The sequence below is a fragment of the Actinokineospora auranticolor genome (assembly GCF_002934265.1).
Classification (GTDB): Bacteria; Actinomycetota; Actinomycetes; order Mycobacteriales; family Pseudonocardiaceae; genus Actinokineospora; species Actinokineospora auranticolor.
In genome coordinates this window covers 1-110,485 of sequence record NZ_PTIX01000022.1, presented here as the reverse complement: position 1 = coordinate 110,485, position 110,485 = coordinate 1, and the positions used below count along the sequence as shown (strand labels likewise).

At 73.1% G+C, this 110,485-nt stretch carries 98 protein-coding genes and 1 pseudogene; 51 read left to right on the top strand and 48 right to left on the bottom strand.

From position 1 onward, the window contains the following. Window positions 1-126: 126 nt before the first annotated feature. The 5 genes from CLV40_RS29500 (at window position 127) to CLV40_RS29480 (ending at window position 5,533) form a co-directional block, all read left to right on the top strand. Window positions 127-2,073 carry a hypothetical protein gene (locus tag CLV40_RS29500; RefSeq protein ID WP_104482279.1) on the top strand — a complete coding sequence of 649 codons (1,947 nt, stop codon included), beginning with the start codon at window positions 127-129 and terminating at the stop codon, window positions 2,071-2,073. Next, window positions 2,070-3,326, top strand: a complete 1,257-nt coding sequence (locus tag CLV40_RS29495; protein WP_104482278.1) for a hypothetical protein — start codon at window positions 2,070-2,072, stop codon at window positions 3,324-3,326. Before CLV40_RS29500 ends, CLV40_RS29495 begins: the two co-directional genes overlap by 4 nt. Before the next feature lie 357 nt (window positions 3,327-3,683). Further along, window positions 3,684-4,025 (top strand): hypothetical protein, encoded by a 342-nt coding sequence (locus CLV40_RS29490; protein ID WP_104482277.1) that lies wholly within the window; start codon window positions 3,684-3,686, stop codon window positions 4,023-4,025. 47 nt (window positions 4,026-4,072) lie between these two features. Then, entirely contained in the window at window positions 4,073-4,549 is a 477-nt protein-coding gene (locus CLV40_RS29485; protein WP_104482276.1) for a GNAT family N-acetyltransferase, read from the top strand. A gap of 99 nt (window positions 4,550-4,648) precedes the next feature. Further along, a complete protein-coding gene (locus CLV40_RS29480) occupies window positions 4,649-5,533 on the top strand; it encodes a LysR family transcriptional regulator (protein ID WP_104482275.1) in 885 nt (294 codons plus the stop codon). 2 nt (window positions 5,534-5,535) lie between these two features. On the opposite strand, the gene CLV40_RS29475 is transcribed toward CLV40_RS29480, so the two are convergent. The 6 genes from CLV40_RS29475 to CLV40_RS29450 form a co-directional block, all read right to left on the bottom strand. Next, on the bottom strand, window positions 5,536-6,393 hold the full coding sequence (locus CLV40_RS29475; RefSeq protein ID WP_104482286.1) for a carbohydrate ABC transporter permease: 858 nt from the start codon (window positions 6,391-6,393) through the stop codon (window positions 5,536-5,538). A 10-nt stretch (window positions 6,394-6,403) separates the two neighbouring features. Beyond that, window positions 6,404-7,363 (bottom strand): carbohydrate ABC transporter permease, encoded by a 960-nt coding sequence (locus CLV40_RS29470; RefSeq protein WP_245931640.1) that lies wholly within the window; start codon window positions 7,361-7,363, stop codon window positions 6,404-6,406. Beyond that, window positions 7,363-8,229: a metallophosphoesterase family protein gene (locus CLV40_RS29465; protein WP_219824142.1), complete on the bottom strand. Its 867-nt coding sequence runs from the start codon at window positions 8,227-8,229 to the stop codon at window positions 7,363-7,365. Before CLV40_RS29465 ends, CLV40_RS29470 begins: the two co-directional genes overlap by 1 nt. Next, window positions 8,226-9,599 (bottom strand): ABC transporter substrate-binding protein, encoded by a 1,374-nt coding sequence (locus CLV40_RS29460; protein ID WP_245931639.1) that lies wholly within the window; start codon window positions 9,597-9,599, stop codon window positions 8,226-8,228. Before CLV40_RS29460 ends, CLV40_RS29465 begins: the two co-directional genes overlap by 4 nt. 88 nt (window positions 9,600-9,687) lie before the next feature. Continuing rightward, on the bottom strand, window positions 9,688-10,824 hold the full coding sequence (locus CLV40_RS29455) for an ABC transporter ATP-binding protein (protein WP_104482274.1): 1,137 nt from the start codon (window positions 10,822-10,824) through the stop codon (window positions 9,688-9,690). 199 nt (window positions 10,825-11,023) lie between these two features. Beyond that, window positions 11,024-11,710: a 2OG-Fe(II) oxygenase gene (locus tag CLV40_RS29450; protein WP_104482273.1), complete on the bottom strand. Its 687-nt coding sequence runs from the start codon at window positions 11,708-11,710 to the stop codon at window positions 11,024-11,026. 330 nt (window positions 11,711-12,040) lie between these two features. Between CLV40_RS29450 and CLV40_RS29445 the strand changes: the two genes are divergently transcribed. Further along, the gene (locus CLV40_RS29445) at window positions 12,041-12,388 is read left to right on the top strand and encodes a hypothetical protein (RefSeq protein ID WP_104482272.1); all 348 of its coding nucleotides are present in this window, start codon (window positions 12,041-12,043) and stop codon (window positions 12,386-12,388) included. A gap of 136 nt (window positions 12,389-12,524) precedes the next feature. Here CLV40_RS29445 and CLV40_RS29440 read toward each other — a convergent pair whose 3' ends face one another. Next, the gene (locus tag CLV40_RS29440; protein ID WP_104482271.1) at window positions 12,525-12,929 is read right to left on the bottom strand and encodes a histone-like nucleoid-structuring protein Lsr2; all 405 of its coding nucleotides are present in this window, start codon (window positions 12,927-12,929) and stop codon (window positions 12,525-12,527) included. Between the two features lie 925 nt (window positions 12,930-13,854). Between CLV40_RS29440 and CLV40_RS29435 the strand changes: the two genes are divergently transcribed. Next, the gene (locus CLV40_RS29435; RefSeq protein ID WP_104482270.1) at window positions 13,855-14,766 is read left to right on the top strand and encodes a GNAT family N-acetyltransferase; all 912 of its coding nucleotides are present in this window, start codon (window positions 13,855-13,857) and stop codon (window positions 14,764-14,766) included. A gap of 335 nt (window positions 14,767-15,101) precedes the next feature. Here the strand turns inward: CLV40_RS29435 and CLV40_RS29430 are convergent, their stop codons facing one another. Then, complete coding sequence (locus CLV40_RS29430; protein WP_245931641.1) at window positions 15,102-18,080, bottom strand: glycine--tRNA ligase; 2,979 nt, start codon at window positions 18,078-18,080, stop codon at window positions 15,102-15,104. A gap of 438 nt (window positions 18,081-18,518) precedes the next feature. Here CLV40_RS29430 and CLV40_RS29425 point away from each other — a divergent pair, with 438 nt between their 5' ends. Then, a complete protein-coding gene (locus tag CLV40_RS29425; RefSeq protein ID WP_104482268.1) occupies window positions 18,519-19,073 on the top strand; it encodes an acyl-CoA thioesterase in 555 nt (184 codons plus the stop codon). After that, complete coding sequence (locus CLV40_RS29420) at window positions 19,070-19,525, top strand: ester cyclase (RefSeq protein ID WP_104482267.1); 456 nt, start codon at window positions 19,070-19,072, stop codon at window positions 19,523-19,525. The genes CLV40_RS29425 and CLV40_RS29420 overlap by 4 nt, the downstream gene beginning before the upstream one ends. Before the next feature lie 233 nt (window positions 19,526-19,758). Here the strand turns inward: CLV40_RS29420 and CLV40_RS29415 are convergent, their stop codons facing one another. After that, window positions 19,759-20,025 carry a hypothetical protein gene (locus CLV40_RS29415; protein WP_104482266.1) on the bottom strand — a complete coding sequence of 89 codons (267 nt, stop codon included), beginning with the start codon at window positions 20,023-20,025 and terminating at the stop codon, window positions 19,759-19,761. Window positions 20,026-20,508: 483 nt separating this feature from the next. Here CLV40_RS29415 and CLV40_RS29410 point away from each other — a divergent pair, with 483 nt between their 5' ends. Together CLV40_RS29410 and CLV40_RS29405 are read left to right on the top strand one after the other, a co-directional pair. Continuing rightward, window positions 20,509-21,426 carry a hypothetical protein gene (locus CLV40_RS29410; protein ID WP_104482265.1) on the top strand — a complete coding sequence of 306 codons (918 nt, stop codon included), beginning with the start codon at window positions 20,509-20,511 and terminating at the stop codon, window positions 21,424-21,426. A 21-nt stretch (window positions 21,427-21,447) separates the two neighbouring features. After that, complete coding sequence (locus CLV40_RS29405) at window positions 21,448-24,201, top strand: P-loop NTPase fold protein (RefSeq protein ID WP_104482264.1); 2,754 nt, start codon at window positions 21,448-21,450, stop codon at window positions 24,199-24,201. Here the strand turns inward: CLV40_RS29405 and CLV40_RS29400 are convergent, their stop codons facing one another. The 3 genes from CLV40_RS29400 to CLV40_RS29390 form a co-directional block, all read right to left on the bottom strand. After that, window positions 24,202-25,899, bottom strand: coding sequence for a PstS family phosphate ABC transporter substrate-binding protein (locus CLV40_RS29400; RefSeq protein WP_104482263.1), 1,698 nt, complete (start codon window positions 25,897-25,899; stop codon window positions 24,202-24,204). A 144-nt stretch (window positions 25,900-26,043) separates the two neighbouring features. Then, the gene (locus CLV40_RS29395; protein ID WP_104482262.1) at window positions 26,044-26,640 is read right to left on the bottom strand and encodes a copper resistance CopC family protein; all 597 of its coding nucleotides are present in this window, start codon (window positions 26,638-26,640) and stop codon (window positions 26,044-26,046) included. Window positions 26,641-26,869: 229 nt separating this feature from the next. Beyond that, entirely contained in the window at window positions 26,870-28,150 is a 1,281-nt protein-coding gene (locus tag CLV40_RS29390; RefSeq protein WP_104482261.1) for a cytochrome P450, read from the bottom strand. 316 nt (window positions 28,151-28,466) lie between these two features. Here CLV40_RS29390 and CLV40_RS29385 point away from each other — a divergent pair, with 316 nt between their 5' ends. The 4 genes from CLV40_RS29385 to CLV40_RS29370 all read left to right on the top strand — a co-directional run bounded on the left by CLV40_RS29385 (window position 28,467) and on the right by CLV40_RS29370 (window position 31,579). Then, window positions 28,467-29,813: a fibronectin type III domain-containing protein gene (locus tag CLV40_RS29385; protein WP_146108286.1), complete on the top strand. Its 1,347-nt coding sequence runs from the start codon at window positions 28,467-28,469 to the stop codon at window positions 29,811-29,813. Window positions 29,814-29,933: 120 nt separating this feature from the next. Beyond that, window positions 29,934-30,683, top strand: coding sequence for a thioesterase II family protein (locus CLV40_RS29380; protein WP_104482259.1), 750 nt, complete (start codon window positions 29,934-29,936; stop codon window positions 30,681-30,683). 94 nt (window positions 30,684-30,777) lie between these two features. Then, window positions 30,778-31,158, top strand: a complete 381-nt coding sequence (locus tag CLV40_RS29375) for a hypothetical protein (RefSeq protein ID WP_104482258.1) — start codon at window positions 30,778-30,780, stop codon at window positions 31,156-31,158. Further along, window positions 31,151-31,579, top strand: coding sequence for a DcrB/PsbP domain-containing protein (locus CLV40_RS29370; RefSeq protein ID WP_104482257.1), 429 nt, complete (start codon window positions 31,151-31,153; stop codon window positions 31,577-31,579). Before CLV40_RS29375 ends, CLV40_RS29370 begins: the two co-directional genes overlap by 8 nt. On the opposite strand, the gene dprE2 is transcribed toward CLV40_RS29370, so the two are convergent. Continuing rightward, window positions 31,568-32,305 (bottom strand): decaprenylphospho-beta-D-erythro-pentofuranosid-2-ulose 2-reductase, encoded by a 738-nt coding sequence (gene dprE2 / locus CLV40_RS29365; protein WP_104482256.1) that lies wholly within the window; start codon window positions 32,303-32,305, stop codon window positions 31,568-31,570. The genes CLV40_RS29370 and dprE2 overlap by 12 nt on opposite strands. Window positions 32,306-32,689: 384 nt before the next feature. Here dprE2 and CLV40_RS29360 point away from each other — a divergent pair, with 384 nt between their 5' ends. From CLV40_RS29360 to ispH, 4 genes are all read left to right on the top strand, one after another. Next, window positions 32,690-34,117, top strand: coding sequence for a family 2B encapsulin nanocompartment shell protein (locus CLV40_RS29360; RefSeq protein ID WP_104482255.1), 1,428 nt, complete (start codon window positions 32,690-32,692; stop codon window positions 34,115-34,117). Window positions 34,118-34,154: 37 nt separating this feature from the next. Continuing rightward, a complete protein-coding gene (locus tag CLV40_RS29355) occupies window positions 34,155-35,549 on the top strand; it encodes a family 2B encapsulin nanocompartment shell protein (RefSeq protein ID WP_104482254.1) in 1,395 nt (464 codons plus the stop codon). Between the two features lie 176 nt (window positions 35,550-35,725). Further along, window positions 35,726-36,763, top strand: coding sequence for a family 2 encapsulin nanocompartment cargo protein polyprenyl transferase (locus tag CLV40_RS29350; protein ID WP_245931638.1), 1,038 nt, complete (start codon window positions 35,726-35,728; stop codon window positions 36,761-36,763). A 31-nt stretch (window positions 36,764-36,794) separates the two neighbouring features. Next, window positions 36,795-38,006: a 4-hydroxy-3-methylbut-2-enyl diphosphate reductase gene (gene ispH, locus CLV40_RS29345; RefSeq protein ID WP_104482253.1), complete on the top strand. Its 1,212-nt coding sequence runs from the start codon at window positions 36,795-36,797 to the stop codon at window positions 38,004-38,006. A 1,386-nt stretch (window positions 38,007-39,392) separates the two neighbouring features. Here ispH and CLV40_RS29340 read toward each other — a convergent pair. The 7 genes from CLV40_RS29340 to CLV40_RS29310 are packed head-to-tail and all read right to left on the bottom strand — an operon-like array spanning window position 39,393 to window position 46,783. Beyond that, window positions 39,393-39,851: a carboxymuconolactone decarboxylase family protein gene (locus CLV40_RS29340; protein ID WP_104482252.1), complete on the bottom strand. Its 459-nt coding sequence runs from the start codon at window positions 39,849-39,851 to the stop codon at window positions 39,393-39,395. An 11-nt stretch (window positions 39,852-39,862) separates the two neighbouring features. After that, the gene (locus CLV40_RS29335) at window positions 39,863-41,458 is read right to left on the bottom strand and encodes a class I adenylate-forming enzyme family protein (protein WP_104482251.1); all 1,596 of its coding nucleotides are present in this window, start codon (window positions 41,456-41,458) and stop codon (window positions 39,863-39,865) included. Then, window positions 41,458-42,228: a class I SAM-dependent methyltransferase gene (locus tag CLV40_RS29330; protein ID WP_104482250.1), complete on the bottom strand. Its 771-nt coding sequence runs from the start codon at window positions 42,226-42,228 to the stop codon at window positions 41,458-41,460. The genes CLV40_RS29335 and CLV40_RS29330 overlap by 1 nt, the downstream gene beginning before the upstream one ends. Next, window positions 42,221-43,525 carry a protoporphyrinogen/coproporphyrinogen oxidase gene (locus CLV40_RS29325; RefSeq protein ID WP_104482249.1) on the bottom strand — a complete coding sequence of 435 codons (1,305 nt, stop codon included), beginning with the start codon at window positions 43,523-43,525 and terminating at the stop codon, window positions 42,221-42,223. The genes CLV40_RS29330 and CLV40_RS29325 overlap by 8 nt, the downstream gene beginning before the upstream one ends. Then, a complete protein-coding gene (locus CLV40_RS29320) occupies window positions 43,522-44,460 on the bottom strand; it encodes a UbiA family prenyltransferase (RefSeq protein WP_104482248.1) in 939 nt (312 codons plus the stop codon). The genes CLV40_RS29325 and CLV40_RS29320 overlap by 4 nt, the downstream gene beginning before the upstream one ends. Beyond that, a complete protein-coding gene (locus CLV40_RS29315) occupies window positions 44,457-45,587 on the bottom strand; it encodes a DegT/DnrJ/EryC1/StrS family aminotransferase (RefSeq protein ID WP_104482247.1) in 1,131 nt (376 codons plus the stop codon). The genes CLV40_RS29320 and CLV40_RS29315 overlap by 4 nt, the downstream gene beginning before the upstream one ends. Next, window positions 45,584-46,783 (bottom strand): DegT/DnrJ/EryC1/StrS family aminotransferase, encoded by a 1,200-nt coding sequence (locus CLV40_RS29310; protein ID WP_104482246.1) that lies wholly within the window; start codon window positions 46,781-46,783, stop codon window positions 45,584-45,586. The genes CLV40_RS29315 and CLV40_RS29310 overlap by 4 nt, the downstream gene beginning before the upstream one ends. A gap of 278 nt (window positions 46,784-47,061) precedes the next feature. Between CLV40_RS29310 and CLV40_RS39925 the strand changes: the two genes are divergently transcribed. From CLV40_RS39925 to CLV40_RS29275, 7 genes are read left to right on the top strand one after another with little or no spacing between them, the layout of a single operon-like run. After that, a complete protein-coding gene (locus tag CLV40_RS39925) occupies window positions 47,062-48,063 on the top strand; it encodes a Gfo/Idh/MocA family oxidoreductase (protein WP_104482245.1) in 1,002 nt (333 codons plus the stop codon). Then, window positions 48,060-48,887 carry a sugar phosphate isomerase/epimerase family protein gene (locus CLV40_RS29300; protein ID WP_104482244.1) on the top strand — a complete coding sequence of 276 codons (828 nt, stop codon included), beginning with the start codon at window positions 48,060-48,062 and terminating at the stop codon, window positions 48,885-48,887. The genes CLV40_RS39925 and CLV40_RS29300 overlap by 4 nt, the downstream gene beginning before the upstream one ends. 1 nt (window position 48,888) lies before the next feature. Continuing rightward, window positions 48,889-50,133 carry a M20/M25/M40 family metallo-hydrolase gene (locus CLV40_RS29295; RefSeq protein ID WP_104482243.1) on the top strand — a complete coding sequence of 415 codons (1,245 nt, stop codon included), beginning with the start codon at window positions 48,889-48,891 and terminating at the stop codon, window positions 50,131-50,133. Window positions 50,134-50,161: 28 nt separating this feature from the next. Further along, window positions 50,162-51,274 carry an Ldh family oxidoreductase gene (locus tag CLV40_RS29290; RefSeq protein ID WP_104482242.1) on the top strand — a complete coding sequence of 371 codons (1,113 nt, stop codon included), beginning with the start codon at window positions 50,162-50,164 and terminating at the stop codon, window positions 51,272-51,274. Further along, the gene (locus CLV40_RS29285; RefSeq protein WP_104482281.1) at window positions 51,274-52,197 is read left to right on the top strand and encodes a Gfo/Idh/MocA family protein; all 924 of its coding nucleotides are present in this window, start codon (window positions 51,274-51,276) and stop codon (window positions 52,195-52,197) included. The genes CLV40_RS29290 and CLV40_RS29285 overlap by 1 nt, the downstream gene beginning before the upstream one ends. Next, window positions 52,197-52,598, top strand: coding sequence for a DUF6917 domain-containing protein (locus tag CLV40_RS29280; RefSeq protein WP_104482241.1), 402 nt, complete (start codon window positions 52,197-52,199; stop codon window positions 52,596-52,598). The genes CLV40_RS29285 and CLV40_RS29280 overlap by 1 nt, the downstream gene beginning before the upstream one ends. Next, complete coding sequence (locus tag CLV40_RS29275) at window positions 52,595-53,905, top strand: FAD-dependent oxidoreductase (RefSeq protein ID WP_104482240.1); 1,311 nt, start codon at window positions 52,595-52,597, stop codon at window positions 53,903-53,905. Before CLV40_RS29280 ends, CLV40_RS29275 begins: the two co-directional genes overlap by 4 nt. Before the next feature lie 123 nt (window positions 53,906-54,028). On the opposite strand, the gene CLV40_RS29270 is transcribed toward CLV40_RS29275, so the two are convergent. Together CLV40_RS29270 and CLV40_RS29265 are read right to left on the bottom strand one after the other, a co-directional pair. Then, entirely contained in the window at window positions 54,029-54,565 is a 537-nt protein-coding gene (locus CLV40_RS29270; RefSeq protein WP_104482239.1) for an EF-hand domain-containing protein, read from the bottom strand. 244 nt (window positions 54,566-54,809) lie between these two features. Next, the gene (locus tag CLV40_RS29265) at window positions 54,810-55,631 is read right to left on the bottom strand and encodes a DUF3050 domain-containing protein (RefSeq protein ID WP_104482238.1); all 822 of its coding nucleotides are present in this window, start codon (window positions 55,629-55,631) and stop codon (window positions 54,810-54,812) included. 184 nt (window positions 55,632-55,815) lie between these two features. On the opposite strand from CLV40_RS29265, the gene CLV40_RS29260 reads away from it, so the two are divergent. Both CLV40_RS29260 and CLV40_RS29255 read left to right on the top strand, forming a co-directional pair. Beyond that, window positions 55,816-56,139: a hypothetical protein gene (locus tag CLV40_RS29260; protein ID WP_104482237.1), complete on the top strand. Its 324-nt coding sequence runs from the start codon at window positions 55,816-55,818 to the stop codon at window positions 56,137-56,139. A gap of 34 nt (window positions 56,140-56,173) precedes the next feature. Further along, on the top strand, window positions 56,174-57,418 hold the full coding sequence (locus CLV40_RS29255) for a nucleotide sugar dehydrogenase (protein WP_104482236.1): 1,245 nt from the start codon (window positions 56,174-56,176) through the stop codon (window positions 57,416-57,418). A 75-nt stretch (window positions 57,419-57,493) separates the two neighbouring features. Here the strand turns inward: CLV40_RS29255 and CLV40_RS29250 are convergent, their stop codons facing one another. Next, the gene (locus CLV40_RS29250) at window positions 57,494-58,930 is read right to left on the bottom strand and encodes an AlkA N-terminal domain-containing protein (RefSeq protein WP_104482235.1); all 1,437 of its coding nucleotides are present in this window, start codon (window positions 58,928-58,930) and stop codon (window positions 57,494-57,496) included. A gap of 120 nt (window positions 58,931-59,050) precedes the next feature. Here CLV40_RS29250 and CLV40_RS29245 point away from each other — a divergent pair, with 120 nt between their 5' ends. Then, entirely contained in the window at window positions 59,051-59,908 is an 858-nt protein-coding gene (locus tag CLV40_RS29245) for an isocitrate lyase/PEP mutase family protein (protein ID WP_104482234.1), read from the top strand. Window positions 59,909-59,912: 4 nt separating this feature from the next. Here the strand turns inward: CLV40_RS29245 and CLV40_RS29240 are convergent, their stop codons facing one another. Next, on the bottom strand, window positions 59,913-60,632 hold the full coding sequence (locus CLV40_RS29240; RefSeq protein WP_146108284.1) for a TetR/AcrR family transcriptional regulator: 720 nt from the start codon (window positions 60,630-60,632) through the stop codon (window positions 59,913-59,915). Between the two features lie 125 nt (window positions 60,633-60,757). Here CLV40_RS29240 and CLV40_RS29235 point away from each other — a divergent pair, with 125 nt between their 5' ends. Then, on the top strand, window positions 60,758-60,964 hold the full coding sequence (locus CLV40_RS29235) for an antitoxin (protein WP_104482233.1): 207 nt from the start codon (window positions 60,758-60,760) through the stop codon (window positions 60,962-60,964). A gap of 285 nt (window positions 60,965-61,249) precedes the next feature. On the opposite strand, the gene CLV40_RS29230 is transcribed toward CLV40_RS29235, so the two are convergent. Genes CLV40_RS29230 through CLV40_RS29220 form a run of 3 tightly spaced genes read right to left on the bottom strand, consistent with a single transcriptional unit; the run spans window position 61,250 to window position 64,038 of the window. Beyond that, the gene (locus CLV40_RS29230) at window positions 61,250-62,887 is read right to left on the bottom strand and encodes an ABC-F family ATP-binding cassette domain-containing protein (RefSeq protein WP_104482232.1); all 1,638 of its coding nucleotides are present in this window, start codon (window positions 62,885-62,887) and stop codon (window positions 61,250-61,252) included. Further along, window positions 62,884-63,780 (bottom strand): alpha/beta hydrolase, encoded by an 897-nt coding sequence (locus CLV40_RS29225; protein WP_104482231.1) that lies wholly within the window; start codon window positions 63,778-63,780, stop codon window positions 62,884-62,886. The genes CLV40_RS29230 and CLV40_RS29225 overlap by 4 nt, the downstream gene beginning before the upstream one ends. A gap of 18 nt (window positions 63,781-63,798) precedes the next feature. After that, a complete protein-coding gene (locus tag CLV40_RS29220) occupies window positions 63,799-64,038 on the bottom strand; it encodes a hypothetical protein (RefSeq protein ID WP_104482230.1) in 240 nt (79 codons plus the stop codon). Window positions 64,039-64,358: 320 nt separating this feature from the next. Here CLV40_RS29220 and CLV40_RS29215 point away from each other — a divergent pair, with 320 nt between their 5' ends. Further along, complete coding sequence (locus tag CLV40_RS29215; RefSeq protein ID WP_104482229.1) at window positions 64,359-65,474, top strand: S1 family peptidase; 1,116 nt, start codon at window positions 64,359-64,361, stop codon at window positions 65,472-65,474. Window positions 65,475-65,775: 301 nt separating this feature from the next. Here the strand turns inward: CLV40_RS29215 and CLV40_RS29210 are convergent, their stop codons facing one another. Next, window positions 65,776-67,020 carry a cysteine desulfurase-like protein gene (locus CLV40_RS29210; RefSeq protein WP_104482228.1) on the bottom strand — a complete coding sequence of 415 codons (1,245 nt, stop codon included), beginning with the start codon at window positions 67,018-67,020 and terminating at the stop codon, window positions 65,776-65,778. A gap of 127 nt (window positions 67,021-67,147) precedes the next feature. Here CLV40_RS29210 and CLV40_RS29205 point away from each other — a divergent pair, with 127 nt between their 5' ends. Next, a complete protein-coding gene (locus CLV40_RS29205; protein ID WP_104482227.1) occupies window positions 67,148-67,702 on the top strand; it encodes a YceI family protein in 555 nt (184 codons plus the stop codon). A gap of 21 nt (window positions 67,703-67,723) precedes the next feature. Beyond that, on the top strand, window positions 67,724-68,158 hold the full coding sequence (locus CLV40_RS29200) for a DUF1707 SHOCT-like domain-containing protein (protein ID WP_104482226.1): 435 nt from the start codon (window positions 67,724-67,726) through the stop codon (window positions 68,156-68,158). Between the two features lie 25 nt (window positions 68,159-68,183). Here the strand turns inward: CLV40_RS29200 and CLV40_RS29195 are convergent, their stop codons facing one another. Further along, a complete protein-coding gene (locus CLV40_RS29195) occupies window positions 68,184-70,622 on the bottom strand; it encodes a helix-turn-helix domain-containing protein (protein ID WP_104482225.1) in 2,439 nt (812 codons plus the stop codon). Further along, on the bottom strand, window positions 70,619-71,920 hold the full coding sequence (locus tag CLV40_RS29190; RefSeq protein WP_104482224.1) for an Hsp70 family protein: 1,302 nt from the start codon (window positions 71,918-71,920) through the stop codon (window positions 70,619-70,621). The genes CLV40_RS29195 and CLV40_RS29190 overlap by 4 nt, the downstream gene beginning before the upstream one ends. A 269-nt stretch (window positions 71,921-72,189) precedes the next feature. Here CLV40_RS29190 and CLV40_RS29185 point away from each other — a divergent pair, with 269 nt between their 5' ends. From CLV40_RS29185 to CLV40_RS29170, 4 genes are all read left to right on the top strand, one after another. Continuing rightward, window positions 72,190-73,614: an IniB N-terminal domain-containing protein gene (locus CLV40_RS29185; RefSeq protein WP_104482223.1), complete on the top strand. Its 1,425-nt coding sequence runs from the start codon at window positions 72,190-72,192 to the stop codon at window positions 73,612-73,614. Window positions 73,615-73,697: 83 nt separating this feature from the next. Continuing rightward, entirely contained in the window at window positions 73,698-75,458 is a 1,761-nt protein-coding gene (locus CLV40_RS29180) for a dynamin family protein (protein ID WP_104482222.1), read from the top strand. Further along, window positions 75,455-76,567: a hypothetical protein gene (locus tag CLV40_RS29175; protein ID WP_104482221.1), complete on the top strand. Its 1,113-nt coding sequence runs from the start codon at window positions 75,455-75,457 to the stop codon at window positions 76,565-76,567. Before CLV40_RS29180 ends, CLV40_RS29175 begins: the two co-directional genes overlap by 4 nt. 66 nt (window positions 76,568-76,633) lie before the next feature. Continuing rightward, window positions 76,634-78,004 carry a DUF2867 domain-containing protein gene (locus CLV40_RS29170; RefSeq protein WP_104482220.1) on the top strand — a complete coding sequence of 457 codons (1,371 nt, stop codon included), beginning with the start codon at window positions 76,634-76,636 and terminating at the stop codon, window positions 78,002-78,004. A gap of 364 nt (window positions 78,005-78,368) precedes the next feature. Here the strand turns inward: CLV40_RS29170 and CLV40_RS29165 are convergent, their stop codons facing one another. The 3 genes from CLV40_RS29165 to CLV40_RS29155 all read right to left on the bottom strand — a co-directional run bounded on the left by CLV40_RS29165 (window position 78,369) and on the right by CLV40_RS29155 (window position 80,762). Beyond that, window positions 78,369-79,151 (bottom strand): ferredoxin family protein, encoded by a 783-nt coding sequence (locus CLV40_RS29165; protein WP_425428245.1) that lies wholly within the window; start codon window positions 79,149-79,151, stop codon window positions 78,369-78,371. A gap of 62 nt (window positions 79,152-79,213) precedes the next feature. After that, a complete protein-coding gene (locus tag CLV40_RS29160) occupies window positions 79,214-80,476 on the bottom strand; it encodes a cupin domain-containing protein (RefSeq protein ID WP_104482218.1) in 1,263 nt (420 codons plus the stop codon). Window position 80,477: 1 nt separating this feature from the next. After that, window positions 80,478-80,762, bottom strand: coding sequence for a BatC protein (locus CLV40_RS29155; RefSeq protein ID WP_104482217.1), 285 nt, complete (start codon window positions 80,760-80,762; stop codon window positions 80,478-80,480). A gap of 138 nt (window positions 80,763-80,900) precedes the next feature. Here CLV40_RS29155 and CLV40_RS29150 point away from each other — a divergent pair, with 138 nt between their 5' ends. From CLV40_RS29150 to treZ, 4 genes are all read left to right on the top strand, one after another. Next, the gene (locus CLV40_RS29150) at window positions 80,901-82,166 is read left to right on the top strand and encodes a serine/threonine-protein kinase (protein ID WP_146108283.1); all 1,266 of its coding nucleotides are present in this window, start codon (window positions 80,901-80,903) and stop codon (window positions 82,164-82,166) included. A gap of 177 nt (window positions 82,167-82,343) precedes the next feature. Further along, window positions 82,344-84,467, top strand: a complete 2,124-nt coding sequence (gene glgX / locus CLV40_RS29145) for a glycogen debranching protein GlgX (RefSeq protein ID WP_104482280.1) — start codon at window positions 82,344-82,346, stop codon at window positions 84,465-84,467. A 45-nt stretch (window positions 84,468-84,512) separates the two neighbouring features. Further along, window positions 84,513-86,756 carry a malto-oligosyltrehalose synthase gene (gene treY / locus CLV40_RS29140; RefSeq protein ID WP_104482215.1) on the top strand — a complete coding sequence of 748 codons (2,244 nt, stop codon included), beginning with the start codon at window positions 84,513-84,515 and terminating at the stop codon, window positions 86,754-86,756. Continuing rightward, window positions 86,756-88,483: a malto-oligosyltrehalose trehalohydrolase gene (treZ, locus tag CLV40_RS29135; protein WP_104482214.1), complete on the top strand. Its 1,728-nt coding sequence runs from the start codon at window positions 86,756-86,758 to the stop codon at window positions 88,481-88,483. The genes treY and treZ overlap by 1 nt, the downstream gene beginning before the upstream one ends. 74 nt (window positions 88,484-88,557) lie before the next feature. Here treZ and CLV40_RS29130 read toward each other — a convergent pair whose 3' ends face one another. From CLV40_RS29130 to CLV40_RS29120, 3 genes are read right to left on the bottom strand one after another with little or no spacing between them, the layout of a single operon-like run. After that, the gene (locus tag CLV40_RS29130) at window positions 88,558-89,025 is read right to left on the bottom strand and encodes a hypothetical protein (RefSeq protein WP_245931637.1); all 468 of its coding nucleotides are present in this window, start codon (window positions 89,023-89,025) and stop codon (window positions 88,558-88,560) included. Between the two features lie 40 nt (window positions 89,026-89,065). Next, the gene (locus CLV40_RS29125; protein ID WP_104482212.1) at window positions 89,066-89,503 is read right to left on the bottom strand and encodes an SRPBCC family protein; all 438 of its coding nucleotides are present in this window, start codon (window positions 89,501-89,503) and stop codon (window positions 89,066-89,068) included. 25 nt (window positions 89,504-89,528) lie between these two features. Continuing rightward, a complete protein-coding gene (locus CLV40_RS29120; protein ID WP_104482211.1) occupies window positions 89,529-90,212 on the bottom strand; it encodes a histidine phosphatase family protein in 684 nt (227 codons plus the stop codon). Window positions 90,213-90,617: 405 nt separating this feature from the next. On the opposite strand from CLV40_RS29120, the gene CLV40_RS37505 reads away from it, so the two are divergent. Both CLV40_RS37505 and CLV40_RS29110 read left to right on the top strand, forming a co-directional pair. Next, a complete protein-coding gene (locus CLV40_RS37505; RefSeq protein ID WP_146108282.1) occupies window positions 90,618-91,058 on the top strand; it encodes a hypothetical protein in 441 nt (146 codons plus the stop codon). Window positions 91,059-91,251: 193 nt separating this feature from the next. Further along, window positions 91,252-91,506, top strand: a complete 255-nt coding sequence (locus CLV40_RS29110) for a hypothetical protein (protein WP_104482209.1) — start codon at window positions 91,252-91,254, stop codon at window positions 91,504-91,506. 38 nt (window positions 91,507-91,544) lie between these two features. On the opposite strand, the gene CLV40_RS29105 is transcribed toward CLV40_RS29110, so the two are convergent. Together CLV40_RS29105 and CLV40_RS29100 are read right to left on the bottom strand one after the other, a co-directional pair. Further along, window positions 91,545-93,011: a hypothetical protein gene (locus CLV40_RS29105; RefSeq protein WP_104482208.1), complete on the bottom strand. Its 1,467-nt coding sequence runs from the start codon at window positions 93,009-93,011 to the stop codon at window positions 91,545-91,547. Window positions 93,012-93,068: 57 nt separating this feature from the next. Beyond that, window positions 93,069-93,593, bottom strand: coding sequence for a GNAT family N-acetyltransferase (locus CLV40_RS29100; protein WP_104482207.1), 525 nt, complete (start codon window positions 93,591-93,593; stop codon window positions 93,069-93,071). 105 nt (window positions 93,594-93,698) lie between these two features. Between CLV40_RS29100 and CLV40_RS29095 the strand changes: the two genes are divergently transcribed. Continuing rightward, window positions 93,699-94,709: a hypothetical protein gene (locus CLV40_RS29095; protein WP_146108281.1), complete on the top strand. Its 1,011-nt coding sequence runs from the start codon at window positions 93,699-93,701 to the stop codon at window positions 94,707-94,709. A 36-nt stretch (window positions 94,710-94,745) separates the two neighbouring features. After that, a pseudogene (locus CLV40_RS29090) lies at window positions 94,746-95,183 on the top strand (IS110 family transposase); the annotation flags it as partial. 200 nt (window positions 95,184-95,383) lie between these two features. Here the strand turns inward: CLV40_RS29090 and CLV40_RS29085 are convergent. Both CLV40_RS29085 and CLV40_RS29080 read right to left on the bottom strand, forming a co-directional pair. Continuing rightward, a complete protein-coding gene (locus tag CLV40_RS29085) occupies window positions 95,384-96,460 on the bottom strand; it encodes an MBL fold metallo-hydrolase (protein ID WP_104482205.1) in 1,077 nt (358 codons plus the stop codon). A gap of 127 nt (window positions 96,461-96,587) precedes the next feature. Further along, window positions 96,588-97,046: a hypothetical protein gene (locus CLV40_RS29080; RefSeq protein WP_146108280.1), complete on the bottom strand. Its 459-nt coding sequence runs from the start codon at window positions 97,044-97,046 to the stop codon at window positions 96,588-96,590. Between the two features lie 312 nt (window positions 97,047-97,358). Between CLV40_RS29080 and CLV40_RS37500 the strand changes: the two genes are divergently transcribed. Then, entirely contained in the window at window positions 97,359-97,898 is a 540-nt protein-coding gene (locus CLV40_RS37500) for an LPXTG cell wall anchor domain-containing protein (protein WP_146108279.1), read from the top strand. An 80-nt stretch (window positions 97,899-97,978) separates the two neighbouring features. Here CLV40_RS37500 and CLV40_RS29065 read toward each other — a convergent pair whose 3' ends face one another. The 3 genes from CLV40_RS29065 to CLV40_RS29055 form a co-directional block, all read right to left on the bottom strand. Continuing rightward, window positions 97,979-98,452 (bottom strand): Lrp/AsnC family transcriptional regulator, encoded by a 474-nt coding sequence (locus tag CLV40_RS29065; RefSeq protein ID WP_104482201.1) that lies wholly within the window; start codon window positions 98,450-98,452, stop codon window positions 97,979-97,981. Window positions 98,453-98,496: 44 nt separating this feature from the next. After that, entirely contained in the window at window positions 98,497-99,645 is a 1,149-nt protein-coding gene (locus tag CLV40_RS29060; protein WP_104482200.1) for a trans-sulfuration enzyme family protein, read from the bottom strand. Between the two features lie 168 nt (window positions 99,646-99,813). Continuing rightward, window positions 99,814-100,428 carry a TetR/AcrR family transcriptional regulator gene (locus CLV40_RS29055; RefSeq protein ID WP_181043802.1) on the bottom strand — a complete coding sequence of 205 codons (615 nt, stop codon included), beginning with the start codon at window positions 100,426-100,428 and terminating at the stop codon, window positions 99,814-99,816. Between the two features lie 68 nt (window positions 100,429-100,496). Between CLV40_RS29055 and CLV40_RS29050 the strand changes: the two genes are divergently transcribed. The 4 genes from CLV40_RS29050 (at window position 100,497) to CLV40_RS29035 (ending at window position 105,827) form a co-directional block, all read left to right on the top strand. After that, entirely contained in the window at window positions 100,497-100,901 is a 405-nt protein-coding gene (locus CLV40_RS29050; protein WP_104482198.1) for an HIT family protein, read from the top strand. Window positions 100,902-101,028: 127 nt separating this feature from the next. Beyond that, window positions 101,029-103,725, top strand: coding sequence for an AAA domain-containing protein (locus CLV40_RS29045; protein WP_104482197.1), 2,697 nt, complete (start codon window positions 101,029-101,031; stop codon window positions 103,723-103,725). Window positions 103,726-103,966: 241 nt separating this feature from the next. After that, window positions 103,967-104,758 carry an SMP-30/gluconolactonase/LRE family protein gene (locus tag CLV40_RS29040; RefSeq protein ID WP_104482196.1) on the top strand — a complete coding sequence of 264 codons (792 nt, stop codon included), beginning with the start codon at window positions 103,967-103,969 and terminating at the stop codon, window positions 104,756-104,758. A gap of 103 nt (window positions 104,759-104,861) precedes the next feature. Continuing rightward, the gene (locus CLV40_RS29035; protein ID WP_104482195.1) at window positions 104,862-105,827 is read left to right on the top strand and encodes a hypothetical protein; all 966 of its coding nucleotides are present in this window, start codon (window positions 104,862-104,864) and stop codon (window positions 105,825-105,827) included. Window positions 105,828-107,311: 1,484 nt separating this feature from the next. On the opposite strand, the gene CLV40_RS29030 is transcribed toward CLV40_RS29035, so the two are convergent. From CLV40_RS29030 to CLV40_RS29015, 4 genes are all read right to left on the bottom strand, one after another. Continuing rightward, window positions 107,312-108,277, bottom strand: a complete 966-nt coding sequence (locus CLV40_RS29030; protein ID WP_181043801.1) for a LysR family transcriptional regulator — start codon at window positions 108,275-108,277, stop codon at window positions 107,312-107,314. Between the two features lie 244 nt (window positions 108,278-108,521). Then, entirely contained in the window at window positions 108,522-108,842 is a 321-nt protein-coding gene (locus CLV40_RS29025) for a hypothetical protein (RefSeq protein WP_104482193.1), read from the bottom strand. A 119-nt stretch (window positions 108,843-108,961) separates the two neighbouring features. After that, window positions 108,962-109,159 (bottom strand): DUF5302 domain-containing protein, encoded by a 198-nt coding sequence (locus CLV40_RS29020; RefSeq protein ID WP_104482192.1) that lies wholly within the window; start codon window positions 109,157-109,159, stop codon window positions 108,962-108,964. A gap of 61 nt (window positions 109,160-109,220) precedes the next feature. Continuing rightward, window positions 109,221-109,664 (bottom strand): SRPBCC family protein, encoded by a 444-nt coding sequence (locus CLV40_RS29015; RefSeq protein WP_104482191.1) that lies wholly within the window; start codon window positions 109,662-109,664, stop codon window positions 109,221-109,223. A 68-nt stretch (window positions 109,665-109,732) separates the two neighbouring features. Here CLV40_RS29015 and CLV40_RS29010 point away from each other — a divergent pair, with 68 nt between their 5' ends. Further along, window positions 109,733-110,230, top strand: a complete 498-nt coding sequence (locus CLV40_RS29010; RefSeq protein WP_104482190.1) for a hypothetical protein — start codon at window positions 109,733-109,735, stop codon at window positions 110,228-110,230. Here the strand turns inward: CLV40_RS29010 and CLV40_RS29005 are convergent. Then, the coding region (locus CLV40_RS29005; protein WP_146108277.1) for an integrase core domain-containing protein at window positions 110,227-110,485 on the bottom strand (259 nt) is incomplete at its 5' end. The two genes, CLV40_RS29010 and CLV40_RS29005, sit on opposite strands and share 4 nt — an antisense overlap.

The window sequence follows — 110,485 nt, the reverse complement described above, 5'->3', positions numbered from 1 at the left end:
CCGCCAACACACCCAACGAGATCCGATCGGTCAACCGAACAGCCGACGAATCAACGACACCACCACGAACCTGCACCACGCGAGCCACCCGAAAATAATAGCAGCTCCTTGCTTAAGTTAGTGGCATTGGGCCGGAGGGGCGAGTGGGACCTATCGCGGACGAGATCACCGCCGTCGTGCGGGCCCGGCGGGAACACCTGTGCGGCGTGCGCGCCGAGATCGAGTCCTGGCACCGCGCGGACGCGGCCCTCGACGCCGGCCTCGGCCATCACGCACCTGGCCGAGGCCCCACACCCGCCGGGCGGGTCGTCCGACGCGGCGGACCGGCTCACCGCGCTCCCCGTCGCCAACGCCCGCGCCGGTGTCACCGACGTCCTCGGCCAGCCAGGCCGGGTCGCCACGGGGGTCGGCCGCACGACGGTCACCATCGGGGTCAGCGGCAGCGCCCGCGTCGGGAAGAGCTCGCTGCTCCAGTCGACCTCCGGCCTGGCCGACGCCCAACTCCCCACCGGCTCGGGCATCCCCGTCACGGCCGTGCGCAGCCGGATCCACCACGTGGTCGGCAGGCGCCGGGCGGTCCTCGAACCGCACACCTGCACCGGCTTCCGCGCCGCCCACCCGCGACCCCGGCACGCCGCGCTCGGCCTGCCCGACGCGCCGACCGGCGTCGCGGAGTTCCGCGCCTGGCGCTACCCCGCCCCGGGCGAGCGCGCGCACGCCGCAGCGGCGCACCCGACGCTGCTCAACGACCTGCGCGAGATCCAGGCCACCCTACCGTCCTATGTGGACTTCCTGGACCGGGGCGGCGGGCCGTTCGAGCTCGACGGCGACGAGTTCGACCGGCTGCGCGAGTACGTCACCTACCCGGTCGTCGCGGCCAAGCGGGCCGGTGACCCACCGTGCAAGCACCTCGCGGTGCGCGACAACCGGATCGAGTGCGCGTTCCCGCACCCGGACCTGGCCGCGATCGGCGGGTGCGACCTGCCCGGCATCGGCGAGATCACCCTCGACGCCGACCGCCACCACGTCACGGGGTTGCGGCACGAGGTGGACGTGGTGCTGCTGGTCAAGCGCGCCGTCGAGGGCATGGCCTACCGGGGCGACGCCGACGCCCGCGCGGTCACCCTGCTCAACACCGGCGACGGCACCCCGACCCTGGTCGCGAACCCGCGCGACGACGTCACCCGCAAGCTCAACGAGGGCAGCGCGGACCTGCACTTGCAGGTCCTGGAGGCGGACGCCGCGAACCGGCAGGCCGACGGCGAGGACCCCGCGTACGCCGGGGCGGTCGACGCCGTCCACGAAGACGTTCTCGCCTGGGTGCGCAACGGGCTCGGCGTCGGCCGCGAGCAGTGGTGCCGCGACGCGCTGCGCAGCGCGATCCGCGACGACGGCGGCGCCGCGTTCACCGGCCGGGAGCTGAACCGGGTCCGGGTGGAGCTGAGCACCCGGTTCGCCGCGCTCGACCGGTTCTTCCACGACCGGGTCGAGCTGGTCTGGCAGCAGGCCGTCACCGGTCTGGCCACCGAGGGCGAGCTGCGCGACCTGCTCGACGACCGCACCGGCGCGGCGGCGCTGCGCCACCTGGCCGACCTCGCGGGCGACGCCGCCGAGCCGTGCGCCGTCACCCGCGCCGCGCTCGACGACCTGCTCGGCCCGCGGCTGGACTACCGCACCCAGCTCCACCCCCGGGTCCGCCCCGAGTTGGACGGCCTGCACCTTCAGGTCGCCGACGACCGGGGCGGGGCCACCGTCCAGATCGCCGTGCCGAGCACCCCTGACGGCGTGGCCGAGCTGTTCCGCATCGTGTCGGAACTGGCCGAGCAGGCCACCTTCCGCATCCGCGGCGCGCTGCTGCGCGAGGCCGCGCTGCCCGGGCAGGTGCTCTTCGCCGCCGTCGAGCAGTTCGACGACACCCTGATCCGCTCCGGTGACGCGCACCGGGAGATCCGCCAGCTCGCCCGGTCCTACCGCGACCGCCTGTGGCCCGCGGAGTTCGACGAGCTGGACGGCGCGAATGCCCGGGTGGCCGGGGCGGCGGCAGCCGCCGACCTACGGGGGTACGACCGATGACCGCCGCCATCCGCGACCTCTCGCTGCGCGTCGGGCTGGTCGGCCCCAGCCGCATCGGCAAGAGCACCATCGTCAACTGCCTGCTGCGCAGCGGCGAGAGCCTGCTGGCCCGCACGTCGGTGCGGATGCGGTGGGCCGACGCGCCGACCGAGAACAAGATCCAGGACCTGCGCGACGAACTGGAGGGCAGGCGGGTCAGCGGCCAGTTCGAGCCGGGCGCGATGTGCGGCACCGAGGAGCCGTTCCGGTTCCGGCTCAAGTTCGACCCCGGCCTGCCGGACGCCGAACTGCACCTCGACCTGCTCGACCACCCCGGCGGCTGGCTGGACCCGCGGCGGCGGGTCGACGAAGAGCGCCGGCTGCGGTGCCGGGAGTTCATCGCCACCGCGACGGTGCTGCTGATCCCGGTGGACGCGGTGGTGCTGATGGAGACGGTGAACAACCCGAACCAGCGGCACGTGCCGCGCACCCTGACGCTCTCCGCGGTCGAGGACGTGGTCACCGACTGGGCCCGGCACCGCCACCGGCAGCCGGGCGAACCGGCGCCGGCAATCTTCTGCCCGGTCCGCACGGAGTCCTGCTTCGCGGACAACGGCGGTCGGCGGGACCGGTCGGCGCAGTTGCTCGCGCGGGTGCGCGAGGTGTACGGGCCGGTGCTCTCGGCGATCCGGACCGAGGCGCCCAGGACCCGGGTCCAGCACTGTCCTATTGACACGATGGGCTGCGTCGAGTTCCGCTCCGGGGCCTGGCGGGTGCCGGAGGGCACGCGGGGCGCGCCGCAGTTCCTGGCCAGGTACCGGATCCGCCGCGGACCGGACGGCAGGCCGCCGGAGCTCAGCGCGGTCGGCGCGGACGACGTGCTGGCGCTGGTCGTGCGGCACCTGTTCGACCTGGGCGAGCGGGCGCTGCGCGACGACGCGCTGGACCGTCACCAGGTGGCGCCGCAGCTGGCCGAGCAGGCCGACCTGGACGCGGGTCTGCTGCTCAACCTCTGCTACCGGACGTCGGGCAGGCGCGCGCAGTGGCGCGCCGCGGCCCGCACCGGGTTGGCGGCGGCGCGGTCGGCGGACGAACTGGTCCTCAACCTCAGCAGGCAGCTCAAGCACCTGGCCGAGGCCGATCTCGGCTCGCGCGTGCGCGACCTGTGCGGAGAAGCGTGCGAACCCACGTCAGGACCCGAGGACTGGCCACGGACTACGCGTTCCTCGGCACCGCGCCGCGGGCCTGGTGGGAGCGCCCGTTCGGCCGGTTGACGTCGCTGGAGCACCCGTCGCTGCTGGTCGGCGCCGACGAGGACGGCTGGCGGCTCTGCGCGAGCGCGATCCCGACCGGCCGCCGGGACGCGACGGCGACCGAGATCCGGATGACGCTGGTGCTGTCGGGCGACGAGACCGACGACGTCGGCGCGGTGCTCGCCCTGGTGCGGGACTGGCTGTCGCGACCGCGGCCCGGCCCCGGCGACGCTCTGCGCGACCTGGTCGTGGCGGAGTTCCCGGAAGCGGAAGTCGAGCGCCTGCTGGAGTCCCCCGACGACGACGAAGGCGGGCGAACTGCTGCGGGGCGAGACCACGGGGTGGGCCGCCCAGCTGACACTGACCGGGCCGGACGAGGTGTCCGGCCTGTTCGGACCCGACGAGCAGGCGGTGGCCCTGGTCCGCGCGGAGATCCCGGAGGGACTGCGCGCGCTGGCGCCCCGGCGCCCGGAGGCGGGGACCGGGGGAAAAGCCCGACGGGTCGACGGTGGTGGCACTGGTTCCGGCCGCCCCGCTGGTGGCGCTGACCCGGCGCCGACCCGGGCGTCGTTCGAGGTGAGCGGCGAGGCGCGGGGACTGTCCGGCCGCGTGTCGGTCGACCTGCGGGGGACGACCCTGCGCGTGGCGGTGGACCTCACCGTCGACTCGCGCCGGTTGCACGAGGTGATCGAGGTGCCGCTCTTCGGCAAGCCGGACTGACCCGCGCGCGCCTCTACACTGGTCGGCGCCGAGCAGAGGGAGGCCCCGTGGAGATCCGCCCGGTGCGCAGCGCCGACGCACCCGCCGTGACCGCGCTGCTCGTCGAACTCGGCTATCCGGACAACACCGAGGCCGGGGTGCGCCGCAGGCTCGCGCGGTGGTCGGGTACCGAGCACGGCGCCGCGTTCGTCGCCGAGTCCGGGGGTCGTGTGGTCGGTGTCGTCGCGGTGGCCGCGATCCCGTTACTGGAGCGGGAAGGCGCTCTGGGGCGGATCGTGGCGTTGGTGGTGGACGAGACCCGGCGCGGGAGCGGGGTCGGACGTGGACTGGTCGCCGCGGCCGAGGCGGCCGCGCGGGAGCTGGGGTGCGTCGTCATGGAGGTCACCAGTTCCCGGCACCGGACCGGCGCGCACGCCTTCTACCGCGCACTGGGCTACGAGGACTGGTGCGACCAGAAAGCCCGGTTCGTCCGCGAACTCGGCGACCGACCCGCGGCGTCGCCGGTACCGGACCCGACCCCCTGACCTGCCGGGCCAACTGGGCGTTCGCAAGTGGACGCCCGGCGTTCACCGGCTGATCCCCGCCCGCGGTTAACCTGACGGCGGCTGCGGGAGGGGCGGGGTATGGAGTTGCGGCATCTGGTCTCGTTCCTGGCCATCGCCGAGGAGTTGCACTTCGGGCGCGCCGCCGCGCGGCTGCACCTGGCCCAGCCCTCGCTGAGCCAGCACCTGCAGCGGCTCGAGCGCTCCGTGGGGGTGGAGCTGGTCAGCCGCAACTCCCACGAGGTCCGGCTGACCCCGGCGGGCGAGGCGTTCCGCGAGCTGGCCAGGGACGTGGTCGCCCGGGTCGACAAGGCGGCGCACGCGGCGCGGGCAGCGGCAGCCGGGCGGGCCGGGACGATCCGGGTCGGGTACAACTTCCCGGCCGGGCAGCGGGTGCTGCCCGGGGCCTTGGCCACCCTCGCCGCCCGCTACCCGCTCATCGACGTCGACATGCAGGAGATGCGGACGGGGCCGCAGCTCGCGGCGCTCGACGACGGCCGGATCGACGTCGCGATGGTCTACGGGAAACCCACGTCGGCCCGGCTGCGGCACCGGCACCTGCTGAAGGTACCGCTGGTGGCCGTGGTCGGGGTCCGGCACCGGTGGGCGGGCCGGGAGAAGGTGCCGTTCGGCGAACTGGCCGGGGAGTCGTGCATCCTGTTCGCCCGGGCCCAGTCCGCGGCCATGTACGACGCGATCTTCTCCGCCGCCGAGCGGTGCGGCATCCGGCTGACCGTGGCCGAGGAGGTCGACGACCCGGGCGCGACCGGCATCCTGGCCTCCGTCAAACCCGTGGTCGGGTTCGCCTCGGCCGCGCGCGCCGCGAACGTCGGCACGTCCGCGCAGACGGTGGTGGTCAAGCTCTACGACCCCGTGCCCACCCTCGACCTGTACGCGGTCTGGGTGGCCAACGACCACGCGCCCCTGGTGGCCGCGTTCGTGGACTGCCTGCCACCCGCCGACTGAGGTCACTTCAACCCCGACCGCACGAACGCGTTGACGATGTGCCGCTGCAACACCAGGTACAGCAGGAAGACCGGCAGGCAGGTCAACCCGGCGGTGGCCATCAGCGGACCCCAGTCGTTGCCCTCGGTGCCCATGAAGCTGCGCAGCCCCAACTGGACCACGTCGTTGCCGCGCCGCAGGACCAGCGCGGGCCAGAAGTACTCGTTCCACGCCGTGATCGCCAGCAGGATGCCCAGCGCCGCAAGCACCGGCCGCAGCGTCGGCACCACGACCGTCCACAGGATCCCCCACGACGACCGGCCGTCCATCCGGGCCGCGTCCAGCAGTTCCTTGGGGAAGCCCATCAGGTGCTGGCGCAGCAGCAGCACGCCCATCGCCGAGCACAGCGTCGGGATGATGACGCCCGCCAACGTGTCCAGCAGGTCCAAACGGGACAGCAGCACGTAGTTCGGCAGCATGGTGACCTGGAACGGCACCAGCCAGGTGCCGACGAACATCAGGTACAGCAGCTTCTGGAACCGGAACCGCCACGCCGCGAACGCGTAGGCCGCCAGCAGCGCCACCAGCAGCTGGCCCAGTGCCGTGAGCACCGCCATGACCGTGGTGTTGACGAGCATGCCGACCATGTCCGTCTTGGCGAACGCGTCGGCGTAGTTCTCCAGCGACAGCGGCCACGGCAGCACCGAGAGCGAGTACACGTCCTCCGGTGCCCGCAGGGACGTCGCGTAGAGCCAGTAGATGGGGAACACGCAGGCCACGCTCAGCAGCGTGAGCACCACGTGCCCGGCGATCGACCGCGCCCGACCGCTCTCCCCCACCGCCTCGTCGTCCACAGGGGACACAACAGCCGCCGCAGTCATCGCCATACCTCTAGTCGTCGTGGTGGCTGAGTCGGTCGGACAGCAGGACCAGCCCGGAGGCGAGCACCACGAAGCCGACGAAGAACAGGACACCGGCCGCGGCGCCCAGGCCCGCGTCGTAGCTGTGGAAGCCGTAGTCCCACAACAGGTAGTAGATGTTGGTCGTCGAGCCGGACGGGCCGCCCTGGGTCAGGGTGTCGATCAGCGGGAAGGTCCACTGCGCCGACAGCAGCACCGTCATCAGCACCAGGAACGCCATCGTCGGCGACAGCAGCGGCAGCGTGATCCACCGCGTGACCTGCGCCCGCGACGCCCCGTCCACCCCGGCCGCGGCGGCGTAGTCCGGGTTGATCCCGGTCAGGCCCGCCGAGACCACCAGCACCGCGAACCCGACGATGTGCCAGCCGGTGATCACGATGATCGCGATCTGCGCCGGACCGGCCTCGTGCAGCCAGTTGATCGGCGACCCGACGACCTTGTCCACCACACCGGCGGTCGGGTCGAGCAGCCACTGCCACACCGCCGCGCCCGCGACCGGCGCCACCAGCATCGGCGCGAACACCATGGCCCGGTACACCGCGCCTGCCCGGCCGCGCACCCGGCGCGAGAGCAGGCCGACCAGCACCGGGATGACCAGGGTGAACGGCAGCATGCCGAGGATGACCACCAGCGTCCGCCACAGCGCGGCGCCCAGGTCCGGGGTGTCGAGCAGCCGGGTGTAGTTGTCGAACCCCACCTCGGTGATCGGCGAGGTGGGCAGCAGGTTCCAGGAGTGGAACGACAGCTGGAAGGTCTGCGCCAGCGGCCGGTAGGTCCAGACGACCAGCAGCACCAGTGCGGGGGTCAGGTACAGGTACGGCGGCAGCGCCCGGAGCAGGCGCCGCCACCACACCGGTCGGGCGGCGGGCCCGGCCGCGACAACCCGCGGCCGGACCAGCTCGACCTCGACGAAAGCACCGGCGGTCGTCATCACCAGATCCCGATGACGCGCTGGAACATGGCCAGCCGCTCGGTCTCGTCCACGTCGTAGACGGCGGCGGCGGGCGTGACCGGGACCGCGGTCGCCACGATCTGGTCACCGAAGACATCGATCCGGGTGAACGCGGCGTGCGCGTTGCCGCGCAGCCGCCCGGCGGGCGGCACCGGGACCACGCCGTAGGCGAGCGCGGGCCCGATCCACACCGGCACCCCGGCCACCGAGCCCGCCCCCGCGAGGTGGGCGTGCCCGGTGACCACGAGCCGGGTGTCGGTGCCCGCGATCACCTCGGCGAACCGGTCGGCGTCGCGCAGGCGCAGCAGGTGCACGGTCGGCACCGGCGACGGCAGCGGCGGGTGGTGGGCCACCACGACCGTGCCCCGCGGGGCGGGCTCGGTGAGCACCTTGCCCAGCCAGTCGAGCTGGGCGGCGGACAGGTGCCCGTCGTGCTTGCCCGGTTCCGAGCTGTCCAGCACCACCACGCGCAGACCGTCCACGTCGAACACCGCGTCGTACTCCGCCGATGACTCGGGGACGCCGAGGAGTTCCGTGCGGAACGCGGTCCGCTCGTCGTGGTTGCCCACCGCGCAGATGACCCGCGCGCCCAGCCGCTCGGCGGCCGGGTCGATGAGGTCACCGAGGCGCCGGTAGGACTCCGGTGAGCCGTTGTCGGTGAGGTCTCCGGTGAGCAGGAAGGCGTCCACGCGCATCCCCGACGCCTCGATCATCGCCAGCGCCGCGGCCAGGTTGGCCGAGGTGTCGACGGTGTCGTGCATCAGCGCCCCGGCGGGCATGATGTGCGTGTCGGTGAGCTGGACCAGGGTGAGCTCGGGACGGATCCCCGCGGCTGGGTCGGTCACCGGCCGCCGCCCGGCACCAGCTTGGCCAGCTCGTCCTGCTTGCCCTTGAGCGTGCTCGGGTCGGCGCCCTGGAACACGACGCTCTCCACCGCGGACATCATGCCGTCGCGGACCTGCACGTAGTCGTCACCGGGGAAGGACACCCACGGCTCCATCTTCGCCAGCTGCTCCAGGTTCGGCTTGATCAGCGGGTTCTTGTCGGCCCACGGCTTGAGCGCGGCCGGGTCGTTGACCAGCTCGGTGCGCAGCGGCAGGTAGCCGATCTTGGTGGAGATCGTGGTGTACGCCTCCTCGCTGGTCAGGAACTTGATCAGCTCCCAGCCCGCGCGCTGCTTGGCCGGGTCCTTGGCGAAGACGAACAGCGAGGCGCCGGAGTTGGTCGGCACGACCGGCTTGCCGGTGAACGCCGGGAGCACGGCCGAGCGCAGGCCGGTCTTGAGGCCCTTGCCGAAGGTGCCCTGCAGCGCGCTGGACTCGACGATCATGCCGATGTCGCCGCGGGCGAAGCCCTCGGTGCCCTGCTGCTGGGTGCGGTTGGGCATGGCGCCGGACTTCACCATGGCCTGCATCGCGGTGACCGCCTCGACCGACGGGGCCTCGGCGAAGCTGAGGGTCTTGCGGTCCTCGGAGACCACGCGGCCGCCGTTGGAGCGCACGATCGACTGGAAGCACCAGTCCTTCGAGGACTTGGTGAGGCAGTCGACGTAGACGCCCTCCTTGCCGGTCTTGCTCTTGAGCGCCAGCGCGGCCTGCTCGACCTCGGCCCACGTCGTCGGCGGCTTGGCCGGGTCGAGACCGGCCTGGGTGAACAGGTCGGCGTTGTAGTAGAGCACCGGGGTGGAGAACACGAACGGCACGCCGTAGGTCTTGCCGTTCCAGTCGCCGAGGGCGCGGGCGGTCTTGGCGTACGGGTACTTGGCGCCGTCGAAGTTCTTCTGCACGGCGTCGCGGCCGACCAGGTCGTCCAGCGGCGCGGCCTTGAGCTGGTTGACCGAGAAGTCCAGCTCGCTGAAGCCGAGCTGCGCGACGTCCGGCGGGTTGCCGGTGGCCAGCTGGCTCTGCAGGCTGGAGACGGTGTCGGTGGCCGGGTTCGCGCTGTTGCCCTGCGGCTTCTGCGGGGTGACCTTGATGTTGGGGTGCGCGGCGGTGAACTTGCCGATCAGCTCGGTGAACGTGTCGGTCCACGCCCCGGCCTGGCCGAAGTTGTAGCTCTCGAACACGATCGAGACCTGCTGGCCCGCGGCCAGCTCGGGGATCACGGTGGCGGGGGCGGAGGACGGCGCGGCGGTCTCGCCGCCGAGCCCGCAGGCCGACAGCGCGGTCGCGCACAGCAGCGCGACACCGGCGCGCGCCAAGGACAGCTTTCTCACGGGGTGCTCCTGGAGGCGGATCAGGTGGGGTGGTGCGGCGAACTCGACAGGTCGAGCGGCGGTGCGAGCTGCAGGGTGACCCGGCGGGCTAGATCGGGGACGGTGCCGGGTGGGGAAGGGGGGGCGGGTGGTGGGAGAAGGACGGCACCGGCTGCCATGCCAGCCTTCGACCACTTCCGGGGTCGAACAGGTGCAGGTTCTCGGGGGCGGCGGTGAGGTGGACGGGGTCGCCCGCGTGCAGGCCGAGCGGGCGGGCACCGCGCAGGCAGAGCCGTTCGTCGCCGACGACGCAGTGCGCGACCTCTTCGCTGCCGAGGTTCTCCACGGTGCGGACCACACCGCGGATGCCCGCGGCGTCGGGGGTGGTGAGCCGCAGGTGTTCGGGCCGCACGCCGAGCGCGACCGGCCGCGGCGGCGTGTCGGCGGTGATGCCCAGCGGCAGGTCGAGATCCGCGGCGCGGACCCGGAGGGCGTCGCCGTCGGGCACGACCTCGGCGGTGAGCAGGTTCATCGGCGGCGAGCCGAGGAACCCGGCGACGAAGGTGGACTCGGGGCGGTCGTAGACCTCTTCCGGGGTGCCGACCTGTTCGAGCCTGCCCTTGTCCAGCAGCACGATCCGGGTGGCCATCGTCATGGCCTCGACCTGGTCGTGGGTCACGTAGACCACGGTGGCGCCCAGCCGCCGGTGCAGCCCGGAGATCTCCGCCCGGGTGCTGGACCGCAGCTTCGCGTCCAAGTTGGACAGTGGCTCGTCCATCAGGAAGGCGCCGGGGTCGCGCACCAGGGCGCGGGCCAGGGCGACGCGCTGGCGCTGGCCGCCGGAGAGCTCCTTGGGCTTGCGCGCCACCAGTTCCGAGAGGTCGAGCACGGCGGCGACCTCGGCCACCTTCGCCTGGATCTCGTCGCGGGACCAGCGGCGGGCGCGCAGCGGGAAGCCGATGTTGCGGGCCACGCTCAGGTGCGGGTAGAGCGCGTAGCTCTGGAACACGATGGCCAGGTCCCGCTCGCGGGCGGGCAGGTGGGTGATGTCCGCCTCGTCGAGCAGGACGCGGCCGTCGGTGGGGGCGAGCAGCCCGGCGATCATCCGCAGCAGCGTGGACTTGCCGCAGCCGCTGGGGCCGAGCAGCACCAGGAACTCCCCGTCGGCGACGTCGAGCCAGATGTCGTCGACCGCGGTCACCCCACCGAACCGCCGGGTCAGTCCCTGAAGGTGAATACGGCTCACGACTGTGCACTCCCGGAGCGAAGATGGGCCATCGAGCCCCCGACGGCCGGAAGTGCAGCAGCCATCCGTGTACGGACGATGAACGCGGGCGTCACCCAAGTGTCCCTTTGGACTTGTCCACCGCCGTTGATCAGCGGAAACACCCTCCGGGCCGCGGCCTGACGATCGTAAAACGCAATCGGGCGAGAGCGGGCGGTAGTTAGCGGGCGTTGTGGAAGATGACGCCCAGCACAGCGCGGCGTCCGGTGTGGACGGCGCTGACGCCGTGCCGCACGGCGACCCGGCGGTACCCGCGGGCGCCGGGGACGGGGCGGTGCCGGACGGGGAAGACGACGCCCTGGCCGGTGCCCGGGCGGGCGACCATGGCCCGGGACTGCTGCCGGGGCCGGTTCTCCACGAATACGCTCTCACCGCCGGTGAAGTCCTCGTCCGGGGTGCTGAGCATGATCGCGACCTGGAGCGGGAAGGTGAGGTCGCCGTAGACGTCCTGGTGCAGGCAGTTGTAGCCGCCGGGGCCGTAGCGCAGCAGCAGCGGCGTCGGCCGGTGCTGGCCGTGGTCGGCGCACTCGGCGAGCAGGGTTTCCAGGTCCTCGGGGTAGGCGCGCTCGTCCAGCCTGCGCGCCCAGAGGTTCGCCAGCCGGGCCAGGGGCGGGTAGAGGTCGCGCCGCAGTTTCGCCACGAGCGGGACGAGCGGGTCGGCGAAGTAGCGGTAGGTGCCGTCACCGAAAGCGTGCCTGGCCATGACCACGGTCGACCGGAAGACACCCTCCCGGTCGAACAACTCGATGATCTCCCGGCACTCCGCCGGTGATAGCAGCGGCGGCGTCACCGCGAACCCGGCTTCATCCACCTCGGCCGTGATCGCCGCCCAGTCCAGCTCACCCATGCCCACTCCGTTCCGTTTCCGGTTCTCCGAGGGCGAACACCGGCGTGGGCGAGCCGGTTGCACCGGGCCGACGAATGCCCGGAAATACGCCTTCCAGCTCGTGACCTGGCCGAAGAACCGGGCGTGTGCGCCGAGGCGAGTCGCGCGGGGAAGTCGAGGCGACCTCAGGCCGATTTCCACCGCGCACGCCGGTATCGCCCGAATGGCGGGCGCGGTCGAGCGGTCGGTGAATGTGGTGCCCACCAGGCCGGAATACGCCGTACCGTGGGCGGAGATCCACGTGGAGTCACAAAGGGCGTCGCAGGACGCCCGAGGAAAGGGGAGCGGCCCATGCCGGAGCCCGTACTGGTCTCGATCGCCGCGGCACTGGCGGCCAAATCGGTGACCTCGCTCTACGACCTGGTCAAGGCCAGGTTCGCCAAGCGCGGGGAGGCGGCGGCCGCGCTGACCGCGGCGGAGGGGGCGGCCCCGGACTCACCGCAGGTGGTGGCCCTGGCCGGGGAGCTGGAACGAGCCGCGCAGGAGGACCCGCACTTCGCCCAGGAGCTGCGCTCGCTGTGGGGCGTCGAGTCCTCGGGGCAGCAGGCCGCGCACGGCGGCGTGGTCAACCAGATCACCGGCAACGTCAGCGGGAAGGTGCTGCAGGCCCGCGACATCGAGGGCGGCGTGAGCTTCTGACGCCGCCTGCGGTTCGCCGGACCCGCCCGGTCCGGCGAACCACTGGTCGTCGACGACCGGGTGCCGTCTCCCGAGCACCCGGCGTCCACCCCGGACGGGGGACCGCGGCGGGCGCGCCCGCCGCGGTCTGTCCCGCTCAGCCGGAGAAAGCGGCCTTCTTGGCCTTGCCGCCACCGTTGGACTTCGCCTTCACGGTGTGCGCCTCTTCGAACGCCTCCACGACGGCCGACGGGATGCGACCCCGCTCGGAGATGTCGTGGCCGTTCTGCCGCGCCCAGTCGCGAATGGCCTTGGTCTGCTCCTTGGAGCGGGCGTCGCCCGCGGGCTTGGCCGCCGGGGCGGTGTGCCGCTTCACCCGCCCGCCGGTGCGACGGGCCGAGGCGACGAACTCGGCGAGCAGGTCGCGCAGCCGCGTCGCGTTCGCCTCATTCAGGTCGATCTCGTAGTTGGCCCCGTCCAGGCTGAATTCAACCGGGCGGATGTCATCGCCCGCCGACCCGTCGAGGTCGTCGTAAAGCTGGACGATGGTCTTCTGAGCCATAGGGCACCTCACTGCACACGGGGTGTCACGGGAATTGAAAACTTCTTCCCCACTTGCCGTGAACAGTACCCGCAACCGATGCCCGAGACAAATAGGCGGGCCCCAGGGGAATGTCTCGCGTGTCGCAGGCCACTGGCGCGAGCGGATTCGCAGGCGCGGCCGAACGGCCGAAAGCGCGGGCCACGCCCGCCATATCCGCCGGTCGCCACCGAGATTTCCAATGCGGACCCCACGCCGACCCCATTGCCCGAGCCCCGGCGCCCGGCGGGCGACCCGGAGTGCGGGGACGACAACCGGACACCATACGGTGAACTTCGGCAATGTCGGACCCCTCGTAGGCAATACGCCCACGACCGCGCTCCCGGCGGTCTCGGCCATAGCCGCGGCGAATGCCCGCGGACACCGGAAACACCGGCACCGCGACCCCCGCGACCGGCGGTGGGCACCGGCCGCGAGCCCCGGAGCAGCGCGGACCCGCCGAACCGGGCGCGGCGCGGTGGTCGCCGCGCAATTCGGCCACGCCCACGCACGCCACGGGTGAAGTTAACGTTTCACCTCGACGACCGTGGTGAAAGACGAACATCACAACACAACCATCACCGTACCGGGGATATCGCGGCGCGCCAGGCGCGAAAGCGGTCCCCGGTCGCGCTCCGCGCGCGGCGGGCGGGCGGGCACACCGCCCCCGGGTACCGGGGGGTCGATATGCGAACTGGATTGCCCCGGGCGGACAAACCCGGCTACGCTACAAGCGTGATCCGCGGGCGGCGATGATCCGCGTCGATCCACGTGCGAACGAGGGGAGGTGGAAGCCGTGATTACTCCGGTCCCGCGCTCCCACCGACCCCGCGCGCTCGCCTGATCCTGTCGGATCCGGGCGGCGAGATGGGGCGGGAGCACCCCACTTCTCGCAAAGGATCCCACCGTGACCGATCCGGTCATCCGCCCGCTGTCCGCGGGCGAGGAATATCTGTTCGAGTCCCTCTCCGTTCCGCCTCTGGTCGGCCGCCCGATGATGTGCACCGACTACCGCGCGCTGCTGGCGCGCGGTGAGTACCGTCCGGAATGGACCTACGTGGCGCTGCGCGGTGACACCGTCGTCGCCAAGGCCGCCTGGTGGGCCACCGCGGGCGACGCGGACCCCATCGCCCTCGACTGGCTCGACTTCACCGACCACGACGCGGCCGTCGCGCTGCTGCGCGCCGCCCCCTTCCGCGCCGAGTACGCCCTGCTCCTGCCCGTCGGCTGGGACACCGACCCGGAGGTCCGAGCCGCGGGCGAGGCCCGCCTGTCGGCCACCGAGGCGGCGGGCATGACGCGGCTGGTGGAGCGCTACCGGTACCGCTGGACCCCGGACCGCGGCCTGCCACCCCGCACCGGCAGGCTGACCTACCACCCGGAACCGGACGACGAGGTCTTCTTCGCCCTTTTCCGCGAGATCCACCAGGGCAGCCTCGACGCCCACTCCCGCCGCACCGTCGCGGAAGCGGGCCTGGACGCGGCGGCCAGGGAGGACCTGGACATCCTGCGGTGGATGCGCGGCCCCCGCGCCGGCTGGCGCGTGGCGCGGGACGAGAGCGGGGAAACGGTCGGGCTGACCATCCCGACGGCCAACCCGAACGACCCGGTGATCGGGTACATCGGGGTGCTGCCCGCGCACCGGGGGCGGGGGTACGCGTACGCCCTGCTGGTCGAGGCCACGCACCTGCTGGTGGCGGCGGGCGCGGACCGGGTCGCGGCCGCCACGGACGTCACCAACCTGCCGATGGCGGCGGCGTTCGCCAAGGCGGGCTACCCGGTCGTCCAACACCGGATCGACATGATCTACCCGAGCTAGCCCGCTGAACGGCGCCCTCGGTGGACCAACCCCACCAAGGGCGCTTTCCTCGCGCTGCCGGTGGTTCCCGAGTCTTCCGACGCCTGCCCGGACGGCACTCGAAGATCCATCCGGAATGGCAGGCCGGGAAAGGGCTCGTGAAATCCGGTAATGGCGTGGTCAAGAACGAGCACGCCGGAGAACCGGCGGTCGGGCAGGCGGCCCGAGCCGCTTCCGGCTACCAGGGGACGGCATTCGGTGCTGATCGCACCGGGGTAGCACGCCGGATCGCGATCCGGCGTGCGCGACGCACCGGGTCGGTGGCGGGACCGCCAGTCCCGCCACCGACCCGACTGCTAGTTCTTCTTCTCGAGGCTGGTGCCCAGGCCCTGCCAGTCGAGGACCGGGGCGGCCCAGTCGCGGATCGCGGCGAGGAGGCCGAGGCGGGCGGTGCGGACGGTCGGGTCCTCGGCCATGACGAGGATCTCGTCGAAGAACGTGTTGACGGGATCCGCCAAGACCTCCGCCGCCGGGACGAAGCCCGCCAGGCCCGGGGTGGTGGCGGCGCGGGCCTTGTCGAAGGCCTGGTGCAGCGCGGCCTCGGCGGGTTCGACCAGCGCGGCCGGGTCGTAGGTCGGCGCGGTGTCCGCGGGCACGATGCGGCGGACCCGCTGGAGGGCGGCGACCAGGGTGGCGAAGCCGGGGTCCGTGACCCGGTTCGCCAGCTCCGCCAGGGTTTCGTCGGCGAGCGCGGGCGCGTCGGCCAGCACGAGGACGGCGGCGACCTGTTCGTGCGGGTGCCCCGCGTCGAGCAGCAGCTGCTCGTAGCGCCGACGGACGAACTCGGCGACCTCGTCGAGCACCTCCTGGCGGACCTCGATGCCCTGCGCCCGCACGTGTTCGGCCGCTGTGGACAGTCCACGGGAGACGGTCAGGGCGCGCAGTTCGGGGAAGGCGCGGAGGATCGCGACGACACCGGCGCCCGCGCGGCGCAGGCCGAACGGGTCCGAGCTGCCGGTGGGCTTCGCGCCGACGGCGAACAGGCCCGCCAGCAGGTCGAAGCGGTCGGCCAGGGCCAGCAGCGCACCCGGCACCGTGGACGGCACCGCGCCGCCACCGGAGCGCGGCAGCTCCATGTCGTAGAGGGCCTGGGCGACCTCCTCCGGCTCCCCCGCGCGACGCGCGTACTCGCGGGCCATGGTGCCCGCCAGGCTGGTCAGCTCGATGACCATCTGCGACCCCAGGTCGAACTTGGCCAGCTCCGCCGCCCGCCGCAGCACGGGAGTGTCCGAATCGGACAAACCGCCGAACTCGACGGCGGCCGCGCCGATGCGCGCGGCGCGCTGGGCGACCGACCCGAGCCGCTCCTCGAAGGCGAGCTTGGCGATGCCCTCCTTCATCGTGGCCGGCGGGGTGGCCAGGTCGGCGCGCCAGAAGAAGCCCGCGTCCTCGTAGCGGGCGCGCAGCACGGCCTCGTTGCCCGCGCGCACGGTGTCGTGGTCGCAGTCGCCGTTGGCCACGGCGACGAAGTGCGGCAGCAGGCGGCCGTCGGCGTCGCGCACCGGCAGGTAGCGCTGGTGCTTGCGCATCACCGTGGTCAGGATCTCGGCGGGCAGGTCGAGGTAGGCCGGGTCGAACGAGCCGAGCAGGGCGTTGGGCTGCTCGACCAGGTTGGTGATCTCGTCGACCAGCGCGGACTCGTCGGCGGACACCGCGCCCCCCACCGTCGCGGCCAGCTCCCCCGCCGACGCGAGCACGAGCGCGCGCCGGGCGTCCTGGTCGACGGTGATGCCGTGGCCCGCGAGGAAACCGGGGTAGTCCGCCGCCGACGCGACCTCGACGACCGGCTCGGCCGCCGTCCGGTGCACGCGGGTCGTCCGGCCGGAGACCAGCGCGCCCGCCGCGACCGGCACCGGGGTGTCGCCGAGCAGCGCCAGCAGCCACCGCACGGGCCGGGTGAACGACAGCTTCGGGTCGTTCCAGCGCATGTTCTTGTCCGCGCGCAGCTCCGCGACCACCTCGCCGAGCACGCCGCTGAGCACCTCGACCGCGCCGCGGCCCAGGTCGGTGCGGGTGATGCCGACGTACTCGACGCCGTCGACGTCGACGCGGCGCAGGTCGGCCGGGTCGACGCCCTGGCCGCGGGCGAACCCGGCGGCGGCCTTGGTCGGGTTGCCGTCGGCGTCGAAGGCGGCCGAGGCGCGCGGGCCGCGCACGGTGCGCTCGGCGTCGGGCTCGACCGGCTCGACGCCGTCGACGAGCACCACGACGCGGCGGGGCGTGGCGCGCACGCGGACCGCGCCGTGGCCGAGGCGGGTGGCGGCCAGCTTCTCGGTGACGGCGCGCTCGACGGCCGACGCGGTCCGGGTCACCTCGTGCGGGGGCAACTCCTCGGTGCCGATCTCGAACAGCAGCGGGTGCGCGCCCTCGACGGCCGGGAACTCGGCGGGTGCCGCCGCGACCGCGGGCAGCTCGGCGGTGCCCAGCGGGTGCCCCAGCTCGGCGCGCCGCTCGGACCACAGCCCGGCGACCTCGCGGGCCAGGCCGCGCATGCGGGCGAACGCCTTGGCGCGCTCGGTGGTGCTGACCGCGCCGCGCGCGTCGAGCACGTTGAAGGTGTGCGAGCACTTGAGCACGTGCGCGTGGGCCGGGACCGGCAGCCGGGCGTCGAGCAGCCTGCGCGCCTCGGCGGCGTAGTCCTCGAACAGCCGCCGCTGGGTCTCCACGTCGGCGTCGTCGAGGTAGAAGCGGCTCATCTCGTACTCGGACTGGCCGAACGCCTCGCCGTAGGAGATGCCGGGGGCGTAGGCGATGTCCTTGAAGTGCGCCACGCCCTGCCGGGCCATCATGATCCGCTCGATGCCGTAGGTGATCTCCACCGACACCGGGTCCAGGGTCTGCCCGCCCGCCTGCTGGAAGTAGGTGAACTGGGTGATCTCCAGGCCGTCGAGCCACACCTCCCAGCCCAGGCCCCAGGCGCCGAGCGCGGGCGAGGCCCAGTTGTCCTCGACGAAGCGCACGTCGTGGGCGTGGATGTCGATGCCGAGCGCGGCCAGGCTGCCCAGGTAGAGCTCCTGCGGGTTGCCCGGGTCCGGCTTGAGCACGACCTGGAACTGGGTGTGGGTCTGCAGCCGGTTGGGGTTCTCGCCGTAGCGGGCGTCGTCCGGGCGGACGCTGGGCTCGACGTAGGCGACCCGCCACGGCTCGGGGCCCAGCACGCGCAGCACGGTGGCCGGGTTGAGGGTGCCCGCGCCGACCTCGGTGTTGAACGGCTGCACCACCATCGCGCCGCGCTCGGTCCAGTACCTGGTCAGGGCCAACAACGCGTCCTGCATGGTCAGCACGGCGGAAACCTCACAACTCGGGGGCTGGGCTGGCGGGGTGCCCGCAGTCTAGGAGGTGACCACCCGGTGGCTCCCGGTCGCGTGCGCGGCGGGCGCGCGCACCCGCACGGACGCGCTGGTTCACCCACACGTGACGAGCCGAAATACCGCAGGTGCTCAATCGTGCGGTACCTCCATCACCTTTTCGAGTGAGCGAATTCCGACGTTTCTCACCGCGATCGGTCACGCTCAGTGAGACTTGTCGCCCGACAAAGGGAGATATCCGCGGATGCCCGCAAATTGGCAAAAACCACCCAAGTGATCGTTTAGACTGGTCGCACGGCAGGCGGCGATGTCGCGTCGCCGGTTTCACCACCGTCGACCACGGCCCCGCGCTTTCCGCACAAAGCCCCAGCCAGTCACCCGATATCCCTGGGAGAAACACTTCCGATGACCCCTGTCGACACCCCAACGCGGTCGCCGCTGGCAGCCGAGGAGCCCCTGGCGACCGGGAGGACGATGGGCTACTCGCGCTGCGAGCTGTCCCGCGTCATCTGGCGGTCCAACGAGAACATGTTCGGCTCCGGCAAGGGCACGCTGATCCTCGAACTGGTCGATGACGTCGCCTGGGCCAGCGCGGCCCGGCACTGCGACGGGCACGCGGTCACCGTCGCGGTGCAGGACATGACCTTCTTCGCCCCGGTCTGGGCGGGCGACATCGTCACCGCGTCCGCGCAGGTCGAGGGCACCGGCCGGACCTCGATGGACATCGGCGTGCACGTCAGCGCCCGGCGCGGCTTCGGCGGCGGCGAGCCGGTCCAGGTGGCCGAGGCGCACCTGGTCTTCGTCGCCGTCGACGACGACGGCGCCCCCCGCGCGGTGCGCCCGGTGCACCCCGAGACCGACGCCGAGTACGCCCGGCACCGCGCCGTGGCCATCCGCCGGGAGCACGGCAGAGCACTGCGCGCCGCCCTCGCCGAGGTCGCCCTCCCCACGCCGCGATGACCGACGTGCTCCTCCGCGCGCCCGAGGTGGCCACCAGCGCGGACGACCAGGTGGAAATCGCGATCGCGTTCGTTCGCGAAACGCTCAACGAGGGCGATTACGCCGTTCTCGACTCCTTCGCCCATCCCGATATCCGGGATCTGTCCGACGTCCGAGTATTTGACGACGGAATAGCCGGTCTGCGCTTTTCGGTCGCCGCCGCGCGGCGCGCGATGCCCGATATCTACGCGCGCATTGTCAGCGCGCGGCGCACCGGTCCCGACACCGTGGAGACCCGGCTGGAAGTGTCCGGCACGTACGTCGGGTCGAACCTGGCGCCCAGCCAGCGGCAGGGCCGCCGGGCGACGTGGCGCCAGCACCACCTGTGGTCCTTCCGGGGCGCGCGGGCCTGCGCGCACCTGGGTTGGGTCGACAGCGCGGCCCTGCGCGCCGCCCTCGGCGACCCGTACTAGAACTGCCGTCCCTCCGGTCGGCGCCCACCGACCGGAGGGACGAGCCCGGCCCGGGGTACGGGCGGCGGCGCCCACCGCGCCCGGTTCCCCGCTCCGCGTCGACCCGGCACCCCGGTGCCGCAACCCGGGTCCGGGTCGACTGGTCACAACCGCACTTCCCACTCGAGCCCGACCGGTGTCGTCCGGTCGGGCTCGTCCGCGTCCGCCCGGGCCCCGCCGGGTGGCCGCGGGGCTCAGCCCGCGAGGCGGTGGTCGTGGGTGCCCGCGCGGCGGCGGGACAGCGCGTGCCGCGGCGGGTGCGGCCACTGGGTGACCTGAGCGGTCGCCTGCGCGGGGACGGCGGGGGTCGCGGTGTCCCGCTCCGCCTCGCGGCGCGCGTCGCGCTCGGCGCCCGCGCGCTCCTCGACGAGGATGCGGTCGACCAGACCGGAGGCGGTGCGCAGCCGCCACACCACGATGGCGAGCACGGCGACCGAGCCGATGATCCACAGCAAAGTCATGGCGATGTCGATTCTTCCGCAGTGGAGCCCAGGTGGGGGGCGAGCGCGTGCGGTCCGGACGCTCGCTGGTCCCACGGTGGGCACTGTTGCCTCGTCCATCGCACCGACCCATAACATCAGTTACCGGTCGTAGCCAAAGACAACTGACTCACAACCAAGATTCACCCGTACGTCGTACACATTGAATGATCAAGTAACACGATCTTGGCCAAGGTCGTTGCTCGTCACCGCTTCGCGCCCGAGTGAGGATGCACCGAACGCCACACCGGGTGTCACACACGGTGATGTGACTACGGCATAGCGGAGAGTGACCGCCTGCGTCTGCCCCGGGGTCCACCGGCCGAATGACGTCCGCGGCGGGCGACTGCACAGCCGGACCGCCCGGTCCCGATCCCGGGTGAACCGACCCCGCGCACGGCTCGTGTCACTGCTGAATCCGCCCCGGCCGGGAGCCCGGGGCCAGCCGCCAGATCGGGGAGTCAGATGAACCGCGAGCACGTCCTGTCCGCCGCCGCCCTCGTCGCCGCCGGGGCCTTCGCCCTGTCCGCCTGCGGCGGGCCCGCCGCTTCGTCCACTGTGGACAACCAGCCCGCGCCCGCCGCCGCGGCGCCGCGGGCCGACGCGGAGCTGCCGGACGACGTGTCGTTCGTCGCGGGCACGGCCCGCGCGAACGGCGCCGCCCAGGGCACCGGCGACTGGGCCACCGGCGCGGACGGCAGCGCCAACTCCGCCCCGGCGGAGACTTCGCGCAAGTGGGTGCAGCTGCGCGCGAGCCGGGCGGGCGAACTGGACCCGGTGGTGGTCAACGGCGCGGGCCTGACGCTGTACCGGTTCGACAAGGACACCGCGAGCCCGTCGAAGTCGAACTGCGCCGGCGACTGCGCGAAGACCTGGCCGCCGGTCACCGTGGCCAAGGGCGCCAAGGTGTTCGTCGCGGGCGTGCCGAAGTCGGCCGTCGGCTTCGTGACCCGCGACGACGGCAGCCGCCAGGTCACCATCAAGGGCTGGCCGGTCTACCGGTTCGCCAAGGACACCAAGGCGGGCGACACCCTCGGGCAGGGCGTCGGCGGCACCTGGTTCGGCGTCACGCCCGACGGCGAGAAGGCGGGCGGCCCCGCGCAGGAGCCCGCGCCCGCCCCGGACAGCGGCCGGAAGGCGACCAGTGTGGTGCTGTTCGACGAGCCCCGGTTCAGCGAGAACGGCGCCGCCGAGGGCACGGCGGGCCCGGGCTGCAAGAACCTGGCCCGCCCGCGCACGGCGTCGTCCCTCTCGGCGCTGGGGTCGCTGAAGCTGTGGTCGGAGAAGGACTGCAAGGGCAAGTCGGTCGTGGTCGACGGAGACGTGCCGGACCTGGCGAAGGTGCAGTTCGACAACCTGGCGACCTCGGTCTTCTTCGGCTGACACCGCCGGTAACCTCGCCGCATGGCGGCGGCGGAACCTCCGAAACGCATCTACATCAGCCACGGTCTCAGCGGCGCCGGCGTCCTGGCGCCGCTGAGGTCTGCTCTGCTCGGCGCCGGGTACGAGGTGCTGGAGGACAGCGCGACCCCGAGCGGGAACCTCGAAGCGGCGCTGCGAGCCATGATGGCGAACGCCGACGGCGCCGTCGTGATCGTGACCCCCGGCTCACTCCGCTCGCTTGCGACCGCCCGCGAACTCTCGGAACTGCGCGGACGCGCACTGCCCGGCTTCCCGGTCGTGGCCTTGCTCGGCGAGGACATCGAGCTCGCGGACGTGCGATCGGCCTCGCATTCCTGGCTGACCCAGGTGGTCGTGCTACCCGCCAACGAAGTGGGCGCGGCGATCGCGGCCCTGGATGTCGCCTTCGAACCCGCGAAGGCGCCCCGGGTCCTGGCCGAGTCGTCCTACAGCGCCACCCGGGCGCACCTGGTGGGCGCCCCGGTGACGTCGGTGGCCATCGGGGCACTGGAGGGGCAGGTCGCGGTCTTCGCGGGAGCCGAGGACGGCGAGATCCACGGTTGGCAGGTCGAGGGACCGCTGCACCACCGGACTACCGGCTCGGTCGGGGCGGTGTGGTCGATCGCCGTCGATCCGGACCGCCCCGAGGTGCTGTACAGCGGTGGTCAGGACGGTTCCGTGCGGCAGTGCGTGCTGCCGGATGCGCCCAAGGCCCTGTACCAGCACGACGGCATCGTGAACGCGGTGGCGGTCAAGTCCGGCGGTCAAGTCGCCAGCGGTGGTGATGACAACCAGGTAGTGCTCTGGTCACCGGGCGACTCGAAGCCCGTCCGCGCGCTGAGCGACGACTTCGTCACGGCGATCGCCTTCGCGGGCAAGCATGATGTGCTCTTCTTGTCCGACCGGACTTTGCGCGCGTGGCGGCCCAATGAGGTGCTGGCGCTCGCCACTCCAGCCACGCCGACCGCGATCGCGCGCTCCGGAACCACCGTCGTCGTCGGCCACGACGACGGCACCGTCGAGACTCGTGATCAGCGAACCTGGCACGCGTTGACCTCCTGGCGGTTCGAGGCGCCGGTCGAGTCGGTCGCGATCGCTGGCCGGAGCGTGGCCGTGGGGGACGAGCGGGGAACGGTGTGGCTCTGGGAGACCGACACCAACCACATCCACCGGCTGACCGGGCACACCGGCGCCGTGCGCGGGGTGGCGCTCGGCGAGCTGTACGGGGACCTGTTCGTCGCCAGTGGCAGCGAGGACGGGGAGGTGCGGATCTGGTCGCGTCCGCAGACCGACCACGTCGAGTGGGTCGGGGACGCGCCCGCCGACGAGGACTGGTTGCAGCGCAAGCCGTTGGCTCGCGTGGTGGCGCAGCGGTTGCGGCGGGTTGACGAGCGGGAGCCGGGGAGTTCGTTCCTCGTGCACATCGATGCCCCTTGGGGCGCCGGGAAGAGCACGCTGCTCGGGTTCCTCCGGAAAGACCTCGATCAGGACTTCACCACCGTGCCGTTCGACGCCTGGCGGGAAGCCGGAGTCGGGCCCGCCTGGTGGGCACTGCTGACCTCGTTGCGAACAGCGGTGCGCAAGCAGCGCAAATGGCCGGGACGGGTATGGCTGCGGATCACCGAATCCCTCGCGCGGCTGCGGCGAGTCGGGGCCCCGGTCGTCCTGGCCTTCACCGTGCTGCTGGCTGTGGCAGGTGGTGTGCTGTGGTGGTTCACCGACTTCAAGGGCGCCACCGAGATCGTCAAGACCATCACCGGCGGCCTCGTCGGGCTCAGCACCCTCTGGGCCGGAGCCCTTGTCGCCAGCCGGTTCCTGCTGTGGGACTCGGCGCGCGGGGCGCGGTTGTTCGAGCAGTCCAACACGAACCCGATGCTGGAGGTCGACCGGCACTTCGGCTGGTTGATGGCCCGCTCCAAGCGGCCGGTGGTGTTCCTCATCGACGACCTCGACCGCTGCAAGGAGAACTACGTCGTCGAACTGCTCGACAGCGTCCAGACCCTGATCCGCGACACCGGCCCGCCGAACATCCACTTCATCGTGTCGGCCGACGGCGCCTGGCTGCGCGTCGCCTACGAACAGGCCTACGAGCGGTTCAGCACCCAGGTCGCCGAACCCGGCCGCCCGCTGGGCTACCTCTTCCTGGACAAGTTCTTCCAGCTCCGAGTACCACTCCCCGCGGCGGACCGGCCGCAACGCGAAGGATTCCTGCGCCGCCTGCTGCGCGGCGCCTCGGGCGTGGACGCCGCCGTGCGCGCCGAGGAACAGCGGGTCCGGGCGTCGCTGAACCAGACCGTGACCGAGGACGACGTGGTCTCCGCGCTGTCGTCCGCGAGCCCGGAAGTCCGGGGCCTCGTGGCGGAGGACGCGCTGCGGCGGCTCTCCTCCCCCGAGGCCGTCGCCGCGACCGAGCACAGCCTCCAGCGGTTCGCCGGGCTGCTCCCCGCCAACCCACGCGCGATGAAGCGGTTCGTGAACACCTACAGCGCGCTCCGCGCGGTCCGCACCCTGGAAGGCAGTGCGGTCCCCGTGGAAACCCTGGCCCTGTGGACGATCCTCGAAACCCGCTGGCCGGGCCTGGCCGAGCACCTGCGGCGGTGCCCGGACGCGGTGGAGAAGGTCGGCGCGAACCCCGAGGACGTCCCCGAGGAGTTGCGCGCCGTCTTCAGCGAGCCGGGCGTGGTGGCGTTGGTGGGATCGCAGCGGTGGGGTGCGCTGGGCGCGGCCGAGATCCGCGCCTGCGTGGGGAACCCGTAGTCACCTCGTGTTGCACAGGGCCACCGGGGCACCTTCCGGTGTGGTGCACGGGATGAAGCCCGCGTCCTTGAGCCGCAGCCGCGCGGTGGAGTTGTCGTGCAGGTACTCCGCGAAGGCGCCGAGCGCGGTGTCCTTGGCCGGTTCACCCTTGGTGTAGAGGTACTCGACCGTCCAGAACGGGTAGCCGGTGTCCGAGACGCCGACCGAGTCGAAGACCTTGCCGTTGAGGGTCAGCGCCTTGAGCGAGCCCCGCTTGCGGACCTCGGCCACCGTCGGCGCGTCCGCGTAGCCGATGGCGCCGGGGGTGTCCATGACGGTGTTGGCGATGTCCTTGTTCGACCGGAGTTCGCACCGGACGACCTTCGCGGACGGGTCGCGGTCCTTGGTCTGGCAGTCGTTGGAGGACAGGGCCGGTTCGGCGCGGCCCAGGACGCTGCCCTCGAACAGCTGGCGGGTGCCCGAGTCCGAGCCGCGCCCCACGATGCGGATGGGCCGGGAGGGTCCGTCCGGGTCGAGCTGCTGCCAGTCGGTGATGGTGCCGTCGAAGATCTGCTTGAGGGTGCTGGTGGGCAGGTTGTCCACGGGGACGTCCTTGTTGACCACGACGTGGTACAGCACGATGGCCAGCTGCTGGGACCGCAGTTGCGGGTGCGTGCCGGAGTAGCGGCCGTCCGAGAGGGCGCCGTGCGTGCGCGCCTGGTCCGGTTCGAGCGCGGCCAGGTCCCGGGCGCCGCCGATGCTGCCGCTGGACGTCGTCGTGATCTTGGTGTCGCCGCAGCGCGCCGTGTAGTCCCCGGCGATCAGGCCCATGGTCGGGATGAACACGCTCGACCCCTCGACGGACACCTCGCCGGACACGCAGTCGTCGCCGACCGGCGGTGAGGCCAGCAGCAGGCTGGCCATCAAGAACACGGTCAGCACCAGGGCGCCGATGCCGGTCAGCCGCGCCAGGGTGATCCGGCGGGGGCTCTTCTCGTCCTTGATGATGCCGTTGTCGGCCAGCTTGCCCGAGGCGGCGATCTCCTTGCTGGTGTCGCCGGTCGGGTTGTCCTCGGGCTCCTCCAGCACCACCACCAGCTTGAACTTCTGCTTGCGGTGCAGCGAGAGGCGTTCCAGCCGCACGCCGTGCCACCGCGGTTCGGCCTCGGGCTCGCGCGGCGCGGGGGCCTGGCCGCCGATCCAGCGGACCATCCGCTGGGTCATCTTGTCCCGCACGGTGCCGAGGTTGTTGTCCCGCTCCTCGCGCGCGGCGCCCGCGGTGCCGCTGTCGTGGCGGAAGAACCGCAGGCCCTCGCGCAGTTGCTCGCGGACCTCGTCGGACCCGGCCTCGGAGATCCGCGCGTTCCAGACCACCCGCTTGCCGAAGGTGAAGGTGAGCGGCTTCTCGAAGTCGTCGGCGCTGATGTCGTAGCCACCGGTGTTGCGGATCCGGATGACCACGATGCTCAACCGGTCCATCAACCGCGCGAGGGTGCCGAACTGGCCCGGTTGACCGGACTGGGCGCCCTGCTCGTCGGCCAACCGCTCCGGCCCGAGGCCGATCTTGGAGTTGTAGTGCACGCGGTAGCTGACCCGCTTGCGGCGGATCAGGAACCGGTCGACGAACGGGGTCGCGATCAGCAGCACGATCCCCAGCACCAGGTTCCCGGCCCCGAGGAAGTCGAGCACCGCCCGCAGCGCGTCCCGGATCTCGGTCACGACACCCTCCCCTGCGCGCCCGATCAGGCCGCCAGCGTAGTGACGGCGCGGGACCGGGACAGGGGTAAGCGCCAGCCGTTCATGGCCGGTTCAGCTCAACGTTTCTTTGCCGGTGCCCGAACGGGGCCGGGTCCCCGGGATCGGTCAGTCGGTGTTGTTCGACTTGCGCAGGCCGAAGAACACCAGCGCGATGACCACCGCGAAGGCGACGAGCCCCAGGACGAACCACACCCACTTGGGCATGCCGGTCTCCGCGGCCTGCGCGGCGGGCGCCGAGGACGGGGCGGGCGCGGTCGCCGCCTGCTCGGCCGCGGGCGCGGTCACCTCCGGGGCCGCGGGCGGGCTGGTCGGCTCCGGCGGGGCACCCGCGACGGACATGGTGAACTCGACCGCGCCGCCGACCGCGTGGCCGTCGTCCGAGGTGACCCGGTACTCGATCTTGTACGCGCCCGCCGGACCCACCGGCGTGACCGGGACCGTGACCACGCGACCCGCCGCGACCGGCTTCCCGACCGTCCAGCGGACCGCCTCCGGCCCGGTGACCGCGACGGAGTCGGCCTTGGGGTCGATGGTGACCGCCTCGGTGAAGGTGAGCTCCACGGTCGCGGGCAGCGCGGACACCGTGGCCCCCTTGGCGGGGTTGCTGGACTCCAGCTCGGTGTGCGCGGACGCGGGCAGGGCGGTGCCCACCAGGGTGGCGCCCGCGACGAGCAGGGCGGCTAGGACACGGCGCAGGGACATCAGGGGGACCTCTCTCGGCTTGTCCACCGGAACCGGGACGGGGACCGGTGCACACGGGGGACCGGAGCGTAGCCGACCGAATGTGAGACCGGCTTGTAGTCGGGCGCTGGTGTGGTGACACCGGGCCGGTGGGTGGGCGCGCACGGACCGGCTCGGTGTGACCTGTGCAGAGGGTCGGCCGCGGGGGCGGCGGAGTTCCCGGCCCCGCCCGATCGGGTCGGACGCGCGCTCAGCCGGTGGTGACCGGGATGGCCTCGACGCCGTAGACGATCGAGGTCTTGCGGAAGTCCAGCGCGGACTCCGCGGTCGCCAACCGCAGGTCCGGGAAGCGCCGGACCAGCGCCGGGTAGGCCGCGCGCAGCTCCATGCGGGCCAGTTCCGCGCCGATGCAGCGGTGCGCGCCGTAGCCGAAGGCCATGTGCTGGGTCGGCGCGCGGCGCGGGTCGAAGTCGGTGATGTCGTCGCCGAGCACCGGGTCGCGGTTGGCCGCGCTCAGCGAGCAGACGACCAGGTCGCCCTTGCTGATCCGGGTGTCGGCGACGTCGAGGTCGTGCCGGGCGAAGCGCGGGAACGCGACCTGCACGACGGTGAGGTAGCGCAGCAGCTCCTCGACGAACGGGCCGGTGGCCGCGTCGTCGTCGCGGACCAGGGTGCTGGTGTCGGGGTCGCGCAGCAGGATCAGCGCGCCGAGCGCGAGCATGCTGGCGGTGGTCTCGAACCCGCCGGTCAGGATGCCGTCGGCGAGCCCGGCCAGCTCCAGGTCGTCGACCTCGTCGCCGTGCTCGCGGATGATCATGCCGAGCAGCCCGTCGCCCGGCTCCGCGCGCTGGGCCTTGACCACGCCCTTGAGGTACTCCAGCGACTCGGAGATGGCGCCGAGCGGGGCGCCCGCGCCGCCGAAGAGGTCGAAGCGGGCCACCGCGAGGCGCTGGAAGTCCTCGCGGTCGGTGTAGGGGACGCCGAGCAGCTCGCAGATGGTCAGCGACGGGATCGGCAGCGCGAAGTGCTCGACCAGGTCGACCGGGCCGGGCTCGGCGGCCATCCGGTCCAGGCAGCCCGCGACGATGGCGTCGATGCGCGGGGCCAGCCGGGAGATCCGGCGCACGGTGAACTCGGGCGTCAGCAGCTTGCGCAGCCGGGTGTGGTCGGGCGGGTCGGCGAAGCCCAGCCCGCCGGGGGTGGTGTCCCGGCTGCCGACCAGCTCGCCGAGGTGGGTGTAGTCGTTGCTGAACGCCCCGGTGTCGGCGAGCACCTGCTTGCACTCCGCGTGACCGGTCACCAACCAGATGTTGACCTCGAACGGGATGGGCAGCCGGGTCACCGGCCGCTCCTCGCGGATCCGGTCGAGCTCGGCGGTGGGCACCAGGCCGTCGCGGCGCAGCGGGACCAGCGCCGCCTCCGGCAGCAGCGAGAGCACCCGGTTGCCGTACCGGCGCAGCAGGAAGCGGGCCAACGACGTGCGCGTCAACCACGACGCGACGTTCCCGCCGACCGTCCGAATGAGACCCATGGCGACCTCCCCCGAGACGCTTGTCGCGGCCGACCCTACCGAAGCCCCCTGGCCGCTCTCAGCGCCCTCTCAGCGCGCGGACCACCGGCATGACCGAACTCACACAGCCCTCACACCGTGCCCGCACGGGTCTTCACCCGCCGTGGTCGACAACGCACTCCGGTCCGGTTTGGAGGATGACCGGTCCGGTGCGGACCGGACCGGGCCACTGGCTCGATGGCGGAAATACCTGCCTGCATTCGGTTGACCACCGTTGTCGACCACCGCACCGCCGGGCAACCATGCGCACGACCAGTACCCGAGCGAAGGAAACACCATGCGAAGAAAGGGAGTGACCGCGGCGGGCATAGCCGTGCTCACCGCCACCACCGCGCTCGCCGTCCCCCTCCTCACCGCGGTCCCGGCGGTCGCGGAGCCGATGTCGGTCGCCACCACCAACGGCTGCCTGTCCCCGTACGTCGGGTCGGTGCGCCTGGACCTCACCGCCAACGTGGAGAACCCCACGTACCAGCGGCCCCTGCCCGAGGCCCGGCTGATCACCGGCACGGTCACCATCCCCAGCGCGGGCCTGACCGCGGTGGGGGCCGCGAGCGTCGAGGGCGACATCGACGTGGACACGATCGTCACCGGTCCGGCCTCGGGGCGTCCCACCCTCCGGCTGGAACTCCGGCGCACGCCGGTCACCCCCGGTCGGGACGTGGTGGCCACCGTGCGCGGGTACACCGACGACCACTACCCGACCGCGCAGGTGGGCACGACCACCGTCGCCGTCGACAGCATCGGGGTCTCCCTGCGCCCGCGACGCGCCGACGGCAGCCCCACCCGCCCCGGCGAGCTGACCTCCCGGTGCCTGCGCGGCGACCAGTCGCCGGTCACGTGGATGCGGATCCAGACGCTGCCGGTGGTCTCGGAGGTGCTGCCCGCGCCGACCGGGGTCCGAGTCACCTCGCTCACCCCGGACAGCGTCGGACTGGCGTGGAACCCGGCGGTGGGCTCGGGCATGCCGCCCAGCGAGTACGAGATACAGGTCGATGAGGCACCGGTGCAACGCGTGGACGCGGCCAACCTCAGCACCACCATCACCGGTCTGTCCCCGGACACGACCTACTACGTCCGCGTCCGCGGCATTCTCCGCGGCACCGGACAACGCAGCACCCCACTGCGGATCCACACACCGCCCACTCACGTCACCTACTACTACGACGTCACCGGGTCCGCACGGGTCCGCGGCTCCGAGATACCGCTCAACGGCGAGCAGCGCACCCTGCTTGACGTGACCGCCGGAACGCACCAGTCCACGGTCAACCTCTCGCCGGTGGAGGTACCGCTCGGCAACGGCGGCTCGGCGCGCGTCGAGTTCACCCCCGACGGCACCGCGACCGGCACCCTCACCGCGGGCGTGTTCACCCTGAGCACCCGGCAGCGGGTCACGATCCCCAGCGTGACCGTGCGCGGCCGGACCATCCCGACACCGGGCTGCGAGACGGCGGTGGAGGTACCGCTCACCTCCGGACCCGGGTTCACCCCGGCCACCGGCGGCACGCTGACCGGCGCGTTCACCGTCCCGCGCGCCAGCGGCTGCGGTCCCCACACCGCGGCGGTGAACGCGGCACTGGCCGGTAGCGGCAACCGCGCCGCGCTCACCCTCCGCCCCTGGGCCTGAACCGGCACTGGGGAAACCCCTAGGTGAGGCTGATCACGCCGTGCCGTGCGGGGCGAGGAAACCCCGCACGGCCGGCACCATCGGGGGTGATCACCGCGTCCCGATCGGGGAAGGACCGAGATGAGCACCGAGAGCGACCGCTGGCTGCGCCGCTTCCACCCGGCGCCGGGGGCACCGGCGCGGCTGCTGTGCCTGCCGCACGCGGGTGGCTCCGCCAGCTACTTCTTCCCGGTGTCCAAGGCCACGCACCCGCGCGTCGACGTGCTCGTGGCCCAGTACCCCGGCCGCCAGGACCGCAGGCAGGAGCCGCTGCTGGAGTCGGTCGCCGACCTCGCCGACGGGGTGGCCGCCGCGCTCGGCGCCTACCAGGACAAGCCGCTCACGCTGTTCGGCCACAGCATGGGCGCGTCGGTGGCGTTCGAGGTGGCGCTGCGGCTGCAGGCGCTGGGCACGCCGGTGCGCGGGGTCGTGGTGTCCGGCCGCCGCGCGCCGTCCGCGCTGCGCGACGAGTCGTCGCACCTGCTGCCCGACGACGAGCTGCTCGAGGACGTCAAGGCGCTGGGCGGCACCGAGGCCGCGCTGCTCGACGACCCGGACATCCGGCAGATGGTGTTCCCCGCCATCCGCGCCGACTACAAGGCCGCCGAGACCTACCGGCGCACGGACGGGCCGCGGATCGCCGCGCCGATCACGGCGCTGATCGGCGACAGCGACGCCAAGGTCACCGAGCCGGAGGCCCGCAGGTGGGCCGACCACACCGACGGTGACTTCGAGCTGGAGGTCTTCACCGGCGGGCACTTCTACATCACCGCGCACGCGGCCGCGGTCACCGCCCGGATCGAGAAGCAGATCGGGGCCACCCTCGACTGAGCGGGCCCGACCGGTCCGACCGGCCGGTGCGCGCGGGCGCGCGGCGGCGTGCGAGGCTCACCGGGCCAGCAGAGCCACACCGCCGGGGGGCGCCATGATCGACGCGTTGTCCACCACCCTCACCTGGGTATCCGTGGCGGCGGCGGTGTGGGCGCTGGTGCTGGTGGTCGCGCACCGGCCGCCGCTGCCCGGCCGCGCCGACGGCAACGCCTTCCTCGGGCTGCTGGGGGTCATCGAGGTGGCGCTGCTGGTGCAGGCGGTGCTGGGGTTCATCCGGCTGGTGACCGCCGACCACGAGGTGGACGGCCTGCAGTTCGGCGGCTACCTGCTCGGCGCGCTGCTGATCCTGCCGCTGGCGGTGTTCTGGTCCTTCGCCGAGCGGACCCGCTGGGGCACGGCCGTGCTGGTGGTCGGCGCGCTGGTCGTGCCGGTCATGATCGTGCGGCTCAACCAGATCTGGGACGCCCGTGCCTGAGACCGATCAGCGCACCGCGACCCGCTCCGGCCCCGGGCGGCTGCTGATCGCCGTGTACGCGATCTTCGCCTTGGCCGCGTGCGCGCGCTCCGGCGTGCAGATCGCGGCGCACTTCGGCCGCGCGCCGCTGGCGTACGCGCTCTCCGCCGTCGCCGCGGTGGTCTACGTCGTGGCGACGGTGTGCCTGGCCCGGGGCAGCCGCACCTCGCGCCGGGTCGCGGTGGTGTCGTGCGCGGTCGAACTGGTCGGCGTGCTCGCCGTGGGGACCGCGAGCGTGCTGGCGCCCTCGGCGTTCCCGGACGCGACGGTGTGGTCGGTGTTCGGCAAGGGCTACGGGTTCGTCCCGCTGGTGCTGCCGGTGCTCGGCCTGCTGTGGATCCGCCGCACCGCCATGTCCACTGTGGACCATTCAGCGGGGTAGGCGGCGCCAGAGCGCGCGGGGCAGCAGGCGCATCCCGAAGAACACCGGCCGCAGCACACCGGGCACCCACACCTCGCCGCGGCCCTTGCGCAGTGCGCGCACGGTCGCCTCGGCCACCTGCGCGGGGGTGCTGGAGAACGGCGCGGGGGACATGCCGGTCGTCATCCGGCCGACCACGAACCCGGGGCGCACCAGCAGCAGCCGCACACCGCTGCCCGCGAGCGCGTCGGACAGCCCGCTCGCGAAACCGTCCAGCCCGGCCTTGGCCGACCCGTAGACGTAGTTCGCCCGCCGCACGCGCACGCCTGCGACCGACGAGAACACGACGAGTTCACCGCTCCCCTGGCGCCGCAACAGGTTCGCCGCGTGGGTGAGCACGCTGACGTGGGCGACGTAGTCGGTGTGGACGATCGCCACCGCGTGGTCCACCTCGGCCTCGGCGCGCGACTGGTCGCCAAGGATGCCGAAGGCGACCACGATCGTGCCGATGGGCCCGTGCGCGCGGGCGATACCGGCCAGCGCCTCCTCGTGCGCACCGAGGTCGTCGGCGTCGAACTCGACCGGCACCACCTCGGTGGCACCCGCCGCCCGCAGCGCCGCCGCCTCCTCGACGAGTTCGCCCGACCGGCGCGCGGCCAGGACCACCACGCGACCGCTCGCCAGCCTGGCCGCGACCTCCGACCCGATCTCGCTGCGCCCGCCGAGCACGACCACCGATCCACTCATGCGGACCATTGTCGCCGCTCACGCAGCGCGCACGTCCGGTGCCCCTGTGTTAGCCATCCGGCCCGATGACCACATGATCGAGTGAAAGATCAGCGGGGCGATCACTGAACGTCTGCTTCGGCCGGGCCAATGCCGAGAACTCGCGCGCCTTTTACACCAAAACGTGCGACTTACGGGTGGCCAAGATCCCGGATAGCTTCGACGCCGTCGGCAACCGAAGGGACGCAGGCGGTCTCGACCGTACACGGACTCGACCAAAGGTGAACACGAGGCGCTTTCTCCGGTGGCGACTGGGTTCTCGGCCGCCTTCCCGGCCCGCCGTTGTCGCATTTTCCAGTCGCAACCCGATTCGAAGCACGCCAACAACCCGATAGGCGGTAGACCGTGACCGAGACCCTGCGCCCCGTCGACGGCGAGACCTCGCCCCAGCAGAGCCTCACGACCGCGGCGGCGCGGAACCTCGCCACCACCACCAAGTCCGTGCCGCAGATGCAGGAGATCACCTCCCGCTGGCTGCTGCGGGTCCTGCCGTGGACCCACGTCGGCGGTGGTACCTACCGGGTCAACCAGCGGCGCAGCTACGTCGTCGGCGACGGGCGCATCGCCATCGACTACGTGGTCGGCGACGGGCGGATCACGGTCAACCGCGGCGCGGCCCAGGCCCGGGTGGTCGCGGGCGACCTGCGCGAACTGTCCTTCCTGCGCGACTTCGACGACGACGAGGCGCTGAGCGCGCTGGCCGAGCTGTTCCAGCAGGAGACCTACGGCGCGGGCGACACCCTCGTGCAGTGGGGGCACGCCGAGGACCGGTTCCTGGTCATCGCGCACGGCCGCGTCGAGCAGCGCGCCGAGGGCCAGTACGGCGACGAGACCGTGGTCGGCGTGGTCACCGACGGCGAGTACTTCGACCAGTGGGGCCTGCTGGAGGAGCGCATCTGGGACTTCACCGCGCGCGCCACCACCGAGGTCACGGCGCTGTCGTTGCGCCGCACAGACTTCCAGAACCTGCTCGAGCGGATCCCGTCGCTGCGCGCGCACGTCGAGGCGTACGTGGCCAGCGGCGCGCACACCCGCGACGGCGAGGTGCCGATCAACCTGGCCGCGGGCCACACCGGTGAGGTGGAGCTGCCCGAGACCTTCGTCGACTACGAGGTCTCCCCCCGCGAGTACGAGCTCAGCGTCGCGCAGACCGTGCTGAAGGTGCACACCCGCGTCGCCGACCTCTACAACCAGCCGATGGACCAGGTCGAGCAGCAGCTGCGGCTGACCATCGAGGCGCTGCGCGAGCGCCAGGAGCACGAGCTGATCAACAACCGGGACTTCGGCCTGCTGCACAACGCCGACCCGCGCCAGCGCGTGCACGCCCGCCAGGGCGCGCCCACCCCGGACGACCTCGACGAGCTGCTCTCCAAGGTGTGGAAGGACCCGTCGGTCATCCTGGCCCACCCCAAGGCCATCGCCGCCTTCGGCCGCGAGTGCAGCAAGCGCGGCATCTACCCGGCCAACGTGGACATCGCGGGCCACCAGGTGCCGTCCTGGCGCGGCATCCCGGTGCTGCCGTGCAACAAGATCCCGATCTCCGACACCCGCACCACCTCGATGATCCTGATGCGCACCGGTGAGGCCAACCAGGGCGTGATCGGCCTGCACCAGACCGGCATCCCGGACGAGTACGAGCCGGGCCTGTCCGTGCGGTTCATGAACATCAACGACACCGCCGTGCTGTCCTACCTGGTCAGCGCCTACTACTCCGCCGCCGTGCTGGTCCCGGACGCGCTCGCCGTGCTCGACGACGTGCAGATCGGCCTGTAGCGCACCCCTCCACGACCACTGATTGGCGGTACCACGCGTGACCGAGCTTCTCGATTCGGACACCGAGCAGAGCCAGCAGAGCCTGGGCACCCGGGCCGCGCGGAACCTGGCCACCACGACCAAGTCCGTGCCGCAGATGCAGGAGATCAGCCCGCGCTGGCTGCTGCGCCTGCTGCCGTGGGTCGAGGCCCAGGGCGCGGTGTACCGGGTCAACCGCAGGCTCAGCTACACCCTCGGCGACGGCCGGGTCACCTTCACCAACACCGGCGCGGACATCGACATCGTGCCGACCGAGCTGCGCGAACTGGCCGTGCTGCGCGACCTCACCGACGACGCGGCGCTGTCCGCGCTGGCGGGCCGGTTCACCCAGCGCGAGTACGCGGCGGGCGACACCATCGTCGAGGAGGGCACCCCGGCCGACGCCGTGCACCTCATCGCGCACGGCAAGGTCACCACCCGCGCCCGCGGGCACTTCGGCGACGAGGCGACGCTGAACGTGCTGGCCGACGGGCAGTACTTCGGGGACCGGGCGCTCGTCGAGTCCGGCACCGCGTGGGAGTTCACCGCGCGCGCCGAGACGGCCTGCATCGTGATGTCGCTGTCGCGCTCGGAGTTCCTGTCGCTGCAGGAGCGGTCGGACGCGCTGCGGGCGCACGTCGAGGCGTTCCGGGCCAGCCCGGCGCAGCGGACGAACAAGCACGGCGAGGCGGAGATCGCGCTGGCGTCCGGCCACGACGGCGAAACGGAGCTGCCCGGCACGTTCGTCGACTACGACCTGGCCCCGCGCGAGTACGAGCTGAGCGTCGCGCAGACCCTGCTCAAGATCCACACCCGGGTCGCGGACCTGTACAACGACCCGATGGACCAGGTCGCCCAGCAGATGCGGCTCACCATCCAGGCGCTGCGGGAGCGCCAGGAGCACGAGCTGATCAACAACCGGGACTTCGGCTTCCTGCACAACGCGGACCTGCGCCAGCGCATCCACACCCGCACCGGCGCACCGACCCCGGACGACCTCGACGAGCTGCTGTCGCGGCGGCGCCGGTCGAACTTCTTCCTCGCGCACCCGAGGGCCATCGCCGCCTTCGGCCGCGAGTGCAACCGGCGCGGCCTCTACCCGCCCACCGTCGAGGTGCAGGGCAGGCAGCTGCAGTCCTGGCGCGGGGTGCCGATCCTGCCCTGCGACAAGATCCCGATCTCCGAGACCAACACCACGTCGATCCTGGTGCTGCGCACCGGCGAATCCGACCAGGGTGTGATCGGCCTGCACCAGACCGGGCTGCCGGACGAGTACGAGCCGGGCCTGTCCGTGCGGTTCACCGGGATCAACGACAAGGCGGTCATGTCGTACCTGGTCAGCACCTACTACAGCGCGGCCGTGCTGGTGCCCGACGCGCTCGGCGTGTTGGAAAGCGTCCAGATCGGGCTGTGAGGCCCCCGCTCGCCACCACCCCCGGCCCGCCTCCGGTGGTGGTGGCGAGCGCGTTCCGCGATTCCGCTCGAACGCGTTCCGCGTTCCACCCAGGCGCGTTCCACGCCCCGCTCGACCGGTTTCCACACCCGGCTCGAGCGCTCCACCCCCACGCTCCACTTCGGAAGGACCCTCTTGTGACGCCAACCGTCGCCCCAGCCCACCACTGCGCCCGCGAAGTGCTCGCGCGCAACCGCGACCGCTTCGACCCGGCCCTGCGCGCGGCGGTCGAGACCCTGCCCGACTCGATGCGCCACATCACGGGCTACCACTTCGGCTGGTGGGACGAGCACGGTGAGGCCACCACGGCCGACGCGGGCAAGGCCATCCGGCCCGCGCTGGTCGTCACCGCGGCCGAGGCGGTCGGCGGGGACGCGGAGCGGGCCCTCCCGGCGGCCGTCGCGGTGGAGCTCGTGCACAACTTCACGCTGCTGCACGACGACGTGATGGACCGCGACCGCACCCGCAGGCACCGGCCGACGGCGTGGAGCGTGTTCGGCCTCGGGCCCGCGATCCTGGCCGGGGACGCGCTGCTCACGCTGGCCTTCGACGTGCTGGCGAGCAGCGGTCACCCGTCGGCGCAGGAGGGCGCGCGCATCCTGTCGGCCGCGGTGCTGGCCGTGCAGGACGGGCAGGCCGCCGACTTGGCGTTCGAGAAGCGCGCCGACGTCGGGCTCGCCGAGTGCGTGCGGATGGCGGAGGGCAAGACCGGCGCGCTGCTGGGCTGCTCGACGGCGCTCGGCGCGCTGTTCGGCGGCGCGGCACCGACCCGGGTGACGCACCTGCGCACCTTCGGGGAGCACCTGGGCCTGGCGTTCCAGCTGGTCGACGACCTGCTGGGGATCTGGGGCGACCCGACCGCGACCGGCAAGCCGGTGTACGCCGACCTGGAGCGGCGGAAGAAGTCGCTGCCGGTGGTGGCGGCGCTGGCCGCGAACAGCAAGGCGTCGCAGGCACTGCACACCCTGTACCACCAGACCACCGCGCTCACGGCGGCGGACCTGATCCGGGCCGCCGACCTGATCGAGACCGCGGGCGGCCGCACCTGGGCCCGCACCCAGGCCACGACCCGCCTGGCGGACGCGCTCGACAGCCTGGAGGCGGCCAACCCCGCGTCCGGGCCCGCGATGGAACTGACCGCACTGGCCAACCTCATCATCCGCCGAGACCACTGAGTCTGGGCGGGCTCAAGCCCCAGAAGGACATATGTCCCCGCTGCATCCCGGCACCGGCCCCGTCGCACTCGTCGCCAGCGAACTGCACGGCCTGGCGCCCACCCCGGTCCCCTGTCCCGCCGCCGTGCTGCTCGACGGCGAACTCCGCCGCCACCAGGTGCCGACCGCGCTGGCCCCCCTCGACGTCCGCGACGCGACCGACAGCACCTGGGTCACCCTCGCCGACGGGACGACCGGTCTCGGGGTGGTGGCCCAGGACCGGCGGACGGCGCTGGTGGCCAGGGCCGCCATGAGTTCGCTGCTGGCGGCGAGCACCCCGCGCACCGTGCTGCTGGCGTCGCCGCGGTCGTTCTGCGCGGGGGTGGAGCGGGCCGTGCAGGTGGTGGAACGGGCGCTGGAGCGGTCTTCCGGGCCGGTCTACGTGCGCAAGCAGATCGTGCACAACGTGCACGTCGTGGCGGACCTGGAGTCCCGGGGCGCGGTGTTCGTGGACGAACTGGACGCGGTGCCGGAGGAGTCGACCGTGGTGTTCTCCGCCCACGGCGTTTCCCCCGCCGTGCGCGGTGCCGCGTCGTCGCGCCAACTCCAGGTCATCGACGCCACGTGCCCGCTGGTCACCAAGGTCCACGTCGAGGCCCGCCGCTTCGCCGCGCGGGGCGACACGGTGATCCTCATCGGACACGCGGGCCACGAAGAGGTCGAGGGGACCCTCGGCGAGGTCGACGAGATGCGGTTGGTGCAGTCGGTGGAGGACGTCGAGACCGTGGACGTCCCGGACCCCTCACGCGTCTCCTACCTGACCCAGACCACGCTTTCCGTGGACGAGACAACGGAAATCGTCACCGCCCTGCGCCGCCGCTTCCCCGCCCTCCGCAACCCGCCTTCGGACGACATCTGCTACGCCACAACGAACCGCCAGCAAGCCCTCCGCTCCGTGGCCGCCGCCGCGGACCTGGTTCTCGTCGTAGGCAGCACAAACTCCTCAAACTCCCTGCGGTTGGTGGAGTTGGCGGAGCGGCAGGGCACCCCGGCCCACCTGGTGGACGACGTCCGCGACATCAACCCGCGCTGGCTGGTCAACGCCACCACCATCGGCCTCACGGCGGGGGCGTCCGCCCCACCCCACCTGATCACCGCCATCATCGACGCCCTGGCAGGCCTGGGCCCCATCACCACCGAAGAACACGAGACGGCCCGGGAGACCATCCAGTTCACTCTCCCGTCCCCCCTCCGCCGAACCTGAGCGCTCCCTTTCCCGCTACTCACACCACGCCAAGAACCCTTACACCCCCAAGCCGAACCCGCCGCCCCAGCGCCCGCCTACCCACCCAGCAGCGAATTTCCTTGATCGCGAGTTATCCCCATCCGCCGCGACGATCCACAGGATTTCGCGGCCTCTTCCCCGGCGCCCTGGTGCCGATAGACTGGAGCAGGGTTGTCCCCCCAGAGGAGGGCGGGGGCTGTGCTTGGGGCCCTCGGGGTGGTCAAAACAAAAAGTGACCCAGCCCCAGCCAAGCCGCACACGCCCACCCCACCCAGGCCACCTCGCAACTGTCCCCGCCCCGCCAGGTCGAACCCGCTGCCCGCCGACGTGTGCCAGCCCGGTTCCACCCGCCCAAGCCGCACACGCCCTCCCCGCCCAGGCCATCTCGCAACCTCTTTGCCGCCCCGCCAGGCCGAACCCGCTACCGATCGACCCGTGCCAGCCCGGCCTCCACCCGCGCGAGCCGCACACGCCCTCTCCACCCAGGTCGCTTCGCCAGCCCGAACCCGCTACCCATCGACGTGTGCTGGCCCGGCCCCCACCCGCCCGAGCCGCACTCGCCCACCCAGGCCAGACCGCCTCGCAACCCGTCACCGCCCCGCCAGGCCGAACCCGCTGCCCGCCGACGTGTGCCAGCCCGACCCACCACCTGACTCTTCGCGCCCCCGCTGTCTGCTCGATGGGGTGGAACGTCTTTGTGTGGGGGGACGGACCTGCCAAGCTTCCCCTGCGGGTGGGTTGGCTTGCCCCTCCCACCGCTTTGCCCCACCGCAGGTTCGTAGGGGCCCCGCACAAAGACGTTTCACCCCATCGAGCAACGCTCGATGTCGCGTTCAGACCACGGGAGAACAGGTCCCCGCTGGGTAGATCGATACCCACCTCACCACCCAGGCCAGACCAGCGCCGGGCCGGGTTCATCAGTCCAGCCCCACGCGAAAAACAAGGGCGGCCTCGATTGAGTGAACTTGCTTTGCGCGGGGCCCCTACGAACCTGCGGCGGGGCAAAAGCGGTGGGGATGGCAAGCCACCCCACCCGCCGGGAAGCTTGGCAGGTCCGTCCCCCCACACAAAGCAAGTCCACCCAATCAAGGCGAATGGTGGGGCGCGTTGCGCTCGGTGGGGGGGGTGGGGATCCTGCGGCGGTTGCGGGGGTGGCTAGGGAGAAATGTGTGGGGTGGAGGCTTGGATCCTGCGGTGGTGGTGGGAGGTGGCTAGGAGGGAGAAGAGTGTTGGGTGGGGTGGGATCCAGCGGCGTTCGTGGGGGTGGCTGGGGAGAAAAGCGTTAGGCAGGAACGGGACCCAGCGGCGGTGGTGTGGATGGCTGGGGCGAGAAAAGGGAAGCGGTGGGTGGAGTGTGGTGGTGGGCTAGCTGACCGGGGGTGGGGCGTTGCGGCTGGTGACCGACAGGCGGTTGAAGGCGTTGATCACGGTGATCACCCAGACCAGGTGCGGGAGCTGTTCCGCGCCGAAGTGGTGCAGCGCCTCGTCGTAGACCTCGTCCGGGACGTGGTCTACCGAGAGTTCCGTGATGGACTCCGCCAGTTCCAGTGCCGCGCTCTCCTTCTCGTCGAAGAAGCCGCTTTCGCGCCAGACCGCCAGGGCGTGTACGCGGCGGACCGGTTCACCTAGTTTGGCCAGGGCCGTGGTGTGCATGTCCACGCAGAAGGCGCAGCCGTTGAGTTGGGAGGCGCGGGTTCGGACCAGTTCCAGCAGCCGCTGGTCCAGGCCCGCGGCGACGGCTTCCTGGTCGGTCGCGGTGTGGAGTTCGATCAACCTCCGGTACAGGTCCGGGGTGGCGGGTCCGACGGCGATGCGGTCGGTCACGGTGTGGCTCCTTAGGTCCAGCGTCCGGTTCCGAAGGTATCCTGCCCGGTTCTGATGACCGCGCGTAGCTCCATCCGGCGGACCTTCCCCGTGCCGGTGCGCGGGATCTGGTCCCACTGGAGGACCAACGGGTCGGCCATCGCGGGCAAGTCGCCGAGCGCCTTGCGCCAGGACGTGGGGTCGAGGCGGCCGTTCTCGGTCACCACGACGGGAAGCGGCAGCCGACCCGGGGTGCCCAGCACGACGCACTCCACGAGCCCGGGCACCCGGTCCTCCAGCACGTCCTCCAGTTCGACGCAGCTCTCCCCCGGTAGGAAGTCGACCTCGCGGTCCAGCATCAGGTACGAGCCGAACCTGGTCCGCACCCCGATGTCCCCGGTGTTCCACCACTCCCCGTCGGCCTTCGCTTCCCAACGGGCGCGCTCCCCCACGTAATCCACGCCCCGGGTCCCCGTCCGGACCAGGACGAGACCCGGGGTGCCGCGCGGGACCGGCTTGAACGTCCGGGGGTCGACGATCCGCAACCGCACGCGGCCGGGTACCGGGCGGCCGAGGTTGCGGGTGGTCGGGTGCCGCGCCGCCGTGGCGCGCAGCGACCGCCGGGTCATGAACCGGAACGTCAGCGGACCCGTCTCCGTCTGCCCCCACACCTGCACCCACAGCGGCCGCCGCCGCGTCGCCCCCAGGAACGCGCGCAGGGTCGGCGGGTGCATCGCGTCGAAGGTGCTGACGAACAACCGGACCCCGGCGAACGGGTTGCCGTCCCCCGCCGCGAGGGGCCGCCACCGGACGAAGGTCGACGGCAGCGCCTCCAGCGTCGTCGGCGGGAACGCGCGCAGCACGGGCTCCGCGCGGGCCGGGTCGTCGGCGTCGATGATCACGACTTCCTTCGGTGCCAACCACAGCACCGACGCCGTCCACGGGATCGCCCGCCCGTGCGCGAAGGCGATGGCCGAGCAGACCGTGTCCTTCCTGCGGCACGACACCACCGGCAGCCGCGTCGACTCCGCGCCCGCCAGGCCGAGCACCAGGCTCCGGTTGGTGTGCACGACCAGCTTCGGCACCCCGGTGGTCCCCGAGGTGTGGTGGATGACGAGCGGCTCGTCGTCGTCGCGGAACACCGGCGGTGGCGGCTCGTGCCCGCGCAACCGGTCCAGGGGCAGCGTGTCCGGGTAGCGGCCCTCCAGCGTCACCGCCCGCCGCGCCACGCCGAGCAGCGCCACCCCGTGCTCGGCGGCCCGCTCCAGCACCGCCCGCGTGGTCACCAGCAGCGCGGGCGAGAGCCGGGACAGCAGTACCCGCAACGTCTCCGGCGCGAGCTGGTCCGACAGCAGCGCGGGCACCGCGCCGACGCGCGCCGCCGCGCAGGCCAGCAGCACGTAGTCCCAGTGGTTCGCCTTGACGACCGCGACCCGGTCCCCCGGCCGCACCCCGGCCGCCGCCAGCCAGCCCGCGATGTTGCGCACCAGCGACGCCAGCGCGGGCACGTCGTACTCGGTGCCGAAGTCCGGTGCCACGTCGAGCGGGCGGGACAGGCGCACGACCGTCCCGGTCCGGCGTTCGACGAGGTCGTCGAAGAGCGTGCCCAGGTCGCCTGGCTTGCCCATCAAGCGACCTTCCGCCCGGTGACGGTGACCATCACCTGCGACAGCCAGCGGTGCCCCGGGGTCGCCAGGTCGGCGACGGCCGCGTCGATCTCGGCGGCGTCGACCCGACCGCGGGCGATCATGGCGGGCCGCAGGTGCTCGAGCCACAGCGCGAACCAGCGGGCGTTCAGGCCGCCGCCCTCGACGACCTCGGCTCGGCCCTCGGCGCGCACGTCGACCAGGCCGACCGCGGTCATCAGGTCGATGTCGAGCAGGCCGCAGCGCGGGTGGTAGCCGGCGTAGGTCATCTCCGCGTACGCGGCGCGCTTGACCCGCTCGTGCATGATGCCGTCCGCGGTGTCGAACAGCGGCGTGGAGTCGGTGTCCTCCAGCACGAGGTGCCCGCCGGGGCGCAGCGCGGCGGCCATCCAGCGCACGGCGGACGCGCGGTCGGCCACGTGCTGCACCACCAGCCGGGCGTGCACCAGGTCGTAGTCGCGGCCGATGTCGTCGGTGGTGACGTCCGCCTGCCGGACCCGCACGCCGTGCAGGCCGGTGAGCCGCGAGGTGTCGATGTCCACCGCGGTGACCTCGGCGCCGCGGCCCGCCATCCACGCGGCGATGGACCCGCGGCCCGCACCCACCTCAAGGCAGCGCGTGCCGGGCCCGACGCCGACCTCCGCGAGTCGCGCCTGGGTGCCCGGGTCCCACAGCCGCTCGCCGAGGGCCAGGCGTTCCTCTTCGCGCTCGAAGTCGGTGGCGAACACGTAGTGGGGAGCGGTCTCAGCCACGGGCCACCGCCGGGACGCCCGCGTCGGCCAGCCGCTCGGCGACCACTTCCGCCGACCGCACGGCCGATTCGCTGCACGGCCGCAGCGCGTACCAGTCGCCCGCGTACTCCACGGCCGCCGGTGGTCGGTCGACGAAGTCCTTGCGCACGGCCAAAGCTTCCGCCGTCGGCATCGGCAGCCCGTGCCGGTGCCGGGCCACGACGGTGCCGCGCAGCGCGTGCGCGAGCCCCGGCAGGTACGGCTCGGCCTGGGCGACGAGGGTGCGGGCGATCTCGTCGTCGGACTCGCCCACCAGGTCGGTGACGACCTCCTGCCCCGCGACCAGGGTCGCCATGCCGCGCCCGTCCGGCACCCGGGACGGGTGCTTGCGCTCGTCGAGCACCACACCGGCCAGGATCGGGTTCTCCACGGCCGGGATGGCCAGCCCGAACGCCGCGCCGATGGCGTCGAGCGGGCGGTCGAGCAGGCAGCAGACCTTGATCATCGACCGGAACTCGACCCGGCGGACGTACTCCGGCGCGTCGGCGTGCAGCTCGGCGGCGACCGGCGCGGGCACCGCGAGGACGACCGTGCGCGCGGTCAGCGGTGTGCTGTCCGCGACCAGCCGGGCGCCGGAGCCGGTGGTGACGACCTCGCGGACGGTGACCCCGGTGCTCACGTCGGTGTGCTCGGCGAGTGCGCGGGCCACGGTGTCCATGCCGTCGCGGTACGTGCGGAAGGTCTTGGTGGCGCCGACGGCGAGCATGTGCGCGAGCAGCGGACCGGCCGCGGCTCGGGTGGTGTCCCAGCCGTAGAAGCCGCCGCTGAGCGGCTGGAACAGGTAGTCGTGCAGGTCGCCCCCGATGACGTCGGCGACCGCGCGGTCGCCCAGCGGGGTGGCCTCCGGGTGGTCGGTGGAGTAGTCGCGCCTGCCCGCGTTGGCCAGCAGCCGGACCAGGCGCCAGCGGGCGGACGGGCGCAGCCCGGCGCCGGTGAGGAACCCGCGCGGGTCGCCGACGTGCGGGTGCGCGCGGCCGTCGCGCCACATGGCCAGCGGCGCATCGATCAGCGGGACGTCCGCGCGGGCGATGCCGAGTTCCTCGACGAGCCGCCAGGTGGCCGGGTAGCCGGTGGTGCCGATCATCTCCGCGCCGGTGTCGGCCACGTACCCGTCCTGGCGGACGCTGGCCATCCGGCCGCCGACGTGGTCGGCCGCCTCGAACACGTGCACGTTGCGCCCCTGCGCGCGCAACCGCTTGGCCACGGCGAGGCCGGCGATCCCGGCTCCCACCACGGCCACGTCAAGATCAGCACTCACGAGCCCGCTCCCAGGACGAGGACGAGGTCCACCGCGAACAGGCTCGCGGTGGTGACGCGGTGGGCGCGCAGCCCGAGCAGCCGGGCGGCGAGCGCGTCGCCGAGGCCGACGCCCCGGCGCAGCTGCGCGACCCGCACGCCCATGGCGGGCAGCATGGCCAGGGCGAACCACCACGGCGCGGGGCCCAGACCGGCCGCGGTGACGATGAGCGCGATCTCGGCGACGGTGAGGCAGGCGATGAACGCCCGGTTCTGCCCCTCGGTGAGCAGGACCGCGGCCGTCGGCCTGCCGACCGCGGCGTCGCCCTCGGCGTCGCGGGTGTTGGAGTAGACCCCGAACAGCAGCGGCCCGAGTCCGAAGAGGACGGATTGGACGGCGGCGAACCCGCCGACCGACCCGGTGCACAGGCCGAGCCCGACGAGCACCAGGCCGGTGCCGAAGCCCGCGAGGAACACCTCCTGCCAGCCCCGGTAGCTGATCTTGAGGCCCCAGGAGTACTGCACCGAGGAGCACAGGCACAGCGCGCCGAGCAGAACTGTCCACAGTGGAGCGTACGGGGCCACCAGCGCGGCCAGCGCCCACAGCAGCGCGCCCGCGCCGCAGGCGGCCCAGCCGAAGCGCACCGCCTCGGCCTCGGTCAGCTCGCCGGTCAGCAGCGGCTTGCGGGCCAACCGGCGGGCGGAGGCGTTCGGGCCGTAGTTGGCCGCGTCGCTGCCGTCGCGGAAGCCGGTGACGTCGTCGAAGGCGACCGAGCCCGCGACCACGCACACCGTGCCGATGCCGAAGACCAGCAGCACGCCGAACGCGGCCGGGGTGAACCCGGCCAGCGCCCAGGCCAGCGGCAGGGCCAGGTAGTAGTCCCAGACGTCGAGCTTGGCCAGCCGGGCGTACGCGCCGAGCCGGGCGGGCACGACCGGTGACAGCGGCGTGGTCATCGCGGTCCCCCGGAGAAGTCGCAGACGGCGTCGGCGATGTGCTCCACCTCGGCGTCGGTCAGGTGCGGGTAGCAGGGCAGGGCCAGGGTGCGCGCGCAGGCCAGTTCCGCGTGCGGCCAGAACTGGCCGGGCCGGGCGAAGCGGGCGAACGCGGGCTGGGCGGGCAGCGGCGACGGGTAGTAGACGTGGCTGCCCACGCCCCGGTCCGCGAGGTGGTGGCGCAGCGCGTCGCGGTGGTCGACCAGCAGCGAGTAGACGTAGAAGCAGCGGCCGTTCCGACCGGCGGGCGGCGCTTGGACGCCGTAGTCCACCAGCGGGGCGAACCGCGCGGTGTAGTAGTCGGCGATCTCCGCGCGCCGCCGCAGCCTGCCCGCGAGCCCGGGCAGCCGGTGCAGCTGGAAGTCGGCCATGACCTCGTCGAAGCGGCTGTTGTAGCCGACCACGTGGTGCAGGAACCGGGTTCGGCCGTCCTGGCCGTGGTTGCGCAGCAGGCGCACGCGGTGCGCGAGTTCCTCGTCGTCGGTGACCACGGCGCCGCCCTCGCCGATCGTGCCGAAGGTCTTGACCTGCACGAAGGAGTACACCCCCGCCTCGCCCCAGCGCCCGGCCGGGACGCCGTCGAGCACCCCGCCCTGGGCCACCGCCGAGTCCTCGACCAGCCGCACGCCGTGGTGCTCGGCCAGTTCGCGCAGCGTGGGCATGTCCGCCATGACGGAGAACATGTGCGCGGGCATGATCGCCGCGGTGCGGCCGGTGACCGCGGACTCCACCTCGTACGGCTCGACCACCATGGTCCACGGGTGCACGTCGGCGAAGACCGGGGTGGCGCCGACGGAGACCACCGAGGAGGCCAGCGGCGCGCAGCCGAAGGCGGGCACCACGACCTCGTCGCCCGGTCCGATGTCCATGGCCCGCAGCACGAGCGTCAGCGCGGTGGTGCCGCTGCCGCAGGCGATCACGTCCGCGGCCCCGGTCTCCGCGCGCAGCGCCCGCTCCAGGGCCGCGGTGCGCTCGCCGAGGATGAACTTCTGCTCGGTCGCGGTGGCGATCCGCTGCACGGCTTCGAGCAGCACCGCGCGGTCGTCGTCGAACAGGTCCGGCGGGAAGAACGGCAGCGCGTGGGTCACGACCCGCCACCGCCGAAGAAGGCGCGGATGAGCGCGCACACCCGGTCGACCTGGAAGTCGGTGAGGTCCGGGTAGAGCGGCAGCGCGAGGGTGCGCGCGCACGCGGCCTCGGCGACCGGGAAGTCGCCGCGCCGGTGGCCCAGCTCGGCGAAGCACGGCTGCAGGTGCAGCGGGACCGGGTAGTACGTCTCGGTGCCGACGCCGTGCGCGGCGAGGTACGCGGCGAGGGTGTCGCGGTGGTCGACCTCGACGAGGTAGACGTAGAACACCGGGGTGGTGTCGACGTCGCGCTCGACCACCGTGGGCAGCCGCCGCACCCCGGGGCAGCCGCGCAGCCGCTCGGTGTAGGCGGCGGCCAGTTCGCCGCGGCGGGCGATGTCCGCGTCGAGGCGCTCCAGCTTGGCCAGCAGCACCGCGGCCTGGATGTCGTCCATCTTGGAGTTGAACCCCGGCACCGCGGTCTCGGTGTTGATCCCGGGGAAGTGGTCCAGGGTGTGCCCGTAGCGGCCGTGGTGGCGCAGCGCGGCGACGGAGTCGGCGACGGTCGCGTCGTCGGTGATGACCGCGCCCGCGTCGCCGATCGCGCCGAGGGTCTTGGTGGGGAAGAACGACAGCACCCCGCCCGCGCCGCGCAGGCCCGCGTGCGCACCGTCCCAGCGCATGCCGATCGCCTCGGCGCTGTCCTCGACCACGGTGAGCGCGTGCCGCTGGGCGAACCGCTCGACGGCGGTGAGGTCGGCGAGCTGGCAGAACAGGTGCACCGGCATGACCATCCGGGTGCGCTTGCCGACCTCCACCGCGGCCAGGTCGAGCGTGTAGGTGTCCGGATCGATGTCGGCGAAGGCCGGTCGTCCGCCCGCGAGCACCACCGCGGAGGCGGAGGCGATGAAGCTGAACGCGGGCACCACCACCTCGTCGCCGGGTTCGAGACCGGCCGCGCGCATCAGCAGCACCAGCGCGTCGGTGCCGGAGTTGACCCCGATGGCGAACCGGGCGCCGGTGTAGCGGGCCAGCGCCTGCTCGAACCGGCCGACCAGCGGGCCGTGGGAGTACTTGCCGCGGTCGACGACGGTCTCGATGTTGGCCGCGATGCTCGGCCAGAGCGCGGTGAAGGCCGCGGCCTGGGTGAAGAACGGCACCGCCGGTCCAGGTGGGGCCGCGGCGTCCGGGTCCGCGAGTGCCGCGGCGTGCTCCATGTCGGTCCTTAGAACTCAGTGGTCCGGATAGCGCTGGTCGGGTCGCCCCTGCGGCGGTCGGGCTCCCGGCGCGGGCGCGGTCCAAACTAGGCGGTCGCCATCCGTTGCGCGGCAACGCAAACGAAAGATCACACGGTCGGGTGGCCGTCGGGGGTCCGCGTTGACACCCGGCACGGCGCACACCAGGGTTGGCCCGTCCCGCCCCCCGAACGCACCAGTCGCGGCACCCGAACAGCCGCACACCCCGATTCCAGCCGATTCCAGGAGGCACGCACCCCATGCTGGGCACGCTCGTCGTGGGCCTGGGCCGCGCGGGCTCCGGGCTGCACCTGCCGGTGCTGCGCGGGCTCGGGCACGGCGGCGGACGCTCGCTGGGCAGGCCGCCGATCACCGTGCACGACCCGCGCCACCGCCCGGCGGAGGCGCCCGACCTCGCGGTGGCGCACTCGCTGGCGCACGCGGCGGCGATCACCGACCCGGAGCGGACCGTGGTGCACCTGTGCACCGGCCCGTCCGCGCGGCTGCGCCCGCTGACCGAGCTGGTCGACCTGGGGTTCCGCCGGTTCCTGGTGGAGAAGCCGCTGGCCGCCGACGAGGTCGAGCTGCGCGAGGTGCTGCGGCTGCGCGAGCGCGCCGGGCTGGACGTGGTGCCGGTGGCGCAGTGGCGGTGCAGCGAGCTGACCAACCGGGTGCTCGCCGTGCTGCGCGGCGGCAGGCTGGGCGCGCTGAAGTCCGTGGAGTTCAGCCAGCGCAAGCCGCGCTTCGCCCGCACGCTCGCCGGTGACGACCACCCGAGCGCCTTCGACGTCGAGATGCCGCACTCGCTGGCCGTCGCGCTGCACGTGGCGGGCGCGGCCGAGGTGGTCGGCGCGGGATGCGCGGACATGCTGCTCGGCGACGCGGTCTTCCCGTCGATGGGCCGGGCGTGGGTGCGGCTGCGGCACGCGGACGGGGTGTTCACCGACATCCGCACCGACCTCACCGCGCCGGTCCGCGAGCGCCGGATCACCGTGGAGCTGGAGGGCGGCACGCTGATCGGGCACTACCCGATCAGCGGGGCGGACGAGTACGCGCAGCTGTCCGTGCGCACCCGCGGCGGCAAGGTCGACTCGGTGTTCCGCGACGACTCGCTCTCCGCGTTCGTCTCCCGCGCGTACCGGCACTTCACCGGCGAGGAGCCCTTCACGGACGAACCCGCGATCGGCGCCGCGGTGGTGTCGGTCATCGCGGAGGCCAAGCGGCAGGCCGGGTTGCGCGCGCCGGTGGAGGTCGGCCGGTGAGGGTGCTCGCGGGCATCGGCGACGAGGCCGGTCCCGGGTTGGCCGAGCAGGTCGCGGCGGTCACCGGGCTGGGCTGGTCGGCGATCGAGCTGCGCACGGTGGCGGGCACGGCCGTGGCGGACCTGCCGGACCCGCTGTTCGACGAGGTCGCGGGCACGCTGGCGGAGCTGGGGCTGCGCACGGTGTGCGTGGACTCGCGGATCGGCGACTGGTCCACGGTGATCACCGGCGACTTCGGCCGCGACCTGGAGGAGCTGCGGGTGCTGGCGCGCCGCTGCCCGCGGCTGGGCACCCGGTACGTGCGGGTGATGTCGTACCCCAACGACGGCCTGCACGACGACGAGTGGGAGCACCGGGCGCTGCGCCGGATGCGGGAGCTGGCGCTGCGCGCCGAGCAGGCGGACCTGGTGCTGCTGCACGAGAACTGCGCGGGCTGGGCGGGCAGCGACCCGGCGCGGGCGCTGCGCATGCTGGAGGAGGCGGACAGCCCGGCGCTGCGGTTGCTGTTCGACACCGGCAACGGCTTGGCGTACGGCTACTCCGCGACGGAGCAGCTGGCCGAGGTGGTGGAGCACGTGGCGCACGTGCACGTCAAGGACGGCGTGCCGACCCCCATGGGTCCACAGTGGACAATTCCAGGCGAGGGCGACGCGGACGTGCGCGGCTGCCTCGACCTCTTGGCCGCGCACGGCTACCAGGGCGCGCTGTCCATCGAACCGCACCTGAGCCTGCGCCCGCACGAGTCGGGCGGGCGGGGTTCGGTCGAGGGGTTCACCGCGGCCGGGCGCGCGTTGGAAGCCCTGCTCGCCACGGCGGACCGGTGACGTGGCCGCGTTCACCGAGGCCGACGCGGCGCTGCTGCTGCGGCTGATCGACCTGCCCACCGCGGGCCCGCTGGAGACCGGGGAACCGGCCCGGCTGTGGGAGGCGCTGGAGCTGTACGCCGCCGCCGCCGGGGGTTTCACCGTCGCGCACCACGGCCCGGCCACGCGCGCGGACCTCGACCGCCCCGGCGTGCCCGCCGCCGTGCGCGAAGCGGCGCGCGACCCGGCTTTCCTGGCCGCGCAACCGAGTCTGGTGCTGCGCATGGGACCGGTGGACGCGCCGACGGTCATGTTCAACGTGCACCTGGACACCGTCGCGGGCCACGAACCGGGCCGCGTCGACGGCGCGGTGATCCACGGCCGCGGCGCGGTCGACGCGAAGGGGCCGGCGGTGGCGCTGCTGGCGGGCATCCGCGACGCCGTCTCCCGCGAACCCGCCATCGGCGCGGAGACCACCGTGCTCGTGCAGGCCGTGTCCGGTGAAGAGGGCGGCGCCATGGGCACCTTCGGCACCAGACCGTTGGTGGAGCGCGGTTTCCACGGCGCGCTGAACGTCTTCTGCGAGCCGACCGGGCTGCGCTACCTGCCGCGCGCCACCGCGTCGGCCACCGCGCGGATCCGGGTCGCGGGGGCCGGTGCCGTCGACGACCGCCCCGGCGACGGCCACAACGCCACGGTGCTGCTGGGTTTCCTGGCCCAGCACCTGGCGCTGGAACTGGCGGGCGAGCACGCGTGCGTGGCCGGGCTGCACACCGGCACCCGGCACAACCGCGTCTACGGCGACGGCGACCTGCTGGTCAACCTCGCCTACGCCGACGACGGCGAACGCCTCACCGGCGCACTCGACCGCGCGGTGGCCACCGGCCTGGCCCGCTTCCGCGAGACCTTCGCCGCCGTACCGGAACTGGCCCGCACCGCCGCCGACGCGGCCCGGGTGACCACGGTGGACTGGCTCAAGCGCGGCCTGCCCGCGCTGACCGGCGGCGACGGGGCGGGCGCCCTCGACGAGCTGATGGCCGCCGCGGGCATCCCCGCCTGGCCCGCCGCCGACCCGGCGTTCACCTGCGACGCCATCTGGCTGGCCGGGGTGCCGGGCGCGGCGACGGCCGTGCTCGGCCCGGGCGACCTGGCCGCCAACCACGCCCACGCCGACGGCGAGTTCGTCGCCCTGGCCGACCTGGCCGCGTTCGCGGGCCAGGTCTCCCGACTGCTGCGCGCGTTCCACGCCCGCTCCGCTGCTCGATGAACCAGCACCCGACGAGAACGGCTCCGGCATGACCGATCTGGACCAGGCACCGCCCCGCACCCGGGTGCGGGTCCCGCACGACGCCCTGCTCGGCTTCACCGCGGCGGTGTTCGCCGCGCACGGCGTGCCGCGCGACCGGGCCGCCGAGTCGGCCGCGGCGCTGTGCCACGGCGACATCACCGGCACGGCGTCGCACGGGCTGGTCAACCTCACCCGGATCTACCTGCCGCTGCTGACCTCCGGCCGGGGCAGGCCGGACGCGGAGCCGCGGGTGCTGGCCGACCGGGGCGCCACCGTGCTGCTCGACGGGCGCGGCGGGCTGGGCCTGTGGCTGGCGGGCGAGGCGATGGACGTGGCCGTGCGCCGGGCCCGCGACCACGGCGTCGGCCTGGTGTCGGTGCGCGGCGGCACGCACTTCGGCTGCGCAGGCCCGCACGCGCTGCGCGCGGTGCGGCACGGCATGGTCGGCGTGGTCGCGGCCAACTGCGGCCACCAGCGCATCGCCCGGCCGCCGCGCGGGCGGGTGCCGATGCTGGGCACCAACCCGATCAGCGTGGCCGCCCCGGCGGGCGCGCACCCGCCGTTCCTGCTGGACATGAGCACCACCACCGCGCCGACCGGCAAGGTGCGCGCCGCCGCGCGGGCGGGCGCGGACGTCCCGGCGAGCTGGCTGGCCGACCACCACGGCGCGCCGGTCACCGACCCGACCCGCTTCGACGACGGCGAGGCGCACCTGACCTGGCTCGGCGCGCCCGGCGACGGCGAGTACAAGGGATTCGGCCTGGCGCTGATGGTCGAGGTGTTGTCCGCGCTGGTGTCCGGTGCCGGGCTGGGCCCGGCGCCCGCCGCGCTGGTCGCCGACCGCACCCCCGACGACGACATCGGCTACTTCGTCATGGCCGTGGCCCCCGCGACGCTGCGCGACCCGGTGATCTACCAGCGGGACGCGGGCTCGCTGTTCGGCGCGCTGCTGGCCTGCCCGCCGGTGGAGCCGGGCACGGACGTGTCCTACCCCGGGGTCCCCGAGGCGCGGCACGCGGAACTGGCGCGGCGCGAGGGCGTGCCGCTGGGCGCGGAGCTGTACGCGGAACTGGGCGAGGTCGCCGAGCGCCTCGGTCTGGTGCTGCCGGAGGCGTGCTGATGCGCATCGGGGTCATCGGGCTCGGTGTGATCTCCCGCTACTACCTGGCCGCGCTGGGCGAGAGCGGACCGCTGCGGCTGGCCGCGGTGTGCGACGTGCGGCCGGAGGCGCTGGCCCCCTACCGCGACGAGGTCCCGTGCTGGCGCGACCACCGGGACATGATCGCCGCGGGCGGGTTGGACGGTGTGGTCGTCACCGTGCCCAACGACCAGCACGCCCCGGTGTGCCACGACCTGCTCGACGCCGGTCTGCCGGTGTGCGTGGAGAAGCCGCTGGCGACCCGGCTGCGCGACGGCCTGGCCATGGCCGAGCTGGCCGCGGCTCGCGGCGCGGTGCTGTTCACCTCCTTCCACCGCCGCTACAACGCGCGGATCCGCGCGCTGCTGGAGGGGTTGCCGCGCGGGGTGCCGATCGAGTCGGTGACCGTGCGGTACCTGGAGCGGATCGAGGAGCACGTCGGCGCCGACGGCTGGTACCTGGACCCGGCGCGCTGCGGCGGGGGCTGCGTGGCCGACAACGGCCCGAACGCCTTCGACCTGGCCCGGTTGCTGCTCGGCTCGCTCCAAGTGTCCTCTGTGGACATCCGGCGGGACGCGGCGGGCGTGGACCGCGCGGCGCGGGTGCACCTGGCCGCCGAGTCCGGCGCCCGGGCCCGGGTCGAGCTGGACTGGGACCACCCGGGCGAGACCAAGGACGTCGAGGTGCGGCTGGCCGACGGCGCGGTGTGGCGGGCGGACATGCTCGCCGGGTTCACCGGTTTCAAGCAGTCGCTCTGGCACGAGTACGCGGGTGTGCTGCGCGCGTTCACGCTGGCCGTGCACACCGGCGGCGTCGACCGCGACGGCCTGGCCGCGCTGTCGTTGGTGGACGCGGCCTACCGCGCCGAGCAGTGGTCGCGGGCCGCGCTGATCGGGGAGAAGTGATGATCGAGGACGGCAGCAAGCGCACGGTGTCCGGGGTGCTGGTGAAGGTGCTGGTGCACCGCCGCGACGACCGCGGCATGCGGCTGGAGGAGTTCGCCAGCCGCTGCGTGCGCCAGGGCGAGGTGCACGAGCTGGTCACCACCGACCACACCGAGGGCGACCCGAGCATCGACCGGGTCGGGTTCCTCGGGTTCGCCGAGATCCGCGACGGCGGGGTGATCGACCGCGGCGACGAGGTGCGCATCGGCGACCAGGTGGTGGGCACGGTCCTCGGCTTCGACGCGTGCCACTTCCCCAACCACTACAACATCCTCATCCGCCGCGAACGGCCGGTCACCGGCGAGCAGATCGAGCTGTCCCCGGAGTCGACCGTCCGGTTCGTCCAGTCGGGGACCCGGTGAGCACCCGGCTCGACCGGGCGGTCGTGGTGGGCGGCAGCGTCGCCGGGCTGCTGGCCGCGCGGGTGCTGCGCGCGTTCACCGACGACGTCGTGGTGGTCGAGCCGGACGACCTGCCGGAGTCGCCGGTGGGGCGCGGCGCGATCGCGCACGGCGACCAGTTCCACGTGCTGCTGGGGCTGGCCCAGGACATGCTGTCGTACTGGTTCCCGACGCTGCTCGACGACCTGGTCGCCGACGGGGCCGTGCGCTGCACGTCCGAGCGGGACGGCCGGATGTACGTCGACGGGCACCTGCGGCTGCCGGTACCGGGGCACGTCTTCCTGCCGGTGCACCGGCCGCTGCTGGAGCACCACCTGCGGCGCTGGGTGCTGCCGCTGGTCACCGTGGTGCGCGACCGGGTCACCGACCTGGCGGTCTCCGGCGACCGGGTCACCGGCGTGCGGACCGCGCTCGGCGAGACCCTGCCCGCGGACCTGGTGGTGGACGCGACCGGTCGGGCGAGCAGGCTGTGCGAGTGGCTGTCCAGGGTGGACTACCCGGTGCCGCGCAAGCAGCGCCTCGCGCTCGACCTCGGGTACGCCACCACGCTGTACCACCGGTCCCGGGACCAGCGGCTCGACGGTCTGCTCTCGGTGCACTCGCTGCGCTCCAACTCCGCCGCGGAGCCCGGCGTGAGCTGCATCGCGCCGCTCAACGACGACTACTGGATCGCCACGGTGTCCGCCTACGGCAAGAACCGGCCCAGCCGGGACCCGGCCGACTTCGCGGAGCGCTGCCTGCGCGAGCCCGCCGCCGGGTTCGCCACCCTGGTGCGCACCTGCATGCCCGCCGGAGGAGTGTCCACGCACCGGTTCCCGCACAGCGTCCGCCGGGATTTCCACACGGTCGAGCGGTTTCCGGCCGGTCTGGTTCCCCTCGGTGACGCCGTCGCGTCGTTCAACCCGGTGTACGGCCAGGGCATCCCGTCCGCCGCGCTGCACGCCTCGGCGCTGGCCGCGTGGCTGCGCTCCGGCGCGGGCGTCGGCGGCTACTTCGAGCGGCTGCGGGTGCTGGTCGACGCGGCGTGGCAGACCAGCGTCATCGCCGACTTCGGGCTGCCGCACCTGGTGGCCCGCCGCCCGCGCGGGCACCGGCTGCGGCAGGCGGTCAGCGGGGCCATCGACCGGGCCGCGATGCGCGACCCGCTGGTGGCCGCGCGGTTCGCCGACGTGGTCAACATGTACGAGCACCCGAGCGCGCTGCTGCGCCCGGATGTGCTGCGGCGCGCGCTGGTCGCCGCGACGGTGGAGCGCTTCCTCGGCGCGTAACGGCTTCCGGCCGCGGGGGAGCCCGCGGTTTCGTGGGGGGGCGCCACGAAGAGGGGATCAAAGCCGAGGGCCCCGGGGAATCGCTCCCCGGGGCCCTCGGCCGTTCTCCGCTACCGGTGGTGATCAGCCGCCGAGCAGGGGGATGTCGTGCTTGCCCTGGTGGTAGTCGCGGACCGCGTCCACGATCTCGTCGACCGACAGCGCGCCGCTGTGGTTGCTGTCGAGCTGGTTGAACGAGGCCTTGGCGGTGCTCTCGTCCACGCCTGCCGCGCGCATCCAGCGGGTGAACTCGGCGGCGTTGACCTCGCCGTCGCCGTCGGTGTCGGCGATGTCCACGATGGCCTCGATGGCCGGGCGCAGGTTCTGGTTGAACCCGGGGTTGCCCGCGTCCACGATCTCCTGCTCGCTGACCCGGATGAACTCCTGCATCGAGACCGTGCCGGAGTGGTCGGTGTCGGCCTTGGCCTGGAGCTTGTCCCACATCTGCGCGTAGGCCGACAGCAGCGCCCGGCCCTTCGGCGAGCTCTCCTGCTCACCGAAGCCCTGGAGGATGCGGCGGGCCTCTGCCTCGTAGTCGGACTGGTCGATCTGTCCGTCGCCGTTGCTGTCCCAGAGCTCGAAACGACGCTTCAGCCTGCTGTCCTGGATGCTTGCGGTCACGGCCTTGCTCCTTCGTGGTGCCTTGTCGGGATCAGCGCGGGAGCCCGTGCGCTGCGGCTCTTCTCGGCCCCGCGATTTGGACACTAGCAACGAGATCGCATTCGGGCAGGGCGCAGGCGTTCCCTTTTCGGGTGTATTCCCCCACCCCGATCGGGATTCCGGTAGGCGGGACCGCCGGTGCGCCGCGCGCGCCGGTGATCCACCATCCACCTATTCATGAATAGATCCAGGAACTGGGTCCCGACTATTTCCCGACCGCGTCGAGGCACGGCGCGCGCGACTCGGCCACGGCCGCGGCGACGCCGTCCCAGAGCCGGAGGCGGGCGCGCAGCAGCCCGGTCACCGCGGCGGTGCACTCGGCCCACTTGGTCTCGTCCGGGCCGCACAGGTCGGCCACCAGCTGCGTCGCCATCGGGGTGTGCCTGCCGGTGTCGACCTCCAGCTGGCGGCGCAGGTACCCGTGGAAGAGGCCGAGCGGGGCGCGCGCGTCGCCCGCCGGTGGCAGCACCCCGTCGAACAGCGCGGGCGGCGGTTCGGCGCGGCCGTAGGCGAAGGCGGCGGCCCGGCAGTGCACCGGGGCGCGGCCGACCAGCTCCCAGCTGGACCGCAGGAACTCCGCGGCCGGGCCCGGGACGCCCGCGGCGAGCAGCGCGTCGGGGACCGGGGTGCCCGCGCGCAGCAGGTCCAGGAAGGCGTCGACGGGCCAGGTGTCCGCGCCCGCGTCGGCCATCGCGTGCCGGTACAGCTCGAAGTGGCTGACGTAGCCCTCGCCGAACTCGTCGCTCTCCGCCGCGAGCACGATGTCGTTCACCAGTCGGCGGCTGATCGGCGCGCCGGTCGGCACCCACGGCACGCGCACGCACGTCAGCTCGTTCTGCAGGCCCTTGAGCAACGACATGGCGTCCCACACCGCGAACACGTGGTGGGCCATGAACACCGCCACGTCCGCGCGGTTCGCGATCCGGCGGTAGACCCGGTGGCCAGCCACCTCGGCGCGGACGGGCTCGACCCCCGCGCGGATGCGGACGACGCCGGGGTGTGACAGCGCCCAGTCGTAGCGGGTCATCGCCACCTGGCCTTTCGCCGTGGGTAGGGGGACTCGCTGCGGACGCTAGGGATACCGGCGGTCACGCGCCACTTATCGATGAGGTGAAAAGCCTTACCCGACTCAGCGACTGCGGCCCGGTTCGGAAATGACCAGCATGGATCACGGCGCCCGATCCGACGCCAACGCCCCCTGGAGGTAGCACATGCGCTTCACCCGCCCCCTGTTCGCCGTCCTCGGCACCTGCGCGCTCGCCACCGCGGCCCTGCCCGCGGCCGCCGCACCCGCCCCGGCCCCCGCCAAGGGCGACGTGATCGTGTTCCAAATGGAGTACATGCCGGTGACGGTCTACGAGAATCCCTCGGGCTGCAAGCTGCTGCCCGCGGGCTCGCACGTGCTGATCAACCGGACGGACAAGGTGGTCACCATCTACTTCGACCCGGCGTGCAAGTTCCCGATCATCCCGGTCTCCCAGCTGGCCCCGGGCAACGGCACGCACGTCAGCCCGATCGGCAGCTTCAGCATCTGAGCCCGGCCCCACCGGCAGGAAGGAAACAGCGCCCGTGTCTGCGGACCTCGTGGTGGTCGGACTCGGCTACGTCGGCCTGCCGCTGGCCCGGCGGGCCAGCGGCGCCGGGCTGGCGGTGGTCGGCGTGGACACCGATCCGGACGTGGTCGCGGGCCTGCGCGCGGGCCGGTCGCACGTGCAGGACACCGCCCCGGCCGAGATCGGCACCATGCTGGCGCGGGGCTTCACCGCCACCACCTCGTTCGCCGCGGTGTCCACAGCGGACACGGTGGTCATCTGCGTGCCCACCGGCCTGGTGGACGGCGAACCGGACCTGCGCGCGGTGATGGCCGCCGCGCACGCGGTCGCCGAGCGGCTGCGCCCGGGCAGCCTGGTCGTGCTGGAGTCGACCAGCTACCCGGGCACCACCGAGGAGGTGCTGCTGCCGATCTTGGAATCCACCGGCCTGGTCGCGGGTGTGGACTTCAACCTGGGCTACTCACCGGAGCGGATCGACCCGGGCAACGGCGAGTACGTCCTGGAGAACACGCCGAAGGTCGTCAGCGGGCTGACCCCGGTCTGCGCCAAGCGCTGCGCGGCCTTCTACGAGGTGCTGGTCGACTCGGTGGTGGTCGCCGCGGGCCTGCGCGAGGCGGAGACCGCGAAGCTGCTGGAGAACAGCTACCGGCTGGTCAACATCGCCCTGGTCAACGAGCTCGCGGTCTTCTGCAACCGGCTGGGCATCGACGTCTGGGACGTGCTGCGCTGCTCGGCGACCAAGCCGTTCGGCTTCCACCCGTTCACCCCGGGCCCGGGCGTCGGCGGCCACTGCATCCCGGTGGACCCGCGCTACCTGGCCAACCGGGCCCGCGCGGAGGGCCTGCCGTGCTCGATGGTGACCGCGGCTCAGGAGGTCAACGCGGGCATGCCCGGTTACGTCGTGCGGCGGGCGCGGGACATCCTGGCCCGCGAGGCGGGTCGGGTCTTCGGCGCCCGCGTGCTGCTGCTGGGGGTCACGTACAAGCCGAACATCGCCGACCTGCGCCAGTCCCCCGCCACCGGGGTGGTCCGCCAGCTCCGCTCGCTCGGCGTCGAGGTCGCCTACCACGACCCGCACGCGGACCGGTTCACCGTGGACGGCGTCCCGGTCCACCGTGAATCCACTGTGGACTCCTCGGCGGACCTGGTGGTGCTGTTGCAGCCGCACGACCGCGTGGACCTGGCCGCGGTGGCCCGCGGGGCGAAGGCGGTGCTGGACACCAGGGGTGTCATGGAAGGCGACAACGTGGAACGGCTCTGACCGGTCCGGCACCGGTCCACCCGGCACAACGCGAACTCACCTCACGGCCGCGCTTTCGCCGCGAGGGGCCGCGGTTCAGACGACGGCCCAGAGGTACTGCACCGCGTAGGCCCGCCACGGCCGCCACGCCGCCGCGTGCGCGGTCAACGCCGCCGGGGTGAACGGCAACCCCAGCGACCGGGCCGCGGCCCGCACCTGCGGGTCGCCCGGCAGGAACGCGTCCGGGTCGCCCAGGGCCCGCATGGCGATCGTCTCCACCGTCCCGGGGCCGAACCCCGGCAGCGCCGACAGCCGCGCCCGGGCCCGGTCCCGGTCCGCGCCCACTCCCAGGTCGACCGCGCCCGCGGCCAACGCGTTCACCAGCGCCACCACCGTGTCCCGGCGGGCCCTGGGTAAGGCGAACCGGTCGGGGTCCAGCCCGGCCAGCACCGCGGGGGTCGGGAACAGGTGCGTCAGACCGCCGGACGGGTCGTGCACGAGGTCGCCGTGGTCCTGGACCAGTCGCGCCGCGTGCCCGCGGGCCGCGGTCGCCGAGACCTGCTGCCCCAGCACGGCGCGGATCGCCAGCTCCGCGCCGTCGACCGTGCGCGGCACCCGCCGCCCCGGGTCCCGGCGCACGTGCGGTGCCAGCACGGGGTCGGTGGCCAGCAGGTCGTCCACCGCGATCGGGTCGGCGTCGAGGTCCAACAGCCTGCGGCAGCGGCTGATCGCGCGCGCCAGGTCCCGCAGGTCGGTCAGGGCGAGCTGGCAGGCGATGTGGTCCGCGGTCGGGCGCAGCGTCGCGATGCCGGTGCCGTGCGGCAGGCGCAGCGTGCGGCGGTAGGCGCCGTCGCGCCACTCCTCCACGCCGGGGATCGCCGTCGCGGCCAGGTGGCCGAACAGGTTGTCCGGGCACAGCGGTTCGCGGAACGGGAGCCGCAGCGAGAGCACGCCGGGGCTGGCGACCTGGCGGCCCGCGCGCAGCCGCAGTTCGGTCGGCGGTAAGGCGAACACCTCGCGCACGGTGTCGTTGAAGGTCCGGATGCTGCCGAACCCGGCCGCAGCGGCGACCTCGCTCATCGGCAGCGCGGTGGTCTCGATCAGCAGCCGGGCGGTCTGCGCGCGCTGCGCGCGGGCCAGGGCCAGCGGACCGGCGCCGAACTCGGCGAGCAGCTGCCGCTCCACCTGCCGGACGCTGTAGCCGAGCCGCGCGGCCAACCCCGGTACGCCTGCCCGGTCGACCACGCCGTCGGCGATCAGCCGCATGGCGCGCGCGGCCAGGTCCGCGCGCTCGTTCCACTGCGGGGAACCGGGGCTGGCGTCCGGCCTGCACCGCTTGCACGCCCGGAACCCGGCCTGCTGGGCGGCCGCCGCGCTCGGGAAGAACGTCATGTTCTCCGCTTTGGGGGGCATCCCGGGGCAACTCGGCCTGCAGTAGATGCGGGTGGTCCGGACCGCGGTGAAGAACCAGCCATCGAATCGCGCGTCCTTGGACCGGACGGCGCGCACGCAGCGGTCGAAATCCTCATGCACCCGGACAGGATGCGGGTCGGCCGTACAGCGTCATCAGCGGGAAAACGACTTGACAGTCCAGAAAGCCGCGGCGTCGGGTTTTCGCCGGCATTGTCGGTCGGCTCTGCTTGACTGGGTGCCATGACAACTTCCCAACCACAGGCCGCGACTTCCCAACAGGACCGTGCGGCGGCCTTCCACGCGCTGCACACGGGCGGCGGGGTGTTGGCGCTGGCCAACGCCTGGGACGTGGCCAGCGCGGCGGTCGCGGTGGCGGCGGGCAGCCGCGCGGTCGCCACCACGAGCGCGGGCGTGGCGTGGAGCCTCGGCGCCGCCGACGGCGACGCGCTGAGCAAGGCGCTGGCGGTCGACCTGATCGCCCGGGTGGTGTCCGCGGTGGACGTGCCGGTCACCGCCGACATCGAGACCGGCTTCGGCGCCACGGCCGACGACGTCGCCGACACCATCCGCGCCGTGCTGGCCGCCGGTGCGGTCGGGGTGAACATCGAGGACTCGTTCCAGAGCGGCGACGGCCCGCTGCGCGCGGTCGCCGAGCAGTCGGACCGGCTCGCGGCGGCGCGCGCGGCGGCGGCCGAAGCCGGGATCTCCCTGTACGTCAACGCCCGCACGGACACGTACCTGCGCGGCGTGGGCACCGACGAGGACGCCCGGTTCCGGGAGACGGTCGACCGGGCCAACGCCTACCTGACCGCGGGCGCGTCCGGGATCTTCGTGCCGGGTCTGACCGACCTGGACACCCTCGGCAGGCTGGTGCGCGAGATCCCGGCGCCGGTCAACGCGATGGTGCACCCGGGGGCGCCGTCGATCGGCGAGCTGAAGGCGGTCGGCGTGGCCAGGGCCAGCCTGGGCGCGGCGATCGCCCAGTCCGCGTACGCGCTGGCGCGGCGGGCGACGGAGGAGCTGCTGGCGGCGGGCACGTACACGTCGGTCGCGGAATCGCTGAGCTGGGTCGAGCTGAACAAGCTGCTCACCCGCTGACCGCTCACCGTCCGCTTGGGACTTCGGGAGTGGACAGATCGTGGACACCGCCCAGGGCGCGCGGCGGCGCGGCCTGGGCGGCGACGCCGTCCAGGGCGGTGGCGACGGCGTAGGCGTAGAGGTCGGTGTCGGGGTGCGCGCGGTGGTAGCGCCCCAGTTCGACCAAACCGGACAGTTCCGCGCGGTCGGCCAGCTCGGTGCGCAGGGCGGCGGTCCGCGCGCGCAGGGCGGCGTCGCGGTCGTCCTCGGCGGCGAGGAACTGCCACGCCTGGGCGGTGAGGAACGTGTGCGCGGGCACGGCCCGGTCGCCGAAGCCCGCGTGCCGCAGCACGGTGACGGCGCGGTCGATGACCGGGTGCAGAGCGGGTACCAGTTCCCCGTGCACGGCTAGCCTGCGCGCGACGCCGGGGTGGGCCAGCAGCACGGGTCGGGCGTCGGTGAGGAACCGCTCGAACCACGTCCGCCACGGCAGGTCGGCCTCGGGCACGGGCAGCGCGCCGACGACCCGGTCGAGCACCGCGGCCACCACGGCCTCCCGGTCGCCGACGTGGTGGTAGATGACCGCCGGGTAGGCCCCGACCCCGGCGGCGAGCTGGCGCAGCGTCCAGTCCTCCAGCCCGTGCGCCCGGGTGAGGTCGAGCGCGGTCGCCACGATCCGCTCCGGGGTCACCGCGGGCTGGCCGGACCGCTGCCGCCTCCCGGTAACCGATGCATACGTGGCCATACATGCACAGTAACGGGTGAACGACCGCGCTTGGCCAGGAACCAAACGTGGTACCCCAGCCGTTGAGACGATGAGGCACCTCGACCACGACGGGTGGACCTCCCCCGCATGGAAAGGAGCACGGGATGCCCCTGCTGAAGAAGCTGACCGCGCTGGCCGGAGCGGCCGCCGCCGCGACCAAGTACGCCAAGAAAAACCCCGAAAAAGTCAACCGCATGGCGGCGAAGGCAGGCCACTTCGTCGACCAGAAGACCAAAGGCAAATACAGTCGCCAAATCAACAACGCCGTCCGCCGGGTGAACACGGCCACCAGCCCCAAGCCGGGCCACTAGGCCCCCGGGTGGGGCCACCCGGACGTGGCCCCACCCACCCGATCGGCCGACTCAGCCGGCTAACCCCGCCATTCACGGGTTATCCACATCCTCGATACCCATCCACAGGATTACGCCGCGCCTTCTCCGCCGCCCCAATACCGATAGACTGGAGCAGGGCTGTTCCCCCAGAGGAGGGCGGGGGCTGTCCTGGGTCCGGCTGGGGCGGTCATAGAATTGCGCCCGGCGGATATCGGCACTGCCGATAGGGTCCGTCTGCTCGACATCTGACCGGAACGCGGGGAGTCAGCTCTCCGTGACCTTCCCGTCGGCGACCACCAGCGCGCGGGTCGTGGAGACGGCTTCCAGCATCCGGCGGTCGTGGGTGACCAGGAGCAGAGTGCCGGTGTAAGACGCGAGAGCCGACTCAAGCTGCTCAATCGCCGGCAGGTCCAAGTGGTTGGTCGGTTCGTCCAGGACCAGCAGGTTCACCCCACGCGCTTGGAGCAACGACAGAGCAGCACGCGTGCGCTCCCCCGGTGACAACGTCACCGCAGGACGCAACACGTGGTCCGCGCGCAGGCCGAACTTCGCGAGCAGCGTGCGGACGTCCGCGGTCGGCCAATCCGGCACCTGCCGCCCGAAGGCGTCCAGCAACGACTCCGCCCCCAGGAACAAGCCCCGCGCCTGGTCGACCTCACCCACGACCACCCCAGGCCCCAGATAAGCCGCACCCGAGTCCGGTTCGACCCGCCCGAGCAGCGCCGCGAGCAGGGTCGTCTTGCCCGCCCCGTTCGCACCGGTGATCGCGACCCGGTCCGCCCACCCGATCTCCAGCGTGACCGGCCCCAACGCGAACGGGCCGCGGCGCACGACCGCCTCGCGCAGCGCCGCCACGACGCTGCCCGCGCGGGGGGCCACCGCGATCTCCATCCGCAGGTCCCACTCCTTGCGCGGCTCCTCCACCACGTCCAACCGCTCGATCAGGCGCTCGGTTTGGCGGGCCTTGGCGGCCTGCTTCTCCGACGTCTCACCGCGGTGGTGCTTGACGTGCTTGTCCGGGTCGGACGCCTTCCGGCGGGCGTTGCGCACGCCCTTCTCCATCCACGCCCGCTGCGTCCGGGCCCGCAGCTCCAACGACGACTTGGTGTCCGCGTACTCGTCGTACGCCTCGCGGGCGTGCCGACGGGCGACCTCGCGTTCCTCCAGGTAGGCCGCGTAGCCGCCGCCGTAGAGGTTGATCTGCTGCTGGGCCAGGTCCAGTTCCAGGACGCCGGTCACCGTGCGGGTCAGGAACTCGCGGTCGTGGCTGACCAGGACCGCGCCCGCGCGCAGGCCGGTGACGAAGTTCTCCAGCCGGGCCAGGCCGTCGAGGTCGAGGTCGTTGGTGGGCTCGTCGAGCAGGAACACGTCGTAGCGGCTCAGCAGCAGCGACGCCATGCCGACCCGCGCGGCCTGGCCGCCGGAGAGCGTGGGCATCTCCTGCCCCAGCCCCACCCCCAGGCCCAGGTCGGCGATCACGTCGGCCGCCCGTTCGGCCAGGTCGGCGCCGCCGAGGGCGAGCCAGCGCTCCAGGGCGACGGCGTAGGCGTCGTCCGCGCCCGCCACGCCCGCGCCCAGCGCCTCCGCGGCGGCGTCCATCACGGACTGGGCCTCGGTCACGCCGGTGCGCCTGCCGAGGAACGCCTCGACGGTCTCGCCCGCGCGCCGCTCCGGCTCCTGCGGCAGGTACCCGACGGTGGCGGTGGCCGGGCTGAGCCGGACCTCGCCCTCCTCGGCGGGCAGCAGCCCGGCGAGGGTGCGCAGCAGCGTGGACTTGCCCGCGCCGTTCGCGCCGACCAGCCCGATCACGTCACCGGGCGCGACGACGAGGTCGAGCCCGGTGAACAGCGCGCGGTCGCCGTGCCCGGCCGCCAGGGACTTGGCGACCAGGGTGGCGCTCACGCCAGCTCCGCGCGCAGCGTCGCGGCCACCTGCGCGATGGCCTGGCGGGCCGCGTCGAACCGGGCGGGCTTGCGGAAGAAGCTGTGCACCTGGCCGAGGTAGCGCACGCACACCACCGGCACCCCGGCGTCGGCGAGCCGGTCGGCGTAGGCCTCGCCGCTGCCGCGCAGCACGTCGTACTCGGCGGTGATCACCAGCGTGGGCGGCAGGCCGGACAGGTCGCCGGAGCCGGGGGCGAGGTCGGGCTGCGACCGGTCGATGCCGACCGGCGCGTAGGCGTTCCAGCAGAACGCCATCTCGTCCGGCGCGAGCGCCGGACTGTCCACATCGGTCAGTTCGTCGGCGGCGTCGAGCACGGGGTAGACCAGGACCTGGCAGCGCAGCGGGGTGCCGAGGTCGCGCTGGCGGCGGGCGAGGACCGCGGCCAGGTGCCCGCCCGCGGAGTCGCCGACGACACCGATCCGGTTGACGTCGACGACGAGCTTGTCCGCGGTGGCGCGCAACCAGTTCAGCGCGCGGTCGGCGTCGTCGAGCGCGGCCGGGAACGGGTGCTCGGGGGCGAGGCGGTAGTCGACGAGGGCGACCGCGGCGCCGGAGAGCGCGGCGATGAACCGGCAGACCGCGTCGTGGGTCTGGATGCCGCCGGTGGTCCAACCACCGCTGTGCAGGTAGAGCACGACCGGCGGCGTCGGTTCGCCGTCGGGGCGGTAGAAGCGGACCGGCACGCCGTCGGCGTCCACGTCCACCACGTCGGCGACCTGGGTGCCGGGGCCCGCGTCGGTGATCGCGCCGGTCGTCATGTCCACACGGGCCTGCGCGAGCGTGTCCTGGGTCATCGGCGACCCGAAACCGCCCGCCTCGACCAACGTGCGCACCTGGGGGTGCAACGGCACGGCCCACCTCCTCCGCGGTCACCGCCCCGGTGGCGGCACCGCGTCAATGATGTCCGACCAGGCGATCCACTCGGGGACGGGGCTGTGGTGCGGCGCGAGCGTGCGCAGCGGCACGCCCAGCAGGTCGAGGTGGGGGTGCGGGCGCGGCTCTCCCGCGACGACCCCGATGCCGACGAAGCGCGGGCTGCCCGCGGCGAAGTCGACCATGGTGAAGGTGACCACCGAACCCGGCGGCGGCCACTGCTTGTGCGCACCCATCAGCTATCCCCTAGTTCGGACACATCGTCACACAAGGGGTGGCCACTGTCACTCGAATGACGTAACGAATTAGTCCGACGACCGACAAATTCTCGCTCACCGTTGGTAACCGGATTGCGTCTCATTAGGTGAAGAGTTCACTGAACCGACTTTCGTAGGGTGTCCGACCTGCGGGGAGTCGATCTAGCGTCAGCGCATCGCCGGACCAGCACCTCCCCGATCGGCGGTCACCGATCCGGGGTAGGGCCGAGCGTGCCGACAACCCTGCACACCGGGCCGACCACCCGGACCCTGCGAGCAAGGAAGAAGGACCTGTCCCCATGCGCAGCAGCTCCCCCACGAGAGTCGCGACCCTGCTCGGCGCCATCGGGCTCGCCACCGGCGCCGCCGTGGCGCTCACCCCGTCCGCGACGGCCGCCCCCGAGGCGCTCGTCCCGGCCCTCCAGCGCGACCTGGGCCTCACCGCGGCCCAGGTCGACCAGCGCCTGGCCCGGGAGAGCGACGCCCGCGCCCTGCTCCCGTCGGCCGAATCAGCGGCGGGCGCGGCCTTCGGCGGCTCCTGGTTCGACGGCGGCACCCTGGTCGTCGGCGTGACCGACGCGGCCAAGCGCGCCGCGGTCGAGGCCACCGGCGCCCGGACCGCCGTCGTGGCGCACAGCGCGGGCAGACTGGCGGAGACCAAGGCCGCCATCGACCGGCAGGCGGGCGCCAAGGCGCCGAGCGCGGTCACCGGCTGGTACGTCGACGCGCCGTCCAACTCGGTCGTGCTGACCGTCCGGGCGGGCGCGGACGCACAGTCCTTTGTGGATAGGGCGAAGGCCGCTGGCCCGGTCCGGGTCGTCGAGACGACCGAGGCGCCGCGCACCTTCGCGGGCGCGATCGTCGGCGGGAACGCCTACTACATCGACGGTTCCAGCCGCTGCTCCGTCGGGTTCTCGGTGGACGGCGGCTTCGTGAGCGCGGGCCACTGCGGCACCCCCGGCTCCAGCGTGACCGGTGCGGACCGCAGCGCGCTCGGCACCTTCCGCGGCTCTTCGTTCCCCGGCAACGACTACTCGTGGGTGGCCAGCAACTCGTCGTGGACCCCGAGCCCCACGGTGAACGGCTACGGCAACGGTGACGTGACCGTCGCCGGGTCGACCGAAGCGGGCGTCGGCTCCAGCGTGTGCCGCTCGGGCTCGACCACCGGGTGGCACTGCGGCACCGTCCAGGCCACCAACGCGACCGTGAACTACGCCGAGGGCACGGTGACCGGCCTGACCCGCACCAACGCCTGCGCCGAACCCGGCGACTCCGGCGGCTCCTGGGTCAGCGGCAACCAGGCCCAGGGCGTCACCTCCGGCGGCTCGGGCAACTGCTCGTCGGGCGGCACCACGTACTTCCAGCCGGTGAACGAGATCCTCTCGGCCTACGGCCTCAGCCTGGTAACCGGCTGACCCCACCCGCGGGGGCGAGCAACCGAGGCCCCGTCCACCCTGCTCGGGGGGTGGACGGGGCCTCGGCCCCTCTTCGGGGTTCGATCAAGCGGCGTCGGTCGAGCGGTCGCGGTCACGAAGTGTTGATCAAGACATGCAGCCGGCCCCCGGTGTCCATTCACCGGCGGGGACCGACAGTTCTCGGCGGAGATGATCAAGCCGGTGGACAACCGGGCGAGAGTTGTGGGTGGGTTGGGACGGGTGGCGCAACAGGGGGTCGTGTGGCGCTGCGGAGGGTTGGAGGCGGATAGCACCGCCGGGCCTACAGCTCGGAGGTCGAGCGGTGTCGAGGTCGGAGACCCTGAGGTCGGGAAACCAGGTCCACCAAGGCGGTCAGCAGGCGGTCTACGTCGGATTCGTTGGTGTACGGCGCGATCCCGGCCCGCACCCCTCCAGCGTCGCCCAGGCCGAGCCACCGCGAGCACTCGATGGCGTAGAAGTGGCTCGCCGGGGCGTTGATCCCCGACAGGGCCAACCGCTCGTAGACGGTCCTCGGGGCGATGCCGTCGACGGTGAACAGGACCGTTGGGGTGCGGTGCTTCGGGGAGCCGTGCACGGTGATCCCCGGTAGCGCGGTCAGGCCGGTGATCAGGCGATTGACCAGGGTTGACTCGTGAGTGGTCAGGGCGGCGAAGGAACGGGCCAGACGCTCCCGCCGGGTTCCCCCGGAGGCGACCAGCCCAGCCAGGAAGTCGATAGCGGCCGTCACGCCCGCCAACGACTCGTACGGCAACGTCCCCCACTCGAACCGCTCCGGGACCGCGTCCGACGACGGCAGCAGCTTGTCCGGGCGCAGCCGGTCCAGCAAGGCCGGGTCGGCCGCCACCGCGCCCAGGTGCGGTCCCAGGAACTTGTACGGCGAGCACGCGTAGAAGTCCGCGCCGAACTCCCGCACGTCAACCAGGTCGTGGGCGGTCAGGTGCACGCCGTCCACATACGTCAGCGCCCCGGCGTCGTGGGCCGCCGCGCTGATGGCGAGGACGTCCGGGCGGGTGCCGAGCAGGTTCGACGCCGCCGTGAAGGCGACCAGTCTGGTTCGCGGGCCGAGCGCGTCCGCCACCGCGGACACCGGCAGCTCGCCCGTCGAGCGGTCGAAGTCCACCCACCGCACGGAAGCACCGGCGGCGGTCGCCGCCTGGACCCACGGGCGGATGTTCGCGTCGTGGTCGAGGCGGGTGACGACGACCTCGTCGCCCGGGCCCCACTCCTTGGCCAGCGCGCGGGACAGGTCGTAGGTCACCTGGGTCATGCTCCGGCCGAACACCACCCCCGCCGGGTCGGCGCCGAGCAGGTCGGCGACCGCCTGCCGGGCGTCGGCGACCACCTGGTCCGCGCGCCGTTCGGCGGCGGTCACCTGACCGCGGTTGGACAGGGCGCTGAGCATGGTCGCGGCGATCGCCTCGGCCACCTGGACCGGCACCTGGGATCCGCCGGGGCCGTCGAAGTGGGCCGCGCCCTCGGTCAGGGCGGGGAAGTGGGTACGGACGGTGTCCACGTCATAGGTCACGCCGTCGAGGGTATGTCGCGGCGTCCCGGAGTCCGGGACGGGCGAGGTGATCTTTGACTGCACCCCCGCGCGGTGCCACCGTTCGGGTGGTAGGCCACCGGCTCACCCCCTACGAGGAGTAATCGCCTTGACCAGCACGATCACCGGCTACATCGCGGGCACCTGGGACATCGACCCGATCCACTCCGACGTCTCGTTCGTGGTCCGGCACCTGGGGTTGACCCGCTACCGGCGCAGCTTCGAGCGGTTCTCCGGCGAGATCGTCACCGCCGCCGACCCGCTGGGCTCGACCTTCCACGCCGAGATCGACACCGCGTCCTTCGACACCGGCCTCGAGAGCTTCAACCGGCACCTGCTCGGCGGCGAGTTCTTCGACGTCGAGAACCACCCGACCGCCACGCTGCGGTCCACCGGCCTGCGGGAGCACGGCGAGCACTACCTGCTCGACGCCGACCTCACCCTGCGCGGCGTCACCAAGGCCATCACCCTCGACCTGGAGCTGCTCGGCTTCGGCGTCGGCCTCGACGGCACGCCGAAGGCCGCGTTCTCGGCGAGCACCACGATCAGCCGGGCGGACTTCGGGATCGTCTTCCAGAGCAAACTGGCCAACGGCAACCTCGCCGTGGGCGACGAGGTACGCGTACTGGTGGAAATCGAGGCCGTGCACCGCGAAGCCGCCTAGGTTCCGCGTAAACTGGCGGCCATGGGGAGCGAGGCGGAGATCCGGGTCGGGACGTCCGACCGCGAGCGGGCCGTCGAGGCGCTGGCCGAGCACCTGGCGGGCGGCCGGTTGGAGATCTCCGAGTACGAGCAGCGCTGCGCCGCCGCCACGGCCGCCCGCGTCCGGGCCGACCTGCGCGCCCTCTTCGTCGACCTGCCCCGACCACACCCGACGTTCGACCCGGCCCCCACCCCGGCGCCCGCGCCCGTACCGGTGCCGCGCGGGGTGGCGCAGCCGCAGCCGGAGCAGGCGAACGGGCTGTGGGAACCGCACCGGACGCACCGCAACAACCGGGGGCTGTTCGCCTTCCTCGGTGTCGCGGGCGTCAGCACGGTGGCCGTGGTGGCGTTCACCGGCACGTGGTGGGCGCTGGCCCCGCTGGGCATCCTCGCCCTGATCCTGGTCTTCACCTCGTAGCCGATCCGTCCACTGTGGACGGAGATCAGCCCGCGATGCGCTCGCCGAGCAGGGTGCGCAGCTGGGCCAGCAGGTCGCCTCGGCTGGTGGCGCCCAGGCGCGACCGCATCCTGGCCATGTGGTGCTCCACGGTTTTCGCGGAGATGAACAGCCGGTCGCCGACCTGCTTGTACGTCAACCCCACCAGCACCAACTCCGCGACCTGCAGCTCGCGGTCGCTCAACCGCGCCATGCCGGACGGGTCGGGCGCCGCCCCCTCCGACCGCGTGGCCGCGCTGCCGCGCAACGCGCGGGCGCAGTCCAGCAGGCCGAGCATGCGCTTGCGGTCGGTCGTCCGGATGGCCGCCTGACCGGCCAGCCGCGCGCCGTCCCAGCGCAGTCCCGCGGTGTGCAGCCCCCGGGCCGCCTTCTCCACTCGTTCAGCGTCCACTTCGGACCCTCCGGCGATGTCGAGCCAGCAACGGGCCGCGTCGGCCAGCGCGGCGTGGAACAGTCCGGCCTCGGCGGCCCCCGCCAGCGCCTCGGCGTGCGCGACCGCGGTCGCGTGCCTGCGCGCGGTGACCTCGGGGGCCTCGGCCGTGGTGATCTCCGCGGTGATCTCCGCGTGCAGGCAGTGCCAGTGCAGCACCGACGCCCACGCGGGCGGGTCGCCCAGGTCGCGCAGCAGCGCCCAGGCCCGGTCCAGGTGCGGGGCGAACCGCTCGCGGTCGCCCAGCCGGGCCGCGGCGACCGCGAACTCGCCCAGCGGCAGCAGGGTGAACAGGTCGACCTCGTGGCGGACCACCGCCTCGTAGGCCTGCTCCCAGATCCCGCGCAGCGCGGCCAGGTCGCCCGCCCGCCGGGCGGTGCCAACCGCCAGCCCGACCTCGAACAGCCGGTCCCGGGGCGTGCGCCGCGCGGTCCCGGCGACCGCGGCCGGGTCGTCGCGCGGGGTGTCCCCGCGCACCATCGCGACCCAGGCGGCGAGCAGCGCGTGCCGGGGTCGCAGCAGGTCACCGCCGGTGCCCGCGTCGAGCGCGCGGGCCAGCAGCGGTTCGGCGATACCCAGTTCACCGCTGTGCACGGCCAGGATCGCGCCGAGCGCGGCGGGGCTGTCCGGGATCAGCACGTGCCGCCCGACCGGTGCCAGCACCTCGGCCGCACGCACCACTGTGGACAGTGCGGCGGCGCGACCGGAGACCGAGTCGAGCACGCCCCGAGCGGCCAGCGACATCGCGGTGGCGAACAGCGTCGGCGGCTCGTTGCCCGCCGGGGCGCTCACCGCGGCCCGAGCGTCGTCGAGTCTCCCCGCGGCGGCCAGGCCGATGGCGGCGAACGGACCGGATCCGGCCCACTGGTACAGCTCCGCGCTGCGCGCGGGCTGGCCGCGGTAGGCCAGCGCGGCGGCGGCGACCCGCGCCGCGCGGTGCTCACCGGCCGCCACCAGCGCGTCCGCCCGGCGCAGCGCGGCGTCCAGGTCACCGGAGAGCGCCTCGGCCTCGGCCCGGCCGACCTCGTCGACCGGGTGCCCGGCGTGCTCGGCCGCCGCGTGCAGGCGCACGGCCAGCGCGGGTTCGGCCTCCGCGGCCGCCGCCGCGTACACCGCGCCCGCCGCCGGGCTCGACGCCTCGGCGGCCAGCAGCGCGGTGGCGAACTCGCGGGTCGGCCCGGTGCGGCCCAGCCGCGCGGCGGCCAGCCGGTCGTGCACGTCCGCGCGCCGGTCGGCGGGCACGAGCACCCGCAGCGCCGCGGCGGCCAGCGGCAGCAGGGTGCCGTCCGGCGCCAGCAGCCCGGTGGCGCGGGCCTGGTCGACCAGGGCGGCGGCCTCGGTCGGCGTCCGGTCGAGCAGCCCGGCCAGCGCGGTGGCGTCGGCGTTGACCTCGGCGGCGAGCAGCGCGGTGACCTGGTCGGCGGGCAGCCGCTCGACGTCGAGGCGGAACTCCTCCACGGCGGCGGGCGGCAGGTGGTCGGTGCCGGGCGGGTGCGGCAGGTGCGGGGCGACGCGGTGCACCCAGCCCGGCACGCCCCCGGTCTGCGCCAGCACCAGCGGCGCGGCGGCGGGGTCGCCCGCCAGGGCCCGCAGGCAGGACTGGGTGCGGGTGAGGTCGAAGGGCCGCAGCACGACCTGACCCCGCAGCCGACCCAGCAACGCGGTCAGCGCGGCGGGCCGGGGTCGGGGGCGGGCGGCGACGACCAGGCAGGCGCGCGCGTCGGCGGCGTAGTCGGCCAGTTCGGCGAAGTCGTTGTCGGACAACAGGTGCGCGTCGTCGACCAGCAGCAGCGGCCCCTCGGCCGTGCCGGGCCGGTAGCGCCGGGCGGACCCGGTCGCGGCGAGCAGGTCGAGCAGCGCGGTCTTGCCGTGGCCGCCGGGGGCGATCACGGCCAGCCGCACGGGGGTGAGCGCGCCGCCGGTGATGGCCGCGCAGAGCCGCCGGGTGGGCTCGTCGAGGAGCAGTTCGTCGGGGTGCGCGTGGCCGGGGATCACGGCGTGTCCCGGTCCTCGTCGTGCCGCGGCCTGCGCGGTCTCGGCAGCCAAGCGGGTGGGCCCTGGCGGGCGAACCGGCCGCGGGGTGGGCGCAGCGGGGTGATGCGCACCGGGGGCCGCGGCGGCGGCTCGTCCGACACGTCCATTGTGGACATCGGCGCCGGGGTCGGTCCGGCCTGGTCGACCGGCACCAGGCCGGGCGCGCTCTCCGGGTCGCGCACCAGCGGTCCGGCCGGGCCCAGGCGCGGCGGTTCGGCGGGCTCGCGCGGGCTGACGGCGAGCGCGGCGCCGCGCGCGGGGGCGGTGGCCGGGTCGTCGAGCACGGGGCTGTCGGCGAGCGCGGCGACCAGCGGGATCCGCGCGGTGCCGCCCGCGAGCACGGCCGTGGCCTCGGCGGGCGCGCGGGCCAGCAGGGTGCGGGTGGCGGTGATGGCCGGGACCAGCAGCGGGTGGACCAGTTCGTCGAACCGGGCGCGGGTCACGGTGACGTCGGTGCGCAGGTGCGGCACCGGCACGCGGACCTCGGTCGCGGTGGAGAGCCGCTCTTTGGCTGTGGCGCAAGCGGTGCGCAGCAGCGCGGGCCCGGCCGCGGCGGCCAGGTCGGGCACGGTGTGGTCGTGGCGTTCCGCGTGTTCGGCGGCGGCCAGGACGTGGCGCGCCAGCACATCGTCGACGGCGGCGCCTGCGTCGGGGGTCACGTGGTGGGCAACGAGGTCGAAGGCCGCCGGGGTACGGCGCAGCACCGCGTGTTCCACCAAATGGCCGCCGAACAGGGCGACAACCAACTCCTCGCCCGCGGCGAGCCGAGCGACCGCGTGGTGGGCCTCGGCGGCGGCGACCACGGTCGGGATCAGCACGGCCCCGGGGAAGCCCGCGTCGCGCAGCGCGTCGCGCAGCAGCCCCCGTCGGAGGTTCCCCCACTCAGGTGGGTGGGTGACGGCGAGTCGCTCCGGCGGGCCACCCTCGGCCTCGGCGACCACGTCCACGATCCAGGTGACCAGGGCGGCCAGCAGGGTCTCGGCCGGGTAGAGGTCGCCGCCGAGCAGGATCGCGGTGTCGTCGCCGACCCGGTCGACCACGGCGCGGGCGACGAGGTCCGGCCTGCTCGCGGCCAGCTTGTCCGCCGCGCGGCCGACCAGCACCGCGCCGTCGGGGGCGAGGCCGATGACGGCGGGCACCCAGCGCGCGCCCGCGTCCAGCGCGACCACCTCCGCCGGTCCGCGCCCGCCCGGCGCCCGCCTGCACACCGCCGCCGCGCCGCGGGTGCGGCCGACGTCGACGCCGAGGACGTAGGGCATCGCGGGAGTCCTCCTGGTGGGCCACGGGATGGGTGCGCTCGGACACCGAGGGCAACGTTGGGCTGTTCGTACCACGTACCACGGCGGGTCACACAGCCCCAGGCGGTGATTATGACACCCCCTAATCCCCTAATGAGTTAACGAGCGTCATCCTTTCGGGTAGGGGGCAGGACGGGGAGTCATCCCCGATGCCCGGTTCGGCCGCCGCCCCTAGCGTCGGTAACCGTTCAAGATCAGGTACGCACGCCCCACCGAGGAGACCGAGAGCGTTGAGCGCTTCCGCCCAGAGCACACCGGACCAGCCGCTTGCCCCCGTCCTGGCCGACCAGTCCTTCGCCCCCGACCCGACGCTGCACGACTTCGTGCTGACCCTGCTGACCGACGAGGCCGCGCGGTCCGCGTTCACCGCCGACCCCGCCGCCGCGCTCACGGGCGCGGGCCTCGGCGACATCACCGCGCAGGACGTGCAGGACGTGGTCCCGCTGGTGCTCGACTACGCCGACACCGGCGCGAACCCGGTGGACCTGGGCGCGGTCGACCTCGGCGGCGACCCGATCTCCGGGCTGAGCTCCGTGGCCGCCGCCGCGGGCGCGGGCGACTCGGAGCTGCGCTTCGACGGCACCGACGTCGCCGCGAGCACCGCGGGCGCCAACTCCGCCGTCGGCTACCTGGCCGACGTCGAGACCGACGGCCACTCCCTGAGCGGGGCGGGCGTCCTCGAGACCGACCAGCTCACCGCCGACGGCTACCTCGACGCGTCGCTGAGCCGGGTGACCGCGGCGACTTCCGGTGAGACCCAGTTCGGCGACTACCGCACCGGCCTGGTGGCCTCGACCGACGGCGTCGCCGCCGAGGCGAGCGCGGGCGCGTTCACCGCGGGCACCGAGTTCGACGGCGGCACCGCCACCGGCGGCTTCGCCCTCGGCACCGGCGGCGTCGACGCGGGCGCCGGGTTCGCCGCCTCCACCGCAGGCGTCGCCGGGACGGTCGAGTTCGGCCAGTCCACCTTGGGCGTCGAGGTGTCCGGTTCCGGCGCGAGCGCGGTCACCCCGCTCGGCGACATCGACCTCGACAGCTCCATCGACCCGACCAGCGCGCTCGACTTCGGCTCCGACCTCAACGGGCTCGTCGACCCCACCGCGCTGCTCGACGGGCCGCTGGACGCGGGCGACCTGCTGCGCGGCGGCGACCTGTCGGCGGGCACGGTGGCCGACTACGTCTCCTCCGGCGGCGAACTGCTCGGCTCCGCGCCCGGGAACCTGGGCGGCTTCCTGACCAACGTCCCCGGCGCGGTCACGCTGCCGACCTCCCCGGCCGACGTGCTGGACCAGGCCCAGCTCGCGGACCTGCCCGCCGTCGACCAGCTCCCGGTGGACCTCCCGGCGGACCTGCCGACCGACCTGCCCGGGGCGCTGCCAGTCGACGTGCCCGCGGACCTCCCGGTGGACCTGCCCACCGACCACCTGCCGACCGACCTGCACGGCGCGCTCCCCGAGCTGCCGCACCTGCCGGTCGACCTGCCCACCGAGATCCCGGCGCTGCCGGACCTCCCGGTCGCCAACCCGCTGCCGGACGTGACCAGCGGCGTCACCGAGTCGGTCGGCGGCCTGGTCGGGGGCACCCCGCTGGGTGGCGAGCACGCGGACCTGCCCGACGTCGGCGGGCTGGCGGGCGATCTGGGGCTCGGCCACTGACCAGGGCCGCGACGGGGCCCGGCGCGCTGCCGGGCCCCGTCGGGTCGCCCCGACCGGGTGAACCGGGCACACTCCACCGGGTGATGTCCGCACCGCCCTGGCTGGAGATCCTGGACGACACGATCCGCGCGTGCGCCGCCCGGCAGCGCGGTGACCTGGTCGACCGGCTGCTCGACCGGCGCGCCAAGCTGCTGGAACCGGGCAGGCGCGTGGTGGTCGCGGGCTTCCCCGGGAAGGGCAAGAGCCACCTGGTCAACGCGCTGGTCGGCGCCGAGGTCTGCGCGGTAGGCGACGACCTGACGACGACCGTGCCGACCGTGCTGCGGCACGCGGAGCAGCCGACCGCCGCGCTGGTCACCGCGCGGTCGAGCCCGGCGGACGCCCCGGTCGACGCCGTGACCGCGCGGGCCAACCAGCTCGCGTTCGTGCGCGGCGACGTCGTGCGCGCCGAGGTCGGGCTGCCGCGCGCGCTGCTCGGCGCGGGCCTGGTGCTGGTCGACTCGCCCGGGTTCGGCGCGCCCGGCTGCCCGCGCACCGAGCGGGCGATGACCGCGGTGGCCGACGCGGACGCCGTGCTGGTGGTGACCGACGCGACCACCGAGCTGAGCCCGGTCGAGCTGGAGCTGCTCACCCAGGTCGGCCGGTTGTGCCCGACGGTGCTGGTGGCGCTGACCAAGATCGACCTGGTGCCGGGCTGGCGGCGGGTCGCCGAGGCTGACCGGCGGCACCTGGCCCGGGTCGGGGTCGCCGCGCCGCTGGTGCCGGTGTCGTCGGTGCTGCGGGCGGCGGCGGTGCGGGCCGAGGACCAGGCGCTGAACCGGGAATCCGGGTTCGCCGAGCTGATCGGCTGCCTGCGCCGCGACGTGCTCACCGACCCGGGCCGGGTGGCCGCCCGGGCCGCGGCGGCGACCAGCGGGCTGGCCGTGGAGCAGCTGATCACGCCGCTGCGCGCGGAGTGCGCCGCGAGCCCCGACCCCGGGCAGGCGCGGGCGAGCGCGGAGTGGCGGGCCGCGACCCTGCGCGTGGAGCGGCTGGGCCGGGAGAGCGCGCGGTGGCAGACCCGGCTCACCGACGACGTCGCCGACCTGGTGTCCGATTTGGACTACGACCTGCGGGAGCGCACGCGCCGGATCCTGCGCGAGGTCGACGACTACTTCGACGCGGCCGACCCGGCGAAGGTCTGGCCCGAGTTCGACGACTGGGTGCGCGACAGCCTGACCGAGGTGGCCGAGGTGCACGCGGGCTGGCTGCTCGACCGGTTCGAGTGGATCGCCGCGCGCGTCGCCCGGCAGGTCGTCCCGGATGCGGAGCGGCTGCCCGCGCGGGTGCTGCGGGACCTGGCGGGCGAGCACACCGAGGCGTTGCGCACGCCGCCGATCGAGAAGTTCACGCCGGTGCAGAAGGCGTTCGTCGGTCTGCGCGGCTCGTACAGCGGTCTGCTGATGTCCGGTCTCGCGACCACGCTGGCCGGACTGCCGCTGATCAACCCGATCTCGCTCGGCGCGGGCGTGGCGTTCGGCGCGCGCAGCGTGTTCGAGGAGCGCGGAGCGCGGCTGAAACGCCGCCAGGCGGTGGCCAAGACGACCGCGCAACGGCACGTCGACGACTTCTTCCTGCGCTACAGCAAGGAATCCCGCGACGCCACCCGGTACGCGCACCGCGCGCTGCGCGACCGGTTCACCGAGGTCGCGCAGGAACTGCGGGAAGCGGCGGCGGAGTCGGCCCGGGAGCTCAAGCGCGGCATCGACGCCGAGGCGACCCGCCGCGCTCGGGACCGCGCCGAGCTGGAGCGGCTGCTGGCGCTGCGCGACCGGATCGAGGCGGTGCGGGGGCTGAGCGCGTGAACCCGGTGTGGCCGCTGGTCGACCAGGCCCTGTCCGCGTACCGCGACAGCCCGCGCCTGCCGCACCTGCGCGCCCGCCTGGCCCGGTTGGAGGGGCCGTTGCGGATCGCCGTCACCGGCGCGCCGGAGTCCGGGCGCACGACGTTGCTGGCGGCGGTCGTCGGCGAGCCGGTGCCCGGTGGTCGGATCGCGGTGGAGTGGCCGGGTGGGGCCGAACTGGTCGAGTTCACCGACGGCGATCCGTCCGATGTGGACGCCGTGGTTCACCTCCTGCCACATCCCGGCGCGCTGCCCGACACGGATCCGGTGTCCACCGTGGTCGCTCTGTCCCGCGCGGACGAGCTTGGCGGCGGCCGAACGGATGCCTTGACGTCGGCCCGGCGGGTGGCCCGGCGGCACGCGTCGGCGGAGTTGGGGGAACGCTGCCAGGACGTGGTCGCCGTGGCCGGGCTGGCGGGGTTGGGCGGGGCGTTGTTGACCCGTGCCGAGGTCGCGGAACTGGTCGGTCTGGCGGGTTTGCCGCAGTCGGACCTGGCCTCGATGCTGCTGTCGGCGGACCGGTTCACCGCGCACCCCGGCGCCGACGAGTTGGTGGGCCGGTTGGGGTTGTTCGGGGTACGGCTGGCGGTCGAGTTGGTGCGTCGGGGTTTCGGGGACTCGCTGGGCGCGGAACTCGTGCACGCCAGCGGGATCGCGGACCTGCGGGAGGCGATCACCCGGAACCTGGTCGAGCGAGCGCAGGTCCTGCGGGTCCGGTCGGCCCTGCTGGCGATCGGGTCGGCGCTGCGCGAGGATCCCCGGCCCGCACTGGCCGCCGAGGTGGAGCGCGCCCTGGTCAGCACCCACGAGACCCGCGAACTGCGCCTGCTGTCGGCCCTCCGGCTGGGTCGCGTGAGCCTGGGCGAGGCGGACCGCGAGGCGCGCCAACTGCTGGGCGAGCGGGGGACCGCGCCGAACACGCGCCTGGCGCTGTCTGGCGAGCCCTACGAGACGTTCCTGCGCTGGCGCGCCCACGCCGAGGACGGCGCTTTCGACCACCGGCAGCGCCAAGCCGCCGCGGTGGTCGTGCGCACCTGCGAGGCCCTGGTGAGCGCGGGCCACGTGCGCTGAAGTGGTGACCGGGTGGCCGCCGGGCTACCGTCGTGGCGGGTTCGTCGACCGGTGGGGGGTTGGGTCATGATCGCGGTCGCGGGGGCGAGCGGCTACGTCGGCCGCAAGGTGGTCGCGGCCTTGGACCAGCCGGTAGTGGCCCTGGGCCGCCACCCGGAGGCGTTGCCCCACGGCGAGAACGTCCACCGTCGCGCGGTGGACGTCGCGGACACCGCGGCGCTGGCGTCCGCGCTGGAGGGCGTGGTGACGGCGTACTACCTGGTGCACGCCATGGCCGCGGGCGGCGACTTCGCCGAACGGGACCGCGCGGCGGCCCGGTCGTTCGCCGAGGCCGCAGCCCGCGCAGGCGTGCGGCGGATCATCTACCTGGGCGGCCTGGGCTCCGGCGCGCTGTCGCCCCACCTGGCCAGCAGGCAGGAAGTCGGCCGAGTGCTGGCGGAGGGCCCGGTGCCGGTGGTGGAACTCCGCGCGGCGGTGATCGTCGGCGCGGGCAGCATTTCGTTCGAGATGCTGCGCTACCTGACCGAACGCCTACCCGCCATGGTGTGCCCGCGGTGGGTGGGGAGCCGGGTGCAGCCGATCGCGGAGGCGGACCTGCTGGCGTGCCTGCTGCGGGCGGCGGACGAGTCGGTGCCCGCGGGGGTGCACGAGATCGGCGGACCGGACGTGGTGACGTACGAGGAGCTGATGCAGCTCTACGCCACCGTGCGCGGCCTGCCCCGACGGCGGATCGCCCGCGTTCCCCTGCTGACGCCGGGTTTGTCGGCGCACTGGGTGAACGTGGTGACCCCGGTCGACCGCGCGGTGAGCCGTTCCCTGATCGACAGCCTGACGACGGATGTCGTAGTGGAGCGGCCCAGCCCGGCCTTCGGCCTGGCCCCGACAGCGATGACCGAAGCCATACAGTCCACATTGGACTCCCAACGCGACGCGATCGCGACCGACGTGTTCACCTTCACCAACGGCCTCCAGAACGGCGTCTACACGCTGGCCACCCAGGTCCCCGTCCCCCACTCGGACGCCCCAGCCGCCCGCCTGGACCTCCGCCGCTGCGGCGGCACCCTGCGCTGGTACGGCTGGGCCTGGGCGTGGTGGCTGCGGATGCTGCTGGGCCGGGCCTTCGGCGAAAAGCTCCGCCTCCAGCGCCCGCCGAAGGTGGAGAAGGGCGCGGAGGTGGATTGGTGGACGGTGGAGGAATACGGGGACAGTTACATCGTCCTGCGCACGGAGAAGTGGTTCTGCGGCGAGGCCTGGCTCGGCTACCGGATTGGCGGGAGCAGACTGGAACAGGTCGGCGCCCTCCGCGCGAAGGGCCTGCTCGGCTGGGCCTATTGGCGGGCCGTGTACCCGATCCACCTGGTCGTCTTCCGGGTGATGGCGAAGAAGCAGGTGACCCGAGCCCACCGCCTCGCCCAGGAAAAGCCCACCTCTGTTTGACGGACCTCCACCTCGGCCCCACGGCATCATTCGCGCTGATCCACGGCGCACCCGAACGAACCGGGCCGGTAGGCCAACACCCCACGCATTCACCAAGCGGCATCGGCGGAGGTCGGCTGGAACAGGCAGGCGCTCGCCACTCGACGCACTTCTGGACCTGCCAGCAGCCCGTCCACCTGCCCTCCGCCTCGCCCAAGCAAAGCCCACCGCTGTTGAAGATCAGCCACCCCGGCCCCCAAGAGCACAGCCCCCGCCCTTCCTGTGAGGGGGGACAGCCCTGCTCCAGTCTGTTTGGGGTTGAGCTACGGGGAAGGGGGCGCGGATTGCCGTGGATGAACTCGGGCGATGTGGACAACTCTTGCAATCACGAACCGGCGCGGGTGAAGCCGCGGAAGGTGCCTGGGCCTGGGGCTTTGCAGGTCAGGCCGGAGTCGCTGCGGTGTTGGGTGGTTGCGACGCGCAGGGTGGGTGCGTCTTCTAGTTGCACATCCCAGACGCCTTCGGCAACGCGTTCGACTGAGAGCGGGGGGTGGGAGTCCACGGACAGGTTGCCTGTCCGCTGTCGGGTGAAGTGCTGGGCCGCCTGCACGGGTGCCGTGTACGCGGAGCGGCCTCGGTGGCGCTCCAGCAGGAGCTGGCCGGACTCGTGGGCCGCGACGAGACGCGGGGCTTCCGACGGCAACACCTGTCCGTAGTACAACCCGTGCGGCAGGACCAGAACATTGGCGGCGAAGCGGTCCCCGCCGATATGCGTGCACTCCCAGGTGTTCTCCGGGCGCTCCGCCGCCAAAGCCGCCGCCACCGGCCGGCCCATGAGCGCGCAACAAGTGTCGTGACGGCCATGAGCGCAAACGAGGTACAACGGCTCTGCGGACTCCACCCCCGACCCCGGGGAGATCTCCAGCAATTCCGCAGGGTCGGAGAACTCGTTCCACCACAGCCGCTCCGCCCCCGGACGCGAGTCCACGAAAGCCCACCGGCGCCGCGAAGAACCAGTGCGCCCCGGCCGACGAATCAACAACACCCGCGCACCAAGCGAACCAGCCCGACGCGCAAGGGAATCCACCACCCGCGAAGGCAGATCCGAGTCCTGCCAAGCACGAGGTCCCCACGCCCCCGGCTGCTCCACCAACAACCAAGAACGCACCGGAGGCGCAGTCGCCACGAGCGAGTCCCCACGCCGGAGTGCGGCCGAAGCGCAACGCTCGGTCACGCCCCCGCCCCGACGGGAACCAGGATCCCCTCCCGCAACAACCGCCGAACCAGAACGGTCTGATCCGCAACCGTCAACCCCGGCAACATCCCAATGGTCTGCACATCCCCGCTCAACAACGCCTCCACCGCCGGAGCAGTGTCTCCCGGCAACGAGATCTGATCACCAGGCACATCCAGCAAAACCCGATCCCCGCGAACCGAGACTCGATACCGCTGCCCACCCCGCAACCGCACCAGGTCCCCACCCGACACCGACGCCGCCGCGGAAGCCTGCGCCAGCGGCCCCAAGGGCTCCGGACGCGCCCCCGCCCACACCCGGTTCCGCACCCGCCCCGCCACATCCTCCGCCGACACCGACCCCAAGACGCGCCCCAACGCCTCGACCGTGGCCGTCAGGTGCGAAGCGATCTGGTCCGGGTCCGAGACGTCAATACCCAGCGGCAGCGTCGACCGCAGGGACGGGTCGTCCCCCGCCAGCGCCAGCAGCGCCTCCACCAACGCGTACCTGGTCAGCACGTGCACGCCCACCGTCAGGTGCGCGGACACCTCGCCCAGGGCCTTCGCCGAGTGGAGGTATCCGCGCGGTAGGTACAGCGCGTCCCCCGGGGACAGGACCGCTTCAAGGGTCGGTTCCTCCTCCGCTCGTTCCTCCACCGCCCGCCGGTGCCGGTCCCACGGTTGGGACCGCAGCGGGTCGGCGTGCACGGGCTCGTGCACCATCCACCGCTTCTGCCCGGCGATTTGCAGCACGAACACGTCGTGCACGTCGTAGTGCGCCGCGAAGCCCTGTGACGACGGTGGGGTGACGTAGGCGTTCACCTGCACCGGGTGCCCCAGGTCGACCCCCAGCGCACCCGCGAAGTCGATCAGCGGGGGCCACAGCCGGTGCAGACCCTGCAGGACCAGCGTGCTGCCCTGGTCGAACAGCCGCGCCACCTTGTCGTCGGCGACCTGGTCGGCGATCTCCGCGCCGACTCCCCCGCCGCGGGTGAACTGCTCCGACGACAGCACCGCGCCGTCGCGGGCCACGCGCAGGAACGGGGTGCGCAGGCCGCGGCGGGACAGCAGCTCGTCCACGTCGGCCAGGGTGAGCAGGTCGGCGAAGCCACCTGGGACGGCCCGGCGCAGCAGCGGGGCGCGGCCCCAGTGCCGCTCGGCGAACTCGTCCGGGTCGGTGCCCAGGCAGCGGCGCAGGGCCGGGCGGTCCGGTGCGGACCACCCGGCCCCGGGCGTCGGTCGGTCGGCCAGGGCGGTCATCTCACCAGCCCGCCGAGCCGTCGGCGCCACCGTCCGCCCCGCCGTCGCCGCCGCCGTCGGCCGCGCCGTGGTCGGCACCGGCACCGCTGTCCGCTCCGCCGTCGGCGCCACCGTCGTGACCACCGGGGGTACCGGAGGCGCCGTGGTCGGCCACGCCCGCGGCGCTGCCGTCGGCGCCACCGTCTGCCCCGCCGTCGCCACCGCCGTCAGCGGCGCCGTGGTCGGCGGCTGCGCCCCCGTCGGCACCGATGTGGCCGCTGCGGATGTCGTCGTCCTCGAGTGACATGGCTCCTCCAAACGTGGTGGTGTGCGGTCAGCTGCTTGATACCCCCGAACGGGTAAAGCCACTCCTCCGACCAGCGAACTCCCACCGGTCGGGTTTCACGTTTGTGCCGAAAGGGGCTCGGGTACCTCCCGTCGGGGCGTGACGCGCGGGAGGTGGCATGTGGAGACCGGGACGCTGCTCGACGATCGGTACCGACTCGAGGAGCTGATCGGTTCGGGCGGCATGGCCGACGTGCACAGCGCGGTCGACACCCGGCTGGGCAGGCGCGTCGCGATCAAGCAGTTCCACCCGCGCGCCGACGGCGCCACGGTGGCCAGGCTGGAGAGCGAGGCGCGCTTATTGGCGGGTCTGTCCCACCCCGGCCTGGTGCGGGTCTACGACGTCGCCGTGGACAACGACCACCCGTACCTGGTCATGCAGCTGGTCGAGGGCGGCACGCTGCGCCATCGCCTGAACGACGGCGTGCTCCCGGCGGGTGAGACGGCCCGCATCGGTGTCCGGCTGGCGGCGATCCTCGGGTACGTGCACTCCCGGGGCATCGTGCACCGCGACGTGAAGCCGTCCAACGTGCTCATGGACAGCTCGACGGACGGCCAGCCCGCTGACTGCTACCTCGCCGACTTCGGCATCGCCCGCGCCTTGGACGGCGCGCGCTTGACCTCCACCGGCCACTGCGTCGGCACCGCCGCCTACCTCAGCCCCGAGCAGGTCAAGGGCGACCCGACCGGGCCGCCCGCCGACATCTACTCCCTCGGCTTGGTCCTGCTGGAGTGCCTGACCGGCACCGCCGCCTTCGAGGGCGCCGCCATCGAGACGGCCCTGGCCCGGCTCTCCCGCGACCCCGAGGTGCCGTCCTGGCTGCCCGCGGTGTGGGCGAACACGCTGACCGCCATGACCGCGCGGAACCCCGATGAGCGCCCCGACGCCACCGAGTGCGGTCACCTGCTGGCCACCGCCGCGCTGCTGGGCCCGCTGGCCTCGCCGGAGCCGAAACCGAAACCCGACGAGGCCGACGACCCGCGGCCCGGCACCGCCGAACTGCCGGTGCGCGGCCGGTCGCCCGGCCTGGTGCACGCGAGCCTGATGGCGGGCGCGCTGCTGGTCGGCGGGACGGCCGCGCTGCTGTCCACCGGCGCGTCGGCCGCGGAGCAGCCGGCGACGGAGCCCGCTGCGCACGTCGTCGTGTCAACCCCGCAGACCACGTCCCCGCCGCTGACCGCCGCGCCGCTGCCGGTGCGCGCGGCGACCGGCGTCATCGAGGTGCCGACCGTGCAGACCAAGGTCATCACGGTCACCCGGCAGGCCCCCGTGACCCGTGAGCGCCCGCGGTGGGGTGGTGGCGGCTGGGGTGGCTGGGGTGGCGGGTGGGGGAACGACTGGGGACCCGGCGATGACGGCGGCTGAAATCCGGCACCCGAGTCGGTGACGACGCGCACAGCCCCCGCGCGTCGCCATAGGCTTGACGCAGGCGCTGCACCCGGCAGGCCCCACACTCGAAGCGCACCCCGACCGAACTGATCAAGATCGCCCCGAGCCGCAGGCGACCAGCCGTGCCGGCCGGGGGTGACCGAGGAGAACCGCGTGCGGCCCTGGCCAGGAACCCCCTACCCGCTCGGCGCGACCTACGACGGCGCGGGCACCAACTTCGCGGTCTTCTCCGAGGTCGCGAGCCGGGTGGACCTCTGCCTGTTCGAGCCGGACGGCACCGAGCGCCGGGTCCGGATGCCGGAGGTCGACGGCTTCGTCTGGCACTGCTACCTGCCCGGCGTGCTGCCCGGCCAGCTCTACGGCTACCGGATCACCGGCCAGTACGACCCGGCGGCGGGCCAGCGGGCCAACGACGCGAAGCTGCTGCTCGACCCGTACGCGAAGGCCGTGCACGGCGAGGTCGACTGGGACCAGTCGGTGTTCGGCTACCCCTTCGGCTCCCCGGACGAGCGCAACGACGACGACTCGGCGGCGCACACGGTCAAGGGCGTGGTGGTCAACCCGTTCTTCGACTGGGCAAACGACCGGCCGCCGAAGATCCCCTACAACGAGAGCGTGATCTACGAGGCGCACGTGCGCGGCCTCACCATGCGGCACCCGGGGATCCCGGAGGAGATGCGCGGCACGTACGCGGGCCTGGCGCACCCGGTGGTGATCGACTACCTGAAGCGGCTCGGGGTCACCGCGATCGAGCTGATGCCCGTGCACCAGTTCCTGCACGACCACGGCCTGCAGGAGCGCGGCCTGCGCAACTACTGGGGCTACAACACCATCGCGTTCTTCGCCCCGCACGCGGAGTACGCCAGCCAGACCGCGCAGGGCGCGCAGGTCGCCGAGTTCAAGGCGATGGTGCGCACGCTGCACGAGGCCGACATCGAGGTCATCCTCGACGTGGTCTACAACCACACCGCCGAGGGCAACCACCTCGGGCCGACGCTGTCCATGCGCGGGATCGACAACGAGGCGTACTACCGGCTCGTCGAGGACGACCGCCGCTACTACATGGACTACACCGGCACCGGGAACTCGATGAACGTGCGCAACCCGCACACGTTGCAGCTCATCATGGACTCCCTGCGCTACTGGGTCACCGAGATGCGGGTGGACGGCTTCCGCTTCGACCTGGCCGCGACCCTGGCCCGCGAGTTCTACGACGTGGACCGGCTGTCGGCGTTCTTCGACATCGTCCAGCAGGACCCGGTGATCAGCCAGGTGAAGCTGATCGCCGAGCCGTGGGACGTCGGCCCCGGTGGCTACCAGGTCGGCAACTTCCCTCCACTGTGGACGGAGTGGAACGGCAAGTACCGCGACACCGTGCGCGACTTCTGGCGCGGTGAACCGGCCACCCTGGGCGAGTTCGCCTCGCGCATCACCGGCTCGTCGGACCTCTACCAGGAGGACGGCCGCAAGCCGTTCGCCTCGATCAACTTCGTCACCGCGCACGACGGGTTCACCCTCAACGACCTGGTGTCGTACAACGACAAGCACAACGACGCCAACGGCGAGAGCAACCGCGACGGCGCCGACGACAACCGGTCGTGGAACTGCGGCGCGGAAGGCTCGACCGACGACGAGGACGTCAACGAACTGCGCGGCCGCCAGCGCCGCAACATGATCGCCACCCTGCTGCTGTCGCAGGGCGTGCCGATGCTGCTGCACGGCGACGAGCTGGGCCGCACCCAGCACGGCAACAACAACGCCTACTGCCAGGACACCGAACTGTCCTGGGTGGACTGGTCGCTGCTGGAGACCAACGCCGACCTGCTGGAGTTCACCAGCCGCGCGGTCGCGCTGCGCGCCGCGCACCCGGTGTTCCGGCGCAGGCGCTTCTTCGCGGGCCGCCCGATCCGCCGCGGCGACGAGCTGCGCGACATCGCCTGGTTCACCCCCGCCGGGCAGGAGATGTCGCACGAGGACTGGGAGTCCGGGTTCGGCCGGTGCATCGTCACGTTCCTCAACGGCGAGGGCATCCCGGACCTCGACGCGCGCGGCGAGCGGGTCACCGATGACTCGTTCCTGCTGTGCTTCAACGCCCACCACGAGGACATCGAGGCCACCGTGCCCGACGGCGACTACGGCGCCGAGTGGGAGGTGGTGCTCGACACCGCCACCGGCGAGGTGTCCGCGCCCGAACCGGCGACGTACTCGGGCAAGAGCACGCTGGTGCTGCCGTCCCGGTCGTTGATCGTGTTGCGCCGCACCGGCGTCGAGGAGTAAGCGAGAGGGCGAGACGAGAACACCCCGGCCGTCGAACGAGGAGCGATGGAGTCCACCTACCGCCTGCAGCTGCGCCCGGGTTTCGGTTTCGCCGAAGCCGCCGACATCGCCGAGTACCTGGCCGAGCTGGGGGTCGGCGCGGTGTACACCTCGCCGGTCCTGACCCCGACGCCCGGGTCGACGCACGGCTACGACGTCGTCGACCCGACGCGGGCGAACCCGGAGTTGGGTGGTGAGGCGGGCCGGGCGGCGATGGTCGCGCGGTTGCGGGCGCTGGGGCTGGACCTGGTGGTCGACATCGTGCCCAACCACATGGCCGTGGAGGTGCCGTCGGCGAACCAGTGGTGGTGGGACGTGCTCGCGCACGGGCCGTCGTCGCGGTTCGCGGGGCACTTCGACATCGCGTCCTTTCCCGTTCTGGTCCCGGTTCTGGGGTCGGACGACGAGGTCTCGCAGCTGACCGTGGACGGCGACCGCCTGCGCTACCACGACCACGAGTTCCCGATCGCGCCCGGCACAGGGGAAGGCACCGCGCAGGAAGTGCACGAGCGGCAGCACTACCGGCTGGTGGACTGGCGCCGGGCGAGCAAGGAGCTGAACTACCGCCGGTTCTTCGACATCACCACCCTGGCCGGGGTCAGGGTCGAGGTCCCGGAGGTGTTCGAGGACACCCACCGCGAGGTGCTGCGCTGGATCGCCGACGGCGACGTGCAGGGGCTGCGGGTCGACCACCCGGACGGCCTGGCCGACCCCGGTGGCTACGCGGAGCGCCTGGCGGAGCGGGCAGGGTGCTGGATCGTGGTCGAGAAGATCCTCGAACCCGGCGAGTCGCTGCCCGCGTCCTGGCCGGTGGCCGGGACCACCGGGTACGACGCGCTGCGCGAGGTCTGCGGGGTGTTCGTCGACCCCGCGGCGGAGAAGGCGGTCAACGCGATCGCCGCCGACCTGGGCGTGCCGACCGACTACGGCTCGGTCGTCGACGAGTGCAGGCGGCTGATCACCGACACGTCCCTGGCCGCCGAGGTGACCAGGATCGCCCGACTGCTGTCCGATGTGGACATCGAACGAGCCAGCCGCGTGGTGGCCGAGGTCATGGCCGCGTTCCCGGTGTACCGGTCGTACCAGCCCGAGGACGACGAACACTGGCTCGCCGCCGTCGAGGCGGTGCGCGGCACGCACCCGGATCTCGCGGACGCCGTGGACACCCTGGACCGCCAGGTGCGCGCCGACCCGCGCGGCGAGTTGGCGACCCGGTTGCAGCAGACGTCCGGGATGGTCGTGGCCAAGGGCACCGAGGACACCGCCTTCTACCGCTACACCCGGTTCGTCGCGCTGAACGAGGTCGGCGGCGACCCGGGCCGCTTCGGCGTGGGCCTCGACGAGTTCCACGCCGCGCAGGCGTCCCGCGAGGCCACGCACCCCAGGGCGATGACCACGCTGTCGACGCACGACACCAAGCGGTCCGAGGACGTGCGCGCGCGGCTGGCCGTGCTCGCGGAGATCCCCGACGAGTTCGCCGAAGTGGTGCGCCGCTGGACCGAACGGCGCGGTCTGCCGGAGCCGACGCTGAACCTGCTCGCCTGGCAGACCCTGGTCGGCGCCTGGCCGATCACCGCCGACCGGTTGGCGGACTACCTGACCAAGGCGTCCAGGGAGGCCAAGGTCCGCACGTCGTGGACCGACGGCGACGAGGAGTTCGACGCGGCCGTCGCGGCGTGGCCGCACCAGGTGCTCGGCGACCCCGGGCTGCTGGCCGAGGTGCGCGCCTTCGCCGCGCGGATCACCCCACCCGGCTGGTCCAACGCGCTGGGCCAGAAGCTGCTGCAGCTGGCCGGTCCCGGGATCCCGGACGTCTACCAGGGCACCGAGCTGTGGGATCTGTCCCTTGTGGACCCGGACAACCGCAGGCCGGTCGACTTCACCGAGCGCCGCGACCTGCTGGACAAGCTCGCCGCGGGCTGGCCGCCGCCGGTCGACGAGACCGGCGCGGCGAAACTGCACGTGGTCCGCACCGTCTTGCGGCTGCGCCGGGAGCGGCCGGAGCTGTTCACCGGCTACCGGCCCGTCGGCGCGGAAGGACCCGCTGACCAGCACGTCGTGGCGTTCGAACGGTCCGGCTTGATCGCCGTGGCCACCCGCTTCCCGGCCCGGCTGACCGACTGGGGCGGCACCCGGCTGGCGCTGCCCGTGGGAAGCTGGGTGGACCAGCTCACCGGCCGCGCCAGCGATGGCGACCTGGCCGAAACGCTCGCCGACTACCCGGTCGCCCTGCTGCTGCGAGGAGAGTGATGGCCCCCGTCTCGGTCGAGGGTTTCCGCGTCTGGGCTCCCGAGCGGTCCCGCGTGCGCGTGGAAGTGGGTGGCGCGCGGCACGAACTGGCGCGTGACAGCCGCGGTTGGTGGCGAACGGACATCACCGCCGCCCCGGGCGACGACTACGCGTTCCTGGTGGACGAAGACGAGAAACCGCTGCCGGACCCGCGATCGCGGTGGCAGCCGTCCGGGGTGCACGGGCCGTCGCGCCGCTACGACCACGGCGCCTTCCAGTGGACCGACGCGGGGTGGCGCGGCCGGGCGCTGCCGGGCAGCGTGCTCTACGAGCTGCACATCGGCACGTTCACCCCGGAAGGCACGTTCGACTCGGCGATCACCCGGCTGGACCACCTGGTCGCGCTCGGCATCGACCTCGTGGAAGTGTTGCCCATCAACGCTTTCGACGGCGTGGCGGGCTGGGGCTACGACGGTGTGCTGTGGGGCGCGGTGCACGAACCCTATGGCGGACCGGACGGGTTCAAGCGGTTCGTCGACGCCTGCCACGCGCGCGGGCTGGGCGTGGTGCTCGACGTCGTCTACAACCACCTCGGCCCGTCGGGCGCCTACCTGGACCGGTTCGGGCCGTACTTCAAGGGCAGCAACATCTGGGGCCCGTCGCTCAACCTCGACGGGCCGCACTCGGACGAGGTCCGCGGCCTGGTCATCGACAACGCCCTGGGCTGGCTGCGCGACTTCCACGTCGACGGGCTGCGGCTCGACGCGGTGCACGCGCTCGTCGACGCGCGCGCCACGCACCTGCTGGAGGAGCTGAGCGCGGAGGTCGACGCGCTGGCGGCGGGTCTGGGCAGGCCGCTGACGCTGATCGCCGAGTCCGACCTGAACAACGCCCGGCTCGTGACACCACGGGAAGCGGGCGGCACCGGGCTGCACGCGCAGTGGTGCGACGACATCCACCACGCGCTGCACGTGGCGCTGTCCGGCGATGTTTCCGGCTACTACGGCGATTTCGACGGCGCGCTGGCGACGACGCTGCGGTCCGCCTTCTTCCACGCGGGCACGTGGTCGTCGTTCCGCAAGCGCACGCACGGCAGGCCGGTCGACGTCAGAACGACGCCGGGGCACCGGTTCCTGGCCTACCTGCAGAACCACGACCAGATCGGCAACCGCGCCACCGGCGACCGGCTGACCGCGACGGTGTCGCCCGCGCGCGCGCTGTGCGGGGCCGCGATCGTGTTCTGCTCGCCGTACACGCCGATGCTGTTCATGGGCGAGGAGTGGGCCGCGGCCACGCCGTGGCAGTTCTTCGCGTCGTTCCCGGACCCGGAGCTGGCCGAGGCGGTGCGGACGGGTCGCAGGCGCGAGTTCGCCGAGCACGGCTGGGGCGAGTCCGAGGTGCCGGACCCGATGTCCCCGGACACCGTCGCGAACTCCACTTTGGACTGGTCGGAGATGGAGAGGCCCGAGCACGCTTCGGTCTTCGAGACCTACCGGGCGCTGATCGCGTTGCGGCGCGCGCACCCCGAGCTGGCGGACCCGAGGCTGGACCGGTTCGTGGTGGAGTCGGGGCCGGGGTGGCTGCTGCTGCACCGGGGTTCGCTGCGGCTGGCGGTGAACCTGGGCGCCGAGCCCGCGTCCGTCCCGTCGCCCACCCGCGGCGTGTTGTTGGCGTCCACGGGAATCGCGGCCACACCGGACGGGCTCCTGCTGCCGCCGGACACCTTCGCCGTGATCGTCGCGGCCTGAGCACCAGTCTTGGCCGTGTCGTGCGGGACACGGCCAAGACTGCCCACGTGCGCGGGCCTCGAGGGTACCGGGATCTACTCCACCGTGCGGCGGTAGCGGACCTCCCGGTTGGGTCCCGGCAGCGCGAACCTGCGGATGAGATAGGTGAGTGCGGCACCGATCAGCAACCACACGATCGCGGCCAGGCCGTAGTTGAACAGCACGGCGGCCTTCGCCGAGTCCGGTGTGAACAGCCCGTCGAAGCCGAGCGAGACGCCGGAGGAGAAACCGTCCACGAAGGACGCGAACCCGTTCTTCGGGTTGGCCTCGGCGAGGACCAGGATGATCTGCGCGACCAGCACGACCGCGAACAGACCGACGACGAACGTGATGGCCGAGCACACCATGCGCACGGTGCGGACTCGACTGGCGTAGCTGTCCTCGACGCGCTCGCGGACGACCTCTTCCTGGGCGGGCCGCACGTACTGGTCATCGGAGTACGCCGGTTCCTGCCTGGGTAACGCTCGGGTCCGCTGCGGGTCAGGCTCCTGCGGAGGGGTCATGCCACCATGGTCGCACCGCTTGCACGGACCCGCTTGACAGTCAACCCCCGTAGCGCCGCACCAGGCGGTCCAGCGTGGCGCGGATGGCCTTGAGGTTCTTGGCCGGGAAGCCGACGAGGGCCAGCAGGAACCCGATGCGCGCGGTCGACCAGTCGAAGGTCTCGGTCACCTCGGTGCGGCCGTCGCCGAGGTCGGTGAGCTGCCAGCGCCAGCGGTGGCCGTAGAAGTGCCGCCAGGCGATGAGCCGGTTCTCCTCGTACTCCACGACGGTGTTGCGGATCTTGTAGGGCAGCCCCATCCGCATGTCCATGCCGAAGTGGTCGCCGAGCCCGAGCTTGCGCGGACCGGTGCTCCGGGAGGCGAGGACCGACCCCGACCCGTCGAGCTCGGGGTGCTTGGCGGGGTCGGTCAGCAGCGCGAACAGCTCCGCGGCGGGCGCGGCGACGACCCGCGTGTCGGACACCTGGCGAGGGGACATGGCGCGGATGTTACCCGCGAGTCACTTACGTGGGTAGTGCGGGCTGGGCCGGGTCGGTGTCGAGGTGGGCGGTGTCGTTGAAGCCCCGCACGAGCCAGTTCGACCCCTCGACGACCAGGTGCGAGATGCTGCCGTTGTCCGGCCCGAAGAACGCGAACGGCCGCGACCGCGCCGCCTGTGCGAGCAACTCACCGATCACCCCGCCGTGGGTGAACACGGCGAGCCGCTGCCCCGGGTGCGCCTCGGCCAGCCGGGTGACGGCCTGCTTGAGCCGCTTGGCGAAGGCGTCGACGGACTCGGCACCGGGGATGACGTCCCACCGCTCCTCCCGCCGGAACCGCTGGGCGACGGGACCGTCCTCGGCGATCATCCGCCGGAAGACACCGCCTTCCCACTCACCCAGGAACACCTCGCGCAGGTCGGCCTCGACGGTCGAGGTGAGGCCGGTGGCGGCGAGGAAGGGGGCGGCGGTCTCGACCGTGCGCCGCAGCGTGGTGACGTAGACGGCGTCGATGCCCATGGAGACGAGGCGGGCACCGACCCGCTCGGCCTGCTCGCGCCCACCGGGGGCCAACTCGGGATCCCCCTGCCCGTCGACGAGGTCGAAGATCACCCCGTCCTGGGCGGGCGCGGATTCCCCGTGCCGCACCAGGATGAACTCGGTGGCGCCTGCGCTCGGCGCGAAACGGGCCTGGCGGTACTCGGACATGGGCCCAGAAGATCAGCTCCCCCCGGTGCCGTCAATCCCCTGGCGGGCTTGTTCGGCAACCGTCCACCGGACCGATCGCGTGGAGCTACCCTCGACCCACCGACCGCGGCAGGGGCCCCGATGACAAGCCCAACCGACCCGTCGACTCGCTGGTCTCGCACCAGGCCACCACGCGTCGCGCCAAGATCGGGCGCCTGGTCACGGCGCGGCTCGAGTTCCACTCGGCCGTCCTGGACCCCGAGGCGCAGCCGGACCCCGAGGCATTGGCCGGGTTGCACTGGAACCAGCGGTTGGGCCAGGTACTGCGGCTGATCGTGGCGCGGCAGCTGGCCGACCCGGACGCCAAGAGCACCGAGCACGTGCGCGGAGTCGAGGCGGCGGCGGTGTTGGCCAGGGCGCTACGCGGTGGCGGGTGTGCTGGGCGAGGCGGGATCCGAGGTGCCACTGGCCTTCGACCCGGAGCGGGGGTCGTGGTTGCAGAAGATGGTGGCCCGATCCGAGGAACCGGCCACCGAGGAGGCCGTGGCGTCCCGGCTCGCGCAGATCGAGCACGCCGTGGAGACCCACGTGCTCACCGCCAAGCAGGCTGAGATCGACGCCGCGCAGGGCGACACCGTGGCCAAGTTGTTGACCGCGTTGGCGGGCACTCCCGACGCGGATCATCCAGATTGGATCGGTGTTGCTGGTCAAGGTGAATGGCGTGCGTTCAGTGCGAAATTTGACCACCGACGAGATGATCTACCTCAAGAAGCACCCCACCGCCGTCCAGGACCCGACACGGATTCTCCTTCTGCTGCAACAGGCCCCGCCCACCGAGGTCGCGCGGGCGAGCTGGCAGCCGGGTGACGCGAGGTCGCCCTGACAGGGGTACGGGATCGCTCTCGGTGGGTGCGCCGCCCACGGGTTGGCGCAATGTCGCGGGCGTTGGGGTGGCAACGGGACTTCGGCCGTGGTGAGGCGATCATGGGGCGCGCCATGATGTGCCTCGCCAAGATCGTTCAGGCGCTCCCCTTCCCGGCAGATGTGAGGAGAACAGCCAGTGGCCACGTACAAGACCTTCTACCAGGTCGGCGGTACCAACGGGCAGTGGACCCCGGACGCGAAGCTGGACATCGCCATCAGCAGCCGCAGTGAGGTGCTGGGGGCGTCGGCCCCCGCCACCGGTACCACCGTCACCTGGAGCGGGCCCCGGGGCAGCGCCACCGTCACGTTCTTCGACAACGGCGCCACGTTCCAGGGTACGGCCCAGTTCCCGAACGAGGGCCCGATCGGCTACCGCGGGGAACGCGTCTGAGACACCCCGCCTGGGGCCCGCGGGCCCCAGGCGGGGTGTCAGATCAGCAACTGCGCCATCCGTTCGCGCAGTGTCGGATCGGGTTCCTCCGCCACAGCGACCCGCAACACCGCTTGGACAACCGGTTCCCACGACTCCGGTCCCCACCCGGTCAGGGTTCGGACGCCCACCGCGCGGTTGTCCAGCACCGGGGACCGGACGGCGGTCAGCACGAATTCCGTGCCCTGGCCCGGGAAATCGCGGAGACCGGTGACCACGGTGCCCAGCACCACGTGCGCCGACCACCGCCGCGCGACCGCCAGGATGTCCGCCGGGCCGGAGGCCAGCTCGCCCAGGGGCAGGGTCGAGCCCGCCAGCTCCAGGATCGTCGGCAGGCGCTCCGCGGTGGCCTGGGACATCAGGGTGAACCAGTCGTCGTCGGCGAGGGTGGCGCGCAGGCGCCGGACGGTCGCGGGGAAGCGGTCGATGCCCAGCCGGGCGGCGGCGTAGCTGGCGTCCTGGAAGGCGCGGTCGTCCGGCGACTCCAGGTCGCGCAGGGTCAGGCCGTGCCAGCGCGGGTCGGCCATCAGGTCGCGGCAGCGCCGGACCAGGCTGTCGTGCCGGGCCAGGTCCCAGCCGCGCGCGTACCGCTCGTCCCACCCGGGACCGGCGAGGAACTCCTCCACCCTGGCCACCGCGACGAAGTGCCGCAGGTCGGTGCCGTGCCGGGCGAGGTGCCCCACCAGCAGCCACAGCGCCAGCGACGCGTCGTCGTAGTCGTCGACGCCCTCGGCCGGGCCGCCCTCGATCAGTCCACAGAGGATGTCCGAGGCGCCGTCGAGCAGTTCGGGGTCGATCTCCTGGGCCGCCAGGGCGTCGGCCAAGCGGCCCACAGTCGCGGCCCGGAAGGCGAGGTAGTTGTCCACGACGGAGTTGCGGAAACCGCCGCGCAGCAACCAGTCCCGCACCTCGGCACCCGCCGGTTCGGCGAACTGCTCGACCGCGGTGATCCGACCCCACCCGTCGACGCCGCGGGCCAGGGCCAGCAGCACCGGCTCCGGGTCCGGGTGCGTCGCGCGCACGGCCGCGACGGCGAACCGGGTGAACTCCTCGTGCCTGCCGACGAGCAGCAGCAGCTCGGTGTCGGCCGACCCGAGCAGCGCGGTGCCGAACTTCACCGGCGCCCGGTGCCGCGCGCCGGTCACCAACCGGCGGGCCAGCACCCCGGTGTCCAGGTCGAGCCCGCGCACCCGGGCCAGCACGTCGTCGAGCTGGGCCACCACGTCCGGTTCGCACAGCGCGGCGTACAGCGGCTCGTACCCGGACGGGTCCCGCGCCGCGACCGCGACCAGCTCGGGCACCCCGGCGGCGCCCCGGCCCGCGTACTCCACACCGGCCCACCGGGTCCGGCCGCCGCCGTGGGACGCGTCGATCTCGTCGTCGGGCAGGACCTCGCCGCCGGGGAGCAGACCGCGGCCGCCCGGGTTCAGGTGCGCGGCGATGTGGTCGTGGATGCTGGTCGGCACGCTCCCATTGTCGCGCGCGCATCCGACAACCCTGCGCGACCCACCCGTGGCGGTGCGTCAGACGAGCGGTTTGACCAGGAGCTCGAACTCCAGGTCATCGCGCAGCGGCAGCCCGAAGCGCTCGTCGCCGTACGGGAACGGGCTCAGCTCCCCGGTCTGCCGGTAGCCGCGGCGCACGTACCAGGCGGTCAGGTCGGCGCGGGCCGTGATGACCTTCATCCGCATCTCGGTCAGCCCCCACTCGGCCAGGGCGAACCGCTCCGCCTCGGCCAGCACCGCCCGGCCGATGCCGCCGCCCTGCGCCGACGGCGCCACCGCGAACATGCCGAAGTAGCCCGCGCCGTCCTCCTCGGCGACGTGGCAGCAGGACACCAGGGCGCCGTCGTCGGCCACCGCGAGCAGCACGGCGCTCTTCGGCGCGGTGATGACCTCGGCGACCCCCTCGGGGTCGGTGCGCTGGCCCTCCAGCAGGTCGGCTTCGGTGGTCCAGCCCACCCGGCTGGCGTCGCCGCGGTAGGCGGACTCGACCAGCGGTACGAGCGCGGGGACGTCGTCGAGGGTGGCGCGGCGGAACGTGAGCACGGACCGAGCCTAGGCGCTGTCCTGCGGGTCTGGTGCGCGGATAGCGCGTGCTGGACCCGCAGGACGGTGCCTGGCCGCCGGACCGGGTGACTACCCTTGCCCGTTATGGGACTGTTCGGCCGCAGGAGGGCCAGGGCAGCGGTCGCCGCGTTGGCCGAGCACCTGGTCCTGGACCGGGCGTGGGACGACATCGCGCTCGACGTCGGCGTGGACGCGGTCCGCGACGGCCACCGCCGGGCCGGGGTGGCGCTGCTGCGCGAGTGCCGCGAGGACCACGAGGTCCGCGCGCAGCGGGTCCGCGCGCTCGCCGACGCCGCCGTCGGCCAGTCGGTGGAGATCCGCGACCTGCTCGGCGACGGCCTCAGCCAGGCCGAGGCCGCCGACCTGCTGCTCTGGCTGGGCAGCACGCTGATCGCCGAGGCTTGGCGCATCCGCGGCGCGGGCTGGCGGCGGTCGGTGGACGACGAGCGGCACCGGCTGTTCCGGTCCCGGCTGCGCGAGGCCCGCGACCCGCTGATGGCCGCGGCGAAACTGGCCCCGAACGACGCCACCCCGTGGGTGGAGCTGCAGCGCTACGCCCGCGGCTTACGCCTGGACCGCACCCAGCACGACCTGGCCTGGATCGAGGCCACCGACCGCTGCCCCACCTCGTACCCGGCGCACGCCGCCCGTCTCCAGTCCCTCACCGGCAAGTGGGGCGGCTCGCACGAGGCCATGTTCGCCTTCGCCAGGGAGACCGTCGCCAAGTGCGAACCGGGCAGCCCCCTGGTCGCGATGCTCCCCACCGCGCACGCCGAGTACCTGCTCGTGGAGGGCGACCGCCACATCGCCGAGGGCAACGCGTGGGCGTACGTCAAGCTCAACACCCGCCACTTCACCCCGACTGTCCGCGAAGAACTCGTCGCGGCCGACGAGAAGTGGCGCTCCCCGGAGGACGCCTCGGCGGGCGACCTCGAGGCGCACAACCTGCTGGGCTGGGCGATGCTGGAGATCGGCGACCACGACCGGGCCCGGGCCCACCTGTCCAAGGTGGGCAACCGCCCTTCCTACCTACCGTGGTCCTACAACGGCGAACACGCCTACGCCCGCGCCCTGGTGCGCCTCGGGTTGGACTGACAACCCGCGCACTAACCGCCGATCTCACCCGGCCGGTTACCCGAGTTGGAGGTGCTGGTCGGCTTCGATGACGACCTCGCCGGTGAGGCCACCCGCCTGTCGAAGCGCATCCGCGGCCTGCTCACCGGCATCCACCCCGCCCTGGAACGCGCCATCGGCCCCAGGATCAGCCACCCGGCGGTGCTGGAGACCCTCTCGCGCTGCGGCGGCCCCACCGGCATCCACAGGCGGGACGGCGCACGCTGACCACGATCGCCGCCGAACACGCCCCCCGCAGGGCGAGCAGCTGGTCGAGGCGATCCTCACCGCGCTGGACGAGCGGACCGTCACCGTCCCCACCTCGCCGACAGCCTGGAAACTGTTCTGGCGCAACGCGAACAGGTCGCCGCCGAGGTCGAGGGGATACTCGATGCGCACCCTCTCGCCGGGGTCCTGATCTCCATGCCCGGCATCGGGGTCAGGACCGCCGCACAACGCCGCCCTCATCTGCCTGGCCCGCCGCCGCTGCGACGTGCTGTTCGCCATGCTCCGCACCAAGACCCACCACCCCGAGATCGCCTCCGCTCCCGCCGCAGCTTGACAACCCCATAGGGACACCCCCGGGGGAGGGCGGGGGCCTTCCTGGGGCCCGGCGGGGTGATCAAAAAGGTTGCCGACCACGCTGGAGCAGGAACCTAGAGCTCCTCCCACCAAGTCGACGGCGCAGGCGGGTCACCCACGTCGACCCGTTCCCCAGGACGCGGGACCACGACCCGAACACCGTGCGGTTCGGCCGCCGCCAAGACTCGCCGAACCGGGTCGGCCCACGGGTGCGGGGCCAGGGTGAACGTCGCCCAGTGGACCGGGATCAGCAGCCCGCCCCGAACGTCCACATGCGCCCGCACCCCCTCCTCCGGCGTCATGTGGATGTCCGGCCACCCCTCCGCGTACGCCCCGATCTGCACCAGCGTCGCGTCGAACGGCCCGTGCTCCGCCCCGATCTCCGCGTACCCGTCGAAGTACCCCGAGTCCCCCGTGTAGAACACCCGGTGCTCCGCGCCCGCGATCACCCAGGACGCCCACAGCGTCCCGTCCCGGCTGAACCCGCGCCCCGAGAAGTGCTGGGCCGCGGTCGCCGTCAGCCGCGCCCCACCGATCTCCACCGACTCCGACCAGTCCAGCTCGACGATCCGCGAGTCCGGCACCCGCCACCGCTCCAGGTGCGCGCCGATGCCCAGCGGCACCACGAACGGCGCGTCCTGGGTGCGGACCAGTTCCCGCACCGCGGCGAGGTCCAGGTGGTCGTAGTGGTCGTGCGAGATCACGATGGCGTCCACCCGGGGCAGCGCCGCGATGTCGTGCGGTGGCCGGTGCAGCCGCTTCGGCCCGACCAGCCGGGACGGCGACACCCGGTCACCCCACACCGGGTCGACCAGCACGCGCGCCCCGTCGACCTCCACCAGTGCCGTGGCGTGGCCGTGCCAGGTGATGTGCAGCCCCGCCGAGACCGGGGGCGCGGGGTCGACCAGCGGGATCGGGCCCGCGGGCCGCCGCCGCCCGCCGCACTGGTACTCCCGGATCGTGGACCGCAGGTCGGCCGGGCTCACCGACCGCGTCGACGCCCGGTTGTGGAACGTCCCGTCGCGGAACTGCGGCGAACGCGCCATCCGCTCAGCGCGTTCCCCGCTCGCCCGCCGCCCCATCGCGACCGGGATGTCACGCACGACCCAAGCCAAACCCGCCAAGCCCAGGGCGGCCAGTACCTTCTTCATACCCCCATGGTGCTCGCCCGCGGCCGTGCGCGCTCTCAGGCGTCCGCGGACCACCCGGCACAACGTCGCCTGCGGGCACCGCTCGACCACCGGGACCCCACGACGTGATCCGCGTCTCCGGCGGAGGTCAGTCCTCGACGACCGCGCGCAGCCGCATGGCGCGCCGCGCGACCAGACCCGGGCGCGGCGTGCGGACCGAGACCGAGCCGAGGAACGACGGGTCGATCCGCACCCCCGGTGGCGCTGGGTAGTCGTCCTTGGGCGCGTCCGGGTGCTCCGGCGGCAGCAGGTCGAGGATCGCGCGCAGCGCCCAGCGGGCGTGCCCCTGGTAGGACCACACGACCGTGTCGGCGGTGAACACGTCCCAGTCGCGGACCTGGCGCGAGCGGGCTGCGGTGACCTCGTGCGCGTCCTTGATCACCACGAAGTCGACGTGGTGCTCCCACGCGTAGGTCGCCACGATCGCCTCGGGGCGGTCGTGGCCACCGCACAGGTAGACGGTGAACCCGTCCGCGACGACCGCTCTCAGCAGGTCGTCGATCTCGCTCAACTCGGTCGGCTGTGACTGCTCGCAGGGCTGACTCATCGTGATCACCCGATTGGCCGGTGTCATTGTCGAGGCAACTAGCCGCTTGATGACACGGTGTGGTCGTGGTTCCTGTCTACATCACCCGAATGCCCCAAGGGGAGTCATTGCTGCCAATGACACAAAGAGGACGCATATCGATGCCCACCGCCCCGACGGGTTATGGCGGGTCGGCATCTATCGGGTAACAACGCCACGAACAGGTGTCACCCGGTACAAACTGCCCTCAGGTGGGTGACTACCCTCGCCGCCGACTGCGTCGGCGGCTCATGCGAAGTCAGGGCTGCGCGACCCTGCCTTAGGAGGAGTCTGTTGAGCATCTCTCGTTCTCGCGACTGGCTGCGCGCCAGCGGTCGCTTAGCCGCCGCGACGACCATCGCGGCCACCGCCATCCTCAGCCTGATGGTCGGCACCGCGGGCGCCCAGGAAGGGGGCGACGGCACCGGCGGCGGCAGCCAGCCGAGCTCCTCGTCCTCGTCGAGCCCCACGTCCGAGCCGCCGTCGTCGTCCAGCAGCTCGGAACCGCCGTCCTCGACGAGCAAGCCGCCGACCTCGGAGCCGACGTCGAGCAAGCCGACCAGTCAGCCCACCGGCACCACCAAGCCGAACCCGGGCGTGTCGACCACCACGAACCCGTTGGCGCGCGGCCTGAACTCGACCGCCGCCGTGGTCGGCCCGCAGGCCAAGGCCCGCTCGGCCGACGGCTCGGTGACCGGCGCGGGTGCCGCCGACGAGCTGGCCGAGACCGGCGCCAACGTCGGCGTCCCGGTGGCCATCGGCGGCCTGCTGGTCCTCGGCGGCGGTGCCGCCCTGATGCTGTCCCGCCGCCCCCGCCGCGAGGGCTCGGAGTAAGTCGCTCTACCACAAGAGGCCCCGACCACCATTCACGGGTGGTCGGGGCCTCTTCGTATTGCGGACGATATATTGAAGCTTCAACGTATCGGCATCTGCACCGGACTCCCGATTGCCTCGAACACCAAGAGGGTGTTGACCGAGACCACCTCGACCCGGCTCAGCAGGCGCGTTATCAGCATTTGCTGCAGGTGCGTGGTGTCCGGCACGGCGACCTGCACCAAATAGTCGTCGGGGCCCGCGACGTGCAGCAGCGACACCGTTTCCGGCTGCTCCAGCACGAACGCCTTGAACTCCTCGACAATGCGCTGGCGGTGCGGTCGGACCCGGACGGACAGCAGCGCGCTGATGGGCCTGCCGAGCGCGGGCAGGCTCACCGTCGCGTGGAACCCGGTGAGCACGCCCCGGCGCCGCAGCGAGCGGACGCGCTCCAGCGCGGTGGACGGGGCCACGCCGACTATCGAGGCCAACTCCTTGTTCTGCAGGCGGGCGTCGCGCTGCAGCTCACGCAGGATGGCGAGGTCGGTGGCGTCGAGGTCGGCTGGCTGGCCCATGGTCGTCGAGTGTCTCCCCGCCGGGACGTTCCCGCGAACCCTGGTCAGCGGTGGGCGTCCTTGAGCGCGTAGTCGAGGTCCGCCTGGATGTCGTCCGGGTGCTCCAACCCGACCGACATCCGCAGCAACCCCGCGCGCGGCTTGGCGGCGGCCTCGACCGGCCGGTGGGTCAGCGACGCCGGGTGCTGGACCAGCGTGTCCACCCCGCCCAGCGACACCGCGTGGGTGATCAACCGGACGGCGGACGCGACCCGCGCGGCCGTGCCCGCGTCGGCGACCTCGAACGCGACCATCGCGCCCGGACCGGACATCTGCGTGCCGACCAGCGGCCCCGACGGGAAGTGCACCCGGCGCACGTGCTCGTGCCCCGCCAACCACTCGGCCAGCCGCACCGCGCCCGCCTGCTGGGCCTGGACCCGCACCGGCAGCGTCTGGAGCCCGCGGTGCAGCAGGTACGCGGCCAGCGGGTGCAGCAGGCCACCGGTCACCGCCCGGACCCGCCGCAGCCGCGCGGCCCAGTGGGCGCTGGTGGCCACGACCCCGCCGACCACGTCGCCGTGCCCGCCCAGGTACTTCGTCGCCGAGTGCAGCACGAGCGCCGCGCCGTGCTCGATGGGCCGCTGGAGCACGGGGGTCGCGAAGGTGTTGTCCACGACCACCGGCACACCGCCTGCCGCCTTGCACACCGCGCGCAGGTCGAGCAGGTCCAGCGTCGGGTTGGCGGGCGTCTCGACCAGCACGAGCCCGGTGTCCGGGCGCACCGCGGCGGCGACGCGGTCCGGCGCGGCCCAGGTGACGGTGGTCCCGACGAGACCGGTCGCGAGCAGGTGGTCGGCGCCGCCGTAGAGCGGTCGCACGGCGACGACGTGCGGCTTGCCCAGGCTGACCGTGGCGATCAGGCACGCGGTCAGCGCCGCCATCCCCGATCCGAACGCGACGGACTCCTCGGTCGCCTCCAGCGCCGCCATGGCGTCCTCGAAGCGGGCCACGGTCGGGTTCCACAGCCGCTGGTACACGAGTCCGCCCTCGGCGGGCGGCCTGCCGCCACCGGCCAGCGCCTCGTACGCCGCGCCACCGGACCCGATATCGGGCACGGGATTGGTGGTGGACAGGTCGATCGGCGGGACGTGCGTCCCGAGCCCCGCGAGGTCGTCGCGGCCCGCGTGCACGGCGAGCGTGGCCAGGCTGGTCATCTGTGCTCCCTCGTCCCGGGTGGAGATCGTCGGTGCGCACAGCATGGGTGGCGGTTCGCCCGGGCGGTCCGCACGGGAAACCGCGGTGCCCTTTCGGTCACCCTGGCCGACGCGGATTCGGCCGGAACCCCTTGTCCGGGGCCGGATCCGAATACCGTTCGGAACCGCTCAGGCCGGGGCGTGCGGGGCCAGCAGGTCGACGAAGATGCGCCTGCCCTGGTCGATGGTGTCCTGGTGGCCGGTCTCGGCGAGCCGGAAGGCCAAGCGGGTCAACACGTCGGTGACCGTGACGCACTGCAGCAGCGTCGCGCGCAGCGGCGGGGTGTCGGCGAACCCGAAGCGGCGCACCAGCAGGTCGGCGAAGACCTCGGCGAGCGGGTTGTCGAAGGTCTCCGGCTCCAGCTCGCCCGCGGCCAGCCCGGCGCCGCTGACCGCGCGGAAACCCTCGTCCGTGCGGCACATCTCGACGTAGACCGCGTGCGCGTGCGCCACGACCGCCTGCCACGGCGCCGCGTCCGGCGACTCCTCGGCGACCCGTTCGCCGAAGCGGCGCGTGTTGCGGTCGAGCACCGCGCGCATGACCGCGACCTTGTCGGGGAAGTAGCGGTAGACCGATCCGATGGAGACGGTGGCCGCCTTGGCGATGTCGGCGGTGGTCGTGCCAGTGTGCCCCTTCTCCGCCACCACCCGGGCCGCCGCGTCCAGAATGCGTTCGATCTGGCGACTGGCCCGATACTGGGTCGGCGTCCGCCGAACCTGGTACGGCGTGTCTGGAACGGTCACGTGCGCCATTGTGCCCAGATGGCTTCGGCCCACTGGGGGAGCTGGAGGAATCCTTGTCGGAAACATGCGTGTTCTGCCGAATCGTCTCCGGTGAACTCCCGGCCGCGACGGTCCACGAGGACGACGACTCCGTGGCCTTCCTCGACCACCGTCCACTCTTCCGCGGCCATGTCCTACTGGTACCGAGGACACATGTGACCGTCCTGAGCGACCTGCCCGCCGAGCGCGTCGGCCCGTTCTTCACCCTCGCCCAGCGGCTGGAGCGCGCGGTCGAGGACGGCCTCGGCGCGGACGGCTCGCTGATCCTGATCAACAACGTGATCAGCCAGTCGGTGCCCCACCTGCACCTGCACGTCATCCCGCGCAACCGCAAGGACGGGCTGCGGTTCTGGCTGGGCCCCCGGCACCCCTACGACGCCGAGCACCCGGCCGAGTCCTACGCCGCGCGGATCCGGGCGGCGCTGGCGGGCTGACCCGCGCGCCGGGCGCGGGGTGGGACCGGTCACCCGGGGTCAGATGATCGGTGAACGGATCGCATTCGTCGTGGTCGGTCGGATACCGTGCGTGGAGACTCGATGGTCCTCGTCCGACGGGAGGCGGATGTCGCGCGCGGCGGCCACGGGGATGCGGGACGCGCTCACCGCCGAGATCACCAGTCTCCGGCGGACCGGCGCCGCGGCCGCGCCCCGGGCGGAACTGGCCTCCGGGCGGGCGACCGGCGGCGCACGGTACGCGTGCGCGCTGGTGTCGTGGCCCCCCGACCTGAGCGCCGACGGCGCCCTGGTGGCGCGCGCGGGTGGCGGCGGGCCGTGGGTGCCGGTGTCCGAGGTGGTGGTGGACGGCGCCGAGGTGCGGTTGGCCTGCGCGGCCGAACTCGGCGCGGGACCGGTGTTCGTGCGGGCCGACCCGGCCCGGTCCGCGGTGGCGCTGCGCTCGGCGCTCGACGCGGCGGTCGGCAGCGGTCTGGCGCCCGTGCTGCTCGGGGAGCGCCCCGGGGTCACCGGCGAGGCACCCGACGCGGCCGAGGTGACCACCGGCTTCGACAAGCTCAACCTGGCCCAGCGGCGGGCGCTGACCCGCGCGCTCGGCAGCGACCTGGCGTTCGTCTGGGGACCGCCGGGCACCGGCAAGACCGACGTGCTGGCCCGGGTCGTGGAGGGCAGCCTGCGGCGCGGCCAGACGGTGCTGCTGACCGCGCCGACGGCGGTCGCGGTGGACCACGCGCTGGAGCGGATCTGCGACCTGATCGGCACCCTCCCCGGCTTCGACGAGGGCCTGGTCCGCCGGCTCGGCCCGGCCGCGGTCCCCAGCCTCGTCCGCCGCCACGGCGCGGCGGTCGACACCGAGCGGGTGCTGGCCCGGCTCAGCGCCCCGCTGGCGGCGCGCGCGGGCGGGCTGCGGGAGCGCCAGCGGGAGGTGGCCGCCCGGCTGCGCGACCGCGAGGCGGCGGACGCCGCGCACGCCAGGGTCGTCGCGGCGGACGGCGTGCTGGCGCGCCACCACGGCAAGCGCCGCGCCGTGGTCACCTTCCTGACCACAGTGGACAGTGAGCTGGCCGCCGTGGACGCCCGGTTGGCCGAGGCGGACGCGAAGCTCTTCGCCGAGCGCCGGGCCGACCGGTTGCGCGTGGAGCGCGCGGACCTCACCGCCCGGCGGGCCGCCGGGCTGACCGACCTCGCGGCCGTCGACGCCGCGATCGCCCGCGCCCGCGGGGAACTGGCCGAGCTGCGGTCGGTGGCGGCCCAGGCGGTCGCCCGCGCGGGCGGCGCGAGCGTGCGGGCGCTGCGCGCGGCGGCGGACGGCATCGCGGACAAGGTGCGCCGGGTGGACGCCGAGCTGGCCGGGTTGCCCAAGCGCGTGCTGGACAACTGCCGCCTGGTGGCGATGACGACCCAGCGGGGCCACCTCGGCGGGCTGCCGGTGGTGCCGGACGTGGTCGTGGTGGACGAGGCCGGGATGGTCGACCTGCCCACGGCGGTGCGGCTGGCGAGCCAGGCGGAGCAGCGGGTGGTGTTCGCGGGCGACACCCGCCAGCTGCCGCCCGCCCCGGCCTGCCTGGTGGACCGGCACGCGAGCACCCAGGACCGGGCGCTGGTCCGCCGGTGGCTGGCGCGGGACGTGTTCCGGGCGGCGGGGGCGGTCGACGAGGACGGCCAGGCCACCGACGACCCGCGGCTGGCCCGGCTGGGCACCCAGTACCGGATGCGGCCCGCGATCTCGGCGCTGGTGAACGCCGTGGCCTACCCGGACGGCCCGACCCGCACCGGGCGCAGCGACGTCTCGTCAGTGGCCCGCAGCCGGGTCCTGGGGGCGCCCCTGGTGCTGGTCGACACCAGCGGCCACACCCCGGCGTCGACCTACCGCGACCAGCTGCACGCGGCGCTGGTCCGCGAGTGCGTCGGCCGCCTCGAGCACGAGGGCGTGCTCCCCTGGCGCGAGCCCCGGGCGGCGCTGGCGGCCATCACCCCGTACCGGACCCAGGCGCGGGTGCTGGACGCGTACCTGCGCGAGCACCTGGGTCCCCGGTTCGCCGGTGTCGCGGACACGGTCCACCGGTACCAGGGCGACCAGCGGCCGGTGGTCATCCTGGACACGGTCGCGGGCCCGTTCTACTCGGGGACCGGCAAGGACTCCGCGACCTGCCGCCTGGTGAACGTCGCGCTGAGCCGGGCGCAGGACCACCTCGTGGTGGTGGCGAACGTGGACCGGCTGCGGGCCACGCTGCCCGGCGACAGCGAGATGCACGCGCTGCTGGACCACCTGCGGGTCAACGCCGAGCGGCTGCCGGTCGAGGAGCTGGTCCCCGTGCGGACCGCGGACCAGCCGCCGTCGGCGGGCCCGGCCTTCGTCCCGGCGGCGGAGGTGGACGAGGCGGTCGCCCTGGACATCGGCCGGGCGGCGGACCGCGTCGAGATCTACAGCCCGGAACCGGCCGCGGCCCGCGTGGCCGCCTTCGCGCCCGCCCTGCGGGAGGCGGCGTCCCGGGGGGTGCCGGTCCGCCTGTTCACCCCGCGCCCGCCCGCCGCCGAGGACGCGGGCTGGGAGGTCGTCGCGAGCGCGACCGTGCGGGAACCGCTGGTCATCACCGACAACACCCTGTGGCACCCCCCGTTCGACCTGCTGGCCGCCACCGCGGCCGACGCACCCGCGCTCCGCATGGAGAGCGCGGTCGCCTGCACGACGGCCCGCCCGCGCCCGGCGCCCGTGCCCGCCCAGCGGGTCGCCGCGCGGACCCACCGGCCGCCGCCCCGGGAGAACACACCGTCGGCCGCGCGCTCGACTGAGCTGCGGCCATAGGGGTCGCCGATGGCCACCCCGGCCGACCGTCACCCACGCGGGTGGCATCGGCGCGGGCAGTCGGGTGATTCTCGTGGTGCGCGGCCGTCGCGACCGCCCGGTGGCCGGAGCATCCGCTGGGACGCCGCGGCCCGCGGGCGGAAATCTGGTGACGGGTGGGACTTGCTTTCTGCCCGCAGGCCCGACACATTGGTTCAGACCACTTAACTGGTTCAGACCACTCGACGGCGATGGGGGCGGGATGGCGACGATCAAGCCGGGCGAACTCGAAGCCCGCGTCTGCGTCGGACTGCTGGGCAGGCGGGTCGACGGGCTGCGCTGGAACGGCCACGAGCTGTCGTGGGTGGACCGGCGCGGCGGGCGCGTCCAACTGGGGCGGATGACCGACCTCGGCCCCCGGCACACCGCCTCGCTCGGCGTCGACGGGCGCGTGGTCGGCGCGGTGCCCACGGCGGACGGCTGGGTCGTCGGCGGCGAACCGGTCCTGCTCCGCCGGGACGGTCGCACCGCGGCGCTGCGGCTCCCGCCCGCGGACGGCATCTGGTGCGACCCGGCCGGTCGGCTCTGGCTAGGCACATCGGACACCCTGTACCGGGTGGACCTGGGTGGGTCGGTCCACCCCGTCCTCACCGGACCGACCCACGACCTGGCCTGGAGTCCGGACACGACGACGCTCTACCGCGTCGGGGACAACGGTTTGCTGGCGCACGGCTTCGACTTGGCCAACGGCACCACGACGTCCACCCGCATGCTCGCCCCGGCCGCGCGCGGTGTCGCGGTCGACGCCGAGGGGTTCGTCTGGGTCGCGGTGGGCGACACCGTGCGGCGGATCGACCGCACCGGCGCGTCGCACGTGACCGTGCGGCTCGCCGACGCGGGCGCCGTCGGGTGCTGCTTCGCCGACACCACCATGCTGATCACCACCGACGGCGGCGCGGTGCACGCGTGCGACCCCGGGGTGCGCGGTCTGCCCGCGGTGCGCTGGATGGGGCTGCGGACCCGCGGCAGGACGGCCGTACGCCGGTTCCCCTGAGCGGCCCACACCGGTCACCGACCGCACCCGGCGGTTCGTATGTTCGAGCGAATCCGCTTGATCGCTCTACAACTCGCCCGCCGCACCAGGTACCCACCTAGGTGTGGAAACCGCAGCGCGTTGGCGCACGCCCTCGATCATCCTGGGCGTCGCCGTGTTGGCCCCCCTGATCGCCGGTCAGGTGCTCGGCTGGGCGAACTGGGTCACCTTCCCGGCGGTGCTGGCGGCGCTGGCGCTGGGGGCGCTGCTGGTCAAGCAGGTCCTGTTCCGCCAGGAGCAGCGCGAACTGCGGGCCGCGGCGGCCCGGGAGCGGGTGGAGCGCGCGGAGCAGGAGCCCGCGCCGCACGCGGAGCACCACGTGCCCGCGATCCCGGTGGACAGCGCCGAGCCGTACTACCGGTTCATCCTGGCCTGCACGGTCTGCTGGGTGCCGAACGCGGGCGTGCCGCAGCACGGGAACCTGCGCGGGCTGGCGGTCCACTCCATCCTCGAGCGCGCCAGGCAGGTGACGGTCCAGGGTTCCCCGACCGACGCGGCCGTGGTGCAGACCAGGCTGGCGGCCGAGCTGGGCACGATGACCGCGGACCGGTCCGGCCAGATCGTGAGCTGGGCGGAGAACGTGACCCTCACCGTGCCGGAGGAGGACGCGCGCCGCCTCGACCGGCTGACCGAGCTGCGCAAGGAGAAGCAGGTCCGCCACCAGGAGCAGGAACTAGAGCAGCGGACCCGCACCTACCTCGCCGAGGACGTGCTGACCGACCCGGGCACCGCCGTGGTCTGGTGGCTGGCCCGGCACCCCGAGCAGGTGCGGGAGGCCGCGGACCTCATCCCGACCTTCGCGCAGCTCTCCGCGGCCGTCACCAAGACCGAGATCGCCCCGCAGTACGCCGCCGAGCGGCTCGACACCGAGCGGCCCGCGCTGAGCGCGGTCGGGTGGCCCCGGCTGGACGCGCAGTCCGATGAGGACCGGCGGGCGCTGCCGCGGCCGGAATCGGCGGAACCGCTGTGGCCGCGCGGGAGCCGCGACCACGGCGACCTCGACGACATCGAGGATTCCTCGGCCAGGTAACCGCGGCCGGAAACCGGCGGCCGCCGCCCCGGCGTCAATTCACAACGCGAAAAGATCTCCATCTTTCCCACCATTCGACCCGCGGCGAACAACGCCCGACCGCGCACCCGAAGATCCCCCGCGAGTCCTTTCGAGGACCTCCCGAATCCACATTGGCACCCGCGGGCGGCCCGTCGGCGGACAGCACCGGGAGCGCTTCCGCCGAAGGCCACTGTGGACGGGTCGTGGTCCGCAGTGGACTGTTGGACCGCCCAGGTGGACCGTCGATCGGGTAAGACGGTCGCCTCAATCGGGGTTCTCGCCTTCGAGCGGGACGCACCGACCGGGCCCGCTCGCCGCGCCCCACCCCGAGTCGGGCACACGTACCCAACTCGACCGGAAGACCGTCCCGACGCGAGCCGGGCGACCACGAAACCCGTCGACGTGACACCGAGCACAGCGCGCCCGCGAACCCCCGAGCGACGCCCCGCGAGTCCACCGGGCAAGCCCCGGGGCCGCCCAAGCGCCCGCTACGGCCCGCGCACCGGCCCGGTCGCGGGGTTCACCCGAGCTTCACCCGACAAGGGCGTCCTGGGCCATTCTGGGGGCATTTTCGGTGCACTCCGCGCAACGCGGCGACCGGACCACGAGCAGTGGTGGGGGATTTGCGGCGATTCGGCGCGGGAATACCCCCTTGGGGGCGTGACAGGCCCCGGTGTCGGCTCCACCCGACCTCCGGGGCCCGCCGTCCCCATCGCGCGAGGGCGCGGTGCGCGGTGTCCCGGCCGCGGCGACCGCAGAGGCGATGAGAACGGACGATGATCCGCTGCCGACCCTGCACGGCGCGGTCCATCGTTCCGACCGACATAGTCCCCGTTTTTGAGTTCGCTAGCAACGACGTCCATCACTTAGCGGTCGTGAAATTCGTTAACTCACCGCCCGCGACCACTCGACTACACCCTTTCGGCTCAGGCCCGGGTCCTCTTGACCGCGCCGCCGACACCCTCGGGGGGCATGCGCCGCCCGCTCCAGCCCTCAGCCAACCCACCTGGTCGCACCCCGTTCGAGGGTCACCCACCAGCGTTTGTGGCGGTCCATCCGCCCCGCGAACCCGGGTCCGGGGTCATCCATCCCACAAACAACCTTCGTTGCGTTAAGCAGCCGACCGGACACGTGCAGCTACAAGCGACTTTCCGACACGTTCACCCGCCGTTGAAACGAACCCCACTCGGATGGGACCTCGCGGTATGGATACATATGCGCACATGACCAGATGTTGATGCGAACACCACATGTGCGCCTCCCCACAGGGATGTTCACCACACCTGCGTGGAGCAACCGGACCGAGGTCCCCCGGATAGCTTTCCCGCCGGTTTCCCATTCAAATCCGACGGCCCATTTGTTCAACGAAATCGAATGCGCGCGGGAAACGCGCGGACCACCCGCCACGGCCCGCCGGGGAGAACCGGGACTCCGAAGTGGACAATGCGGACCCGGGCCCGCGGTCAGGCCGTCCGACCGTTGTTGGCCCACCACCTGGCATAACTCGGATTCCGGTCGACCAGGCTCGCGTAGGCCGAGATGACCGCGTCCTTGAGCAGCCGCGGTTCGATCGGGGACGGGTCCTTCCAGACCAGTTCCAGCCGGTTGCGGATCGGGTCGCCGCGCAGCGGGCGCACCACCAGGCCCCGGCCCTCGCGGGAGGTCGGCTGCGCCAGGCTCACGCACTGGCCGGTGGTGACGAACTCGCGCGCCGAGCTGGAGTCGCTGATCTCGTGGGTGATCCGCGGCTCGAACCCGGCCGCCCGGCAGGCCGCGCGCAGCGGGCCGAGCCCGCCGTGGTCCTCCTGCGGGTCGATCATCCAGTTCTCCTCGGCCAGGTCGGCCAGGTCGATGACCTCCCGGTCGGCCAGCCGGTGCGCCTCCGACAGCGCCACGAACTCGGGCTCCACCGGGACCAGCACCTCGCGCCGCACGCCCTCGGTGGCGCCGATCTCGAAGCCGATGACGTCGCAGAGCACCGCCGCGTCCAGCCGACCGGCCCGCACCCGGCCCTGCAGGGCCGCCGCGGACGGGTCGGTGTGCACCTGCACCGAGACCGCCGGGCCGTCCTCCTCGCCGCGCAGCGCGGCCAGCCGGGGCACGATGACCGACAGCAGCGGGCTGGGCCGACCGCCGAGCCGCAGCTCGACCTCGGCGTGCGCGGCCACGGTGGCGGCCGCCACACCGCGCAGGTCGGCCATCTCGTTCACCACGGTCCGGGCCCTGGCCAACACCGTGCGGCCGAAGGACGTGGGCACCACCCCGGTCCGCGCGCGCTCGAACAGCGGCGCCCCCATGGCCCGCTCGATGCGCTGAAGTTGAGATGTCAACGACGGCTGGGACAGGCCGAGGGCCGCGGCGGCCTTGGTGATGCTGCCCTCATCGGCGACCGCGATGACGATCCGCAGGTGTCGGAACTCCAGTTCCATGGTCGACATGTTATGGCCAGTGATTATGCGGCCGACAAGCGGAACACGGGCGCGCCGCCGCGAAGGTGAGAGGCAGGCCCCGGCTGGGGGATACCGGGGCCTGCCCAGCCGACCGCTCCGCTCAGGCCCGCGCCAGGGGGGAGGGCACAGGTGGCGATCAGCGGCCGGGGTCCGCGGGGTGGTGGGGACTACCGACTTCCACCCAGGACGTACCCGGTCCGCGCGGGGGCGAAACGGACGTGGATCACCCGGTGAGGACGAGCGTCGCGGCGCCCGCGTCGGTGACGGCGCGCACCTCGACCCGCACGCCGTCGACGAGCGCGGCCTCCCCCGGGGCGAGGGTGACGTCGACGCCGCCACCCACCACGCGGACCAGGCCCCGACCGACCTCGGCCTTGAGCCGGGCGTCGAGGACCTCCAGCGTGGGGGTGCCGGTGACGGTCACCTCGCAGCGGGTCCGGGTGCAGGACCAGTCGTCGCGGCCGCCGTCGCAGCCCGCGGTGGTGCAGGTGAGCAGGACCGGGAGAGCGGCGACCGCCGCGCGCAGCACCGATCTTCGCGCCATGTGCGGGACATCGCCCGTGGGCGGGTGGTCGTAACGCGGGCGGAACCGGTCAAGGGGCCGCGGTGCCGCGGCGGTCCACCGGGCCGCCGTGGGGGCAGGGTGGACCGCCGGGGGGCGGATCAGCCGCTCTTGCGGCGGAACTGGCGCTTGCCGCCCGCCTTGCCGTGGGCGTCGTGGACCTTGGAACCCGACTGCGCGTGGCCCTCGCGGGAGGACGCCTGGGCCTGCTTGCGGGCCAGCGCCTCGCGGAACCGGGCCTTCACGTCGTCTTGGTCGGCCTCGGGCGTCTCGGGCTGTTCGGACTGCTGCTCGGACATGCGGGACCTCCACGAGGGGCGGGCAGAAGGGTGCGCACCAGCCTCGCACGGACGCGGGTGATCAGTCGACTCGGTTTCCGCCGTCGCCCGCCTCGGCCGTGGCCTTGAGCCCCGCGGCCTCCATGGCGAGGTAGCGGTTGGTCAGACCGGTGGTGAGCGTGCCGACGAGCCACCCGAGCGGGCCGCGCACCGCCAGCTCCAGGACCACCCGCGAACCGCCGCTCTCCAACGGCAGCACGGTGTGCGTGGCGGTCGAGCGGGCACCCGGCCCACCCGCGACCCAGGTCCACGAGCGGCCTTCGTCGATGGCCGTGATGGTCCAGACCGTGGTGGGCAGCTTGGGCTGGTTGATCCGCGCGCGGCTGCCCACGCGCAGCGGCCCGGGGTCCAGCGCGGTGACCGAGGTCACCGACGCCGTCCAGCGCGGCCAGCCCTCGATGTCGGAGTAGACCGCCCACACGCGCGCGGCCGGGGCGGCGATGTCGATGTCCCGGTGGAACAGCACCCCGGGAGGGTAGCGCCGATGATCGTCGCGGGGGCCCGGCGACTACGCTTTCCCCCGGAGGAAAGACGGTGAACCTGCTGGACCACATCACGGCCGCGGCGGCGCTGACCGCTCGCACGGGCCACGATCCGGCCGCCCTGGCCGCCGACGCCGCCCTGCGCTTCGAGTGGTACCGGGCGGCCGCACCGGACGACGAACCGGCCTTCCTCGCCCTCATCCTGCGCGACCCCGAACCGGCCGTGGCCACCGCCGCCGCGGCGGCCCGGATCGACGACCGGGCCGCGTACGCGCGCGGGTTCGCCGAGTGGGCCGCGCGCGTGCGGCCCGCCGTCGAGCACGTGGAACCGCTGCGGGCGCGCTTATCCGAGTGGTGCCTGGTGCACGACGCACTGGCGGGCCGTGACGTCCCGATCGGCGCGGTGCTGGCGGCGTCGGACTGGGCGCAGCGGCGGCTGGCGGCCCAGGTGGACGGTGAGTTGCTGGCGCTGCTGGCCGTGCACGGCCGGACGCGGCGGGTCCGGGCCCTGACCCGGGTGCCCCGACCGGTCCGCAGACGGGTGGACTAGATGTATGAGGCCATGACGTTGGTGACGCCGGTGTGGAGCCGTGTGGCTGGTGGTTGGTTTCCGGCGGCGGTGTGGGGTCGATGGTAGTTGTAGTGCACGTTCCAGACCGTCAGTGCGTCGGTGCGGTGTTGCTCGCTGGTCCAGGCGTGGGCGTAGAGGAATTCCTCGGCCAGGATGCGGTGGTAGCGCTCGACTTTGCCGTTGTGGCGTGGGGTGTAGGGGGTGATGCGCTGGTGGCGGGCGCCGCGCAGGACG

Coding starts and splice junctions, on each gene's coding strand:
- CLV40_RS29395 (WP_104482262.1), bottom strand. CDS start 26,640: ATGTCCCTGCGCCGTGTCCTAGCCGCCCTGCTCGTCGCGGGCGCCACC.
- CLV40_RS29430 (WP_245931641.1), bottom strand. CDS start 18,080: ATGCAGGACGCGTTGTTGGCCCTGACCAGGTACTGGACCGAGCGCGGC.
- CLV40_RS29170 (WP_104482220.1), top strand. CDS start 76,634: ATGATCGCGGTCGCGGGGGCGAGCGGCTACGTCGGCCGCAAGGTGGTC.
- CLV40_RS29375 (WP_104482258.1), top strand. CDS start 30,778: ATGATCGACGCGTTGTCCACCACCCTCACCTGGGTATCCGTGGCGGCG.
- CLV40_RS29320 (WP_104482248.1), bottom strand. CDS start 44,460: ATGACCACGCCGCTGTCACCGGTCGTGCCCGCCCGGCTCGGCGCGTAC.
- CLV40_RS29385 (WP_146108286.1), top strand. CDS start 28,467: ATGCGAAGAAAGGGAGTGACCGCGGCGGGCATAGCCGTGCTCACCGCC.
- CLV40_RS29125 (WP_104482212.1), bottom strand. CDS start 89,503: ATGTCCCCTCGCCAGGTGTCCGACACGCGGGTCGTCGCCGCGCCCGCC.
- CLV40_RS29030 (WP_181043801.1), bottom strand. CDS start 108,277: ATGGAACTGGAGTTCCGACACCTGCGGATCGTCATCGCGGTCGCCGAT.
- CLV40_RS29390 (WP_104482261.1), bottom strand. CDS start 28,150: ATGGGTCTCATTCGGACGGTCGGCGGGAACGTCGCGTCGTGGTTGACG.
- CLV40_RS29245 (WP_104482234.1), top strand. CDS start 59,051: ATGACAACTTCCCAACCACAGGCCGCGACTTCCCAACAGGACCGTGCG.
- CLV40_RS29260 (WP_104482237.1), top strand. CDS start 55,816: ATGCGCTTCACCCGCCCCCTGTTCGCCGTCCTCGGCACCTGCGCGCTC.
- CLV40_RS29190 (WP_104482224.1), bottom strand. CDS start 71,920: ATGCCCTACGTCCTCGGCGTCGACGTCGGCCGCACCCGCGGCGCGGCG.
- CLV40_RS29215 (WP_104482229.1), top strand. CDS start 64,359: ATGCGCAGCAGCTCCCCCACGAGAGTCGCGACCCTGCTCGGCGCCATC.
- dprE2 (WP_104482256.1), bottom strand. CDS start 32,305: ATGAGTGGATCGGTGGTCGTGCTCGGCGGGCGCAGCGAGATCGGGTCG.
- CLV40_RS29130 (WP_245931637.1), bottom strand. CDS start 89,025: ATGACCCCTCCGCAGGAGCCTGACCCGCAGCGGACCCGAGCGTTACCC.
- CLV40_RS29085 (WP_104482205.1), bottom strand. CDS start 96,460: ATGAAGAAGGTACTGGCCGCCCTGGGCTTGGCGGGTTTGGCTTGGGTC.
- CLV40_RS29310 (WP_104482246.1), bottom strand. CDS start 46,783: ATGGAGCACGCCGCGGCACTCGCGGACCCGGACGCCGCGGCCCCACCT.
- CLV40_RS29080 (WP_146108280.1), bottom strand. CDS start 97,046: ATGAGTCAGCCCTGCGAGCAGTCACAGCCGACCGAGTTGAGCGAGATC.
- CLV40_RS29060 (WP_104482200.1), bottom strand. CDS start 99,645: ATGACCAGCCTGGCCACGCTCGCCGTGCACGCGGGCCGCGACGACCTC.
- CLV40_RS29405 (WP_104482264.1), top strand. CDS start 21,448: ATGGCGGCGGCGGAACCTCCGAAACGCATCTACATCAGCCACGGTCTC.
- CLV40_RS29220 (WP_104482230.1), bottom strand. CDS start 64,038: ATGGGTGCGCACAAGCAGTGGCCGCCGCCGGGTTCGGTGGTCACCTTC.
- CLV40_RS29470 (WP_245931640.1), bottom strand. CDS start 7,363: ATGACGACCGCCGGTGCTTTCGTCGAGGTCGAGCTGGTCCGGCCGCGG.
- CLV40_RS29065 (WP_104482201.1), bottom strand. CDS start 98,452: ATGGGCCAGCCAGCCGACCTCGACGCCACCGACCTCGCCATCCTGCGT.
- CLV40_RS29415 (WP_104482266.1), bottom strand. CDS start 20,025: ATGACTTTGCTGTGGATCATCGGCTCGGTCGCCGTGCTCGCCATCGTG.
- CLV40_RS29290 (WP_104482242.1), top strand. CDS start 50,162: ATGACCGATCTGGACCAGGCACCGCCCCGCACCCGGGTGCGGGTCCCG.
- CLV40_RS29410 (WP_104482265.1), top strand. CDS start 20,509: ATGAACCGCGAGCACGTCCTGTCCGCCGCCGCCCTCGTCGCCGCCGGG.
- CLV40_RS29235 (WP_104482233.1), top strand. CDS start 60,758: ATGCCCCTGCTGAAGAAGCTGACCGCGCTGGCCGGAGCGGCCGCCGCC.
- CLV40_RS29040 (WP_104482196.1), top strand. CDS start 103,967: ATGGCGACGATCAAGCCGGGCGAACTCGAAGCCCGCGTCTGCGTCGGA.
- CLV40_RS39925 (WP_104482245.1), top strand. CDS start 47,062: ATGCTGGGCACGCTCGTCGTGGGCCTGGGCCGCGCGGGCTCCGGGCTG.
- CLV40_RS29160 (WP_104482218.1), bottom strand. CDS start 80,476: ATGACCGCCCTGGCCGACCGACCGACGCCCGGGGCCGGGTGGTCCGCA.
- CLV40_RS29425 (WP_104482268.1), top strand. CDS start 18,519: ATGACCCCTGTCGACACCCCAACGCGGTCGCCGCTGGCAGCCGAGGAG.
- CLV40_RS29045 (WP_104482197.1), top strand. CDS start 101,029: ATGTCGCGCGCGGCGGCCACGGGGATGCGGGACGCGCTCACCGCCGAG.
- CLV40_RS29440 (WP_104482271.1), bottom strand. CDS start 12,929: ATGGCTCAGAAGACCATCGTCCAGCTTTACGACGACCTCGACGGGTCG.
- treY (WP_104482215.1), top strand. CDS start 84,513: ATGGAGTCCACCTACCGCCTGCAGCTGCGCCCGGGTTTCGGTTTCGCC.
- CLV40_RS29095 (WP_146108281.1), top strand. CDS start 93,699: ATGGGACTGTTCGGCCGCAGGAGGGCCAGGGCAGCGGTCGCCGCGTTG.
- ispH (WP_104482253.1), top strand. CDS start 36,795: ATGTCCCCGCTGCATCCCGGCACCGGCCCCGTCGCACTCGTCGCCAGC.
- CLV40_RS29495 (WP_104482278.1), top strand. CDS start 2,070: ATGACCGCCGCCATCCGCGACCTCTCGCTGCGCGTCGGGCTGGTCGGC.
- CLV40_RS29265 (WP_104482238.1), bottom strand. CDS start 55,631: ATGACCCGCTACGACTGGGCGCTGTCACACCCCGGCGTCGTCCGCATC.
- CLV40_RS29285 (WP_104482281.1), top strand. CDS start 51,274: ATGCGCATCGGGGTCATCGGGCTCGGTGTGATCTCCCGCTACTACCTG.
- CLV40_RS29445 (WP_104482272.1), top strand. CDS start 12,041: ATGCCGGAGCCCGTACTGGTCTCGATCGCCGCGGCACTGGCGGCCAAA.
- CLV40_RS29155 (WP_104482217.1), bottom strand. CDS start 80,762: ATGTCACTCGAGGACGACGACATCCGCAGCGGCCACATCGGTGCCGAC.
- CLV40_RS29335 (WP_104482251.1), bottom strand. CDS start 41,458: ATGGGCAAGCCAGGCGACCTGGGCACGCTCTTCGACGACCTCGTCGAA.
- CLV40_RS29475 (WP_104482286.1), bottom strand. CDS start 6,393: ATGACTGCGGCGGCTGTTGTGTCCCCTGTGGACGACGAGGCGGTGGGG.
- CLV40_RS29450 (WP_104482273.1), bottom strand. CDS start 11,710: ATGGGTGAGCTGGACTGGGCGGCGATCACGGCCGAGGTGGATGAAGCC.
- CLV40_RS29180 (WP_104482222.1), top strand. CDS start 73,698: ATGTCCGCACCGCCCTGGCTGGAGATCCTGGACGACACGATCCGCGCG.
- CLV40_RS29120 (WP_104482211.1), bottom strand. CDS start 90,212: ATGTCCGAGTACCGCCAGGCCCGTTTCGCGCCGAGCGCAGGCGCCACC.
- treZ (WP_104482214.1), top strand. CDS start 86,756: ATGGCCCCCGTCTCGGTCGAGGGTTTCCGCGTCTGGGCTCCCGAGCGG.
- CLV40_RS29025 (WP_104482193.1), bottom strand. CDS start 108,842: ATGGCGCGAAGATCGGTGCTGCGCGCGGCGGTCGCCGCTCTCCCGGTC.
- CLV40_RS29200 (WP_104482226.1), top strand. CDS start 67,724: ATGGGGAGCGAGGCGGAGATCCGGGTCGGGACGTCCGACCGCGAGCGG.
- CLV40_RS29020 (WP_104482192.1), bottom strand. CDS start 109,159: ATGTCCGAGCAGCAGTCCGAACAGCCCGAGACGCCCGAGGCCGACCAA.
- CLV40_RS29420 (WP_104482267.1), top strand. CDS start 19,070: ATGACCGACGTGCTCCTCCGCGCGCCCGAGGTGGCCACCAGCGCGGAC.
- CLV40_RS29240 (WP_146108284.1), bottom strand. CDS start 60,632: ATGGCCACGTATGCATCGGTTACCGGGAGGCGGCAGCGGTCCGGCCAG.
- CLV40_RS29380 (WP_104482259.1), top strand. CDS start 29,934: ATGAGCACCGAGAGCGACCGCTGGCTGCGCCGCTTCCACCCGGCGCCG.
- CLV40_RS29480 (WP_104482275.1), top strand. CDS start 4,649: ATGGAGTTGCGGCATCTGGTCTCGTTCCTGGCCATCGCCGAGGAGTTG.
- CLV40_RS29280 (WP_104482241.1), top strand. CDS start 52,197: ATGATCGAGGACGGCAGCAAGCGCACGGTGTCCGGGGTGCTGGTGAAG.